Genomic DNA, 113,319 nt, shown 5'->3' on the forward strand with positions numbered 1-113,319 from the left:
CGCCCACATCCTCGGCGCGGCGTCCAAACTCATCGCGCACAACGAGGACCGCCTCGGCAAGACGCTGTTCACCGAAAAGTCCGACCCCGCCGACGACAAGGTCGAGGTGCATGCCGGCTGGGATTCGGAAGAGGAAGCGCGCGGCGTCGGCGAGGAGATCGAGCAGCTTCAGCGCCAGGGCCATAAGCTCAACGACATGGCGATCCTGGTGCGCGCCTCATTCCAGATGCGCGAGTTCGAAGACCGCTTCGTCACCCTCGGCCTCAACTACCGCGTCATCGGCGGCCCGCGCTTCTACGAGCGGCAGGAGATCCGCGACGCGCTGGCCTATTTCCGCATCGTGGTGCAGCCGGCCGACGACCTCGCCTTCGAGCGCATCATCAACACGCCGAAGCGTGGCCTCGGCGACGCCGCCATCCGCTTCCTGCACGACCACGCGCGGGCCCGCGGCATCCCGATGATGGCCGCCGCAGAAGAGGTTGCCGCCACCGAGGAATTCAAGCCGAAACCACGGAAATCGCTGCAGGAGGTGGTGGCCAACTTCCAGCGCTGGTCCGGCCTCCTCGCCACGATGAAGCACACCGACCTCGGCGAGATGATCCTCGAGGAGAGCGGCTACACCGAGATGTGGCAGAACGACCGCTCGGCCGAGGCGCCGGGACGGCTCGAAAACCTCAAGGAGCTAATCCGCTCCATGGACCTCTACGAGAGCCTGCCCGGCTTCCTCGAGCACGTCTCGCTGGTGATGGACGCCGAGCAGAACGCCGAGCTCGACGCCGTCTCGATCATGACGCTGCATTCGGCGAAGGGCCTCGAATTCGAGACGGTGTTCCTCCCCGGCTGGGAAGAGGGCCTCTTCCCGCACCAGCGCGCGCTCGACGAGGGCGGGCGCTCCGGCCTCGAGGAGGAGCGACGGCTCGCCTATGTCGGCATCACCCGCGGCAAGAAGCGGGTGAAGATCTGGTTCGTCTCCAACCGGCGCATCCACGGCCTCTGGCAGTCGACCATCCCCTCGCGCTTCCTCGACGAGCTGCCGGAGGCGCATGTCGAGGTGATGGAGCCCTCGACCTCCTATGGCGGCTACGGCGCCGGCGGCATGGGCGGCTACGGCGCCTCGCGCTGGGACGCCGACGCTTTCTCCACCACCTCCTACCAGACCCCCGGCTGGAAGCGGGCACAGGCCGCACGCGCCCAGCAAGGCGGCGGCGCCGCCGGCGGCCGCGACACCGCCTGGGGCAACCGCTCCGGCCCGAAGGACACCGCGATCAGCTACGGCGAGCGCGGCGCGACCGGCGCCAACCCGCGCAGCAACGTCTCCGCCAAGGCCGACCGCTACGCCGCCGAAAGCGCCAAAAAGGCCGGCTTCGAGGACCACGAGTTCTCGCAGGTCCCGCCCGACGACGACGACGAGTTCGGTGCGAGCGAGGGCAGCGGCTCTTCGCACGGATACAGCAATACGTCCGGCCCGTCCGCCGGTGCGCGCCACCCCGCCGGCTCCCCCGCCGGCGCGCGCGGCACCAGTGCCCGCAATGCCGCCGGCAGCGGCGGCCAGCCCGGCTTCAGCGACGCCACCGGCTTTGCCGGCCGCATGCAGCCGCCGGCCCGCGGCAGCGTCTCGCCGGGCTCCAACCAGCCGCCGCCACGCCAGGGCTTCCACGCCGCCGCGCGCGCCGGCGGCCCGCGCGAGATCCAGGGCGAGCTGGTGGCCAAATCCGTCATCCAGGAGGCCAGCCGCTTCACCATCGGCGACCGCGTCTTCCACCTGAAATTCGGCAACGGCACCGTCGCGGTCGTCGAGGGCAACAAGCTGACCGTCGACTTCGACCGCGCCGGCCAGAAGCGCGTGCTGGACGGGTACGTGCAAGGGGCGTGAGGGTCGGCAGGATGCGATGCCGGCGCTCCTCTGTCCTTCGAGGATAAGCCGGCGGCAGCGGATCAGCAGCGATGCAGGCTCGCCGCGCAGCGACACAAGGCCGCCGATCCGCCGTGGCTCGCGCGACGACGCATCATGTCCTCCGCAATCTTACTATTACCTCGGCACGAAGCTGCCGTCGTCAAGCTTGTTCAGGATACTAGCTGCCTCCCCACTATAGGGGGGCACCCGCCAGTCACGAAGTTGCTGCAGTACCTCCCGGGCCTCCGTTGGTACGACGGCCAACGTCGCCAAGGCGGCATACAGCCTCACCCGAAGATTGATATCGTCGTAGAGTTTGACAAGCAGCCGCCGTTGATCTCCTTCGCGCGATTGAAGCTCCTTTTTGAGACTCATCCGATCAAAAAACAGTCTGTTGTATCTTGCAGTAGCACCTTCGATCTCTGCTTCATCCTGAGCTAGGCATATGTCGCGAAATATTCCCACCAGCACCGGAGCGCTTGCGCTCGCCAATCCTTCTGTCCTCATGGCTTAAGAACCTCTTCCTCGATCATTCGTTCGATACCAATAGAAAACCTTTCGTCCCATGATTTTCCGCGAAGATAATCCCTTGGGGCAAGCTCTCCATATTCCTCATTAATACGCGCGAACCAGCCCGTTATCGCGTGATGCTTGTACTTCGGAAGGCGGACCAGATTTTGGGGACCGTTAACAATGGAGTTAGGGAAACCGTCTTTCAGTGCGGAAGCCTCCTCGACAATATGATGAATCTCGTAGCCCGACTTCCTTGAAGAGGCGAGCCGCCGCAGTTCGTCGAGTGATTTTGGCGCATCGAAATAGCTCTCGATCTCCGGATAGTACGCGTTCAGCCATTCAACGAGTTCGACCACATCGACGACCAGCCCAAGCGGCCCCAGCAGACGACGCGCCGCAGCCTTAGCCATCCAGCGCGCGAGCGCCTTGGCGACGCGAATGCGCTGGTGTTCCGTCGGCGGCCGGTCCTTCGGAATCTGAGGTGGGTCCTCCAGCGGCGGGCCGCCGTTGTGACCCGTGCCAGGTGACGGCGGCCGCAGCCGCGGCACTTTCGGCGGCGTCTTCGGGTCGCCCGACGGCAGCTGTCGGGTAATGTAGACCTCGACCGCGGCCGTCCGGGTTCCTCCCCGGCGCCTTCCCTCGTCCCGCCATTGCCCGCTGATGTCGCCGCTGCCCTTCGGCCAGCGGGGCTGACTTTCCCGGTATCCGGACTTCAACGTCAGCCGGCGCAGGGTGGCGAACGCGAGCAGCACCTGTAGGCCGCGACACTCCATCCGCTGCGCCAGCAGCGCGTGGAGTGTCTCGAAGTATTCCCTTCCTGCCCCCATCAAACCCTCCCGTTGCGTTTCCGGATTTTATTCCTGTGCAGCGGGGAGACGGAAAACTTTCAGGAGGGGCACATTTGAAGTCTCTACCCTGCCCAAAAGCACTGAAAGTTTAAAAAGCCGGCGCCTGCATAGGCGCAAACATCGCATCGCTCGCGATCAAAGCCGGTGGATCTCCAAAACCCTAGATACCTAAATAAGATTAATTTCCTTTATCCGCCCTTCCCCGCTATCTTCCCCTCACCGCCGTTCCCGCGAGGGACGCGAGTGATCACCGGGATCGCTCGGGGGATGGCGGGCGGTGTCCGGGCGTCGCTCTCTCCGGGGAGCGGCGGCCGGCCTCCCCGGCGAGGCCGCCCTTGGCACGGGCGGCGGCGGCGGCATCCGGTGGCGGCGCGCCCGTGGCAACGGCGCGGCAGCGGCGGAGTGGGAGGATGGGCGGAGCGTCGGGCGGCCGGACAGGTCCCCACAGCTCGGCCGGGCGCTGCGCGGAACGCCGGAGGCGCTTCGCTTTCATCCAACCCCACGCCTCCGGCGCCCGCCGTCTCTTCGGAGCGTCGGGACGGATGCGGGAACCCCTGCAAAACCCAGCTCGAACGCGAGGGCGGGAGCCCTTCGCTTGCCCGCCGCAAGGAAAGTCCGACCAGCCTCGATGCCCTGGCGCCCCCTCGCGGCTCGGTCCGCCGCCCCGGCTCTCAGCCGGTGACGGCGCCGATCGCGACCGGCGCCGGCGCCGTACCGCGGGTGATCCAGCCCTCGCCGCTCCATTCGCGCACGGCGATGTCGATCCGCTGCGGGCCGATGGCGACGAGGTTGTAGGCGTTCGGCTCGCCGCGCAGCCGGGTCGAGATCGAGGTCGAGGCCTGCGCGACGATCATCGCCGGTGCGCCCGCCTCGCCAAGGACGACGAGACCCGGCGGGTGATGGCGGACGTAGGACATGTGGAAATGCCCGGAAAGCACCAGCCGCACGCCCAGCCGGGCGAATGTCGAAAGCGCGAGATCGGCTCGCTTGACCAGGCGGATCGACACCGGCACCTCCGGCTGCATCAGCGGATGGTGCGCGACGACGATGCGCACGGCGCCCGGCGCGCTGGCCGCGAAGCGCTGCTCGAGCCGCTCGAGCTGGCGCCGTCCAATCGAGCCGTTCGCCCAGTTCCAGCCCGGCCGCACCCGCCGGGCGGTGTTCAGTCCGGCAATGGCGAGAGGACCGATCTCGCGGAACGGCTCGAGGTCGTCGGCGATGAACTGGCGGTACCGCCCATAGGCGTCGGCGAAGCGCTTGTAGACATTGCGCGCCGGCACGTCGTGATTGCCGGGCACCGCGAAGACGGGCGCCGTCAGGCGATCAAGGAAGGCGCGGGCCGCCGCAAATTCTCGCCGGCTGCCGATCTGCGCAAAATCCCCGCTGATCACCACGAGATCGGGCGCCTGCTCCTCGACGTCGGCGAGCAGCGTTTCGGCAAGCCTCGTATCGTGACGGCCAAAATGCAGGTCGGAGAGATGCGCGATGCGGAACGTGTCGGCCAAAAGGTCCCTCTTCCGGTGTCGCCGCTCGTCACCGCTGTGCTGGACGGGGTTTTCCGGGAGAACCCGACATCCGCGCCCGGATTAGCGCGTCCTGGCGAATTCGTGAAGATGCGGGCATCCGGCAGGGATCGACGTTGGGCCGCTTGCGCGCGGTAACTTTACGTTAACCCTGCACCGCGGGTCGGCGCGGCAAACGTCCGCCCCAGGCTCCCTTCAGGAACCGTTCATGTGGGGAATGGTTAGTCGAAGAACATCCAATGACAAAATCGGAGAACAGGCATGCGCATTTTCAGGTCGCTGGCGACCAAGGTTTTGGCGGTAGCACTGGCATTCTCGGTGGTCCCGGCGGCAATTCCGTCGAACGTTCCGGTGGTCGGCATCAGCAAGGCCGAGGCACGTGATCATGGCGGACGCCGCTATCACGGCGGCAGAAGCTATGGTGGCGGGCGCCATTACCGCGGTGGCCGTTCCTACCGTGGGGGCCGCTCGTACCGCGGTGGTCGCTACTACGGCAACAACCGCCGCTACTACAACCGGCGCCACCACCGCAACAACAGCGGCGCGCTGATCGGCGGGGCGATCCTCGGCCTCGGCGTCGGCGCGGCGATCGCCAACTCGAACCAGCCACGCGCCTATCGCGGCGGCAGCTATGCCGTCCGCAGCCAGGCTTGGTACGATTCCTGCGCCGCCCGCTATCGCAGCTTCGATCCGCGCAGCGGCACCTATCAGCCGAACAACGGCCCACGCCGCATGTGCCGCTAACCGGCACTGACACGATCGACCCTTCAGAAGGCCCCGCGAGTTTTTCGCGGGGCCTTTTTCATTGCGCTATCGAAGGTGCGACCACGCCGTACTTCACTGGCGACGAGCGATGACCTTCTCAGAATCCCGGACGGGAAATTCGTCACCTGGCGCGGAAAAATCCGTGCGTGTTCTTGGCAGAGACGCTGGATAATTCTCCTGCAGGAAACCCATCATCGCCTCGCGTACTTCGCAGCGAAGATCGAAAGCCTTGCCGGAATTGTGCGCGCTGACGAGCATGCGGATCTCCACCGTGCTCTCCTTGAAGTCCGTCACCTGCAGATTGACGACCTTGCCGTCCCAGAGCGGCGAGGCCCGTGCGATCTCTTCGAGCTTCGTGCGCAACGCGGCCACGGGGACGGTGAAGTCGGTGTAAAGGAAGACGCTGCCGATCAGCGCCGAGCCCTCTCGCGTCCAGTTCTGGAACGGCTTCTCGATGAAGTGGCTGAGCGGGACGATCAGGCGCCGCCAGTCCCAGAGACGGACGACGACGTAAGTCGCTGTGATCTCCTCGACATTGCCCCATTCGCCCTCGACCAGAAGCGCGTCGTCGATCCGGATCGGCTGGGTGATCGCCAGCTGGATGCCGGCGACGAGGTTCTTCAGGATCGGCTGGAGGGCGAGGCCGGCGACAAGGCCCGCCGCACCCGCCGAAGCGAGAAGGCTGACGCCATACTGGCGAACGCTGTCGAAGGTCATCAAAGCGGCCGAGACCGTCACCACGAGGATCAGCGTCTCGGCGACCCGCTGCAGGATCCGCGACTGCGTGGCGTGCTTGCGGGCGAGAAGATTGTCCTCGGAGTCCAGCTTGAACCGGCGGAGGTGAATGGTCGTCCAGATCTGCAGCGCCGTCCGCGCGAACCAGCCGACGAGGATGACGAAGGCGACCGTCGTCAGGCGGGCGACCACGACGGCGGCCTCGTAGGGCAGCGGTGCCGCGGGCGCCACCGCCGCAACGGCCAGCGTCATGAAGGCCAAGCGCGTCGGGTTCTTGGTCCGTGACACCAGCGAGCGGGTGAACAGGCTGCGGGTCTGCACGATCCGCATGACCGACCGGAAGACGATCCGGTGCAGTCCCCAGGCCAGAAGCACCACCACGCAGAGGATGATGGTGCTGGAGACCCAATCCGGCGCCCAGGACAGGTAGCGGTCGATCTCGATCGGAAGTTCGTCCATGCTGGCCTCGCTTTTCCAATCCCTTCCAAAGGGCCCGCGAGTCCGAACCGTTCCGCACCGCAGCATGCCGATTTCGCAAATGCAGTATGCGGGAAGGCCATCACGCCCGAGGGCAGCCAGTGCTCTCCCCCGCACGCTCAAGGGCTCTTATAGACGGTGCAACCGTAGTGGCCGGCGGGACTTAGGCCTTCCCGTCCACTGCCCGGTCAGCATTCCAGTGGCGCCGTTGCAGTCGACAGCCATGCCCCTGTCTCGGCATCGACGATGGGCGTCAGCAAGGCCGCGACCTCCGCATGATAGCCGTCGATCCAGGCGCGCTCGCTGGCGTCGAGCAGGCCGGGAACGATCAGCCGCCGGTCGATCGGGGCGAAGGTCAAGGTGGAGAACGAATGCATCGGCAGGTCGCCACCCTCCGGAACTTCGGCGGGTTCGATGTGGATAAGGTTCTCGATCCGGATGCCGAAAGCCCCCTCGCGGTAGTAGCCCGGCTCGTTCGACAGCATCATGCCGGCCTCCAGCACCGCCATGCCGCGCTTCGAGATCGACTGCGGCCCCTCGTGCACCGCAAGGTAGGAGCCGACGCCGTGTCCGGTGCCGTGCGCATAGTCGCAGCCGGCCTTCCACAGCGCGATGCGGGCCAGCGGGTCGAGGTCGACGCCGCGGGTGCCCTTCGGGAAGCGGGAGGTGGAGATGGCGACCATCCCCTTCAGCACCAGCGTGAATTTTTGGCGCATCTCCTCCGTCGGCGTGCCGATCGGCACGGTGCGGGTGATGTCGGTGGTGCCGTCCTGGTACTGCGCCCCGGAGTCCAGCAGGAACAACTCGCCCGCACCGAGCATCCGGTTGCTCTCGCGGTTGACGCGGTAGTGGACGATCGCGCCATTCGGCCCGGAGCCCGAAATGGTGTCGAAGGAAATGTCGCGCAGCGCCATGCCGTCGGCGTCGCCCGCCTTCCGGCGAAAAGCCTCCAGTGTTTCGGCGGCGACGATTTCGCTCACCGTCCCCGGCGTCTGGCGGTCGAGCCAGCACAGGAATTGCGTGATCGCGGCACCGTCGCGGCGATGGGCGGCGCGGGAGCCGGCCAGTTCCACCGCGTTCTTGATCGCCCGCGGCAGCCGCGCCGGGTCGGTGCCCTTCAGGACCGTCGCCCCGCCCTCCTCCACCAGCGTAGCAACCCGCGCCGCCGCCAGCTGCGGGTCGAGCATCACGGTGCCGCCGAGCTTTCGCAGCGCCGGCTCGAAGGCAGCGGGCTCGGCAAGATCGGCGAGGCCGTTGAGATAGGCCCGCGCGGCCGCATCGAGCTTGTCGGGATCGATGAAGAGGCTCGGCCGCCCCGCCGCCCGCAGCACCGCGAAGGCCAGCGGCAAAGGGGTGTGCGAGACGTCGGTGCCGCGAATGTTGAAGACCCAGGCGATCGAGGACGGATCGGTGAGGACGACGCTGTCGGCGCCCTCCCGTGTCAGCACGGCGGAGAGCGCCGCCAGCTTTTCGGCCGCGGGCACCCCGGCATAGCGCTCGGGATGCGGGCTGACCGCGCCCTTCGGCGGCGCCGGCCGGTCGTTCCACAGCCGGTCGACCGGGTTGCCGGCGAGCGTCACCAGCGCGCCACCCTTCGGCTCCAGCGCCTCGGAGAGCTGGCGCACCTCCGCCAGCGTATGCAGCCAGGGATCGATGCCGATCTTCAGGCCGCCCGCATGCTCCTTGAGGAAGGCCGGCAGCGAGGTCTCGACCGAGTTCCACGGCTCGAACACCTTGAGGTCGACCTGATCGCGCACCTGCAGCGTATAGCGCCCGTCGACGAAGATTGCGGCGCGGTCTGCCAGCACCAGCGCGACGCCGGCCGAGCCGGTGAAGCCGGTCAGCCAGGCCAGCCGGGCGGCCGAGTCCGGGATGTACTCGCCCTGGTGCTCGTCGGCGCGGGGGATGACGAAGCCGTCGATCCCCTGATCGGCCATGATCTGACGCAGCCGCGCGACCCGGCCGGCGCTCTGGCTGAAGTCGATGGCGTCGTCGAAGTTCTGGAACATGGAAATCCTCGCATCGCATCGGCCGGCACCGGCCCGCCGGCCTTAGACCATATCCGCCGTTGCCATGGAAAGTACCGAGGCCGTCCCGCCCGGCAAGCTTTGCCACCCACCGAACCAGGCATGGACACTCCCGCCCCGGCGTTTTTAAGTAAGGCGAAGCAGTGCCGGCGCCGGCCTATCGGCCCGTCCCGACAGTTCCCTGAGGAGAACCGCATGCCGACGATCCATACGCAGGACGGCACCGAAATCTTCTACAAGGACTGGGGCAGCGGACAGCCCATCGTCTTCCATCACGGCTGGCCACTCTCGGCCGACGACTGGAACAGCCAGATGCTGTTCTTCGTGCAGCACGGCTTTCGCGTCATCGCGCACGACCGTCGGGGCCACGGCCGCTCGGGCCAGACGACCACCGGCAACGAGATGGACACCTATGCCGACGATGTCGCCGCGCTCGCAGCGGCGCTTGACCTCCAGAACGCCGTGCACATCGGCCATTCCACCGGTGGCGGCGAAGTCGCGCGCTATCTCGGCCGGCACGGCACCAGCCGCGTCGCCAAGGCCGTGCTCATCGGCGCCGTGCCGCCGATCATGCTGAAGACGGAAGCCTATCCCGGCGGCTTGCCGATGGCGGTCTTCGACGGCCTGCGAAAGGCGCTGGCGGACGACATGGCCCAGTTCTACCGCGACCTCCCGGCAGGTCCCTTCTACGGCTACAACCGCGCCGGCGCGAAGGTCTCCGAGGGCGTGAGGGAGAACTGGTGGCGGCAAGGCATGATGGGCTCGATCCACGCTCATTACGAGTGCATCAAGGCCTTCTCCGAGACCGACTTCACCGAAGACCTGAAGTCGATCGACGTGCCGGTGCTCGTGATGCACGGCACCGACGATCAGATCGTCCCCTACGCCGCCTCGGCCCCGCTTGCCGCAAAACTGCTGCCGAAAGGAACGTTGAAAACCTATGAGGGCTTTCCGCACGGCATGGCCACCTCCCATGCGGACGTGATCAACGCCGACATCCTGGCCTTCCTCAGAAGCTAGAAAGCCGGGCGCCATGCACGACGCCCGAGGGGCGCTCCGTCTTCCGAAACCTCGGCCGGTTCAGCCGAAACGTGCCAGCGAAAGCGCCGGCTGGGCAGGCTCGCGGCCGGTCATCAAGCCGGCAACGCGCTCCCCGGTCAGCGGGCCGAGCGTCAGGCCGAGATGCTGGTGGCCGAAGGCGTAGAACAGGTTTGCGGCCTGCGGGGCTCGGCCGATGGCGGGGAGATAATCGGGCAGCGTCGGCCGCGCCCCGACCCAGCGGCTGAAGGGGGCTGCCACTGGCAAGCCGAGCTCGGCGACGTGTCGTTCCAGCGTCTCCCACCGGCGCGGACTGCCGGGTTTGTCGAAGCTGCCGAACTCGACGAAGCCGGCCGCCCGGAGGCCGCTCTCGAACGGCGTGACGATCATCGACCGCTCCTCGAACACCACCGGCGGCAGGCCTTCCGGCCAGCGGTGGTCGGCGGCCTGGATGTGATAGCCGCGCTCGGCGATGATCGGCACCGACAGGCCGAGCGGCCGCAGAAGCTCGCCGGACTCGACGCCCGCAGCGATCAGCAGCGCTTCCGGCGACAGCTTGGCGCCAGAAGCAAGATGCAGCACCGCCTTGCCGTCCTCCAGCCCGACGCCCCGAACGAGGCCGGCAAGGACGGTGCCACCCGCTGCCGCGAACGCCTGTCGCAACCCCGCCATCACAGCGCCGGGATCGGTGACCTTGCCGGTGTTCTCGAAGATGACCGCGGCCGTCGGCGGCTGTGCCATCACGCGGCCGAGCGCGGCCCGCTCGGCCGCGTCCGCTACATGGAAACGTGCCGTCCCGGTATCGGCCCGCTGCCAGGCGGCGACGCCGGCAGCGGCGGCGCGGGGATCATGCCAGACGACGGCATGGCCGTTCTCGATGAGGACACCCTCTGCGCCAAGGCTCCCCGCCAGACGATGCCAGGCCGGCATCGCCCCGGCCAGCAGCCCCACCAACACCGCATGGCCCTCGGCGTGACGGGCCGGCGTCGAGGCCCTTGCGAGGCGCAGCGCGAAGGGCAGCCAGCGCCGGACGTCGCTCGGCGGCAGCGACAGCGCCCCGCCGCGCACGGTCAGCCGGCGCGGCGCGGACGTCAGTGTCGCCATCGACGCCAGCGGCACCACCTGCTCGATCGCGACATGGCCGGCATTCCCCCAGGATGCCGGCGGCACGGCGCGCGCGGGATCGACGAGCAGCACCGGAACGCCCTGCCGCTGGAGCGCCAGCGCCGAACACAGGCCGACGATGCCGCCGCCCACCACCACCGTCCGCTTGTCGCCCACTTGACACCCTCCGCTTCACAGTATCGTATATATTATACGATTTTGAGATCAAGAGGAGCCCGAGATGGCGAAGACCGGTTGGCATGGCGTATTTCCCGCAGTCACGACGCAGTTCCGCGAGGACATGTCGGTCGACGTCGAGGCGACGCAGGGCGTGCAGGATGCGCTGGTGCGCGACGGCGTCAACGGCCTGATCCTGATGGGCACCTGCGGCGAGAACAATTCGCTCGACGGCGAGGAGAAGCGCACGATCCTGAAGGCCGCCGTCGAGGTGGTCGCCGGCCGCGTGCCGGTGCTGACAGGCGTCTCCGAGTTCGACACCCGCCGGGCCGTCGCCTATGCCAAGGACGCCGAGAAACTCGGCGCCGACGGCCTGATGGTGCTGCCGGCCATGGTGTACGTGCCGAAGCCCGCAGAGCTCGTCGCCCACTTCCGCGCCGTTGCCGAAGCGACCAGCCTGCCGATCATGCTCTACAACAACCCGCCGGCCTACCGCGTCAACATCGGCGCCGACGTGCTGCGGGCGCTGGAGGACGTGCCGAACATCCTCGCGGTCAAGGAAAGCGCCCCGGACCCGCGCCGCTTCACCGACCTCATCAACGATTTCGGTGATCGCTTCGACCTCTTCGCCGGCCTCGACGACGTCGCGCTGGAAGGGCTGATGCTCGGCGCCAAGGGCTGGGTCTCCGGCCTGACCAGCGCCTTCCCGGCCGAGTCGGTCCAGCTCGTCGCCGCCTGCGACCGCGGCGACTGGGAGACCGCGCGCATGATCTACCGCTGGTTCATGCCGCTCCTGCACCTCGATGCCGAGCACGACCTCGTGCAGTCGATCAAGCTGGCCGAGCAGATCATGGGCCGCGGCTCCGAGCGCGTGCGTATGCCCCGCATGCCGCTCACCGGCGAGCGGCGCGCGGAAGTGACGGCGATGGTCGAGAAGGCCGCGGCGACCCGGCCGACGCTGACCATGTCCAAGGCCGCCTGATGCGCCACACCTTCTTCTGCATCGACGGCCATACCGCCGGCAATCCGGTGCGGCTGGTGGTCGGCGGCGCGCCGCTGCTGCAGGGAAGCTCGATGTCGGAGCGCCGCCAGGATTTCCTGGCGCGCTTCGACTGGATCCGCACCGGCCTCTGCTTCGAGCCACGGGGCCACGACATGATGTCGGGCGGCTTCCTCTACCCGCCGACGCAAGCGGACACCGACATCGGCATCCTGTTCATCGAGACCAGCGGCTGCCTGCCGATGTGCGGCCACGGCACCATCGGCATGATCACTTTCGGGCTCGAGCATGGCCTGATCCAGCCGCGCACGCCGGGCCGGCTGCGCGTCGAGGTGCCGGCCGGGGTGATCGACATCGGCTATGCCACCGAGGGCGCCAAGGTGACCTCGGTGAAGATCACCAACGTTCCCGCCTACGTCGCCGCGCGCGGCATCGAAATCGACGTGCCGGACTTCGGCCCGCTGACCGTCGACGTCTCCTATGGCGGCAACTACTACGCCATCGTCGAGCCGCAGGGCGCCTATGCCGGGCTCGACGCGCTCGGCGCGAGCCGCATCGTCGAACTGTCGACGCTGGTGCGCAACCTTGTCCGGCAGAAATTCGAGCCGGTGCACCCGCTCGACCCGACCATCCGCGGCGTCAGCCACGTGCTCTGGGCGGACGTGCCGCGCGGCGACGGCGCCGATGGTCGCAATGCCGTGTTCTACGGCGACAAGGCGATAGACCGCTCGCCTTGCGGCACCGGCACTTCAGCCCGACTCGCCCATCTTGCCGCTACCGGCCGCCTCCAGCCCGGGCAGACCTTCGTGCACGAGAGCTATATTGGCAGCCGCTTCGTCGGTACCGTGGAGGCCGAAACGACGCTTGGTGGCGAGACCGCGATCGTGCCGTCGATCGAGGGATCGGCTGTGGCCACCGGCTTCAACACGATCTGGATCGACCGCGAGGATCCCTTCTGGCAGGGCTTCCAGGTCGTCTGATGAGCCTGATCGTCAAGACGGCGCTGGCCGACCGCATCGTCGACATCCTCCGGGACCGGATCATCGCCGGCAGCATTCCCGCGCATGCGGCGATCCGCCAGGATGCGCTGGCGACCGAGCTCGGCGTCTCGAAGATCCCGCTGCGCGAGGCCTTCGCCAAGCTCGAACAGGACGGGCTCGTGCTGTCGGAGATGAACCGCGGCTACTTCGTGCGGCCGCTCTCGGCCATTGAGGCCGAGGACGTCTTCGACCTGCGCCTGAAGATCGAGCCGGATGCCGTCGGCGCCGCGTCGCAAAGGCTGACGCCGGACGACATCGCGCAGGCGCGCGCTGCGCTGGACGGGCTGAACCGCGCCGCGCGGGACCACAGCACCAGCGCCGGCACGCTGAACCGCGCCTTCCACATGGCGCTGATCCGGCCGGGCGGGCGCCCGGTGACGGTGCAGACGGTGGAGCGGCTGCAGGTGATCGCCGAACGCTACGTCGTCAAGCATCTCGAACCCCGCGGCCGCGCCGAGCGGGCCATCGACGAGCACGAGACGCTGTTCGACGCTTGGGCGGCCGGGTTGAGAAACGAAGCCGCAAGGCTCAGCACCGCCCACATCGCCAGCACCTGCGACGATCTCGACGCCGAACTTCGGCGGGCCGCGGCAAACGCCTGAACGGCGCTTGCGCCGCTCCCTCCCCGCGCCGCGGCCGAAACGGGTTGACGACCTCTCGCAAGAGGAATACCAGACTGATAGCCTAGCTAACTAGTTTGGACATCCGCCATGTTGTCGCTCGAGGATTTCGGCCTCAAGCTCCACCTCCTCTCGCGGCTCCTTCGCCGGGAGATCGATGTGCTGCTGGAACCGCACGGCCTCTCCGAGGCGAGCTTCCTGCCGGTGCGCTATCTCGCCCGCTTCGGCGAGGGCCTGCGGCAGGTGGAACTTGCCGAGGCCATGGGGATCGAGGGCCCGACCCTCGTGCGGGTGCTCGACCAGCTGGTGAAAGCCGGTCTCGTCGAGCGGATCGACGATACGATCGACCGCCGGGCCAAGCGCGTCCATCTCACCACCGAAGGCGAGGCCTTTCACCGGCGTTTCCAGGAAACTCTGCGGGAGCGTCGGCAGATCCTGTTTGCCGGGGCGACCGCCGAGGATCTGGAGGCGGCGCTGCGCGTCTTCGATGCGCTGGAGATGACGCTGCGAAAAAGCCGCTCGTCCTGATCTTTTCCCAGTCTTTTTCAAGCCGGAACCAACGCCGCCAAAAGCGCAGCGATACCGGTCCAACTTTGTGTGTGTAAGGAGAATTCGATGATAGCGGTCATGACAGGCTGGGTTGTCGCGCTGGTGGGCGCGGCGATCCTCGCGGCGGGGGTCTACCTCGTCTCGCTGGGCGGCAGTCCCTTCTATATCGTCATGGGCTTCGGCCTGCTTCTGTCGGCCTTCCAGCTGATCCGCCGCCGCCAGTCGGCGCTGACTATCTTTGCCGCCGTCCTCATCCTCACCTTCGCCTGGACGCTCTGGGAGGTCGGCCTCGACAAGTGGCAGTGGATCCCGCGCGGCGCGCTGATCACCTTCATCGGCCTCTGGATGGCGCTGCCCTTCGTCGCCGGTGCCCTCCGCCGTGCCGATGCCGCCCGCGGCACGTCGCCGTCTGCCGCCGCCGGCCTCTTGCGCGGCACCGTCGCTGCCATCGCCGTCCTCGCCGTTGGCGCCTGGTTCTACGATCCGTTGCTGGTCGCCGGCGAGCTGCCGCGCGAAGCCGCCGCCACGCCACCGGCCGCCGTCGGCACACCCGCTTATCCCACAGACGACTGGACGGCCTATGGCGGCACCAATCTCGGCCAGCGCTATTCGGCGCTGTCGGACATCAACCTCGACACGGTCAAGAACCTGAAAATCGCCTGGGAACATCATACCGGCGACCTGAAAGGGCCCGACGACGCTTCGGAATACACCTTCGAGGCGACGCCGCTGAAGGTCAACGGGATGCTCTACCTCTGCACCCCGCACAACATCGTCGAGGCGCTCGAGCCCGAGACCGGCGCGGTGAAGTGGAAGTTCGATCCCGGCCTGAAGCCGAACGCGGTCTACCAGCACCAGACCTGCCGCGGCGTCTCCTACCACGACGAGGCGACGTTGCCGGCCGAGCAGCCCGCCTCCGCCGAGACCGCCGCCGCCATCGCCGCCTGCCCGCGCCGGATCATCGCGACGACGGTCGATGCCCGGCTGTTCGCGATCAATGCCGACACCGGCGCACTCTGCGCGGGCTTCGGCGACAACGGCTACGTCAACCTCCTCGACCAGATGCCGAACGTCCGCGAAGCCACCTACATGCAGACCTCGGCGCCGCTGGTGACCAAGGGCCTGATCGTGCTCGGCGGCTCGATCGCCGACAACTACTACAAGGACAACGCGTCCGGCGTGATCCGCGCCTATGACGTCAGGACCGGCCAGGTCGTCTGGAAGTTCGATGCCGGCAAGCCGGACGAGACCGCGCCCCTGGCGCCCGGCGCCACCTACGAGGCGAACTCGCCGGTCGCCTGGACGACGCTCAGCGCCGATGAGGCGCTCGGCCTCGTCTATGTCCCCTTCGGCAACAAGTCGCCGGACATGTTCGGCCAGACCCGGACGGCAGAGGACGAGCGCTTCGTCGATGCGCTGACCGCGCTGGACATCACCACCGGCCAGCTGCGCTGGACCTTCCGGTCCTCCTATCACGACCTCTGGGACCGCGATAACCCGTCGCAGCCGACGCTGATCGACCTGCCGGTGAACGGCGCGAATGTGCCCTCGGTGGTGCTGCCGACCAAGAACGGCAACCTCTTCGTCCTCGACCGCCGCGACGGCAAGCCGGTCCTGCCGGTCTCGGAGCAGCAGGTCTCGACGGTGACGGACGTGCCGAACGAGAAGCCCTCCCCGGTACAGCCGATCTCGTCGCTGAACTTCACCCCGCCGCCGCTCACCGAGAGCGACATGTGGGGCATCTCGCCGATCGACCAGATCCTCTGCCGCGCCGAGTTCCGCCAGCGGCGCTATGACGGCAACCCGTTCACCCCGCCGACCATTGCGGGGTCGCTGACCTATCCCGGCAATATCGGCGTATTCAACTGGGGCAGCATCGCCGTCGATCCCGTCAACAAGTGGCTGATCGCCACGCCGCTCCGCCTTTCCTACCTCTACAACGTGCTGCCGCGTCCGGCCGGGAACACCGACGAGCGGCTGGTGACGAAGGAGGGCACGCGGCCGATCAACGAGAGCATGGGTGGCCCCTATGCCATCTCGATCCAGAACTTCCGCTCCGGCCTCGGCCTGCCGTGCCAGGCGCCGCCCTGGGGCCTGATGGCCGGCGTCGACCTGAAGACCGGCAAGACCGCCTGGACCCGCCGCAACGGCACGGTGAAGGACCAGAAGATCATGGGCCTCACCTGGCCGATCCCGATGCCGATGGGCATCGTCGCGCATGGCGGCACACTGACGACGGCGGGCGGCGTCTCCTTCACCGCGGCGACACTCGACAACTATCTGCGCGCCTACGACATGAGGAGCGGCGAAAAGGTCTGGCAGGCGCGCCTGCCGGCGGGCGGCCAGGCCACGCCGATGACCTATCGCGGCAAGGACGGCAAGCAGTACGTCGTGCTCGCCGCCGGCGGTCATGGCTCGATCGGCACGACGCCGGGCGACAGCGTCATCGCCTACACGCTGCAGTAGCGCGGCGAACATTCAGGAGAGGGGCAAGGACGGCACGTCCCGCCCCTCTCCCACCCGCCTTTGCTGCGACCGGCGGCAAGCCGGCAGGTCGACAAACTTCCGGGATTGGTCTGGCGCCCGTCAGCGTTGAATCGTATGTAGCCCTTGCATTTAACCGGGGCAGAGACCTCGTCGTGCCCGAAGGCCCCGCTTATGGCTCCCCCTCCGCCTCCCAGTGCCGATGCTGCGGCCGCCGTGCCCGCCGCCTTACCCGCAAAGACCGCCCCTAATTTCCGGACCATCGCCATGATCGTCGCCTCGGCGATGTTCATGGAGCAACTCGACGCGACGATCCTCGCCACCGCGCTGCCGACCATGGCGCGCGACTTCGCCGTCTCGGCACCGGCGATGAGCATTGCGCTCACCTCCTATCTCATCAGCCTCGCCGTCTTCATCCCGGCCAGCGGCGCGATGGCCGATCGCTTCGGTTCCCGCACCGTGTTCCGGGCCGCGATCGGCGTGTTTCTCCTCGGCTCGATCCTCTGTGCCCTCGCCCCGACGCTTTTTTTCCTCGTCTTCGCCCGGCTGCTCCAAGGCGTCGGCGGCGCGATGATGATGCCGGTCGGCCGGCTGGTGCTGCTGCGCAGCGTCGCGCGCAAAGACCTCGTCTCGGCGATGTCCTGGCTGCTGGTGCCGGCGATGATCGGGCCGATCCTTGGCCCCCCGGTCGGCGGCCTGATCGTCACCTATGCCGACTGGCGGTGGATTTTCTACATCAACGTGCCGATCGGCATCCTCGGAATGGTCCTCGTCACCTTCTTCATCGAGGACGTGAAGGGCGAGCGCGCGGGACGGTTCGACTGGCTGGGCATGGGCCTTTCCGGCGTATCGCTCGGATCCCTGCTGTTCGGCTTCGAGATGGCCAGCCGCGACGGTGAGGGCCTGTTCGCGCTGGTGCTCTCCCTCGTCGGCCTGGTCTTTGGCCTCGTCTACATCCGTCATGCCCGCCGCCACCCAGCCCCGATCCTCGACCTGTCCCTCATGCGGGTGCCGAGCTTCGGGACCTCGGTGATCGCGGGATCGCTGACGCGGATCACCCAAGGGGCGCAGCCCTTCCTGCTGCCGCTGATGATGCAGCTGGGTTTCGGCCTGTCGGCCGCCACCAGCGGCGGCATCACCATCGCCACCGCCATCGGCTCGCTGGCGATGAAGGCGGTGGCCCCGAGGATCCTGCGCCGCTTCGGCTTCCGCAACGCGCTTCTCGTCAACGGCATCTTTGCCAGCATCGGCTACGGCGTCTGTGCTGCCTTCCGGCCGGACTGGCCGCTGTGGACGATCTTCGGCGTGCTGCTCGCCTGCGGCTTCTCGATGTCGTTCCAGTTCACCGGGTACAATACGGTCGCCTACGACCAAATCTCGGCCCGGCAGATGAGCTCGGCGACGAGCTTCTACACGACTTTCCAGCAGCTGATGCTTTCGCTCGGCATCTGCGTGGCGGCGCTGGCGCTGCACGGTGCGATGCAGATGCACGGTCACGCGCAACCGCAGCCCGGCGACTTCTCCGCCGCCTTCATCCTGGTCGCCGCGATCTCGCTGACGGCCACCGTCTGGAACCGCCGCTTCGCCGTCGATGCCGGCCAGGAGATCAGCGGCCACGGCGCCGTCACCGATACCGTCAAGCGCCCGGCAGCCGTCGCCGCCGACAGCGTCGACCGGACGCGCTGAGGGCGGAACAGCAAAAGGCATCGTGCTGGTTTTCGGAATTGGACGTGGCGTCGCCGAGATGACGGTTCGTCAGCGCCGACGCGAACTCGGCCGCGGCTGCAGGGCGTCGAGCGCGTCGTCATTGCGCCGCCCCCAGTCGTAGAGCATCTCGACAGGCTCGACGAAGCGCCGGCCGAGCGGCGTCAGAGCGTAGTCCACCCCCGGTGGGATCGTCGGATGGACGATGCGCTCGACCAGACCGTTCGTCTCCATGCCCCGCAGCGTCTGCGTCAGCATCTTCTGCGAAATGCCGGGCAGGCTCCGCAACAGCGCGCTGGAGCGGCAGCTGCCGCCGTGCCGGGCGTGCAGCGTGTGCAGCACCATGCTGGTCCACTTGGTACCGAAGAGTTCCAGCACGCGGCGCGGCGCGCAATCCTCGGTCCAGTCCTCGTCCGGCGCTGCCTTTTCCATCCGCTGGATACCCTTTGGTGCCGTCTTGATACACAGGCTGGTCTTACCCTAGTTCGCCACAAAACGAACAGGAGAACGACATGACGAAGACGGCACTGGTGGTGGGTGGAACCGGGATCATCGGTCGGGCGACGATCGCCCTTCTGGAAAAGGAAGGCTGGGACGTCGCTGGCCTGTCGCGCAGCCCGCAGCCGGGCGGCATCGCGGCCGACCTCCAGGATCCGGCCTCGCTCGCCGCGGCGCTGAAGGACAAGCGGCCGACGCATGTCTTCATCACGACCTGGGCGCGCCAGGCAAACGAGGCGGAGAACATTCGCGTCAACGGCATGATGGTGCGCAACCTCCTCGACGCGCTGCGGCCCGGTGGCGGCGTCGAGCACGTGGCGCTCGTCACGGGGCTGAAGCACTACCTCGGACCGTTCGAGGCCTACGGCAAGGGCGTGCTGCCGCAAACGCCGTTCCGCGAGGAGCAAGGCCGGCTCGACGTCGACAACTTCTATTATGCGCAGGAAGACGAAGTCTTCGCCGCCGCCAAGCGAGACGGCTTCAATTGGAGCGTCCACCGGCCGCACACCGTGATCGGCCATGCCGTCGGCAATGCGATGAACATGGGGCAGACGCTCGCGGTCTACGCCAGCCTCTGCAAGGAGACCGGCCGCCCCTTCCGATTCCCGGGCTCGGCCGCGCAGTGGAACGGCCTCACGGACATGACCGATGCCGGCATGCTGGCCAAGCAGCTGCTCTGGGCTTCGACGACGCCGGCCGCCGCCAACGAGGCGTTCAACATCGTCAACGGCGATGTCTTCCGCTGGAGCTGGCTGTGGACGCGCATCGCCCATTGGTTCGGCCTTGAGCCCGCCCCTTTTGATGGCACCGTCCTGCCGCTGGAAGTGCAGATGGCCGACGACGCGGCGCTCTGGACCGAGATCGCCGAGCGCGAGAACCTTCAGGAGACAACCCTCTCCCGGCTCGCTTCGCCGTGGCACACCGATGCCGATCTCGGTCGCCCGATCGAGGTGGTCACCGACATGTCGAAAAGCCGCCGTCTCGGCTTCACCGCCTATCAGGCGACGGACGACGCGTTCTTCGCGCTGTTCGAGCAGCTGCGCGCCGACCGCTACATCCCGTGATCACGGGCTGACGACACCTGTCGCGGCGATCGATCGAAGCATCGCCGCGACGGAGAAGGACGGGATCAGACTACGCCGAAAAGGTCGGGCAGCCCGCCATCCCAAAGCCCTTTTTCCTGGCGCGCGGACGCGGCCGCCCCCGGCACACACGTCAAACTCCGCTATGCTGCAATGCAGCAAATGCGGAGGTGCTATGCGGCGCCGGGGATGGCGGACGTTCCGCATTGCCAGCATCATCGTATCGACCGGGAGGGTTGATTCGACAGCTGGAGTTCGACGCCATGCCGACCCGCGCAGACTTCCCCGCCCGCCCCGCCACGCGCGCCCAACATGGCCCGGTTTCCGCTTTCGACTGGCGGCACGAGGGTCGGCGTCTCACCTCGGCAGCGGCCGCCTATCTCGGCGTCGCCCATCCCTGCCGCTTCGAGGTAGAGCCAGCATCGCTCTGCGACATCGTCTTTCCCGAGCGCCGCTGAGACGTCCGGCGATGGGCTGAGCTAACGCCATGCAGCAGCCGATTCCGGATCGGAGGGACAGGTCGCCGATGGCGGCAATCTCTGCGGTGCGAGATCGACGCGCCGCTGCAAGCACGGCGCTATGAGACCCACTGTCCCCGCTGAACGACCGATTGGGAGAATGCTCCGTGGCTACTCCGCGGCGTCCTGGTGGGCATTGGCGTTGTCACCCCTTGGCTTGCGGCCAAGGCGGAACTTCTTTGCCAGCGCCGAGCGCGAGGCGGCGTAGTTTGGCGCCACGATCGGATAATCGTCGGGCAAGCCCCATTTGCGGCGATACTCATCCGGCGTCATGCCGAGATTGGCCAGATGGCCTTTCATCGACTTGAAGCGTTTTCCGTCCTCGAGGCAGATGATGTAGTCGGGCGTCACCGATTTCTTGATCGGGACGAACGGCTTCAGCACGATCTTTTCGATTTTTTCCGGTGTGCCGTTGGCAGCTGTCTTTAACGCCGTATAGACGCTGGTTATCAGGTCCGGCAGATCCGCCGCAGCGACCTTGCTTTGCTGTATACAGGCATTGACGATTGTCGCCGACAGCTCGAGCAGCAGGGTTCTTTCAGCATCTACGGTTTCCATTGACACCCCAAAACTTAGAAAATCATCTAAGGGTGATACTAAAAGCCCCCAGATTGTTCAAATAATTTGATTGAAGGTGGCTGATGAATAAAAAAACGGAACAATAGATAATGTTACCTTACGTAATTTTTGTCGGTCTATCGGCTCAGCGCGACAGATGCAGGGTCACCCACTCGCCCCGACGCAAGGTCTCGCGGTGCACCAGGCCTTGCGTGCGATAGGCTGCGAGCACCGCCTGACGCTGTCTTTCGAGGATTCCCGACAGGATCACGTCGCCGCCCGGGGCCAGCTGGCGCTCGACCGCCGGGGCCAGCTTGATCAGCGGCTGGGCCAGGATATTGGCAACGACGAGGTCATAGGGCGCGAAGGCGCGGATGTCATGCGAGGCCATGCCGGTGGCGACGACGGCGCGCACGAGATTGCCGACGCCGTTGTTGACGATGTTCTCGCGCGCCACCGCGATCGCGACGGGATCGATGTCGGTCGCCAGCACCGGCACCCGGGCAAGCTTGGCAAGGCCGATCGCCAGGACTGCGCTGCCGGTGCCGAGATCGAGCGTGTTGGTGAACTGCCGGCGGCGCACCAGCCGGTCGATCATCGTCAGGCAACCTGAGGTCGTGCCGTGATGTCCTGTGCCGAAGGCCTGGCCGGCCTCGATCTCGATGCCGAGGTCATTGGCGCGAATCATCCCCCGGTCATGTGCGCCATGCACGATGAAGCGCCCTGCCCGCACCGGCTTCAGCTCGGCCAGCACCGCCTTCATCCAGTCGGTATCGGGAATCGCCTCTACCGAGATCGGGGGGGTGTCGAGCGCAGACAGCGCTGCCGTCACGTCCGCAAGCCGATCGGCGCCGCCGGTCTCGTCGTCGAAATAGACGGAGACCTCGTGGATATCGGCGGCCTCGTCGATCTCGGTGACGCCGACCGGGGCATCCTCGTCCTCGAAGGCCGCATCCCAGGCGTCGAAGATGCGCTGGGCCAGCAGCTTGCCGGTGCGGGTGTGATAGCGGGTCTGGGTCACAGGTCTACCGAGGTCAGAGGGCAGCGAGACGGTCGAGCTTTTCCTTCGCCGTCTTCGGGTTCTCGCCATAGGCGATGGTGCCGGAAAAGCGGCCGGCAGAATCCAGGAGAAAGGTGGTCGCGGTGTGGTCCATCGCATATTCCGGACCGTCGCCGACCTTCTTGGCATAGACCCCCCAGCCCTTCAGCATCGCGGCAACCTTGGTGGGTTCGCCGGTGATCGCGGTGATGTCCGGTGAGACGGCGCCGAGGTAGTTCTTCAGCACCGCCGGCGTATCGCGCTCGGGGTCGACGCTGACGAACACCACCTGCAGGTCCTTGCCGTCCTGCTTCAGCGCCTTCTGGTATCCCGCGAGCTCGGCGAGCGTCGTCGGGCACACGTCGGGGCAATGGGTGAAGCCGAAGAACACGGCCGAGGGCTTGCCGTTGCGCAGCGCTGCCTCGGTGATCTCCGCGCCGTTCTGGTCGACGAGGCTGAACGGTGACCCGTAAGCCGCCTCTTCCTGGCCTGTTTCGCTGCCGTAGTAATAGACACTGATGGCCGCGCCGGCGCAGAGCGCGACGAAGGCCCAGAGGCCGATTCGGAAGAGAGCGATGCCGCGCATGGTGAACTCCGTGAAACGCGGCTCGGGCCGCCCTTTCCCCGGCGATACAGCAGCCGCCGCCGGACCGCAAAGAAGATCGGCGTGAGACCGCGCTGATCCCCCTCTGCCGAACGCAATGCGGCTTTGCCCCAGCGCCTTGGCGCTCCCTGAAGAAGCGTCAGCGTGCCGGCGAGGCGTCGGCTGCGGCGTGCTGACGAAGTATCAGCCCCGGCGTTCACCGACGAGGAGGTAGACGAGGGCCATCGCCGGGAAGGCGACGCCGAGCACGCAGATGCCTGGCCAGCCGAAGGCCTGGAGAACCGGGCTGGTCAACGCCGAGCCGACGGCGCCGCCGATGAAGAAGGTGGTCATGTAGACCGCGTTCAGCCGGTTGCGGATCTCGGCATCGAGCGAGAAGATCTCGCGCTGGCCGACGACGAGATTGGCCTGGACGCCGAGGTCGATGAGGATGCCGGCCGCGACGAAGCCGGCGAGCGTCGCGAGGCCGGCAAGCGCAAAGCCCGCCATCACCGTCAGCATGGCGCCAATGGTGGCTGCCCGGCCATGGCCGCGGTCGGCGAGCCGCCCGGCCACCGGCGCTGCAAGGATCCCAAGGACGCCGGACAGCGAGAACAGGGCAACCTCCGTCGCCGAATAGCCGTCGGCGAAGAGGACGAGAGGCGTGCCGGTCCAGAACAGCGAAAAGCTCGCGAAGATCGCGGCATGGAACAGAGCGCGTCGCCGCAGCACGCGCTCGCGCACGAACAGCTTGCCGAGCGAGGCGATGAGCGCGCCGTAGGATTCCGTGACGGTCGGACGGCGCTGCGGAAACAGCAGCATGCCGGCGCCGAGCAAAAACGTCAGCAGCGCCGCCGAGGCGCCGAAAACACCGCGCCATCCGATATGCTCGGCGAGGATGCCGGCGAGCGGCCGGGCGAGGAGAATACCGGCGATGAGGCCGCTCATCACATTGCCGACCACGCTGCCGCGCTTCTCCGGCGGGGCCATGCCGGCGGCCAGCGGCACCAGCATCTGCGCAGCGGTCGACGTCATGCCGACCACCAGCGTCAGCGCGAACAACGCGAAAAGGCCCGGCAGCACCACGAGGCCGATCAGGCTGAGGACGTTGGCCGCCATGGTCAGCAGGATGACGCGGCGGTTCTCGAAGACGTCGCCGAGCGGCACGAGCGCCACGAGGCCCAGGCCGTAGCCGACCTGGGCCGCCGTCACGAGCCAGCTCTCGGCCGAGGGCGCCAGCCCGGTCTCGGCGCCGATCAGCGCCACCAGCGGCTGGGCATAGTAGATGTTCGCCACCAGCGCCCCGCAAGCCAAGGCAAAGAACAAGGTCAGTCCGGGCCCAAGGCCGGGATGGGCCGCGGGCGGCGTGGCAGGAAAGCTGGTCATGGCATGTCCGTTCGAGCGGCGCTGCGGGCGCTATGTCCCGGCGGATATAGGACAACGCGGCTTGACCCGCTATCGCCGGTGACGCAAGGCTGCCGCCCATCGGGCGCCGGCCCGCCGCCTTTTCGGGTCACAACGCCGGGTCTGACGGCATCTTGCTCGGCCGTTCCGAGCCGATAGAGGTGGCCGCAGGCGCCACCGGGCGCCGTCCCGGCCACCCAAAGCCAACAGCGACGGGCGACACGGCGTCCATCAAAGCCGGGAGGCGCGACACCTCTCCCGCCCATTCGAGTGGAGCCCCGCCATGTCCCTTGCCCTCTACCAGGTCGACGCCTTCTCGGACACGCGCTTTGCCGGCAACCCGGCCGCCGTCGTGCTGCTGGATGCCTGGCTGCCGGACGCGCTGCTGCAGCAGATCGCAGCCGAGAACAACCTGTCGGAGACCGCCTATCTCGTGCCGGCCGGCGACAGCCGCTGGGAACTGCGCTGGTTCACCCCCAAGGTCGAGGTGCCGCTCTGCGGACACGCGACTCTCGCCAGCGCCTTCGTGCTGGCCGAGGTTCTCGGCAAGGCCGGGCCGGTGATGACGTTCGTCACCCGCTCCTCCGGCGATCTGACGGTGACGCGCGCGGGCGGGCGCTTCGCCATGCGCCTGCCGATCCGGCGGGTCGCCTCGACCCGCGCCATCGACCCCGTCGCCGCCGCGCTCGGCGCCCGGCCGCTCGAAGTGCTGACGGTCCCGGCTGCGGACGACGACACGGCGCTGGCGGTGTTTGCGACCGAGGCCGAGGTGCGCGCGCTGCAGCCGGACATGGTAGCGCTCAGCGCCCTCCCCGTGCGCAACGTCATCGCCACCGCCAAAGGCACGTCCTCGGACTTCGTCTCGCGCATGTTCGCGCCGAAAGCCGGCATCGACGAGGACCCGGTGACCGGCTCGGCGCACTGCGCCCTGGTGCCGTTCTGGGCCGAGCGGCTCGGCGGCACGACGTTTCACGCCCGCCAGGTCTCGGCCCGCGGCGGCGACCTCTACTGCACCCTCGAGAAAGATGCGGTGATCGTCGCCGGCTCGGCGGTACTCTACCTCGAGGGCAAGATCCATCTGCCCGCCTGAGGCTGCGCCGATTGGCGATCGGAGGCGGCTTACTGATAGGTGATGGTGACGGTGACGATGTCGGCATAGTTCCCCGATGGAACGTCCTGAGGCTGGACGCGTCCATAGACGGGTACGGAGACCGTCCCAGCCACCCCGGTATCGGTCACCACCGCCCCGACAGTGCTTCCCCAAGGCTGCGTGCGGCTCACATCGGAATAGAGGCCGTAGAGCAGCCGGTTGACCCCCGAGAGCATCACCCGTGCTTCGGGATCGCCCGACCCATTGCGGCCAGTGCCGAGCGCGATCGCGTAGTCCACGCCCGGCGTACAGGTAACCCCGACAGCCCCTTGGCCATCGACCGGCCGGGTGATCCGCCCATGGGTCCCGAAGTTGATGTCCTCGGTGGTGATGCGACAGTTGGCGGCGACACTGGCGTCGGCCGTGAAGGCGGCCTGCGTAGTGGTGCCTCCCGCCGGCGCAGCGCAGTCTAGCGCGCCCTCTGCATAGACAAACTCGGCGTCCATGCCGGCAAAGGTCGAGAGATAGGTCCCCCTCGGCGCCCCCCCTTGCCCGATCGCGACGCGGCCATAGACCGTCGCGGTGCCCGCGGCAGTGGTGCCGCTGACCGAGACCGAGATCCGCTGCGGATTCCCCAGCGCCGGCTCGGACACGCTGCCCCAGGAAATGCTGCGGCCGGCATCGGTGTAGAGGCCGAACAGCAGCCCGTCACTCCCCTGCGCGAGCTGCCGCGCGCCGCCGGTGCTCGGCGCGCTGCCCCGTCCGAGACTGGCGCAGACCGACACCATGCTGGTGCCGGCCGCAACCTCGGTGCAGGTGACGGAAATGGCTGCACTGCTGTCGTCTGGAACGCCGCTCAGCGTGTCGACGGCGCCGAAGCTGAGGCCGGACACCGTCGCGGTGCAATTGGCGGCCTGCGCCTTCCCCGGCACAAGCCAGCACGCGCCGCTGAAGAGGATTACGGCGAGAAGCCGCCTGAGATCAGAGAGGGCGGCAGACCGCATCTGGAATACTTACCTGTTGTCCCTTGCGGGAGGAGTAGGCGAAATCGGCGGCGCACGCGCTGCCATCGGTTCGCGTGATGGCGACCCGGTTTTGGGCCGTCAGTCCGTCGATCATCGCTTGGCCGTCATAGCCGATGACGAAAGGCTCGCCATCTTCGCCCAGCCGGGCCAGGGCCCCCATCTCGATCGGGGTGCCAGCGGGGTCGGTGAAGGTGACCAGAGCGACCGCTGCCGCATCGCTCACCCCAAAGCGCAGGACGACGCCGGCGCGATCGGCGGGCACGACCTCATCCCGCGTCTTGTTCACCACCGCGTCCAGCGGCAGGCGGGTCGGGTCGATGGAGATCTGGTTGGGCTCGTAGGCCCTCAGGCGCGGCAGCAGCAGCTTGCCGTTGCGGCCCGAACGGCCGGCCGGCCGGTTCTCGTAGCTGACCTCGACATCGGGCGCCCCGACATCGACGATGGCAAAGGCACCGTCGATGCGGTTCGACAGGAAGACGTCGCCGCCGGCCGCGACCACTGCCCCCTCCATCCGGCCGCTCGCCCGGTACTGGTCGTCCTGGGCATCGACCCGCGCGGTCAGCAGCGCGAAGGGCGCGCGGTAGCTGCCCTCGCCCGAGCTGACGGGATCGTCGATCCCGTCGCGCCGGACCCGCCAGCCGTAGTCGCCGACCCGCTCCCCTTGCGACTTCGAGACCTCCGACGAGATGCCGAGGCCGTCGCGATCGGCCGCGGCCGAGACGGAGCCGCGGACGCCGCCGCCGAGCGGCATGGAAAGCGTGGCGTAGAGGCCGAAACGGTCGTCGTCGAGATCGGTGAAGGCTGAGACGGACCCGGTGAGGTTGGCGTAGAGCGTGCGGCTGTAGCTGAGGCTCGCCAGACGCTGCTCCTCCCCCTCGACGGTCACCAGCCGGGTGTAGCCGAGATTGAGAAAGGACGCATCGAACACCAAGGGCACCGAGAGGGAGATCTGGTCGAGCGCGCGTGGCGGCCGGGCGGACAACAGGAGGACTTCGTTGTCCCGGCGCGAGACCGGCTCGGCGGTGACCGAAGCGATGTCGTCGTAGTCGCCGAACGTCCGCTGCACCCGCCCCTGCATCCGCACGCCGACGAGGTCCATTTCCACGCCCGCATCGGCGAGATAGCCGGTGCCCGCCTCGCTGCGGCTGGCGGCGCCGGCGAGCGATCCGACACCGAGCGCGCCAAGGCTGAAGACCGCGCCGGCCCCCGCGTTGATGAGGTCCTCGCCGCCTTCCGCATGCGCCTCCACGGTCAGGCGGTCAGCGATGCCGTAGCGGACGCTGGCCGAGCCCATCGGACGCCCGTCGTAATCGTTGGAGTCCCGGCCAAAATCGTTACGGGCGAAGCCGGCCTCGGCGGAAAAGTCGAGAAGGCCGGGCGCCAGCATCTTGCTGGAGGCGTAGAAGGCGCTTTCCGTCTCCACCTCCTGTCCCTGCGCGTCCCGCACGACGATGCGCGCCCTTCCATTGCCGGTGGAAATCGGCAGGTTGCCGATCTCGAACGGTCCCGCCGGCACCGCGCCGGAATAGCGCCGGGCATTGTTGAGATAGACGTCGACGGTCGACGGGACGGCGGCGCTGCCCGACAGCTCGGGCACCGGGATGGTCACGAGATCGGACCGCAGCGAGAAACTGCGCTGGATCTGCGCGCCGCCGAGCCGGCTCGGACGCGTCCAGCCGAGGCCACCGGTGATGAGGTCGCCGCCCCGATAGGTCACAAGGGATCCCGGATCCGAATAGGACCACGTGCTCTGAAGACGGGTCGAATCGTAATAGGCATCGTCCGACGTGCTGGCGATGAAGCCTTGCGAGAAGACGCCGTAAGGCCCGTAGGTCCGCGCCTCGAACGCGCCGGACACCCCCTGGAAGGCATAGGGGCGACGCTTGGCGGCGTTGTCGGCGCTGGACGTCAGCGAATAGTTCATCAGCGCGCCGTAGCCGGACGGGGTCACGAGGGGAGCCTCTTCCGCCTCCGGCGTCTTGCCCCGCACGTCGACCTTTCGGGCCGCGCGCCCGGCGTCGGACGCGGTGAAGTCGAGGGATTGCAGGGCTGCGTCGTAGACGAAGGAGACTGCGGGCAATTGGTCGAGCTGGACCCGCCCGTCCGGGCGCAGGGCCGACGGCACGGGGATGATCCCGACATTGCGCAGCTGGTCGCTCGCTATCGACAGCGTCCCGTCCGCGTCCTCCTGCACTTCGGCGATCAGACCAGACTCGACACCATTGATCGAGACCGCGAGGTAGAGAAAGGCCTCCGGCTGGAGCGCCTCGTCGACCGCCACCGGATCCGGCACCGGCACATCCTGTGCCGGCGCCGCGGTGGTCACAAAAAGAGCCGCCAGCGTGCCGAGAAGGTTTGCCCGGCACGCCAAGACCGCGACCGCCTTCAGGGCGCGAAGCGGACGGGGATGGAATGGCGAACGACGATGTTCACCGTCCCGGCCGCCGGGCGCTTCGCGCTCGGCAACTGGTCGACCATCAGGCGGTAGTTTTCTTCCTCGCCGAGAGGCCGCTTGGTCACCCGAACGACCCGGATGAGGTTTTCGCTGCCGCCGGCGAGCTTCGTCAGCGGCGGGCTGACGACCACGTCGGTGGTCGCCTCGAAGCGATCCTTCCCGCCGACCTTCGTCCAGCGGAAGATCCGGACCTGGACGCTGACCGGCGCCTTCTTCTCGTTCCACACCCGGATCGTCGAGGCGGCGGTGCCGCCCCGCAGATCGAGACCGGTCGGAGAGACCCGCAGAGACGCGGCCCCAGCATGCGAAAGACCAAGCCCCAAGGCAAGGCCGACGGCCACCAACCGTTGGATCATCATGTCACTCTCTCCTTGTTGGAAGCCGTCAGACGAGAGCTCAATAGGTGATCGTGGCAATGACCGAGTCTGCGTAAGTTCCTGTCGGCACGACCTGTCCGGCCGACACGGTGCCATACGCGGTGAACTCTTCGCCGCCTTCCGTTGCTGCCGCGACAGCAAGGGTAGCGGTGGGGCTCCACGGCAGCGTGTTCTCTGCGTCCTGATAGATCATATAGTCGACGGTGTTCGCGCCGCTCGTCATCTGACGCAGCGTATCGGTTGCGCCGGCGCCGCCGCCGTTGCTCAGGGCGATGGCGTAGGGCGTGCCCGGCGTGCACTGGACCGTCAACTCCGCGGTGGCGGCAAGGTTCGCGTCGATCAGGCCGGTACCGGTAAAAGCCATGGCCGTTGTGGCAAGGGTGCACTCGGCGGCGACGACCATGCTGACCCCCATGGGGGCATCCAATGTCTGGGCTCGTGCGGCACTCGAAACGCCGACGAGGCAGGCCATGCCCAGCATGACCGTGAGAGACTTTTTCATGGAGAACTCCTTAGAGGCGCGTATTTGCGGCGCTGCCGTCAGCAAAGATATCCCCGCCAGGCCCCTTATCAGTATCTAATAAGCCTAACATATCAAATCGATAATCAGTAATTTCGAGTAATTTACTCTTGATATATTTTCCTGACTATCTAAAGTCATAAATAATAATTCGCAAATGTATCATTAAAGCTAGGCTCACTGAGTATTTTGAATACAATAGAGTGTTTTTATTTGGACTTACTAAGCACCCATCCTCGTGATGCCGCGCTTCTGCAGCCCTCTCTGGGCTGCAGTGCGTCCTGTTCAGCTGGTGCGAAGGTACCTGCTCCACCTGGCTTTTGCAGCGGAATGGCGAGTCTGGCGGCACATGAAATGGCGCTCGCGAAACCACCGATAAAATGACGGTCGACGTCTACACATTGCCGGCGGCGCTTCTTACATTCGAGGACAACAAGATCTTTCAGCCGAGGAACCGCCTTCATGTTTTCTACCCGGAAGCTCCGCTTCGCAGGCGTGTTCGCGGTTGCCGCGATGGCCTTCTCCATGGTTGCGGTCGACCATGCCGACGCGCGCCGGATGGGCGGAGGCGGCTTTGGCAGCCGGGGCGCGAGGACCTATCAGTCGGCACCGCCAACGGCGACAGCGCCGAGTGCCGCGGCGCCGGTCCAGCGCTCCATGACGCCGAATGCCGGCCCGCAGGCGGGAACAGCTGCGCGCAATGCCGGACAGCAGCGCCCGGGCTTCATGAACGGCTTCGGCGGCTCGCTGCTGCGCGGCCTAGCCATCGGTGGCCTAATCGGCATGTTGTTCGGCGGCGGCTTTGGCGGCATGGCCGGCCTGTTCGGCATGATCCTGCAGATCGCGCTGATCGGCGGCGGCATCTATCTCCTGATGCGCTTCCTGCGCTCGCGCTCGTCGTCCACCCCGGCCATGGCCGGCGGCCCGGCTGGCGGCAACGGCATGAACCGGTCCGGATATGAGCCGCAGTCGTCCAACCGGCCAGCGGCCGGCGGCCTTGGCGGACAGGGCGGCGGCCTTGGTGGTGGGCTCTCGGGCCTCGGCGCCAAGCTTGGCGGCCAGAAGGCCTCGATCGGCAATCCCGACGAGATCGGCGTCTCGCCGCAGGACCTCTCGACCTTCGAGCGCATGCTCGCCGACATCCAGGGCGCTTACGGGCGCGAGGATTACGCCAGCCTGCGGGCGGCAACGACGCCGGAGATGATGTCCTACTTCTCCGAGGAACTCGGCACCAACGCCTCGAACGGCGTCAAGAACGAGGTCTCGGACGTCAAGCTGCTGCAAGGCGACGTGTCCGAAGCCTGGCGCGAGGGGCAGACCGAATATGCGACCGTTGCCATGCGCTACTCCTCGATCGACGCGACGCGCGAGCGGGCGACCGGCCGGGTGATCGAAGGCAATGCCGAAACGCCGAGCGAGAGCACCGAGGTCTGGACTTTCACCCGTCAGGGCCGGGGCGCTTGGCTCCTGTCGGCGATCCAGTCGGTCTGATTGATCTACAGTCTTGGAAGAATGCTTTGCGGGCGCCGAGAGGCGCCCGTTTTGCTGTCGGCCTTTGTCAGAACCCTGCCGCGCGGGCCAGCGCCACGAAGGTCGTGCCGATGGCGACCACGGCGATCACTGGCAACCGCAGCGACAGGACGCCCGCGAGCAGGATGGCGACGCGCTCCGGCCAGTCTCCAGTGATAAGGACAGGGGCAACGATGGTGGTGATGACCGCCGCTGGGACGGCGTTGAGCGCCGCCTCGAGCCTTGGCGGGATCCGCTCGACGCGGGCCAGCAGGAGATGGCCGGCGAAGCGTGTGACATAGGTGAGGCCGGCGCTCAGCCAGATGATCCACCAGATGTCGCTCATGCGCCCGCCTTCCCCGACGCCCGTCCGTCCAAGGCGGCCTCTTTAGGCAGCGGCGCCAGCACGGCGTAGATGATGCCGCCGAGCGCGCCGACGGTCACATGCCAGGGCGGCCCAAGCATCAGGTAGCTCGCGATGGCGGCAGCGGCGCTGGCCAGCACCACGGGATAGAAGGCGGCCCGGGCGCGAAAACCCATCAGCAGCGTCAGGAAATAGACCGGCAGGATGAAGTCGAGCGCGAAGGCCTCCGGGTTCTCGATCAGACCGCCGAACAGCGCGCCGATGAGCGTCGACAGAAGCCAGGCGGCATAGAGCGCGAGGTTGTAGGCGAAGTAGAAGCTCTTGGTGAGCGGCCCCCGCGCCGCGCGCGCCTCGGCCTCGGCAAAGGTCGGGTCGGTCAGGAGGAAGAAGGCGGCGGCCTTCTGCAGCGGCGAAAAGCGCGTCAGACGCCGGCCGATCGAGGCGGAGTAGAGCACATGGCGGAAGTTCAGCGCGAACACCGACAGCGCCACGACAAGCACCGGCGAGCCGAGGCCGATCATCTCGATGGCGACGAACTGGCTCGCGCCGCCATAGACCGTGGCGGAGAAGCCGACAGCTTGGAACACCGTCAAGCCGGCATCAACCGCAATCGCGCCGTAGACCATGCCGAAAGGCAGCACGGCAACGAGAACGGGCAGCACTTGGCGCAGGCCAGCGCGGGCTTCTGAGACTTGGATCAAGGGCGGAGCTCACCGGTTGAGGGGCGCGCGCTGGTGCAACGACGGCGCAAGGCGTCGTAGCCGACCCAACGGCGACCGGCAACGCGCAGCCCCGCGTTCATCTTGCCAAGAGCAGCTCCGCCCTGAGAAAGCGGGTTGGAGCGCACCGGAAAGGAGGACCCTGGTGGCAACCTCCGGCGGAGCGGTGCTCTACCCGCGGAAAAGCTCCACGAGCTTTCTGGCTTCCTTCCGGTTGTCGGAGAGAAGGTCCTTGAGATCACCGGCCTTCAGCAGCTTCACGTGCCGGCATTCCGACCGGAAGCGGGCGCCGATGCAGCCGCAGAGGAGCTGCGGCGCGGCGCCCGGCTTCAGTTTCAGGCGAATCTCGTAGGGCGTGCCGCTGGAGCCCTTCACCACGAACAGCCCGGCCTCCGGCGGCTGCGGCGTGCGCACCGCGTTCAGCGCCTCCAGCGCCCTCGCGGCGATGCCGCCCTTGGCGAGCGACGGCAGCGCCGGATGGTTTTTGCGCAAGCCCATGGCGAGGGCCAGTTCGGCGACGCCCTTGGCCTTCCTTGCCTTCACGCCGGCCAGCGCGATCGCCGCGCAGGCGAAAGCATCTTCACCCGCGTGGTGGTGCTGGAAGCGGACACCAAAACGATCGGCGAGCGCGTTCAGCCGGTGGCTCGGCTCTGACGGCCAGAGCTGGCGGGCCATGCCGAGCGTGCAGCTGGACGACAGCGCCGGGCGGCCGAGGCCGTAGGACTGGAGGCAAGCGTTCAGCACCGAGATGTCGAAGCTCGCATTGTGAGCGAGCAGCAAAGCGCCATCGAAGGCCGCGGCGAACTCGCGGTAGACGTCGGGAAACTGCGGCGCGTTGCGCACGTCATGGGCGGTGATGCCGTGGATCGAGGTGTTGATCGCCTCGAAACGCAGCTCGCGCGGGCGGATCAGCCGGTATTCCCGCCGCGTGACAGTGCCGCCTTCGATCCAGGCGAGGCCAATCGCGCAGGCGCTGTCGCGCCGGTTGGTGGCGGTCTCGAAATCGATCGCGATGATGGTCATGCCCGGCCCGCCCGCATGCGGCGGCATGCGCATGGGCCAACCAGCGCGGTCACGCTTGCCCCGCCAGCTGGCGCCATTCGTCCTCGGAGATCACCTTGACGCCGTGCTTCTTGGCATCGGCCAGCTTCGACCCGGCGCCGGGGCCGGCGACGACGAGATGCGTCTTGGCCGAGACCGAGCCGGACACTTTCGCGCCGAGCGCCTCGGCCTGCGCTTGCGCCTCCGGCCGCGTCATCGTCTCCAGCGAGCCGGTGAAGACGATCGTCTGGCCGTCAAAGATCAGCTGCGACGCATCCGCGGTCTTCCAGGTGACCTTGACCTGTTCCAGCAGCTCGGCGACCGCCACGCTGTTGTGCTCCTCGCCGAAGAAGTCGATCAGCGAGAGCGCGGCCACCTCGCCGATATCGGCGCCTTCCGCGAGCGTCCGGAAGACCGGGCCAGGCTCCTGGCTGACCGCCTTCTGCAGCGCCGCCCGCAGCTCGTCGCCTTCGCCGTAATGCTCCTTCAGCGCCAGCCGCTGGCGGGTGTTGAGCTTGGCGGTCTTGTCGCGGATCGGGTCCCAAGCCGCGTCGCCCTCGTGCATCCGCGCGGCCTCGATCATCCGGTCGAGGGTGATTGTGCCGACCGAGTTCACCGAGCCGAGTTCCAGCCAGTCGTCGCCCGGACGCTCGGTGGCGGCGATTTGCACGGCCTCGATGACTTTCTCGACGGTGCCGTAGAGCTTGGCCAGCGCCTTCGACGTCGTCTCGCCGACATCCTCGATGCCCAGCGCGAAGAAGAAGCGGTCGAGCGCGATCTCGCGGCGGCCGTCGACGGCGGCGAGGAGGTTCTTGATTGACCGGTCCTCGTCCTCGCCCTTCTTCTTCGCCGCCTTCTTCACCGGCTCGGCCTTGCCGCTGGCGAGACGCTTGGCTTGCGCCAGCTCCGCCCGCCGGTCGCCGATCACCTTCTTCAGCGGCTCGAACTCAAGCTTGAAGATGTCGGCGGGTCCCTTGACCAGCCCGGCATCGAACAGCGCTTCGACGTAGATGTCACCGAACCCCTCGATGTCGAAGGCATTGCGCGAGACGAAATGCTTCAGCCGCTCGCGCCCTTGCGCCGGGCAGGTCAAGCCGGCGGTGCAGTGGGTCTTCGCGTCATGCCGGCCGATGCGCGGGTTGAAGGCGCGAACCGCGTGGCTGCCGCAGCTCGGGCAGCGCGTCGGGAAGCGGAACGGGATGCTGTCGTCCGGGCGCTTCTCCGGCAGGATGTCGACGATCTGCGGGATCACGTCGCCGGCGCGCTGGACGATCACCGTGTCGCCGATGCGGATGTCGCGGCCTTCCCGCAGAGGGGCGCCGTCCGGGCCGATGCCCTTGATGTAGTCCTCGTTGTGGAGCGTGGCGTTGGAGACGACGACGCCGCCGACGGTCACTGGCTGGAGCTTTGCGACCGGTGTCAGCGCGCCGGTGCGGCCGACCTGGATCTCGATGTCGCGCAGCACGGTCGTCGCCTGTTCGGCCGCGAACTTGTGGGCGATCGCCCAGCGGGGGCTGCGCGAGACGAAGCCGAGCCGCTTCTGGAGCGCGAGATCGTCGACCTTGTAGACGACGCCGTCGATGTCGTAGCCAAGGCTCGCCCGCTGTTCCTCGATGGCGTGGTAGTGCGCGATCAGCCCGTCGATGGTGTCGAGCCGGCGCATCAGCGGGTTGACGGCAAAGCCGAGCCGGCCGATGGCGGCGACCACCTCGGTCTGCGTCGTCGCGGCCTCGCCGCTCTCGGCGAGCGGCAGCGCGCTCGCCTCGCCCCAGGCATAGGCGAAGAAGCGCAAGGGGCGCGCGCGGGTGATCTCGGGGTTCTTCTGGCGCAGCGACCCGGCGGCGGCATTGCGCGGGTTGGCGAACTGGCGGACTTTCGCCGTATCCGCCTCGCTTTCAGTTGGCTCGTCACCGTCCGCGGCGGCCGTATCGCCGCCCTCGCCCGCCAGCCGCGCATTCAGCGCGGCGAAGTCGGCATGCGACATGTAGACCTCGCCGCGCACCTCGAACACGTCCGGCTTCCAGCCGCTGAGCCGGTGCGGGATGTCATCGACGGTGAGCGCGTTGGCGGTCACGTCCTCGCCGACCGCGCCATCGCCCCTCGTCGCCGCCGAGACGAGACGGCCCTTCTCGTAGCGCAGCGACAGCGAGAGGCCGTCGATCTTCGGCTCGGCGGTGATCGCCAGTGGCGCGTCGTCGGCGAGCTGCAGGAAGCGGCGGACGCGACGGCCGAACTCGGCGACGTCCTGATCGTCGAAGGCGTTGTCGAGCGAGAGCATCGGCAGCGCGTGCGTCACCTTCGCGAACTTCGACGAGGGCGCGGCGCCGACGCGGGCCGAGGGCGAGTCGGCGCGGATGAGATCGGGAAACCGCCGCTCGATCGCCGAGTTGCGCCGGCGCAGAGCGTCATAGTCCGCGTCGGAGACGGTCGGCGCGTCGTCCTCGTAATAGCGAAGGTCGTGCCCCGCCATCTCCAGCGCGATCCGCTCCAGCTCGGCGGCGGCTTCGTCGGCAGTGAGGTTGTCGATCTCGGTCATGGGATACGCCGTTGCAAAGGGGTCGAGGATGAAACGTTTTGGCCCAACATGCCGCAAGGCTGAAACGCCTGCATGGCCCTGCCGTCGCCTCTTCCGTCTCGTCATCCCGGGCTTGACCCGGGATCCATTCCAAATCGTCCGAAGGGTCAAGGGAACACAGGAAAGCCCGCCCTTCCTCCACCGAATTTGCAGCGAGACTGTTGCGGCATGGATCCCGGGTCAAGCCCGGGATGACGAAGCTGAAAGGGTGCGGCCGGTCGAGGAAAGTGGCGCCCTGCCCTACGTCGCGCCGATCAGCTGCGCCGCGGCCGCCCTGGCCTCGGCCGTCACGTGCTCGCCCGCAAGCATGCGGGCGATCTCCTCGGTGCGGAACTCGCCGGCGATCGGCTCGACGCGGGTGGCCAGGCGCTCATCGTCGGCGCGGGTTTGCGCCTTGGAGATGAGGAGATGGGTCGAGGCGCGGGCCGCCACCTGGGGCGCGTGGGTGACCGACAACACCTGCACGCGGGCGGCGAGGCGCGCGAGGCGGCGGCCGATGGCGTCGGCCACGGCACCGCCGACGCCGGTGTCGATCTCGTCGAAGACCAACGTCGGCGCCGAACCCTTGTCGGCGAGCGCCACCTTCAGCGCGAGCAGGAAGCGCGAGAGCTCGCCGCCGGAGGCGACCTTCATCATCGGGCCGGCGCGGGTGCCGGGATTGGTGCGGACCCAGAACTCGACGGTGTCGATGCCGGCGGCGGTCGGGCTTTCGGGATCGCGCTTCATGTCGGCGATGAAGGCCGCGCGCTCGAGCTTCATGTCCGGCAGCTCGGCCATCACGGCGGCCTCGAGCAGCGCGGCGGTGGCGACGCGCTTCTCCGACAGGTCGGCCGCCAGCTGGTCGAGCTTCTCGCGGTGGGCGTGCACCTCCGCCTCCAGCGCGGTCAGCTTCTCCTCGCCCGCGTCGAGATCGGCGAGGTCCTCTATCATCCCCGCCATCAAGGCCGGCAAGGCATCGACCGGCCGCGAGAATTTCCGCCCGGCAGCGCGCAGGGCGAAGAGGCGCTCCTCGGTCTGCTCCAGAGCCCGCGGGTCGAATTCGAGGTTGCGCAGCGCCGTCTGGAGGCTCATCTGCGCGTCCGACAGCGCGTCGAGCGCTGTGTCCAGCCGCTCGATCGCCTCGTCGAGCAGGCCTGGCAGCTCGTCCTTCTTGCGGTCGAGGCGCTTTAGGAGGCCGGCGAGACCGGGGATCGGCGAGGAATGGCCGGAAAGCTCCTCGTGCGCGTCGCCGACATCGGTCGCGATCTTCTCCGAGCGCATCATGATCTGGCGGCTGGCGGCAAGCTCCTCCTCCTCGCCGACGACGGGGGCGAGCTCGGAGAGTTCATTGACCGAGGCGCGGATATAGTCGGCCTCGCGGGCGGCCGCCTCCACCTTGGCGCGGTGGCGGACGAGTTCGGCCTCGGCGCGCTTCCAGTCGGCATGGGTGCGCGCCACCGCCTCGGCCTCGCCGCGGAGCGCCCCGTATTCGTCGAGCAGCCGCCGGTGCGCCTCGGGATCGACCAACGCACGGTCGTCGTGCTGGCCATGGATCTCGACAAGGCTGACGCCGATGTCGCGCATCAGGCCGACGCTGGACGGGCGGTCGTTGATGAAGACGCGGGTGCGGCCGTCGGCGCTCTGGATCCGGCGCAGGATCACGTCGCCGTCGTCGTCGAAGCCGTTCTCGGTGAGGAGCTTGCGCGAAGGGTGAGCCGCCGGCGGATCGAACACCGCCACCACCTCGCCTTGCTTGGCGCCGTGCCGCACGAGGCTGCCGTCGCCGCGGCCGCCGAGCGCCAATGCCAGCGCATCCAGAAGGATAGACTTGCCCGCACCCGTCTCGCCAGTGAGCACGGACAGGCCGTCGCTCAGCTGGAGATCGAGGCGTTCGATCAGGACGATATCGCGGATCGAAAGGTGAACAAGCATGCGCGCCGATGGCTAATCGCTGTCCGGTCGAAAGGCAACCGGCGGGATGCAAGATATGTGCGGTCAAACGCAAAACGCCAATGGGCGAGCACTGCCGTAACCGCTTCCGCCTACGAAAAAACCGGGTTGGAAGGCCCGGCCATGAAAAAAGCCGGGTCGCCCCGGGTTGCTTCCGTTCTTATTCGCTTTGCCGCACCCGGGGGCGCGTCCCTTCAGGAAGGGTCGCCGCCGCCGGTGATGGCGTTGGTCGCCTTGACGAACCAGGAATTGCCGCCGGTGCTGGCGCGCGGCTCCAGGCCCTTGGACTGCAGCAGCGAATAGCTGTCCTTGTACCACTGCGATTCCGGGAAGTTCTGGCCGAGCACCGAGGCCGAGGCCTGGGCTTCCTGGACGAGGCCCATGGCGTAGTAGGCCTCGGTCAGGCGGGCCAGCGCCTCCTCGACATGGCGGGTCTGCGGGAAGGCCTCGACGACACGCTTGAAGCGGTTGATGGCGGCGATGTACTCGCGGCGCTCGAGATAATAGCGGCCGACCTGCATTTCCTTGCCGGCCAGCTGGTCACGCGAGACTCGGATCTTGGTGCGGGCATCCTCGGCATATTCCGAGTCGGGATAGCGGTCGACGACCTCTTGCATGGCGGCCGCGGCGCGCGCCGTCGCCTTCTGGTCGCGCGTCACGTCCGGGATCTGCCGGTAATAGGCGAGGCCGATGATGTACTGGGCGTAGGCGGCTTCGCTCGTGCCGGGATAGGTGTTGAGGTAGCGGCGCGAGGAAGTGACCGCCTCCTCGTAATCGCCGGAGCGGTAGCTGGTGAAGGCGCTCATCACCAGAGCCTTGCGGGCCCATTCGGAATAGGGGTGCTGGCGGTCGATCGACTTGAACTTCGCCGCAGCCTCCTTGAGGCGGCCGCCTTCGAGGTTCGCGAGGCCCTGGTTGTAGAGCACATCCGGCGGATCGGTCTCGGCGGCCAGCGCCAGAACGTCGATGTCGTCATCCTTCCCGGACATGCAGCCGGAAAGGACAAGGGGCGTGGCGACGAGCACGAGGCAAGCCGAGAGCCGCGCCAGGCGTGACGTCGCTCGCAATGGCGTCGAGATCAGCATCAATCGGATTCCCCTGCGTGTTTCCTGCGGCCCCAGCGCTGTCTAGAACAGACACCGGCCCCCGGCAACGTTTGAAGGGGGCGCAAGGCGCCTTTTTTATGGCGCCGGGGAGCGTCATCCCATGCAAAGGCGCCGCACATCCCAAGATGTCGCAGCACCCTGCACTAACCTAAACAGTATTGAAGAGAAAAAACTCAGTCTAGCGACGGATCGACCCGTACGATTCATGCTGAGAAACGCCCGAGCGCCGTCTCAGAGAGTCTGCGGGCCGTAGGCAGGCGCGGCGACGGCCGCGGTGATCAGCGGCGAGTGCCGAACGATTTCGCGGCGACGCGACGGCATCTCGACGATCTCGTAGGCGGTGCGGTCGGCGAGCAGCGCCTGCAGCGCCAGCGCGTTGAGCTTGTGGCCGCCGCGGTAGGAGCTGTAGCAGCCGAGGATGCGGCCGCCGGCCAGCGCCTGGTCGCCGATCGCGTCCAGCGCCTTGTGCCGGACGAACTCGTCGACGAAGCGAAGGCCGCCCTGGTTGATGATCCGGTCGTCGTCGCCGATGACGACGGAATTTTCCAGCGAGGAGCCGAGAGCGTGGCCCGAGGCCCAGAGCCGCTCGACGTCCTTCATGAAGCCGAAGGTGCGGGCACGGGCGAGCTCGTCGCGGAACATCCGCGCCGAGAGATCGGCCTTGAACGTCTGGCGGCCGATGGCGGCGGTCGGGAAGTCGATCTCGATCTCGAAGCGGGTACCGGCATGCGGCGTGTACTCGGCCGAGCAGCCATTCATCTCGACGCGCACCGGCTTCAGCACGCGGATATAGCGGCGCATCGTCGCCTGGCTGCGCAGGCCGACGGCCTCGATCGCCGCGACGAAGGCCGCCGAGCAGCCGTCCATGATCGGAATCTCGTTGCCGTCGATCTCGATCACGGTGTTGTCGACGCCCATCGCGTAGAGCGCGGCCATCAAATGTTCGATGGTCGCCACATGAACGCCATGAGGGTTGCCGATGATCGTCGATAGGTCGGTGGCCGGCACGTTCGAAGAGATTGCCTTGATCGTCTTCGGCAGGCCGGGACCGCCGCAAACGCGGAAGACGACGCCGGTATCGGCGGGAGCGGGCAGCAAGGTCAGTTGCACGGGGTTGCCGCTGTGGACGCCGACGCCGTCGAAATCGATGCGTGCGCCGAGCGTCTGCTGATACATTGTCACGTGCGGTAGTCCCTTTCACTTGCCTCGCCGAAGCGGGATGCACCGGGCATCACCATCTCTCGCGAGAAGGGCTCCTGCGCTGTCCCTGGCCCCCTCCCCAGGAAGGCCATGGCGCCGAAGCCCCGAATTCTTGATGTTAAAATAGGCCGGGGGACCACCTGAGCCAAATCACGGATTCTTACCCCGTATTACCATTCGATCCATTTCGATTGAGTAAAAATCAACATAAACAATACCTTAACGAAAAAGGCCCGCCGTCATGTGACGGCGGGCCTTGTGTCAAGCTTGCAACGGTTGGGATCAGTTGGACTGGCGGCGCAGGAAGGCCGGGATTTCCAGCTGCTCGTCGTCGCTGATCGCCCGCTGCGGGGCAGCCGTCGGACGCGCCGCGGATTCGGCGGCCTGCCGGCGCGGTGCGTAGGGGTTCTGCTCGGCCGGGGCAGCAGCGCGGCGGGGCTCGACGCGGGCCTGGCGGGCCAGCTCGTTCTGCTCTTCCTCGCTGTGGCGCGACAGGCCGGTGGTCAGGCGACGTAGCAGGCCCATCGGCCCCTTGTCTTCACCCGAGACCGGGTCGACGGCAGACTTGGCACCGTATTCGGCCTGCACCATCGGCGGGAAGTCCTCGACGCGGGGCATGCGGGCGGCGGCGACGGGGGCCTCGCGGCGCAGGCTGTGGTTTGGTGCCATCGGCGCCGGCGTCCGGATCTGGACCTCGGCAATCTCGGCCTCGAGGGCGCTGGTGAAGTCGTCCTCGACGTCGTCCATCGGCATTTCCTGGTAGACCGGCGCGGCGCGCGGCGCCTCGGCAACCATCGGCATCGGCTGCGGCGCCATCGGCTGCTGAACCTGCTGGACCGGGGCCTGCGCGGCGACCGGGCGCTGCATCATCGGCGCATGGCGGATCTCGATCGGACGGTCGTAGGCTTCCTGCGCCGTCTTATCGATGCCGGTGGCGACGACGGAGACGCGGATGACGCCCTCGAGGCTCTCGTCGAAGGTGGCGCCGAGGATAATGTTGGCGTCCGAGTCGACTTCCTCGCGGATGCGGGTTGCGGCTTCGTCGACCTCGAAGAGGGTCAGGTCACGACCACCGGTGATCGAGATGAGCAGGCCCTTGGCGCCCTTCATCGAGATCTCGTCGAGCAGCGGGTTGGCGATCGCGGCTTCGGCGGCAGCCATCGCACGGCCCTCGCCCGAGGCTTCGCCGGTGCCCATCATGGCCTTGCCCATCTCGCGCATCACCGAACGGACGTCGGCGAAGTCGAGGTTGATCAGGCCTTCCTTGACCATCAGGTCGGTGATGCAGGCGACGCCGGAGTAGAGCACCTGGTCGGCCATGCCGAAGGCGTCGGCGAAGGTGGTCTTGTCGTTGGCGATCCGGAAGAGGTTCTGGTTCGGGATGACGATCAGCGTGTCGACGTTCTTCTGCAGGTCTTCAATGCCCTGCTCGGCGATGCGCAGGCGGCGCTGGCCCTCGAAGTGGAACGGCTTGGTGACGACGCCGACGGTGAGGATGCCCTTTTCGCGGGCAGCGCGGGCAACGACCGGTGCTGCACCCGTGCCGGTGCCGCCGCCCATGCCGGCGGTGACGAAGCACATGTGCGAGCCCATCAGGTGATCGCAGATCTCGTCGAGCGACTCCTCGGCGGCAGCGCGGCCGACTTCCGGCTGCGAGCCGGCGCCGAGGCCCTCGGTGACGGCAACGCCCATCTGGATGACGCGCTCGGCGCGGGAGGACCGCAGGGCCTGCGCATCGGTGTTCGCGATGACGAACTCGACGCCCTCGAGGCCGGCATTGATCATGTTGTTGACGGCATTGCAGCCACCGCCGCCGACGCCGAAGACGGTGATCCGGGGCTTGAGTTCCGTGATGTCCGGCTTTGCGAGGTTGATGGGCATGGTCCTGTTTCCTCTTCGCTGTGGTGGCCGTCTCGCCGCGTCGGCCTGACGTCTGTGGGGCACTAAGGCGCGCGGCGCGCGACTTTTCGGTCCGGCGGGGCGTACCCCGCCGGTATGGCTAGAAACTCTTCCGCAGCCAGGAGCCGAGACGGCCGACCTTGGTGGTTTCGTCGAAGGCGAAGCTCGACGCCGAGTTGTCGGCGAAGTGCTCCATCACCGCGACCTGCGGATAGATCAGGAGCCCTACCGACGTGGCGAAAGCAGGGCTCTTGTTGGCGGCGCTGAGCCCGGCGACGCCCACGGGGCGTCCGAGCCGGACATTGCGCTGCATGATGGTGCGGGCCGTGTCGCTGAGACCGGCGAGCTGGCTGGCACCGCCGGTGAGGACGACGCGCTTGCCGATGACGTGGCCGAGACCCGAGGCGGCGAGCCGGTCGCGGATCAGCTCGAGCGTCTCCTCGACGCGCGGCCGGATGATGCGGGCGACCAGCGAGCGGGCGACCGAGATCGGCGCCTCGAAGCCGTTCTCGCCGAGCGGGGCGACTTCGACGGTGTCTGAGTCTTCCATCAGCTCGCTCATCGCTGAGCCGTGCATGACCTTCAGGCGCTCGGCATCTTCGGGCCGGATCGACAGGCCGCGGGCGAGATCCATGGTGATGTGGTGGCCGCCCATGGCGACGCTGTCGGCATAGACGAAGCGGCCGTTCTGGAAGATCGCGATGGTGGTCGCGCCGCCGCCCATGTCGATGCAGGCCGAGCCCATTTCCGCCTCGTCGTCGACGAGCGTCGACAGGCCGGAGGCGAAGGGCGTGGCGACGAAGGCCTCGACCACGAGGTGGGCGCGGTTGATCGCAGCCTCGAGGTTGCGCAGCGGCGTCTCCTCGGCGGTGAGGATGTGCATATCGGCGCCAAGCTTCTGGCCGATCATGCCCTGCGGGTTCTCGAGGCCCGTCTCGCCATCGAGCGAGACGTCGAACGGGACGGAATGCAGGATGATGCGGCCCTGGTCGAGCGGCGCCCGCGCCGCCATGCCGAGCACGCGCTTCAGGTCGGCGCTCGACACCTCGGCGCCGTGCATCGGCAGCTCGGCCATGCCGCGCACGCTCTTCAGCCGGCCCGCGGTCAACGAGACGATCAGCGATTCGATGGTGAGGCCGGCCATGCGCTCGGCCGCGTCGACGCAGAAGCGGATCGACTTCTCGGCCGCGTCGAGGTCGACGACGACGCCCGACTTGATGCCGCGCGAGCGCTGGTGGCCGATGCCGATGACTTCGATCTCGTGGGTGCGGCCCGGCAGGATCTCGCTCTCGGCACGCGGCTTCAGCCGGGCGATCAGGCAGGTGACCTTGGTCGTGCCGACGTCGAGGATCGAGATGATGCGGGTCTTGCGGCCCGGCAGAGCGCGCATGCGCGGCAGGCCGCCGGCGGATCCGGAAAAGAACGTCATGCCGGGTTCGCCTTCTGACTGCGCTTGATCACCTTGGCGCGCTCCTTGAGGGCGGCATCGCGCCGCACCAGGGCATCGGGCGTCAACCGAATGACCATCCGGTCCTCGATCCGCATATCCACCACCAAAATGTCACGCGACAACAAGCCGATATCCCTATCCATCCGCGCGACTTCCGCAGCGGCTTCCACCGCCCCTTCCTCGGGCAGACGCAAGGTCTTGCCGTTGTCCAGGCGCAGGTCCCAACGCCGGTCCCCGACGCGGATGTAGGCCTTCACCCTTGCGCGAAGCTCAGGTACCGCATCCATTTTGTCGAGAAATTCAGCGGCATGCTTGGCCGCGCCGACGCCCACCACGAACGGCAGGTTGGAAAAGCGGTTGGCGGCATAGGGCACGATCTCGCGGCCATCGCGGTCGATGACGAAGAGCTCGCGGCCCTTCTGCCAGAGCGCGAACGGCCTGCGCTCGGTCAGCTTGATGGCGACGCGATCGGGATAGGTCTTGGCGACCGCCGCCTTCTCGATCCACGGCATGGCTTCCAGCGTCTGCCGGGCGGCATCGGGGTTCAGCGATGGCAGGCTCTCGGCCCCGGTCTGCCAAAGCGCCTGCAGCACGTCGATCTCGGAGGTCTCGGTGTTGCCGGAGACGTCGATCGTCTCGATCGAAAAGCCGAGCGGCTCGGCGACGGAGTCGATCACCGCCGTCGTATGACCGCCGAGCGACATGCCGTAGAGCCCGGTCGAGGCGAGAAGGATCACGGTCAGCTTGCCGAAGGTCAGTTGCGGCATGCGCGCCAGGCTTTCGCCGGTCGCGGCGAGCCGGCGGCCGAACATCGACAGCTTGAGGGCCAGACGGTTGCGCGGGCCGCGCTCCGGGCGATCGGCATTCAGCGATGACATGACGCGTCTCCCACCAGCCAGGCCAGCAATTCGCCGAAGGAATGTCCGGCCTCGCGGCCGATGTCGGGGACCAGTGAGGTCGGGGTCATGCCGGGCTGGGTATTGATTTCGAGCCAGACCAGTTCGCCGCCCTCGCCAAAACGGTCGTCGTAGCGAAAGTCCGAGCGGCTGACGCCGCGGCAGCCCATCGCGGCATGCGCGGCCAGCGAATATTCCTGCACACGGCGGGTGACGCTCGCCGGAATCTTCGCCGGGATGACATGGGTCGAACCACCCGGCAGGTATTTCGAATCATAGTCGTAGAAGGCACTGCCCTCGGTGGTGATCTCGCAGACGCCGAGTGCGACGTCGCCGAGCACCGCGCAGGTCAGCTCGCGGCCGTGGATGAACCGCTCGACCATCACCATGTCGCCGAAGACCCAGTCGGACCCATGCAGCTGCTGCGGCGGGTGCGCCTGGTCCTCGCGGACGATGAGGACGCCGAAGCTGGAGCCTTCCGCGATCGGCTTGACCACATAGGGTGTCGGCATGACGTGTTTCTCGGCGACGACGCGGCGGTCGAGCACCTTGGCCTCGGCCAGCGGAATGCCGGCAGCCTTGGCGATGGTCTTCGCCTTGACCTTGTTCATGGCGAGCGCGGAGGCGAGGACACCGGAATGGGTGTAGGGAATGCCGAGGTATTCGAGCACGCCCTGGATCGTGCCGTCCTCGCCGAACGGGCCGTGCAGCGCGTTGAAGGCGACGTCCGGCTTCAGCTCGGCCAGCACCGTCATGATGTCGCGGCCGACGTCGACGCGCGTGACGCGGAAGCCCTCGGCCTCCAGCGCGTCGGCGCAGGCATTGCCCGAGGACAGGCTTACTGGCCTCTCGCTCGACAACCCACCCATCAACACCGCCACATGCTTCGTCATCAACCGCCGTCCCCAAGCCCAAAATGGCGTGTTTGCTATTCATGGCTGACGATGGTTAAGCGAAAGTTAAGGCCCGTGGAGGATCGAAACAAAATCGTAACGGCGTTGGAAGGATTGCGGAAACCCCTCTGGACCGCGGCTTTTGGGTCACGCCGGCGGGCGCGCAAGGCCGTCGGAGGGTAAGAATGGTTAACGGAGGTTAACGCCCTGCAGGCGCCAACGCAGCTTCTCAGATGACGCGCAGCCGCGGGTCGAGCTTAGGCGAAAGCGTGTCGTAGATGTCCCGCAGCGACAGCGACGCACCGATCTCCGCCAGGTCGACCGCCTGATCCAGATCGTCATATCTCTCGACATTCCAAAGGCCAGCAGGATCCCGCCGGTAAAGCTTCACGGCCACCATGTCGGGCTCGACCAGCATGATCAACCGGAGGCCACGATGCGCACGGTACTCATCCAGTTTATCGGTGATATCGATGCTGGAGGTCCGCGGCGACGAAACCTCGACCACCACAACGGGCCGAATGGCCTCTCGCGCGGAAGGATCGCGCGGTCCGCAGTCGACGACGACGTCGGGATAGCGGATATCGCGTGCGCCGGTCCTGACCGCCGTATCGCTCGACGTTGTTCGACATCCGTTTCGCTTCGCCTGCGGCGCCAGCGCGACCAGGATGTTGCTTGTGACCACGGCATGGTTCTGTTTCACACCGGCCATCAGGCGGACGGGCACACCATCAACCAATTCATGGCATTGATCCTGAGCCTCAATCCAGACGAGAAACTCATCGGCGGACATCGAGATTTGTTCAGGATCAGCCATGAAGCCCTCCCCCATGCCGTCAGATCCTAGACCCAGGGGAAGAACGGCTCAAAGGAAATCGGGGCGCTGCGGACGGCGACCTTGCGGTCTGCTACGCCTCAGGCGCCTGCCGCGAACGGCGTCACGGCCTGCCCGTCGAGGAAACGGCCGAGCCGCTTGATCTCCCAGTGCAGCTCGATGCCGGAGGCGGCGAGCACCCTCGCCCGTACCGTCTCGCCCAGGAGTTCCAGGTCGTGGCCTGTCGCGGTGCCGGTGTTGATCATGAAGTTGCAGTGGAGTTTGGACATCTCGGCGCCGCCGATGGCGAGCCCACGGCAGCCGGCGCGGTCGATCTCCTTCCACGCGGACGTGCCTTCCGGATTGCGGAAGGTCGAGCCGCCGGTCTTCTCGCGTACCGGCTGGACGGTCTCGCGGTGATGCTGCACCTCGTCCATCCGCGCCCGGATCACATCTCGTTCGGCCGGCTCGCCGTCGAGGAGGACAGAGGTGAAGATCAGGTCGTCCGCCGCGCCGGAATGACGGTAGGCATAGCCCATATCGGCATTGGACAGGACGTGCACCTGCCCCTGCCGGTCGACGGCGCGCACCTCGCGGACCCGCTCGCGGGTCTCGGTGCCGTTGGCGCCGGCGTTCATCCGCAGCGCGCCGCCGATCGAGCCGGGAATGCCGTGGTAGAAGTGGAAGCCGCCGATGCCGGCCTCGAGCGCCACCGCCGCGACCCGCTTGTCGGAGGCTGCGGCCCCGGCGCGGATGGTGGTGGCGTCGATCGCCTCGGCGGTGCCGAAACCTTTCGCGGACAGGCGGATCACCACGCCCTCGATGCCGCCGTCGCGCACCAGGAGGTTGGAGCCGATGCCAACGGGCGTCACCGGGACGTCTGCGGGAAGCGCGGCGAGGAAGGCTGCGAGATCTTCCTCGTCGGCGGGCTGGAACATCAGTTCCGCCGGTCCGCCGGCGCGGAACCACGTGACCTTATCCATGCCGGCATTCGGCGTCAGCCGCCCGCGGATATTGGCTACGCTGTCGCCGAGGCGCGCGAGCAAGGCTGCGCCATCGATCGGGCGCCCGGCAGCCGTCGCGGGCATCAGCCGCGCTTCGCCGCGAGGGCCGTCAGTTCCTTCGGCAAGGCGTAGGCCCATTGCGTGATCGAGCCGGCGCCGAGAAAGACGACCATGTCGCCTGGCTGCGCCAGCTGGTCGATCAGCGGTGCGAGTTCCTCCGGGCCGTCGACCAGCCGCGCATCGCGGTGGCCGCCGAGCTTCATGCGCTCGACCAGCATTTCCGAGTTCACGAACTCGATCGGCTCCTCGCCTGCGGCATAGACCGGGGCGTGGATGACGGTGTCGGCATCGTTGAAGCAAGCGGCGAAGTCGGCGAAGAGGCTCTGCAGCCGGCTGAAGCGGTGCGGCTGCACCACGGCGATCACCCGGCCCTTGGCCGAAGAGCGCGCGGCGGCGAGCACGGCGCGGATTTCGACGGGATGGTGGCCGTAGTCGTCGTAGATCTCGACGCCGTTCACCGTCCCGGTATGGGTAAAACGCCGCTTGACGCCGCCGAAGGCACCGAGGCCAGTCTTGATCGCCTCGGCCGAAATGCCGATGCGCGAGGCGACGGCGATCGCCGCGGTGGCGTTGGAGACGTTGTGGCGGCCGGGCATCGGCAGCACGACATCGCGGATCTCCGACGTCGTGCCGGTGACGCGGTCGCGCAGGGTGACGTCAAATACAGAGCGCGGTCCGTCAACGCGCAGGTTCGAGAAGCGGACGTCGGATTGCGGGTTCTCGCCATAGGTGATGACGCGGCGGTCCTCGATCTCGCCGATCAGCGTCTGCACCTCGGGATGGTCGAGGCACATCACCGCAAAGCCGTAGAACGGCACGTTCTCGACGAAGGCCTTGAACGCCTCCTTCACCTTGTCGAAGCTGCCGTAGTGGTCGAGGTGCTCGGGATCGATGTTGGTGACGATCACGACGTCGGCCGGCAGGCGCAGGAAGGTGCCGTCGGACTCGTCGGCCTCGACCACCATCCAGTCGCCGCCGCCCATGCGGGCATTGGTGCCATAGGCGTTGATGATGCCGCCATTGACGACCGTCGGGTCGAGCCCGCCGGCGTCGAGGAGCGTCGCCACCATCGAGGTCGTCGTGGTCTTGCCGTGCGTGCCGCCGATGGCGATCGCCTGGCGGAAGCGCATCAGCTCGGCCAGCATCTCGGCCCGGCGCACGATCGGCAGCAAGCGCTCGCGGGCCGCTGCGAGTTCCGGGTTGGCGCGGCGGATGGCGGTCGACACGACCACCACCTCGGCAAGGCCGAGATTGTCGGCGTGGTGGCCGATGTGGACGGTTACGCCCTTCTCGCGCAGCCGCTGGACGTTGGCGTTTTCGCTCTGGTCGGAGCCTTGCACGGTGTAGCCGAGCGTCACCAGCACCTCGGCAATGCCCGACATGCCGATGCCGCCAATGCCGATGAAGTGCACCGGGCCGATATTGGGCGGCATCTTCATGGGGTGGTCTCCGTGCAATTCTTCAAAGGACTGGTTTTCAGGCAGCTGAGGTGGGGCGGGACATAGACTCAACGAGATCGGCTAGCAACCGTGCGGCATCGGGAATCCCGGTCGCGCGCGCTGCCGCCGCCATGCCCACAGCCCGCGCCGCATCGGTGGCGAGCCCCTCGATCAGGCCCGCCAGGCGCTCGGGCGACAGCTCCGCCTGCTTGACGACGATCGCCCCACCGGCCGCTTCGATGCGCGCCGCATTCGCCGCCTGATCGTGGTCGAGCGCGTAAGGGTAGGGCACCAGGATCGCCGGCCGTCCGATCACCGCGATCTCCGATACGGTCGAGGCGCCAGAACGGCTGACGACGAGGTGCGCGCGGCCGATGCGCTTGGCCATGTCGGTGAAGAAGGGCGAGACGTCGGCCTCGACGCCGGCGGCGGCATAGAAGGCGCGCACGCGTTCCTCCTGCTCGGGCCGCGCCTGCTGCGTCACGTGCAGGCGGCGGCGCACGGCCTCGGACAACAGCGGGATCGTCTCCGGCATCACGTCGGAAAAGAACTGCGCGCCCTGGCTGCCGCCGAAGACGACGAGGCGGAAACGGTCGTCCGGACCGCTCGGCTTGTAGGCGAAGCCGGCCGATTCGAGCACCGCGGGCCTTACCGGGTTGCCAGTAACGGTGATTTTGGCGGAAAATGGCGAGCCGTCCTGCGGGATGCCGGCGGCGATGCGCGTGACGCGCGGCGCCAGGAACTTGTTGGCGCGGCCCATCACGGCGTTCTGCTCGTGCACCAGCGTCGGGCGCCCTGCCCGCACCGCCGCCATCATCGGCGGGATCGTCGGATAGCCGCCGAAGCCGACGACCACCGACGGGCGGATGTCGCGGATCACCTTGCCGGCGGTGCGGAAGCCCCGCCAGAGTTTCGACAGCGAGGCCAGCACCTTCACCGGGTTCTTCGAGCCGAAAGTGGCGGAGGGCACGACGTGGATCGTCTTCACCGGAAACCGCTCGGCGTATTTTCCCGCCCGCTCGTCGGTCGCCAGGTGCACCTCGAAGCCGCGCGCAACGAGTTCATGCGCCAGCGCCTCGGCAGGGAACAGATGACCGCCGGTACCGCCGGCGGAGAGGAGGATGGGTCCGTTCATGGCGCCGCTCCGTGATTGTTGCGCATCACCAGACGACGCGTCAGCGGGTCGGCATGGATGTCTTTATCGCTGAAAAATCGGGAAGCGACCCGTTGGCCTGCAAGCCTTTTCAGCGAAGCGGATGCTTTGATGATCCAGACTTTGCGTCAATGCGTGCGAGGTCGCGGTCCTGTTGCCAAAGGACGAAGTGCGCGATGATCACCGAACCGATCGGCAGGGCCAGCGCAGCCAGTGCGTACAAAATGAAATCGTTCATCTGTCCAGCCCTCCCAAAACCTTCGTCGCTATCCAGTGAATATAGGGGCTGGCAACAAAGCTGAACAGGAAAAGTGAAACCGCGATCAGGAGTTCCAAAGGACTTCGGGCATTGAAGGCTATCGTGGTCGGCAGGGAAAGGCCGCCCACGAGGATAAGGCCGATGGCCAAACCATTGAGATAGGTCGCCCTCAGCTTGATCCGTTCGCGCTGGCCCTCGCTGAGGTCGGGCATGGCCACCTACCCCGCCCTTCCATCAGATACCGTGCAGCGCCATGGTTCGATCCATCAGCCGGTCGGTCTGCGAGCTGTTCTCCGGCTTGCGACGGGTCAGCGCCAGGATGAAGCCGGCGGCGATCGCCACCGCCATCATCGACGAGCCGCCATAGGAGATGAACGGCAAGGTCATGCCCTTGGCGGGCATCAACTGCAGGTTCACCGCCATGTTGATGATCGACTGCAGGCCGAACAGGAAGACGAGGCCGGAGATCGCGAGCCTGGCGAAGACGTCGCGCTGGGCAAAGGCGACGGACAGGCCGCGGATGACGATGAAGCAGAAGATCGAGGCGAGCAGCATGCAGGTGATGATGCCGAACTCCTCGGCGATCACCGAGAAGGCGAAGTCGGTATGGCTGTCCGGCAGCATGCGCTTCACGGTGCCCTCGCCCGGACCCTGGCCGAGCCAGCCGCCGCGCATGATGGCCTCGCGCGCCGTGTCGATCTGGAAGGTGTCGCCCTCGCCGGTGAGGAAGCGGTCGATGCGGCTCGCGACGTGCGGAAAGAACGAGTAGGCGGCGACGAAGCCGCCGGCGGCAATGCCGCCAAGCCCGGCGATCCAGAACCAGGGCATGCCGGCCATGAAGAACAGGCCGCCCCAGGCGCCGGCGGTGAGGATGGTCTGGCCAAGATCGGGCTGGGCCACCAGCAGCGCGCAGACGATGAAGAGGAGGATGATGGCGAAGAGGTTGCCTGGAATGTCCGGCCGGCGCGCCTTCTCGGCGAACAGCCAGGCGCAGATCACGACGAAGGCCGGCTTCATGAACTCGGACGGCTGGATGCTGAGCGGGCCGAGCTCGACCCAGCGCCGTGCGCCCTTCACCTCGACGCCGAAGAACAGCGCGAAGATCATCAGGACAATCGCGCCGCCGAGGATCAGCAGCGACGCCCGGCGAATGCCGCGCAGCGACAGCATCGACGTCAGGATCATCACCGCGATCGACGGGAGCAGGAACACCGCATGCCGCTTGACGAAGTGGAACGGCTCGAGACCGATCTTCTCGGCCACCGGCGGGCTCGCGGCGAACGACAGGACGAGCCCGCCGATCATCAGCACCAGGAAGGCGGCGAGGAACCAGCGGTCGACGCTCCACCACCAGTCGGTCAGTGTTCCCCTCTTGGCACGGGCGTTCATGGTCATCCCTTCCGGAAGAGTTGGATACCGTCGAGGCGCCCCACGGCCTCGCGGAAACTATCGCCCCGCACCTCGAAATTGCGAAACTGGTCGAAGCTGGCGCAGGCGGGTGACAGAAGCACCACCTCCGGCCCGCCTGTCTCGGCAGCATCCCGGGCAGCGTGCGCAACGGCATTCTCGAGAGTAGCCGATATTTCGTAAGGAATTCGTTCACCAAGAGTCGCCGCGAAGGCAGGTGCGGCCTCGCCGATCAGATAAGCTTTAGTGATGCGCGGGAAGAACGGCGCCAGTGACGCGATCCCACCCTCCTTCGGCAAGCCGCCGGCGATCCAGTGGATGCGCGGGAAGGCCGCCAGCGCTGGCGCGGCCGCCTCGGCATTGGTCGCTTTCGAGTCGTTGACGAACAGCACTTGGCCGACCGTGCCGATCTCCTCCATGCGGTGCGCAAGGCCCGGAAAACTCTTCAGCCCCGCGCCGATCTCGGCGGACGACAGCCCGCTGGCGGTCAGCGCCGCGACGGCGGCGGCGGCGTTCTGGCCGTTGTGGCGTCCGCGCAGCGAGCCGATGCCGGCGAGGTCGTAACGGGCGATGACCTCGTTCTGCCGTCGGTGGACAATCGCGGTGCCGTCGAAGAACACGCCGGTGGAGAGTTCGGTCGCCTGCGAGATCCGCACGACCGTCCGCCCGGCCGCCTCGAGCTCGTCGGCAATCCGGCGAGAAATGGCATCATCGACGCCGACGACACAGACGCCGGCCTGCTGCAGCAGCCGCGCCTTCACCGCGGCGTAGTGCTGCAGCGTGCCGTGCCGGTCGAGATGATCCGGCGTGACGTTCAGGAGCAGCGCCACCGAGGGCGCGACGGTCGGCGCGAGGTCGATCTGGTAGGACGAGCACTCGACGACGTAGAAGCGGTCCGGCGCGGGCGGATCGAGCGTCAGCACGGCGACACCGATATTGCCGCCGAGCTGGGTGTCGCGGCCGGCGTGGCGCAGGCAATGGGCGATCAGCGCGGTGGTCGTCGACTTGCCGTTGGTGCCGGTGATCGCAACGAACGGCGCCGTCGGCGCATGTGCCGCACGCTCGCGGCTGAACAGCTCGATATCGCCGATCACCTCGGCCCCGGCGGCGCGCGCGAGGTCGACCGTCCAGTGGGGCTTGGGGTGCGTCAGCGGCACGCCGGGCGAAAGGATGAGCGCGGAGAAGCCGGACCAGTCGGCGGTCCGCAGGTCGGTGCAGGTGATGCCGGCGGCCTCGGCGGACGCGACGCTCGCCGGGTTGTCGTCGTGCGCGGCGACGTCGGCCCCGCCGGCGATCAGCGCCAGCGCCGTCGCCTTGCCGGAGCCGCCGAGGCCAAAGAGCGCGACCCGCCGGCCGCTGAAGGAAGTGACCGGGATCATCGCGCCGCCCTCACCGCAGCTTGAGGGTCGACAGGCCGACGAAGGCCAGCATGAAGGCGATGATCCAGAACCGCACCACAACCTGGCTCTCGGTCCAGCCGAGCTTCTCGAAATGGTGGTGGATCGGGGCCATCAGGAACACGCGCTTGCCCGTCAGCTTGAACGAGGCGACCTGGATGATGACGCTCATCGCCTCGATCACGAACAGGCCGCCGATGATCGCCAGCACCAGCTCGTGCTTGGTGGCGACGGCGATGGTGCCGACCATGCCGCCCAGCGCCAGCGACCCGGTGTCGCCCATGAAGATCGCCGCCGGCGGGGCATTGAACCAGAGGAAGCCGAGGCCCGCGCCGATCACCGCGCCACAGACGACGGCGAGTTCGCCGGTGCCGAAGACGTAGTGGATCTGCAGGTAGTTGGAGAAGTTCACGTTGCCGGCGAGATAGGCGATGAGGCCGAAAGCCGCGCAGGCGATCATGATCGGGACGATGGCAAGGCCGTCGAGGCCGTCGGTGAGGTTCACCGCATTGCCCGCGCCGACGATGACGAAGGCGGCGAAGACGACGTAGAACCAGCCGAGGTCGATCAGCAGCGATTTCACGAAGGGAAAGGCGAGCGAGGAGGCGAAGCTGCCGGTGCCGGCATAGACGATCAGCGTGCAGGCGATGCCGGCGATCAGGAATTCCAGCGCCAGACGGGCCTTGCCGGAGAAGCCCTTGTGCGACTGCTTCGTCACCTTGAGATAATCGTCGTAGAAACCGATTCCGCCGAAGCCGACGGTGACGAGCAGCACGGTCCAGACGTAGATGTTGGTGAGGTCGGCCCAGAGCAGCGTCGAGGAGATGATGCCGGTGAGGATCATCAGCCCGCCCATGGTGGGCGTGCCGGCCTTCTTGAAATGCGTCTGCGGGCCGTCGGCACGGATCGGCTGGCCCTTGCCCTGGCGGATGCGCAGGTTCGCGATGATCGCCGGGCCGAACAGGAAGACCACGATGAACGAGGTGATCATCGCGCTGCCGGTGCGGAAGGTGATGTAGCGGAAGACGTTGAAGGCGGCGATGTCTTCGGAGAAGTGACCGAGATATTCGAGCATCGATCAGCTCTCCTGATGCGGCGCGGCGTCCGGGGCGCGGTCAGGCGCGGCCGGTGCCGGAGAAAAAGTCGCGATCAGGGTCTCCACCAGTTTGGATAGTCCGATGCCGTTCGACGCCTTGACCATGATCACGTCGCCGGCGCGACCGTCCTTCACGAGGCTTGCGCGAAGCTCGTCTCGCGTTTCATGCCATTCGCAAGGGAGCGTGCCGTCGAGTGCGTCGTCGAGCGCCTTCATCTCCTCGCCGAGCAGATAGACCTTCGCCGCCCCCGCGCCGATCAGCGCATCGGCAAGTTCCGCATGCAGAGCCTGCGACTGCTCGCCGAGCTCCAGCATGTCGCCGAGGACGGCGATGCGGCGTCCCTCGCCGCTCGGCACGCTCGAGGCCAGGACGTCGATTGCCGCGCGCATCGAAACTGGATTGGCGTTGTAGCTCTCGTCGACGAGGGTCAGCGTGCCGCCGCCCGGAAGCGCCAGCACGTGACGCTCGCCGCGACCCTTGCCGGTGCGCCAGGAGGAGAGCGCCGTCGCGGTGACGGTGAGATCGGCACCGGCGAGCTTGGCGGCGCCAAGGACGGTCAGCAGGTTGTCGGCGATGTGCCGGCCGGCCGCAGCCAGCGCGATGTCCACGCTGTCGCCGTCGATCACCGCCCGCAGCCGCGCACCCTCGGCCGTCGGCGAATAGGCGGCGAGCCGGTAGTCAGCCGAGGCTGCCTCGCCGAACGTCTTGATCTCGGTCACCCCGGCGGCCCGCGCCATGTCGGCAAGCGCCGGGCCGAAGGGGTCGTCGGCATTGACGATGGCCGTGCCGCCCGGCTCCAGCCCCTCGAAGATCTCGCCCTTGGCGACGGCGATCTCCCCGAGGTCCTTGAAGAAGCCGAGATGGGCCGGCGCGATCAGCGTAACGATCGCCGCATGCGGCCGCACGAGCTTGACCAGCGGGCGGATCTCGCCGGGATGGTTCATGCCGATCTCGAACACGCCGAAACGCGTGTTGCGCGGCATGCGCGCCAAGCTCAGCGGCACGCCCCAGTGGTTGTTGAACGAGGCGGCGGAAGCGTGGACCGGCCCGGAGGCGCCCAGCGCATGGCGCAGCGCATCCTTGGTGGTGGTCTTTCCGACGCTGCCGGTGACCGCGATGATCCGCGCCTTCGAGCGGGCGCGCGAGGCTGCCGCGAGCCGTCCCAGCGAGGCCAGCACGTCCTCGACGACGATCAGCTGCGCCTGCACCCGGCCGAGCGCCGGCAGCTTGCTCTTGGCGACGACCATCACGCCGGCGCCGCCAGCGGCAGCGGCCGTCAGAAAGGCGTGGCCGTCGAACTTGTCACCCTTGATGGCGAAATAGGCCTCGCCCGGCTGCAGCGTGCGCGTGTCGATCGACAGGCCGGTGACACCTGCCGGCATGGTGCCGATCGGACGGCCACCCAAGGCCTCAATCAGCGCATCGGTTTCCCAGAGCCAGTCGGTCATCGGGTCGCCTCCGCAATGGCGGTTCGCACTTCGTCGTGGTCGCTGAACGGATGGACGGTCGCGCCAACGGTCTGGCCTTGCTCATGGCCCTTGCCGGCGACGACGACGGTGTCGCCTTCCCGGGCTTCGGCTATGGCGGTGCGGATCGCCAGCCGGCGGTCGCCGATCTCGCGCGCGCCGGTGGCCGCCTCCATGATCGCCGCGCGGATAGAGCCCGGCTCTTCGGACCGCGGATTGTCGTCGGTGACGATGACGATGTCGGCAAGGCGCGCGGCGATCTCGCCCATGATCGGGCGCTTGCCGCGATCGCGGTCGCCGCCGCAGCCGAAGACGACGATGATGCGGCCGGTGGTGAAGGGCCGCACCGCAGACAGCACGTTCTCCATCGCCTCCGGCTTGTGCGCGTAGTCGACGAAGACCGGGGCGCCCAGCGCCGTCGTGCCCGCAAGCTCCAGCCGGCCGGGCGCGCCCTTCAAATCCTCCAGCGCTTCCAGCGCGACGCGCGGCTCGACGCCGGTGGCGATCGCAAGGCCGGCAGCGACGAGTGCGTTGGCCATCTGGAACTCGCCGGCGAGCGGCAGCACGATGCGGTGGATCCGTCCCTCGGCCTCGATCTCGGCGATCTGGCGGTGCCGCTCGTGCTCCAGACGCTTCAGCGTCAGGAACGTGCCCTTGCGACCGACGGTCAGGACGTCGGCGCCCGAATGCAGCGCGGTCGCCAGCGCCCGGTCGGACCACTCGTCGTCGGCGTAGATCACCGCCGGCGCGCCCTTCGGCAGCAGCGTATCGAACAGCCGCATCTTGGCGGCGAAATAGTCCTCGACGGTCGGGTGGTAGTCGAGATGGTCGCGGCCAAGATTGATGAATCCGGCGGCCGCCAGCGTCACGCCGTCAAGCCGGCGCTGGTCGAGGCCATGGCTCGACGCTTCCATCGAGACGTGCGTGACGCCCTCGGCGGCGAGTTCCGCCAGCAGCCGGACGAGTTCCACCGGGTCCGGCGTCGTCAGCGAGCCGTATTCGTCGCGCGTCGGGGATACGACGCCAGTGGTGCCGATCGACGCGGCGGCCTGACCGGCGGCCGCCCAGATCTGACGGGTGAAGGCCGCGATCGACGTCTTGCCCGACGTGCCGGTGACGGCGACGATGGTGTCCGGCTGGCGGCCGGCGAGACGCGTGGCCATCAGTGCCAGCACCCGCCGCGGATCGGCGACCCGCAGCACCGGCAGCGTCGTCTCGATCACGTCGTTCTCGCCCGCCAGCACCGCCACCGCCCCGTTCGCCTCGGCGTCGGAGACGAAGCGTGCGCCGTCAGCCTTGCTGCCCGACAGCGCGGCGAACAACGTTCCCGGCCGGACCGTCCGCGAGTCGGCGGAGATCGCGGTGATCTCTGCGTCCCCTGCGCCGCCCGCGGCAAGGCCGTCTGCAAGATCGGAAATTTTCATTCACCATAACCCGTCTGTTACGAGAAAGCCGGCAGTCACCCGCCGGCTGTCAGAACTGCGTCGCCCGTTCTAGCCCCAAAAGCCGCGGTCCGAAAATCGGAAACGATTCGCTGAAAGCCCTTCAAGAAATATCAGAGACTTACGTCGAACTCGCCGCGGCCGTCCGGCCGAACCATGCTTCAATAGGAGACGAGCAAGGATTTTCCGTGGTCGCCGAAATCCGGTTTGACCTTGAGGAGCGCGGCCGAGCGGCGGATGATCGCGCCGGCCGTCGGCGCGGCGTTGGAGGCCGCGGTCGCGCCCTGGCCGGAGCCAGGAACCGGCTGCGGCTCGTCGATGACGACCAGCGTCACATAGCGCGGCGCGTCTATCGGGAAGGCCGCGAGATAGGCGTTGAACCGCTTGTTGCCGACATAGCGGCCGTTGACGACCTTCTCGGCCGTGCCGGTCTTGCCGCCAACGCGGTAGCCCGGCACCAGCGCCTGCCGGCCGGAGCCATGCTCGCCGTTCAGTTCGTAGATGTAGCGCATCTCGTCGCTGGTCTTCTTCGAGATCACCTGGACGGCCAGCTTCTTGGCCTCTTCCGGTGTGCGCGGGAGGAAGGTCGGCGGGATGAGATAGCCGCCGTTCATCAGCGCTGCGGCCGCGACCGCGGTCTGCAGCGGCGTCGTCGAGACGCCGTGACCGTAGGAGATCGTCATCGAGTTGATCTTCTTCCAGGTCTTCGGCTGGGTCGGCTGGGCGACCTCCGGCAGCTCGGTCTGCAGCCGCGAGAGAAGACCGAGCTTCGTCAGGAAGGCCTTGTGACCCTCCACCCCGACAATGTCGGCCTCGCGCGCAGACCCGACATTCGACGAGTACTGGAAGATCTCGGGCACGCTCAGCGGCCGGTGCTTGCTGTGGAATTCCTTGATCGTGAAGCCGGAGACGCGGAACGGCTCGGTCGAGAACACGTCGGTCATCTTCACGAGGCCCGAATCCAACGCCATCGCCGTGGTGAAGCTCTTGAAGGTCGAGCCCATCTCAAAGGTGCCCGCCGACATGCGGTTGAGGTTTTCTTTCTTCAGCGCGTCGCCGGCCGAGTTCGGGTCGTAGTCCGGCATCGAGGCCATAGCCATGATCTCGCCGGTGCTGACGTCGATGATCACGCCGGCCGCGGCGATCGCCTTGTAGCGCACGATGGCGGCCGCCAGCTCGTCGCGCATGACGTGCTGAACGCGCAGATCGATCGACAGCTTCACTGGCTCCAGATTGCCGCCGGCAAGGCCGAGGTTCTGGATGTCGCGATAGCCTTGATCGTCGACGTACTTCTCCATGCCGGCAATGCCCTGATTGTCGACATTGACGAGGCCGACGACATGCGAGGCCGTGTTGCCGCCGGGGTAGAAGCGCCGCTTCTCGGTGCGAAAGCCGATGCCGGGAATGCCAAGGGCGAAGATGTCCTGCTGCTGGCGCGGCGTCAGCTCGCGCTTCAGCCAGACGAAGCCGGCATCGCTCGCAAGGCGCGTGTGCAAGGATTTGGCGTTGAGCTCCGGCAAAACCGTCAGCAGGCGCTCGGTCGCCTCGTCGGCGTCGACGATGCGGCGCGGCTCGGCGAACAGCGAGGCGGTCTTGATGTCGGTCGCCAGCACTTCGCCATTGCGGTCGACGAGGTCGGGCCGCGCGGCGACGATCTGGCCCTGAGGGCTGTAGGCCCCGCCGCCGTTCGGCGAAACGCCCCACATCACCAGCCGGCCGCCGATCACCGCGTAAACGCAGCAAAACAAGCCGGTGGCGATGATGAAACGCTGGCGGTTCTTCGGCGGCGCCAGCGGCTTACGACGTGCCGAAAGCCGCGGCGAGGCAATGTTCGCCGGCGCCTCGGCGCGGCGAAGCGGATTGCGCAGCGCAGGGAATTTCGGCAGCCGCAACATTATCTGACCTTGGTTTCGGCGTTGTCGGCATAACCGCCGAGGACGTCGTTGCCGGTCGGCACGAGGTTGATCGGCTGGGCCGGCAGCTCGTCCGGCTCGATGATCTGCTCTGGCTTCAGCGGCTCGAGCGCCAGATCGGCCTTGAAGGCTTCGGCCAGGCGCTGCAGACGGTCGGGCTGGTTCAGAAGGCTCCAGTCGGCCTCGAGCAGCGAGATCGTCTCGCGCTCCAGGCTGGCCTTGCGCTCGGTGACCTGGATCTGGTCGTCGATCAGCTCGGCCTCGTACTTGATCTTGAAGGTCCAGGCCGCCGCGGAAATCATCACCGCGATCAGAACGATATCGATCGTCTTCAGCATGACTTAGGCTCCAGACTGGGGAAGGTCGGCAAGCGACGGGAGATCGATGAAGGCGGTGGCGTCGGCGCCGGTCCGCGGCGGAGCATCGGTGCGAATGCCGGAGCGCAGCTTGGCGGAGCGGGCACGCGGGTTCTCGGCAAGCTCTGCGTCGCTGCCGGCGACGGGCTTGTTGCGGGCCTCGAAGGTCAGCGGCTTCGGCGCCATGTCGGGCAGATGCCGCGAGCCGCTGTCCTGCTCGGCGCGGTCACGCAGGAAGCGCTTGACGATCCGGTCCTCGAGCGAATGGAAGGTCACCACCACCAGCCGGCCGCCGGGCTTCAGCACCCGCTCGGCGGCGACCAACGCGCGCGTCAGCTCGCCGAGCTCGTCATTGACGTAGATGCGCAGCGCCTGGAAGGTGCGGGTAGCGGGGTCGATGCGGTCCTTGGGGGCGCGGCCGATCGTCTTCAGGATCAGCTGCGCCAGTTCCAGCGTGCGCTCGAACGGCTTCTCCGCGCGGCGCGCCTCGATCGCCCGGGCGATGCGGCCGGCCTGGCGCTCCTCGCCGAGGAAGTTGAAGATGCGGGCGAGATCGCCGGCCTTCAGCGTGTTGACGACGTCGGCGGCGGACGGGCCGGAGCGGCTCATGCGCATGTCGAGCGGGCCATCCTTCTGGAACGAAAAGCCGCGCTCGGCCTCGTCGATCTGCATGGAGGAGACGCCGATGTCGAGGACGATGCCGTCGACGAGACCGCCCGCCGCCGCGTGCGAAATCGCCTCGAGATCGCCAAAGCGCCCCTCTGCAGGCACCAGTTTCGGACCGAGAAGCGCGGCCATGGCGCGCGCCTTGGCGATGGCGGTCGGATCGCGATCGATCGCCACCACCGAGGCGCCCTCCCCGAGGATCGCCGCGGTATAGCCGCCGGCGCCGAACGTGCCGTCGACGATCCAGTCGCCCGGCGCCGGCGCCAGCGCGGTCAGCACCTCGCGCAACAGCACAGGGATATGGCGCGCCGGTGCGCCGTCGGTCACGGCGGCGTCGGCCGAAAGGTCGGACGTCACGACGGCGCGCTCCCGGAGCCGGCCGCGCGCATCGCCAGGAGCCGCGCACGGGCCTCGGCCCGGTGCGCCTCGAAGCGCTGCGGCTCCCACAGCTGGAAGAAGGTGTTGCGGCCGACGAAGGTCACCTTGTCGGTAATGCCGGTGTGCGAGCGGATGAAGTCGTTCACGGTGATCCGCCCCTCCTGGTCGAATTTCAGGAAGGCGCCATCCCCGTAGGTGAAGAGCGACATGTCCGCATAGGCTTCCGAAAACGGGTCCTCGACCGCCATCCGGTCCTCGTAGCGCTGCAGGAGGTCCATGCCGCCGACATCGATCGCCGGCGTGCCCAGCGACTGCATGCCGTAGAGCTCCTGGAAGCCGCGTTGCGCGAGCACCTGCCGGAAGGCTGCGGGAATCGACACGCGCCCCTTGGCGTCGATGTTGTTCACCGCGTTCGAGAGGAACCGATCCATCAGGCCGGGTGCCTGTCGCAGCGACCGATGTCCATGTCATGTCGGCCCCCGCCAAGCCGGCATGACGCCGGCAATGAAGTCGCGCGACGCGTCCCGGTTTGAAGCGGAATGCGCCTGCTCCGATCCCTTCGGAGTTGCGTGAATCTGTCTGGATTTCCTGCCGAAACAGGCCTTGTTTTGATGGGTCGAGGGATAACATGGGGCCTATTGGGCGTCAATGGGATCAGCCCACACCAAGGGGGTCTCTGGAGTCCCTTTGGTGATACTCCGTTAGTGTTAACACCCTCCTAATGCAGGGGTTTTCGCCGGACGCCGAAGCGCTGGTGCGGTGCAACAGAAAATCATCAGCCGGGCGTGACACAATGCCGGCAAAGCAACCGTGCCTGACCGAAAATAGCCAGTCTTCCGAAAGAGTTGAGAACACGAGACCGCCTTAATTAGGCGCCGTTATTTTCTCGCAATAGTTGCAATCTGAAAAATTTTGGCGCTCTCCCATGGCACCCCGAAGGGCGGCACGAGCGCCGTGCCCCGGGGGCCCTGCAAGCGGGAAATTGAAGATGCCAGTCGGCCTGTAAGCCGGGTTCTGTCGGCAGCGAACTGCCGGGCGACCATTCCTCTGGGACGGCGCTTGCGCGCCGCCTCGAGCAACCCACCCGGACGACCGGCCCGGAGAAAGGCTGGCGGTTTCCCGCCACGTCGTCCCTATTCGGTCTTGCTCCCGGTGGGGTTTGCCCTGCCGCCGCTGTTGCCAGAAGCGCGGTGGGCTCTTACCCCACCGTTTCACCCTTACCCCGCCAGCGCTTCGGCCCGCCGCCCATGTCCGCCCATGCGGTCATCGACGGGCTCTGGGCCGAACCGCAGGCGGGGCGGTTTATTTTCTGTGGCACTTTCCCTGGGGTCGCCCCCGCCGGACGTTATCCGGCACCGTTTCTCCGTGGAGCCCGGACTTTCCTCCCCCGTCGTCTTTCGACATATGACGGCAGCGGTCGCCCAGCCGACTGGCGCGCGATACCTGTGCGCCAGGGGCCGGCATGTCAAGCAGGGATCGGGACGGCCCACAGCCGCGGACCATTCCCCCCGCCCGCGGGAGAAAGCCGATCCACCGTGCCGGATGGGGCCTCAGCCGAGGATCACTCCGCCGCGAGAAGCTCTGCTGTCGGCCAGCCGTCGGCCGGCATGCCGAGCCGGATCTGCTCGCGCCGCACCGCATCGCGCGTATTGCCGCCGAGGATGCCGTCGATCTTGCCGACGTCGTAGCCACGACCGGCGAGCTTGGTCTGCAGCGCCTTCATGTCCTCGACCGAGAGTCCCGGCTGCGGCGTGCCCATATCGATCGGCGGTGCGCCGGCAAGGCGGGTCGAGAAGTAGCCGGCGGTCAGCGAGTAGACCAACGAGTTGTTCCAGGCGAGGTAGACGTCGAAGTTCGGGAAGGCGAGGAAAGCCGGCCCGCCGCGGCCCATCGGCAGCACCAGCGAAGCCGGCAGCGCGTCGGACTCGAGCGCACCGCCATCCGCCTTGGTGACGCCAAGCGCGGCGAATTCGCTGCGCGGCTCCTTATTGACCAGCGCCGCTCGCTCCCAAGGGAAGTTCTCCGGCACCTTTACCGCCTCGAGCCAGGGCTCGCCGGCGCGCCAGCCGAGCGACTGCATGAACTTCGCCGTCGTCGCCAACACGTCCGGCGCATCGGTCAGGAGGTTGATGCTGCCATTGCCATCGGCGTCGGTGCCAAACTTCAGATACTCCTCCGGCAGGATCTGGGTCTGGCCGAGCTCGCCCGCCCAGGCGCCCTTCATCTCCTCGGGCGCGAGATAGCCGGCATCCACCACCTTCATCGCGGCGAGCAAATGCGGCCGGAAAAGCTGCGGCCGGCGGCAGTCGTGCGCCAGCGTCGCGAGCGCCGAGAGCGTGTTGAAGTCGCCGAGGACCGCGCCGTAGTCGGTCTCGAGACCCCAGAAGGCGGCGATCGCCGGGCCCGGCACCCCGGTCTCCTGCTCGATGTCGGCGAAGGTCGAGGCGTATTTCGCAAGGTTCGCCTTGCCGAGCTTCAGCCGCGAGCCGTTGACCATGCGCGTCGCGAACTGCTGCCAGGTCTGGCTGAACACCCCTTGCGCGCCGTCGCGCGCCAGCACTTTCGGGTCCGGGCTGGTGCCGATGCGGGCCATCGACCGGTCGATCGCGCTGGCCGAGATGCCGGCCGCCGACGCTTCGGCGCGGACGCCGGCGAGAAAGCTGTCAAAGCTGCCACCACACTGCGCGTCGGCCTGGCCGGCGGCCGTCGGCGACGGCGCAGCCTGGGCGGCGGCAAGCGAGGAACTCGCCAGGAGGGCGGCAAGGGCGAAAGCAAGGCGGCGGGGCATCGGTCAGCAGTCCTTCGGGGATCGGGTGGTTGGTCGACCCTATCTGCCACATCATGGCGGATTGAAGAAATGCGCCCGAAAGAGGCCCGCCCTAGCCGGCCCGGTGCCGCTTCAGCCAGAGCGCCCAGTCGGCGCGGGTGCCCGAGAAGGCGTTGCGGTCGACCTCGCCGGTGATGCCGGGAACCGTTCCGGTGGCGGTGTACTGCCAGAACCGGAAGGCGCGGTTGGTGTAGACGTTGTCCGGATGATCCTTCACCGCCCGGAGCCAGAAATCATAGCGCGGGAAGGCGCCGACCAGCCGGTCGCGGTGCACGTCGATCGGCGCGTAGATGACCGGCCGCACGCCGTAGTGCTTCTCGACGGCGTCGAGGAAGTCCTGCATCTCCTTCATCAAGTCCTCGCGCGGCGGGCGCTTGGTGCAGGTCGGCGAGTCCGGCGTCCACTCGACGTCGAGCACCGGCGGCAGCGCTTCCGGGTCCCGCGGCACGTTGGCGATGAACCAGCGCGCCTGCTCGGCGCCGCTGCGGCAATGGTAGAAGAAGTGGTAGGCGCCGCGCGGCATGCCGGCGGCCTTGGCGGCGCGCCAGTTCTCGGCGAAGCGCTGGTCGACGCGGTCGCCGCCCTCCGTCGCCTTCAGCCAGGCGAAGGACACGCCGCCCTTGCGGGCCGTCTCCCAGTCGATATCGCCTTGGTACTTGGAGACGTCGATGCCGTGGATCGGATACTGATGCGCCTTCTCGACGGCCATTCCGCTCAGCCCGAGTTCACGCGTATCCAGCGTCGCAGACGTGCATCCGGCAACCAGTGCGGCCGCCATCGCGAGCGGAATCGCCGGCCGGCCATAGCGGCGGGCGGATCGGAGCAAGGCCTGCGCTGCGTTGAAAGCACGCTGCTGCATTTTTTTCATCCGGATAGGCCCGCCTTATCGACTTGATTAACAATGGTTCATTCGGCGCTGGAAGCCCGAATCCCTGGCCTGTAAGGCCTTCTCGGGTCCAGACGCTCTCGTATTATCGGGAGAACGCTCTATTTTGTGGCAGACGTTGCCTCACCGGCATGCGCCTTCGGTCTGGTGTGACACCGCGACATGTGGCGTGATCACATGGGATTGAACGGAAGCGGGCCTATCGCATTGATGGTCCGTGTAACTCGAACAGATGGATGTTTGTTATGAAGAAGATTTCCCTCGCCCTTTGCGCCGCCGCTCTTTTCACCCTGACCGCCTGCTCGGGTTCGGACGACAAGGCCACCACCACGACCACCACGACCCCGGCACCGGCCACGACCGACACCATGGCGCCTTCGACCACCACCACCACGCCGCCCGCGAGCTCGACCACCACGACCGCTCCGGCGAACTAATACTGCCAAGCTGGTCCGAAACTCGGGCTCTTGGCTGACCGGGCTGAAATGCCATGGTCGTGACGACCTTGCCTCACGGCAAGGTCGTTTTCGTTTGTGGTAAGACAATCTTGCCGTGCGGCGCGAAAGCCTCAGCCAGTGCGCGTGCGGAAAACTGAAATGCCAGGAAAGGATCTGCCGTGGACTATGTGAAGCTTGGAAACACCGGCGTCGACGTCTCCCGTCTCTGCCTCGGCTGCATGAGCTTCGGCGATCCGGCCTGGACCGTGCATCCCTGGGTGCTCGACCGCGCAGCCTCCCTGCCGTTCTTCGAGCGGGCGGTGGACGCCGGAATCAACTTCTTCGACACCGCCGACATGTACTCCAACGGCGTCAGCGAGCAGATCACCGGCGAGGCCGTCGCCCGGCTGATGCCGCGGCGCGAGGCTGTCATCGCGACCAAGCTCGGCCTGCCGATGGGCAAGGGGCCGAACTCGCGCGGCCTGTCGCGCAAGCGCATCGTCGATTGCGTCGAGGACTCGCTGGAGCGGCTCGGCACCGATTACATCGACATCCTCTACATCCACCGGCTCGACCATGAGACGCCGATGGAAGAGATCGCCGAGGGCCTCGCCCATGTCGTCGGGCAAGGCCTGGTGCGCTATCTCGGCGCGTCGTCGATGTATGCCTGGCAGTTTGCCAAGCTGCGGGAAATGCAGCGCGCCATCGGCTGCCCGCCCTTCGCCGTGATGCAGAACTTCTATAACCTGCTCTACCGCGAGGAAGAGCGGGAGATGATCCCCTACTGCGAGAGCGAAGGCGTCGCACTGGTGCCGTGGTCGCCGCTCGCCCGGGGTTTTCTCGCCGGCAACACGCCGAAAGACGGTGATGCGACACGCCGCGGCGGCAGCGATCCCCGCTCGCAGGAATATTTTGGCAGCGAGGCGGACTATGCCATCACCGCCCTTGTCGCGGAAATTGCCGCTGAGCGTGGCGTCAAGCCGGCGCAGATCGCCCTCGCCTGGGTGCTCGCGCAGTCCGCCGTCACCGCGCCGATCATCGGCGCGACCAAGATGCAGCATCTCGACGACGCCATCGCTGCGACCGACATCACGCTTTCTCCCGCCGAGATCGAACGCCTCGAGGCGCCCTATCTGCCGCGGACGGTGATGGGACACAGCTAGTTTTCGGGGCACGCGGCTGTCGGCAAGAGGCCAAGGCTTAACGGGAAGCTCGCCTCCGGTTGATCCCGTGCGGCTGCCTAGGACTTTTTGTCCAGGCAGCTGCCGCAACGGTCGCGCTATTTCGGGGGTTGATCGCAGGACGCGTTGACGCCACCACCCGGAGAGGATGCCCACTTTGCCAACCGCGACCGGATACGGCATCTTTGGCATTGCAAAAAATGCGGTCTGGGGCCATTCGGGTTTGGCGAAAGGCGCATCCATGACGATCGGCGCCACACCACAGCGGCGGGACAGATCGTCCCGCGAAAGCGGAGCCATGCAGATTCTGTCGAGCCTTGGTGTGCTGCTGCGGGCCCTTCCCGCACAGGGCATGCAGACGCTGGAAGCGCTGTTCGAAACCATCCGCTCGCTGTTCGGCGCCGACAAGCAGATGCGGCGCGAGGTGGCGTTCTCGGTGGCCATGATCGCGCTGTCGGCAAAGATGGCCAAGGCCGACGGTGTCGTCAGCCAGGCCGAGATCGCCGCCTTCCAGCAGATCTTCTCGATCCCGCCGGAAGAGATGCGCAACGTCTTCCGCCTCTACGATCTCGCCAAGCAGGATACCGCAGGCTTCGAGGCCTACGCCACGCGGATGACCGTGCTCTGCGGCGATGGCGGACAATGCGAGGTGCTGTCCGACATTCTCGACGGCCTCTTCCATATCGCCAAGGCGGACGGCGTCATCCATGGCCGCGAACTGGATTTCCTGGCGCGGATCGCCGAGATCTTCGGCCTGACGGAAGACGAGTTCGCGGTGATCCGCTACCGCCATGTCGCCACCGGCGACGACGGTCCCTACGCCGTTCTCGGGATCTCGCCGAACGAGTCCCCCAGCGCGATCCGCAGCCGCTATCTCGATCTCGTCAAGGAAAACCACCCCGACCGTCTTGCCGCCCGCGGTGTGCCGGACGAGTTCATGGCCATCGGCCTCGAGCGCATGAAGGCAATCAACGCCGCCTATGCCAGCGTCTCGCGGCTTCGCACAGCGTGATGGATATCCACCGTTGATGACCCCCGACAGCCCGCTGGTCGGCGAGGTCCTGCCCTCGCCCAACATCAATGCCCGCCGCGACGTCGCCGGTCCCGACATGCTGCTGCTGCACTATACCGGCATGGCCGACGGCGAGGCCGCCGCCCGCTGGCTCTGCATGGAGAGGAGCCAGGTCTCCTGCCACTACCTTGTGCACGAGGACGGGCGGATCGTGCAGATGGTGCGCGAGGTCGACCGCGCCTGGCACGCTGGCGCCGGCTCGTGGAAAGGCAAGGAGGACATCAACTCCCGCTCGATCGGCATCGAGATCGTCAATCCCGGTCACGAGCATGGCTATCGCGCGTTCCCCGACGTCCAGGTCGACGCCGTCATCGCGCTGTCGAAGGAGATCGTCGATCGCTGGTCGGTCCCGCCGGAACGCGTGCTGGGCCATGCCGACGTTGCCCCCGCCCGCAAGCAGGATCCGGGCGAGCTGTTTCCCTGGGCCCGGCTGGCGGCAGAGGGCGTCGGCCATTACGTCGCCCCCGCCCCGATCACCGGCGGTCGCTATTTCGGGCTCGGCGACGCCGGCGAGCCGGTCACGGCCTACCAGTCGCTGCTCGCCGCCTACGGCTATCCGGTCGATGCCACCGGCGCCTTCGACCTCGCTACACAGCTTGCCACCGTCGCCTTCCAGCGCCATTTCCGTCCCGCCAAGGTCGATGGCGTGGCCGACATGTCGACGATATCGACCTTGCACCGCCTGTTGACGACCCTCAGCGCCTCGCCTTTCGCGGCCTGACCCGCGCCGCTCGGCAAGGCGAGCGTTTGGGCGCCGGGGGATTGAATGCCGACCTGCCACCGCCTAACCCGCTTCCTTCTTCCTTGGTTTCAGGAGACCTGACGATGCGCATGACCCACCTCGCGGCGTTCTGCCTTGCCGCCTCCGCCACCACGGCGACGGCCGCCGACCTGACGCTCAAGATCGACGGCGCGCGCAACAGCAAGGGCGTTGTCGCCGTCTGCCTGTGGTCCGACGGCCAGCACTTCCCCGATTGCGGCAAGTCGCGCACCGCCGAGCGCCGTACGGTCGCGGCCGCAGCGCTTGGCAAGCCCATCGTGTTTAAAGGCCTCAAATCCGGCACCTTCGCCATCTCGGCGCTGCACGACGAGAACGACAACGGCAAGCTCGACACCAACCTCATCGGCATCCCGAAGGAAGGCATCGCCGTCTCCAACGATGCCATGCCGAAATTCTCGGCACCGCGCTTTGCCGATACGTCCTTCGATCTCCGCGCCAACGACAGCCGCCGGATCAGGATGGTCTACCGCTAAGCCCTTCGACCAAGGGTTTTGGAGCCGTCGAAACCGGACGGCACTTCCGGGAACGCAAAACGGCGACATCTGCGCCGCCGGCGGCCCTCATCCGCTTGGATAGGCTGGCCCTTCGGCGCCAGCACGCTCGATCTTTTGCAGCTGGAGCGTGTCGCTCTGACAGAATGTCTCCACCCCATTCGCGGATGCTTCAGGAGACGAGATCCGGGGCTTTCGTCGGCGTGCCCTGCGGGTGGGCGGCCTCTCCATCGGCTTCGGTGTGTGCGGGGTCTACATCCCGAGCGAGCACCGGAGTCGGATTTCCGAGGCCGACGCGCGCCCCGCCGCGGCGCCGGCGGCGGACTGCGCGCCGCATGGCCCGTGCGCTGAGACGCAGCCGGAACCAGACATCCTCCGCCGCGTGATAGCCGCGGCCGACATTGTCGCGCTGGTCGGCGTAGATTTCGGCGAGCGCCGCGCGGAACTCGGCGATGCCGAAACGTGCCTCGCCCTCGATCCGCCGCATGACGATCATCCAGGCCGGCGAGACCAGCAGCGTCACCGCCGTGACGGCGATGGCGAGGCGGTAGACGTCCGAACCGATCGCCCCCGAGGCGAAGGCGGCGGCGGCGATGATGAAGGAAAATTCGCCAATCTGCGCCATCGACAGGCCGGCCTCGACGGACACCCGGTGCGAGAGGCCGGCAAAGCGCATCAGGACGACGTTGAAGAGCGTCTTGGCGACGATCACGAACAGCGAGGCGATGAGGACGAGGCCCCAGTTCTCGGTGATGAAGGTGAGGTCGATCAGGAGGCCGATCGACAGGAAGAACACCACCAGCAGCACGCTCTGGATCGGTTGGATGACCGGGATCACGCGGCTGCGCAGCGTCGAGGCGCCGACGATCAGCCCGGCGATGAAGGCGCCGTAGGCCGGCGATAGCCCGGCAATGCCGGAGAGCGAAGCGGCGCCGAAGCAGAAGGCGATCGAGCCGAGCGCCAGGATCTCGACATTGTTCTCGACCGCCGGCGCGAACGTCCATCGCAGTTTCGGCCGCCGCCCGAGATACCAGAGGAGGCCCGCGAGCACCGCGACCGCGAGCGCGATTTTCACGAGGATGCCGAGCCAGGCGATCTCGCCCTCCCCGCCGAGTGCGGTGGCGAGGATCAGCATCGGCACCACGGCGATGTCCTGGGCGATCAGCACGCCGACGGTGATCCGTCCGACATCGGTTCGGAGTTCGCCGATGTCCTCCAGCATCTTCATCGCGACCACTGTCGAGGAGACCGCGATGATGAAGCCGAGGATGATCGCCTCCGCCACCGTCGCCGTGGATACCGCCTTCAGCCCGAAGGAAATCGCCATCGCCGCCAGCAGCTGCCCGAGCGCGATCTTCAGCGCCGGCTTCAGCGTCTGCACGAAGGCCTTGAGCGACAGCTCCATGCCGATGAAGAACAGCAGCATCAGGACGCCCATCTCGGCGAGCGCCGAGACGTTGGCGGTATCGCCGATGACGCCGAGGCCGGTCGGTCCGAGGACGACGCCGGCGAGGATGAAGCCGACCATGGGCGGCTGCCGCAGGCGCATCATCAGGAGGCCCGACGTCATCGCCATGACGATGACGAAGGCGATCTCGACGAGGCCCGTCGCGTGTCCACCCGCTTCCGGCAAATCATCATCCTCCGTCGGGCTTGGCTGCTCCGGCCCTTTGGACGGATGTTTGCGGCCGCTTCATGGTGCAGCGCGCAAAAAGCGCCGGGCAGCGACAAACCGGACGTCGCGCTCGCCCCTGCCGTATGCCGCCCTTTGCGAACCGAGGAACTAATCCCCATGTTTCGGCGTGTCGTGAGCGGAACTGGCTCCCGGCGCAGCCGTTGCCTCTCGCCGCGCCGGCTGCCGACGCTGATGGGAAAGACCAGATATGTCCGATGCCACCTATGACCGTCCCGGCGACTTCGCCGATGTCGAGCGCCTGCGCCGGCTGAAGCGGATCAGCCGGCTCGCCCGCCTGATGGACACCGCGATCGCCATTCCCGGCACGGGCATTCGCTTCGGCGCCGACAGCGTCATCGGCATCGTCCCCGGCATCGGCGACGCGGCCGGCGGCCTGATCGGCCTCTACATGGTCAACGAGGCCCGCAAGCTCGGCCTTCCCAAGCACAAGCTGATGAAGATGATCGGCAATATCGGCGTCGACTCGCTGGTGGGCGCCGTGCCGCTGTTCGGCGACATCTTCGATGTCTACTTCAAGTCCCACCGCCGCAATGCCAGGATGATCCTCGACCATTTCGACGCCTATCCGGTCGACCTCGACAGCGGCACCATGAAGGACATCACGCCGAAGCGGTGAGGCATGCGGGTAGGCATGACTTCGAACAGCGATTGATGCGGTGTCGGCAGCACGCTAGCCTGATGCATGCTGTTCGACTGGGGTGACGTGAAGGATGCCCAAAACGTGGCTGTTCGGGGAGTCTCCTTTGTCGAAGCCGCCGGGGTCTCCACCGATCCGAACCAGCTCGACTGGGTCGATCTTCGCCGGGACTACAACTGCCGGATGCTGCCGCCCTCGCCTTGGTGACGGTTTCCGACAGGGAGCCCGAGGCCTTCCGCCGTGCTCTGGAAGGACAGCTCGCCAACTTCTGATGACGGCACGCAATTTGCCATTCCCGTCAAGCCGCGCAGCTACTCCAATCAGACGCGATAGCCTCTCGGACGCCCTCTACGCGCTGCCTCCGTGCGGGCGCCCGCCCTACTCCCCCATCGTCTCGAGGCTCGCAAAGCTGTCCGGTTTGGTGCCGGCGTCAAACGGCGTCGTCACTTCGACGAAGGTGTCGGGGTAGAAGCCGTTGAAGCGGGTGCGCAGCGAGAGCGAGTAGGCGCCGATGTGGCCGATCTCGATCCAGTCGCCGGTGTCGACCGTCTCCGGCAGCCAGAACGGGCGCGACAGGATGTCGACGCTGTCGCAGGTCGCGCCGCAGACGCGGAACGGCGCAATGGTCTTCGGATCGCCATTGCGCTGGGTGCGGGCAGGATCGGGGATGAAGCGGGCAGGCAAGGTGATCTTGCCGGTCCAGGAATCCGACAGCGAGGCCCAGATGCCGTCGTTGATGTAGAGCCGGCGGCCCTTGCGCAGAAGCACCCGCACGATCAGCGAGAAGCAGCGCGCCACCACCACGCGGCCAGGCTCGGCTACCAGCGGGATGTCGCCGAAACCCCATTCGGTGATGTCGCCGCGCAGGCGCGACATGATCTGGCCCATCCCCGGCATGTCGGGCTTCTTCGACTTCGGGTCGTGGCCGTATTCGGCGGGGAAACCGCCGCCGACGTCGAGCCCGGCGATCGGAACACCGGCGCGGCTGCGCACCCAGGCGGCAGAGCCGAGCGCCCGCTCATAGGTCTCGGGGTCCTCGATCTGCGAGCCGACGTGGAAGCAGATGCCGACCTTGAAGCCGATGCGGTGGCAGCGCTGCAAGAGTTCCACCGCATGCGCCGGCGCCGCGCCGAACTTCTTCGACAACTCGTAGGCGGCGCTGCCCTTGGTCTGGATGCGGATGAAGAGGGTGATCGTGCCGGGATCGAGGTCGAGCGCGCGCACGATCCGCAGGATCTTCGCCACCTCGTCCTCGTGGTCGAGCGACATGGTGCGGATGCCGTAGGTTTCCAGCGCCAGCCGGATGTCGGACTGCGCCTTCACCGGGTGCATGTAGAGCATCTCGGCCTTCTCAGAGACCGCGCGCACGGCGGCGAACTCGCCGGGCGAGGCGACGTCGAAGATGGTCACGCCGGCTTTCGCCAGCGTCTCCAGCACCATCGGCTCGCCATTGGTCTTCACGGCATAGGCGGTGTCGCCGGGAAAGGCGTCGATGAAGGCGCGCGCATCCTCGGCCAGCACGTCGGGACGGAAGCAGTAGACCGGGACGTCTGGCCGCAGCGCCAAAGCGGCGTCCTTGGCGGTCTCGAATTTCTGCATCGCACTTCTCCTGGGACGGCAGGCAAGGCCTCGCACGATTCGGCGCGGCGCTCCTTCTCCGTTTCGGGAAACGGGTGGCACGCGGCGACCCGATCTGCAACACGAAGGCCGGGAAACGGGAGGTTGAGCATGCCGAGAAGGCCAGGTGATGACAGCGCGGCGGTGGCAGCGGACGCGCAGACGCCACCCGCCGCTCGCCCCACCGCACCTTTGGCGCTGACGCCGCGTCTCTGGACGCTCCTTGTTCTCCTCGGGCTGCTCTGGGGCGGCTCGTTCTTCTTCACGCAGATCATCATCCGCGAGATCCCGCCACTGCCGCTGGTGGCGCTCCGCGTCGGGCTCGCAGCGACGGCGCTCCTCGGCTTCCTCGTCCTCACCCGGCAGAAGCTGGCGCCGTTGCGCGAGCGCGCCCTCGCCTTCCTCGGGCTCGGCCTTCTCAACAACGCCATCCCTTTCCTGCTTCTTGCTATCGGCCAGAAGACCATCGGCGGCGGCCTTGCGTCGATCCTCAACGCCACCACGCCGCTCTGGACGATCCTCGTCGCCGCCCTCTTCACCGCCGACGAGCGTCTGAGCGCCGGCAAGCTCGGTGGCGTCGGGCTGGGCATTGCGGGCGTTGCGACCCTCGTCGGCCCGGAGGCTATCGGCCGGGGCAGCGGCGCGCCGCTTGTCGCTTTCCTTGCCATCCTCGGGGCGACGCTCTCCTATGCCGCAGCCGGCGTCTTCGCCAAGCGCTTCCGCGGCGTGCCGCCGGTGGTGGTAGCGACCGGCCAGCTCTGCGGCTCGAGCCTTGTCATGATCCCGCTGGCTCTGGTCTCCACCGGCGGCGTCAGTTTCGCGGCGATCGAGGACCTCTCGCCCGTCGTTATCCTCGCCATGCTGGCCCTTGCTTTCGTCTCCACCGCCTTTGCCTACATCCTCTATTTCGAGGTCGTGGCTGGCGCCGGGGCAACCAACGCCTCGCTCGTAACCTTCCTTGTCCCCGCGAGCGCGATCCTCCTCGGCATCCTGTTCCTCGGCGAAGCGCTGGATGTCCGGGAAATTCTGGGTTTCGCGCTCATTCTCCTCGGACTTGCCGCAGTCGATGGGCGATGGTGGCGGGCCCGCGCAACCGCATGAGTCCCCCGATGAAGCCCTTCAGCCTCGCCGCCCTCGTCCACGCCATCGCCGCTGGTGACACGACGCCCGAGCGGTCGATCCAAGAGACACAGGAGCGGATCGCCGCTCTCGACGGGCAGATCGGCGCCTTCGTGCGCCTCGCCCCGGCGGAGACGATCGACGCCGCCCGGACGGCGACCGGTCCGCTGCGCGGCGTGCCGCTCGGGGTGAAGGACAATTTCGACACGTTCGACATGGCGACCGAGCATGGCTCACCCATCTCGGCCGGCAATCGCCCGGTCGCCGATGCCGCGCTCGTCGCCATGGCCCGCGGCCAAGGCGCCTTCATCGCCGGCAAGACGGTGTCGACCGAATACGCCCACATGCAGCCGGCCGGCACCCGCAACCCCCGCGGCCTCGGCCATACGCCGGGCGGCTCGTCCTCGGGATCGGCCGCCGCCGTCGCCGCGGGCATGGTGGCAGGGGCAATGGGTTCTCAGACCGGCGGCTCGGTCATCCGCCCCGCCGCCTTCTGCGGCGTCGCCGGCTACAAGCCGAGCTTCCGCTTGCTGCCGACCGTCGGGATGAAGACCTATGCCTGGTCGCTGGACACCGCCGGCCTCTTCGCGGCGGGGGTCGCCGACGTCGCGCTGCTCGCGGCCCTCGTCACCGGCCGCGATCTCGCGGTCGGCGACACCCCGCCTGCCCCGCTCCGCATCGGCCTCTACCGATCCGGCGAGGATCACCGTCTCTCGCCCGCCATGGCGGCCGCCTGGGAGCACGCCGCAAGCCTTCTCGAAACGGACGGTGCGACGCTGGTCGAGATGGCGGAGCCGCCAGCGCTCGCCGAGGCGCGCGCGGTTCAGGGCCGGATCCAAGATTTCGAGGCCGCCCTCGCCCTCGGGCACGAACTGCGCACCGCTGCCGACCGGCTGAGCCCCGGCCTGCGGACCGCGTTGGAGGCCGGCGCAGCGACGACGCCCGACAGCTATGACGCCGCCCGCCGCACCGCGCGCCAGGGTCGCCGTGCGGCGACCGCCTTATTCGACGGCATCGATGCGCTGCTGGTGCCCTCGACGCTCGGTGCAGCGCCAGCCTCGCTGACGTCCACCGGTGATCCCGTGATGAACAAGCTCTGGACGCTGACCGGCAACCCTTGCGTCAACGTGCCGGGCCTTGCCGATGCCGACGGCATGCCGCTCGGCCTCACCGTGCTCACCCGCTTTGGCCGCGACCGGGAGGCACTCGCGATCGCCGCGCGCCTCGAAACCCTCATCTCAAAAGCTCAGTGATTACAAAGGCATCTGAAGGTTCTGTCTTGCAGTGCAAGAATCGGCAGGAATCCGGCGATTCGTGAAGCCTCCACGACAATCCGCAAATTTATTTATTGTGGCGGCAACGTGGCTAGGCCCTGAAACGTCGACACTTTTTGATACGCAACGTTAAACCGCGTGCGCTGCAGCACGCCGGGCCTCTTTACCCCTATGAACAAAGGCTTAATATTGAGCTTCGTGACAGAAGGAGGATCGCTATGAGTCTGACACAATCGCTCAACCTCCTGATGATCTCTGCCGCCTTCGCATTCGTTGGCGCCATGGTCGTCGGGGTCCTGCCCTAGTCCATCGAGTACCGGTTCAGCCGGAAGACAAGTACGAAGCCGGGGTGCGAGCCCCGGCTTTTCGCTGTGTGCTTTCCCGTTCAGGCGGCCGCGGCGTCCTCGGCAGGTTGGGCGCGCGCCGTCTCCCGCAGCCCGAGAATGTGGCAGATGGAATAGACGAGGTCGGCCCGGTTCATGGTGTAGAAGTGGAAGTCGACGATGCCGCGGCCGACGAGGTCCAGCACCTGTTCGGCGGCCACCGCCGCGGCGACATGACTGCGGGTCTGCGGGTCGTTCTCCAGCCCGTCGAAACGCTCGGCGAGCCAGGCGGGAATGCTGGCGCCGGTGGCGGCCGAGAAACGGGCGACCTTGGTGAAATCGTGGATCGGCACGATGCCCGGCACGATCGGGATGTAGAGGCCGGCCTTGCGGACGCGCTCGACGTAGCGCTCGTAAACGTCGTTGTCGAAGAAGAACTGGGTGATCGCGCGCGTCGCGCCATTGTCGACCTTGCGCTTCAACAGGTCGATGTCGGTTGCGAAGTCCGGGCTCTCCGGGTGCTTCTCCGGATAGGCCGAGACCGAGATCTCGAAATCGTCGATCCGCTTCAGCCCTTCCACCAGTTCAACGGCGTTGCGGTAGCCGCCGGGATGGGCGGTGTAGCTGCCGCCGACGCCGGCCTGGCTGTCGCCGCGCAGCGCCACGAAATGCCGGACGCCGGTGTCACGGTACTGGCGCACGACCGCGTCCACCTCCTCGCGCGTGGCGTCGACACAGGTGAGGTGCGCCGCCGGCTTCAGGCTGGTCTCCTCGAGCAGCCGCTTGACCGTGTGGTGCGTGCGCTCGCGGGTCGAGCCGCCGGCGCCGTAGGTGACCGAGACGAAGCTCGGCGACAGCGGCGCCAGCCGCTCGACCGCGGCCCAGAGGCTCTCCTCCATCTTGTCGGACTTCGGCGGGAAGAACTCGAAAGAGACGTTGAGGCCGCCGCGAACGGTAGAGGCTGGATAGGCCATGGCAAACTCCCGGAAGATCATCGGACGCGGCGTTCCGCAGTCCTGAAACGGCTCATGGTGCCGGCATGGCTCGAAGACAAAGATGCCGGCGGTGGCGCCCCGTGCGTCTCCAAGGACACTTCCGGGCGCAGAAGTCATGTGCGGGCCGGTCGCGCCTTACGGCGGGGCGACCGGCGTCATGCAGGCCCTAGAGCATCGTGATCGACGGGCTGGCGCGGCGCGGCGCCTCCGCCATCAGGCGGCGACGGTCGCGGGCCAGCCAGATCGTAACGGTCAGTTGCTTCGGCTGCGAGCCGTCCGGCGCCAGCGTCTCGACCTCGACGACGTCCAGCCCGGCCTCCTCAAGATAAGCCGACATCGTCTCGCGGGCAAAGCCGAGCCTCAGATGCGCGTGTTCCTCGCGCAAAAATTCCAGCTGGTGCGGGGCGAAGTCGATGATCGCCAGCCGGCCGCCCGGCCGCAGCCGCGAGGCGGCCTCGCGCACCGCCGCCTGCGGATCGTCGAGGAAATGCAGCACCTGGTGCAGCGTGACGAGGTCGAAGTCGTCGCGCGGCACCGGCAGATGATAGCAGTCGCCCTGCCGCACCAGCGCATTGCCGATGCCGGCCGCCTCGAGTTTCGCGCGGGCGAGCTGCAGCATCTCGCGCGAGGCATCGACGCCGACCGCCTGCTCCACCCGCCCGGCGAACAGCTCGATCATCCGCCCGGTGCCGGTGCCGACATCGAGGAAACGGTCGATCCGCGCCGCGCCGACGAGGCCGAGCAGCCGGCTCTCGACGTCGGCATCCGGCGCGTGCAGCAGGCGGATGCGGTCCCAATGTCCGGCATTCTCAGCGAAATAGCCGGCCGCGCGCTCCGCCCGCTCGCGGCGCACCGCCTCCAGACGCTCGGCATCGCGCTCCAGCGCCGGATCGGTCTCGTCGAGGCGAGCCAGCAGCGAGCGCACCAAGCCGGACACGGCGACCGCATCGGCCAGGCGGAAATAGGCCCAGGCGCCTTCCTGGTAACGGGTCAGGATCCGCGATTCGACGAGAAGCTTCAGGTGGCGCGAGACCCGCGGCTGCGACTGGCCGAGGATCGCGGTGAGGTCGGTGACCGTCAAATCATTGCGCGACAGCAAGCGGGCAAGACGCAGCCGGGTCGGCTCGGCCAGCGCCCGAAGGACGTCGACGGAGAGATCGAAGGATAGTTTGGGCGCATCGAGCATGCGGGCCTCGCAGAATGACATAAACATATCTTTATATCACGCGTCAGCAATCTTCAACCCGGCTTCTCCCGCCGACCGCAAATGCTTGCGCGCGTGGCCTGCCACACCGTAGACCTCTCGCATGGACACCGACACCGATATCCGTCCCGGCGAAGTTCGCTTCGCCCTCGATCCGGCCGAGGCCGACGATGCCCGGCTCTGCTTCATCGGCCGTATCCGCTCGGCCTGGAAGACCCGGGCGGACTGCCCGAAGAATGTCGGCATCGCCCGGGAACGCGGCGCGCCCGCATCGATCGAGATCGACGCGCCGTTCCGCCTCGCCTTGACCGGGCTCGAAGCCGGCCAGGGCCTGCATGTGCTGTCCTGGCTCGGCGAGGCCCGGCGCGATCTGGCGCTGCAGACGCCGCGGCATGCGGAAGCGCCGCGCGGCACCTTCGCGCTGCGCTCGCCCGTCCGCCCCAACCCGATCGGGATGCATCTCGTGCGGATCGTCGCCATCGACATCGCGGCGGGCCGGATCGACATCGATGCCATCGACACCCTCGACGGCACCGCCGTGCTCGACATCAAGCCCTATTTCGAAAGCGTCGACGTCCTCCCCGCCGAGCCGCCGCTGGCGCCCGCGGAAGACGGGGGTGCGGCGGACATGCTGACCGCGCTCGACGAGGCCAGGAGCCCCTGATGGCGACGGAACGGCAGAAGGCGATCGCCCGGGCGCTGACGCTCACCATCCCGCAGGCGCCCTATCTCGACGCCGAGGCGATCCGCAGCGCTGCCCGTGCCCGCCATCTGCGAACCCTGTCGCCTGCCGTCGCGCTCTGGCTATCCGCCGTCGCCCACATCCGCCACGCCCATACCGACTACGACATACTCCTCGGCGACGGCTACGAGCGCGACGCCGCCCGATACTTCGTGCTCGACGACATCAACGCCGTCCTCGATCGCTGGGGCGCGACGCGGCGCCTCGATCCGGACGCGGTGGACGACAGCCCCAGCGGCGACCCGGATTCCGAGGACGGCGTGGACGATCGCTTTAACCGGGACGAAGATCCGGACGACGACGACGTTGAAGACGACGAAGACGACGAACCGGACTAGCCCCGCCCTTCTATCTCTCGCACCCGCTTAGCCACGCTGCCGCACAGGATCCGATGTCCCACCCCGCCTCTGCCAACCCCTCCTTCATCCGCCGCTTCCTCGCCAGCGAGGCCGCCGGCGGCATCGTTTTGATGGCGGTGGCGGTGCTCGCCCTCGTCATCGCCAACACGCCGGCGGCCTCGGTCTATTTCGGCGTCCTCGAGACCTATGTCGGCGGGTTGTCGGTGCTGCACTGGATCAACGACGCGCTGATGGCGGTGTTCTTCCTGATGGTCGGGCTGGAGATCAAGCGGGAGGTGCTTACCGGCCAACTCGCCAGCTGGCCGCAGCGCGTGCTGCCGGGCCTTGCGGCGGTCGGCGGCATGGCGGCCCCGGCGCTGGTCTACCTCGCCTTCAATGCCGGATCGCCCGAGACGACCCGCGGCTGGGCCATCCCGGCCGCCACCGACATCGCCTTCGCGCTCGGCGTCCTGTCGCTGCTCGGCCCGCGCGTTCCGCTGTCGCTGAAGGTGTTCCTGGCGGCGCTGGCGATCATCGACGATCTCGGCGCGGTGGTGATCATCGCGCTGTTCTATACCGCCGAGCTCAGCCTGATGGCGCTCGGCGGTGCCGCCGCCGTCACGATCGTGCTCGCCGTGCTCAACCGACGGGGCGTCCACAGCCTGCTGCCCTATCTCGTCCTCGGCTTGGCGCTGTGGGTGCTGGTCTTCCTGTCCGGCATCCATGCGACGCTGGCCGGCGTCGTGCTGGCGCTCACCATCCCGCTCGCCGTCGACAAGCGTACCGGCGATTCCACGCTGGTCCGCCTTGAGCACGCGATCCACCCCTATGTCGCCTTCCTGATCGTCCCGATCTTCGGCTTCGCCAATGCCGGCGTCTCCTTCGCCGGCTTTACCCCTTCGGCCCTCCTCGATCCGGTGCCGCTCGGCGTCGCCGGCGGCCTGTTCATCGGCAAGCAGGTCGGCATCGTCGGCATCGCCTTCGCCGCCGTTCGGCTTGGCATCGCGCGGCTGCCGGAAGGCGCCAGCTGGCAGCAGTTCTACGGCGTTGCCGTGCTCTGCGGCATCGGTTTCACCATGAGCCTGTTCATCGGCCTCCTCGCCTTCCCGACGGACGCGCTGCTGCAAGGCGAGGTGAAACTTGGCGTGATCCTCGGCTCGCTTCTCTCCGGCCTGTTCGGTGCAGCGATCCTGCTCACCGCGCCCTCGCGCCAGCCGGCCTGAGCCCAGCCCCGGCGCTGCAGGAAAAGCTCACGCGCCGGCGCCTGGTCCTTGCAGACCCGGCGGCCCCGCCTCCCCCGCATCGGGATCGCGGCCGTGCAACCGGTCGAGCCGCCGCATGATCGGCGTCTCGCTGAGCCCATGCAGGAGGATCGACAGGAGGACGACCAGCCCGACGATCGCCCAGAGCCGCTCGCCGCCCTCCACTGGCATCGCGTTCAGCCCGTAGGCGAGATAGTAGAACGAGCCGACGCCGCGAATGCCGAAGAAGGAGAGCGTCAGCTTCTCGCTCCACGCCGCCTTCAGCCCGACGAGGCCGATGAGCCCGGTCAGCGGCCGCACGACGAGGAGGATCAGCACGGCCGCGACGATGTCGGCACCGCGCAGCGGCAGGAGCAGGCCGCTGACCAGTGCGCCACCGAACAGCAGCAGGAGCACCATCATGGCGATCCGCTCGATCTGTTCGGTCAGATCGTGCATGTCGCGCTGAAAGTCGTGGTTGCGGTGCGCGTGGCGGATGGTCAGCGCCGTGACGAAGACGGCGATGAAGCCGTAGGCGTGCACGATCTCCGTGACGCCGTAGGAGACGAAGGTCGCCGCGATCGCGATCAGGCCATCACCGGTCTTGGCAAGCTTGGTCTCGGCGGGAATGCGGAAGGTGAGCCAGCCGAAGACCCGGCCGACCAGCCAGCCGCCCCCGATGCCTGCGACGATTTCCCAGACGACGTTTTCGGTGAACCATTTCAACGCCCAGGGCTCGCCGGTCGAGGCGGCAAGGCCAAGCGCGATGGCAAGGTGCACGAAGGGAAACGCCAGCCCATCGTTCAGCCCGGCCTCGGAGGTCAGGCCGAAACGCACCTCGTCCTCCTCGCCGGATTTCGGCGGTCCCACCTGCACGTCGGAGGCCAGCACCGGATCGGTCGGCGCGAGCGCGGCGCCGAGGAGCAGCGCGATTGCCAGCGGCAAGCCCATCAGCCAGACGGCGATCCCGGTAATGGCAGCAATGCCAAGCGGCATGGTGATGGCAAGGAGCCGCCACGTCACCGCCCAGCGTCGCCAGCTGAACACCCGGTCGAGCTTCAGCCCCGCCCCCATCAGCGCGATGATCACCACGAATTCGGTGAACCGCTCGCTGATCTCGGGATAGTCCATCGGCATCGGATCGAAGCGGATCTGCGGCAGCGAGAACAGGCCTGCGCCGAGGGCAATGCAGACGATCGGCAGCGATAGCGGCAGCCGCTTCAGGGCCAGCGGCAGCCAAGCGACCAGCGCGATCAGAACGCCGAACCCGGTGAGAACAAGGATGTAGGGATCCGGCGACAAGGTGAGCAAATTCGACATACCGCCTAACGAGGACGGGCGATTGTCGATCCCTTGCGCGCAACACGGCGCTCTTCCGGACAAAGCGGGGCGCGGCGCGGTCTCAACCGTCGGCCTCAAGCACACCGATCAGGGCGCAAACTGGAGACAAACAGAGGGAAGAGAGAAGACGTTCGCCCGCTAAATCGCGAACTGCTGCCCGAGCTCGACAACGCGGTTCGCCGGCAGCCGGTAGAAGCCGGTGGCATCGGCCGCCGATCGCGCCATGGCGATGTAGATGCGGTCCTGCCAGACCGGCATGCCGTAGCTCGCCGTCGCCTTGAACGAGCGCCGCGAGAGGAAGAACGAGGTCGACATGATCTCGAACTTCAGCCCCTTCTTCTTGGCCAGCGCCAGCGCCTTCGGCACGTTCGGCTCCTCCGAATAGCCGAAAGTGAGGATGATCCTGGTGAAGCTGTCGCGCATCTCGACGATCACGAGCCGGTCCTCGTCGCTGACCCGCGGCACGTTGGCGGTGCGGACGGTCACGACGACGTTCTTCTCGTGCAGCACCGCGTTGTGCTTGAGATTATGGAGAAGCGCCGAGGGCGCCATCTCCGGATCGGACGTCAGGTAGATCGCCGTGCCGCGGGCGACATGCGGCTGCGACTTCTCGAGCATGGCCAGGAGGTCGTCGAGCGGCACGCTCTCGCGGTGCGCCTTGTCGTAGACGATGCGCGTGCCGCGGATCCACGTCCACATCAGGAAGGCGAGGATGGCGGCAAAGCCAAGCGGCACGTAGCCCCCGTCCAGAACCTTAAGAAGATTCGAGCCGAGGAAGACGCATTCGAGCACCATCAGCGGCACGAGCACGGCAACGACCAGCGCCAGCGGCCACTTCCAGACCTTCCAGAACACTACGAAAGCCAAGGTGGAGGTGATCACCATGTCGCCGGTCACCGCGATGCCGTAGGCGCTGGCAAGGCCGCTGGAGGACTTGAAGGCGACCACCAGCAGGAGAACGACGATGAGGAGATACCAGTTGACCCGCGAGATGTAGATCTGGCCGAACTGGGTCTCGGATGTGTGGGTGATCTTCAGCCGCGGCAGAAGGCCGAGCAGCATCGCCTGCTGCGTCACCGAGAAGGCGCCGGTGATCACCGCCTGGCTGGCGATGACGGTGGCGACGGTGGCAAGGCACACCAGCGGCAGCACCCCCCAGTCGGGGGCGAGCAGGAAGAACGGGTTCTCGATCGCGCCGGGCTGGCTGAGGATCAGTGCGCCTTGCCCGAGATAGTTCAGCGCCAGTGCCGGGAATACCACGAAGGACCAGGCGACGCGGATCGGGAAGCGGCCGAAATGACCCATGTCGGCATAGAGCGCCTCTGCGCCCGTGACGGCGAGAAACACCGATCCGAGCACCGCGAGGGCGATGAAGCCGTGATCGAGGATAAAGCTGACGGCATAGGCGGGGTTGAGGGCGTAGACGATGTCCGGCCGATCGCCGATATGCGAGAGCCCGAGCCCCGCCATGACAGCGAACCAGACCAGCGTGATCGGGCCGAACCAGCGGGCCACGCTGCCGGTGCCGCGGCTCTGGATCGCGAAGAGGCCGATGAGGATCGCCATGGTGATCGGCAGGACGTAATCCTCGAAGCCGGGCGCCACGAGCTTCAGGCCCTCGACCGCCGACAGAACCGAGATCGCCGGCGTGATCACCGCATCGCCGTAGAACAGTGAGGCACCGCAGACGCCGATCGCCAGCAGGAACGGTTTTCGTCCCATCGCCCGGATCGCCAATGCCAGCAGCGACAGCGTGCCGCCCTCGCCCTGGTTGTCGGCCCGGAGGATCAGCACGACGTATTTCAGCGTGACGATTAGCGTCAGCGTCCACAAGAGCAGCGACACGACGCCGAACACCTCGCTCTCGCTGAAGCCGCCGGCGGAGGCGTGCGTCAGCGCCTCGCGTAGCGCGTAGAGCGGGCTGGTGCCGATATCGCCGTAGACGACGCCGATCGACCCGATCAGGAGGGTCTTGAAACTGGCGCCGTGCGTGCCCGTGTCACCGTGAACGGGATCGCCCTTCGACATCTCTGTTGCCGTCATCGAGGAAGTCTTCCTGGCGCCGTGCGCTCGCCCCACGCACTGGGGCCTTACGGGGATGTGGTCACACCGACGTTTCGACAGCAATCAAGCAAGGACGAACTGGGCAATTCGTTCGTTGAATACTCCCGGCCTCAAAGGAGTGCAAGCCGCCGGCAAGGCAGCCCGGGTTGCCGAATGGCGGCATTATCATCAGCCCCGTGCGGGTCGAGGAAAGGGCGAAGCAAGTGCCGATCCAATGAGCCCCGATGCTGTTCAGAAGCCGACATAATGCAGCGGCATTGCCTCCTCAAGAAAGCCAAGTGACATTTAGCCAGTCAACAATATACTCACTGTTTCTTATCAGATAGCCGGCAATCAGTAGCTGTTAGTTTAACAATCTGATGTCTATTGAAGTCTTCGGCCCTAGGGTGGAGAGACGGCCTTGCTTCGGATTCATGCGATCGACACGATACGCGGACTGTGCCTGATCAACATCTTCGTCGGTCATATCGGATTGGGCGTCTTCCATCTGATGTCGCCGTCCGGAATCCTGCTCATAGATTGTTCTGATATCTTCGTTTTTAATGCCGGCGTCTGCACATCGCTCAGCTATTGCTGCCGTCCGAGCCTGTCCTTGCGGCAGATCCTATCTTGCAACTGGGCGCGAGCGGCGAAACTTTACTGCGCGAACGTTCTGCTCATCGCGATCTCGGCAGTGATCCTCGCGGTTTCGGCGGCGATCGCCCCCCCGGACATGCTGGCCAACTGGCCCCAGGCCATCGCAGACGAGTCCGGCGCCCCCCGCTACCTCTGGCACCTGATATCCCTGCAGCAATCCATCGGCTTTTCCATGGTGCTGCGGCTCTACGTCTTCCTGTCGGTGGTGGCGCCCGCCCTCATCTGGTGCAGCCTGCGCCGCTGGTGGCTGCCGCTGGTGCCGGCAGCCCTGGTCTGGGCCGTTGCGGGACATTTCGCGCTGGTCTTGCCCAACAGCCTGTCCGGCGAGCCGCTGTCGATGACGATGCTGCCCTGGACCTTCGTCTTTGCCGCGGGAACGGCGCTCGGGGCCGCCATCGTCGGAAAGGTCCCGATGCCGCGAATCCCGTGGGTCGACGGTCTCGCGCTCGGCCTGCTGGTGGGGTCCGTGCTGTCGATCGCGGTGGTCGCGCATATCCTGCCGGACCTTCAGGACTGGTACCGCACCCGCAACGACTTCTTCTGGACAGGCGGCAGCAAGACGCTGCAATCGCCGCTGCGCGTCCTCTCGCTCTTCGCGCTGGTCTGGGTGTTCCTGCGCTTCCCGCACGCGCCCGTCCTCAGGCTGCTGCATGAGGCAGGGCCGGACGCGCTGCTCAGCCGCCTCGGCCGCCGCCCGCTGCCGGTCTTCTGCTACGGCGCTGTCTTCTCGCTCCTCATCGACCAGGTGCTGAGGCTCCTGATCGCCACCGGCCGCATCACCCCAACCTCGCCGCCCTCGGTGCTGGTCGAGGCCATCGGCATCGCCGCCGGCTTTGCATTCCTGCGGTGGATCGCGCTGCGTCCCAAGGTCTCGGCAAAGCCATGGCGGAGCAGCGCCGCCGACGTAGCAATGGAGGGGTCATTCCCCTCTGTCGCCTTGCGGACCTGACGCGGCGACGTGGCCGAGTGCTGCGGCAAGGCGCTGGGTCAGGCGACCGGGTAAATCCACTGGTCGGGGATGACGGCCTCGAACGCGTCGCCTTCTGCCACCCGGCCCGGCTTCTCGACCCAGGCGACGAGACCGCGCCGGTTCCGGGCCGCCTTGACGAAGCTGGCCTCGATCCCGGGATGCCCCTCGACATGCCGGGCGATGCCGCGGCCGGCGAGCTTGCAGGGATGGTTGTCGCCGTCGACCTTCAGCGTGAGCCCGCTGGCAAAGAACAGGAGGGTGCGCGGCGGCAGATGGGTGAGGTTCGCAATGCCCTCGATCAGCATGTTGCCGCCGATCCATTCCGGCTTCAGCTCGGGCAGTTCGAGCGCCTCGGCCGTGGCCTGGAGCTCATCCACCGCCAGCAGCGAGAGCTGGCGCTCGTTGCGGATTTCCGTGCCGCGCTTGTACCAGGGCTCGCGGCCACCGGTGCGCCGGGTCAGGCCGCCATGGGCGTCGCCCTCGATCCCTGCAAAACCGAGGTCCAGCGCCGTCACGGCGGTGGTGACGAAATCTTCCAGGCCGGCCCGGTAGAGGCCGGCGATGCGACCACCGATCCGGCGGCCCTTGATGCGCTCGATGCTCATGGCGGGCCTCAATCGTGCCGGTGGGGATGTTCGTCGGAGCGCAGGTCGACCCGGCGGCTGCTCGGCTTGAAGGTGACGAGGCGGTAGAGGTAGAGCAGCACCACGGCGATCACCACGGCATTGGAGACCGGGCCGACATAGGCCTCGATGTCGTGGAAATTCTGCCCGAGATAGTAGCCGGCCAGCGCCAGGAACGCCGTCCAGACCACGGTGCCGACCGACGACACCGCCATGAACAGCGCGAACGGCATGCGCGACAGGCCGGCCGGCACCGAGATCAAGGTGCGCACCGTCGGCACCAGACGGCCGAAAGACACCGCCCAATAGCCGTACTTCCGGAACCAGCGATCGGCCGCCTCGACATCCTCGGCGGTCATCGTCATCCAGCGGCCATAGCGGTCGGCGAGGCGGATGATCCGCTCCTCGCCGAAAGCGTAACCGATGTAGTACCAGGGAATGATGCCGAGGAGCGAGCCGATCGAGCCGGCGACGATGACGGTGATGATCGACATCTCGCCGGTCGCCGCCTTGTAGCCCGCCAGCGACATGATGATCTCGGACGGGATCGGCGGGAATACGTTTTCGAGGAACATCAGAAGGGCGATGCCGAAAGGCCCGAAACTGTTCATCAGGTCCTGGATGAAGACGTCCATGCGATCGGTCCGTTCGGTAGCAGCGGCCGGGGACGTTCCCGCGGCAGGGGTCGTGGCCCATAGGCCTCTTCGCCCGTTCCTCTACAAACCTTGCCCGCCCTGACGCAAGGTGCCATCGTCATCGTCATGGCGACCGGACTTCAGACCTTCGACGCTTTTTCCTGGGCGAGCCTCCTCAAAGGCTGGCCGACGCTGGTGATCGACCGTCGAACCGAGCGCGGCCGGAGCAATGCCGCAGCGCTCGAGGAGGCCGGCGCCTTGGCGACCTTCGCGCCCGGCCAGGCGGTCGGCATGGACCGGCTGCGGGACGGCGGCTACCGGCTCGTGGTCCTGGCGCTCGACGGGGACGAGGCGGTTGGCGAAAGGATCGCGGCGGTTCTCGCAAACCTTGGCGGCGCACTGGTTGTTCTCGCCGAGCCCGGCCGCCACGCGGCTTTGCGCGGAGCTCTTCCGTCGGCCCGGATCGCCGGTCACGGGATGGGCGAGCGTGATCTTGTGCTGTTCATCACCGGAAGCGCCGACGAGTAGACGACGGGCCGGGCGCAGACGCTGGATTCAGGCGGTGGAGACGGCGATGAGCACGGTCTTCTCGACCTCGGCCCAGGTGTATGGCTTCTGCAGGATCTGACAGGCCTGCCATTCCGCCTCGACGCCGGCGCGGCCATAGCCGGTGGCGAAGATCATCGGAATGCCCCGCTCCCGAAGCCGCTCGGCGACAGGATAGACCTTGTCGCCGCCGATGTTGACGTCGAGGATGGCGACATCGACGTCGGGGTCGCCTTCCAGCATTTCGAGAGCCCGCTTGACGCGCATGGCGAGGCCGACGAGCTCGCAGCCGACGTCGAGCAACATATCCTCAAGCTGCATGGCGACGAGGCTCTCGTCCTCGACGACGAAGACTTTCAGCCCCCGAAGCGCTGGTGGATTAGTGCGGGGTACCTGCAAAGCCCTCGACCTCCTTCATGCCGACCTCGAAACTGCAGAAAAGACCATCAGGCCGGAGGTCGTGCACCAGCCTGCCGTCGAGCTCGCCCTCGATGATCCGCCGCAGCATCCGCGTGCCGAAGCCGCTGCGCAGCGGTGCCTCGGAAGCAATGAGGCCGGTTTCCCGCCACTCCACTTTCAACGTCCGCTCGTCGCTGGACGTGGTGCCTTGCCAGTCGACCTGCAACCCCCCGGTCTCGCCGGACAAGGCGCCGAAACGGGCGGCATTGGTCGCCAGCTCGTGGAACACCATGGCCAGCGCGATCGCCGCCTTGGGGTTCAGATCGACCTCCGGGCCCGCCAGGCGTACCCGGCTGGTGTCGAAGGCCGCCAGTTCCTGGACGAGCAACGCCGACAGCGCCACGGTATGCCACAGGCGCTCGCTCAGCACGTCATGGGCGCGCGACAAGGCGATGATCCGCGCCTCGAACGCTTGTCGCGATGCCTCGGTCTCAGTGCCGCGAAAGCTCTGGCGGGCGATCGACTGGACGGTGGAGAGCGTGTTCTTCACCCGGTGGTTCAGCTCGTCGACCATCAGGCGCTGGCGGTGCAGCGAGCGGAAATGCTCGGTCCGGTCCATGCCCTGGAAGAAGATGCCGGTCACCGCGCCCGTCATGTCGTGGATCGGATGGAAGGAGAAGTCGAGGAAGACCTCCTGCAGCCGCTCCTGGCCCCTCTGCCGCAAAAGGATGCGCTGGCCTTCCGCCAGATGCGGACCGCCGCCCCCGAAGACACCTTGAAGAATATCGAAAAAGCCCTGTTCCCCAATCTCGGGGAACACATCGCGGATCGACAGTCCGATCAGCGGGCGGTCGCCGACATAGCGCTGATAGGCCTCGTTGGCGAAGGTGAAGATGTGGTCACGACCGCGCATCACGGCGATCAGCGAGGGCGAGCTCTGGAACATGCGCTGGAAATCGGCGCTGTCGGAAAGGCTGGCGCGGTAGGCGACCTCGGCTTCCTGCGCGCGTTGCAGCAGCTCGACCGCTCCCGATCGCGGCCGGAACGGCAAGGTCGCGGCCGCCTGCAACGCAACGATATCGGTAACGTCGGCCGTGTTCTGCAGCACGTAGGCGACCTCGCCCTCCGCATCCATCAGGGGCGTATGGATCGCCGTCCAGTAACGGAGGTCGAAGCCGCCACCCTCAGATTGAGGCCGCGGAATCTCATAGGGAATGTAGGCGATGGTGTCGCTCTCGCCTGTCCGCAGCACCCGCGCCAGCGACTCCCGGAGAAGGTCGCCGCTCTGGCCGTCGTTCGGGAAAAGCTCGAACAGCTTGCCCCCGATCAGTTCGGCACGGGAGCGCTTGGTGACCCGCTCGTAGGCAGCATTGACCGCGACGAAGGTGAGACCGCGGTCCACCACCATATGCGGGCTCGGAAGCGCCCTGAAGAGGTACTCGAAGTCGACGGCGTTCAACAAGGGCGGATGCTTTGCCATGGCACGCGCGGGCGCGCGCAATTGCTCTGATACGCAAGTTATAGGCGAGAAGCCTCAACAAACAGCGCATTTGAAATGGCCCGGCAGAAAGTGATCACGCTTTTCGGGTAGCCAGGAGTCCCAGCGCTCGCCGGCGCTGGCGTCCGGCGACCCGGCGGCGCGGCCGGTCGCAATCCCGGCCCGCCCCCTTGCGGGAGCGGGCTGGGCAAAGATCAGCGCGTCAGGCGCTTGTAGGTCGGGCGCTTGGGGTTGGCGGCATCGGGGCCGAGGCGGCGGATCTTGTCCTGCTCGTAGTCCTGGAAATTGCCCTCGAACCACTCGACGTGGCTGTCGCCCTCAAAGGCGAGGATGTGCGTCGCCAGCCGGTCGAGGAACATGCGGTCATGGCTGATGACCACGGCGCAGCCGGCGTATTCCTCCAGTGCGTCCTCCAAAGCCGTCAGCGTCTCGGTGTCGAGATCGTTGGTCGGCTCGTCGAGGAGGATGACGTTCGAGCTCGACTTCAACATCTTGGCGAGGTGCACGCGGTTGCGCTGGCCGCCCGAGAGCGTCCCGACCTTCTGCTGCTGGTCGGTACCCTTGAAGTTGAAGTTGCCGACATAGGCACGGGAGTTCATCTCGAACTTGCCGAGCTTCAGGATGTCGCTGCCGCCGGAGATTTCTTCCCAGACGTTCTTGTCCGGCGCGAGGCTATCACGGCTCTGGTCGACATAGCCGAGCTTGACCGTGTCGCCGATCGCGATCTTGCCGGAATCGGGCTGCTCCTGGCCGGTGATCATGCGGAACAGAGTCGTCTTGCCGGCGCCGTTCGGGCCGATGATGCCGACGATGCCGCCGGCCGGCAGCCGGAACGACAGGTTCTCGATCAGCACCCGGTCGCCATAGCTCTTGGTGACGTTCTCGATCTCGATGACGCGGTTGCCGAGGCGCTCGCCGGCCGGGATGACGATCTTGCCGTCCGCCGGCTTGCGGTTCTCCGAGGCCTCGACGAGGTCGGAATAGGCCTGGATACGGGCCTTCGACTTGGTCTGCCGGGCCTTCGCGCCTTGCTGGATCCACTCGCGCTCGCGGCTGATGGCGCGCGAACGAGCGTCGTCCTCGCGGCCTTCCTGCAGCATGCGCTTCTGCTTCTTCTCGAGATAGACCGAGTAGTTGCCCTCGTAGGGAACGCCGCGGCCGCGGTCGAGCTCGAGGATCCAGCCGGTGACGTTGTCGAGGAAGTAGCGATCATGCGTCACCATCAGCACGGAGCCGGTGTATTCGCGCAGGTGCTTCTCCAGCCAGGCGATGGTCTCGGCGTCGAGATGGTTGGTCGGCTCGTCGAGGAGCAGGATGTCGGGCTTCGACAAGAGCAGCTGGCAGAGCGCGACGCGGCGCCGCTCGCCGCCGGAGAGGTCGGTGACGGCCGAGTCTTTCGGCGGGCAGCGCAGCGCTTCCATCGCCATCTCGACCTGCGGCTCAAGATCCCAGAGGTTCTGCGCGTCGATCTCGTCCTGGAGACGGGCGCCCTCGTCGGCGGTCTCGTCGGAATAGTTCATCATCAGTTCGTTGTAGCGATCGAGGATCGCCTGCTTGTCGGCAACGCCCAGCATGACGTTCTCGAACACCGTCTTGGTCTCGTCGAGCTTCGGCTCCTGCGGGAGGTAGCCGACCTTGGCGCCTTCAGCTGCCCAAGCCTCGCCGGTATAGTCGGTGTCGGTGCCGGCCATGATCTTAAGGAGCGTCGACTTGCCCGAGCCGTTCGGCCCGAGAATGCCGATCTTCGCGTCGGGATAGAAGGACAGGTGGATGTCCTCCAGCACCTTCTTGGTGCCGTAGGATTTTTTCAGGCCGGACATGTGATAGATGAACTGGCGTGCCATGACGGGCGCGTCTCCAAATTCGAAGCGTCGGAAATTTGCGCCACACGTAAGCCATGCCGGCCGGATGAGCAAGAATATCGGTAGGCCTGCAGCGATCACCGCACCGACATTGCCGTCTCCCCACCGCGCCTATTTGCACCTGTGAACGCGTCCTGCACGGCGCCGGGCACTCTCCTTCCCGTCATCCAACCGTTACACCGCGCCGCTATGCGACACGTTCGCCGTCAACGACCGCCGAGGATCTCATGCGCTCCATCATCGCCGCCTGCTTGCTGCTCGCCTCTGCCCCGGCCTTCGCCGCCGACGGCACGCTGGTGCTCTACACCAGCCAGCCCAATACAGACGCGCAGCAGACCGCGGACGCCTTCATGGCCGACAACCCCGGCGTCAAGGTCGAGTGGGTGCGTGACGGCACGCCGAAGATCATGGCGAAGCTCCGGGCCGAGATCGAGGCCGGCTCGCCGCAGCCGGACCTCCTGCTGATCGCCGACGTCGTCACCATGGAAGGCTTGAAGAAGGAAGGCCGGCTGATGGCCTATCCCGGCGCCGACCTCGCCGCCTTTGAAGGCGCGCAGTCGGATCCGGACAAGACCTATTTTTCGACCAAGCTGATCACCACCGGCATCGTCTACAACACCAAGGCGCCCTTCGTGCCCAAGAGCTGGGCCGACCTCGAAAAGCCGGAGGCTAAGGGCCTCGTCGCCCTGCCGAGCCCCCTCACCTCGGGCGCCGCGCTGATCCACACCGTCACCCTCACCGAGAACCTTGCAGACGGCTGGGGCTATTACGAGAAGCTCGGCGCCAACGGCGCGCAGGCCGCCGGCGGCAATGGCGACGTGCTGAAGGCGGTCAGCGGCGGCGACAAGCTGTTCGGCATGATCGTCGACTACATGCCGATCCGCGAGAAGGCGAAGGGCGCGCCAGTCGAGTTCGTCTTCCCGGCCGAGGGCGTCTCGGCCGTGACCGAGCCGGTGGCGATCCTCTCGACCGCAAAGAACCCAGAGGCCGCGAAAGCCTTCGTCGACTTCCTCCTGTCGGAGAAGGGCCAGGCGCTCGCGTCCAGCCAGGGTTACATCCCGGCCCGCGCCGGCGTCGCCTTGCCGGCCGGCTATCCCGAGCGTTCGGCGATCAAGGTGCTGCCGTTCGATGCCGCGACGGCGGTCGCCAACGAGACCGCCAACAAGGAGAAGTTCTCCGAGGCGATGGCGCAGTAGCCTGAGTCCCATCGCATGACAGCGATCCGCAGCACATGACGTTCAGTTCCGCCGGCACACCGAGAGCGAAGCGTGTTGCAAGAATTCCGGCCGGAATAATACCCGGCGGCGTTCTCGCGCCGCTTCTGGTGGTCGCCTTGATCCTCGCCCTCGGCGCCGTGCCGATGGGCCGGATTCTCTACGCCGCCCTCGCGCCGGCCGGTGCGTTCGATCCTTCTGGCTTCCTCGCACGGCTCGGCAAGGCGTCGGCCTTGCGCGCCACCTGGCACACGCTGGACACCGCGACCTTCGGCGCGGCGATCGCGCTGGTGCTCGGCGCGGGTTTCGCCGTGCTGGTGGCGATGACCGAGCTGCCCGGCCGCAGGCCTTTCGGCTTTCTCGTGCTGCTGCCGCTGATGATCGCGCCGCAGGTGACGGCGCTCGCCTTCCTGCACCTCCTCGGTCCCTCCAGCGCCCTCCTCGGCGCGCTCGGCCTTGCGCCGCCGCCGGGCACGCCCAACCCGCTGCTCGGCCGAACCGGCATCATCCTCCTCTACGGCGTCCAGCACGCGCCGATCGTCTTCGTCACGCTGCGGGCGGGCCTTGCCCGCGTGCCGCGCGACCTGACGGAGGCGGCGCGGATTTCCGGCGCCAGCCCGGTGCGCGTGCTTCTGACCATCGTCCTGCCGGCTGTCCGGCCTTATCTCGCCGCCGCCGCCGCGCTCGCTTTCGTCTCCGGCGTCGGCAATTTCGGGATTCCCGCCCTTCTCGGCCTGCCCGTCAACTACCTGACGCTGGCAACGCTGATCTACCAGAAGCTGTCGAGCTTCGGCCCGAGCGTTTTGCCAGAGGTCGCCGCTCTCTCGGTGGCGATCGGCCTGCTGGCGCTCGCCGGCGTCGGCCTGCAGGGCCTGGCGCTCCGCCAGGCGCGGCATCGCCTCGGCATCGGCACGCCGGCGCGGTTCGCGCTGGGGCGCTGGCGCTGGCCGGTGGCAGCGCTTGCCTGGGGCACGGTCGGCGCCATCCTGATCCTGCCGGCGCTGGCGCTGCTGGCGACCGCCCTCGTGCCAACCGTCGGTGTGCCGCTGACGCCGGACACCGCGACGCTCGGCAATTTCCGCGAGGTGCTGTTCCAGCAGGCTTCGACCTTGCGCGCCTTCCGCAACTCGCTGCTTTTGGCCGGGCTTGCCGCGGTGATCCTTGCCGCCCTCGCGATCCCCGTCGTTATCGTCACCGCCCGTTTCGGCCAGCGGGCGCGGCGCCTGCTGCTCGGCTCGCTGGAACTCGCCTATGCCGTGCCCGGCATCGTCCTCGCCATCGCCTGCATTCTCCTGTTCCTGCGGCCGTTGCCGCTGGTCGGCAGCCTCTATGGTACCGCGGCGATCATCCTCGTCGCCTACCTCATGCGCTTCGCCACGCTCGCGCTGCAGCCGGTCACCGCCTCGATCGGCCAGATCTCCAGCGATCTGTCGGAGGCCGCCGCCGTCGCCGGCGCGGGACCGCTCCGCCGCGCCGTGACGATCACCGCGCCGCTCGCCCTCCCCGCTGCCGTCGCCGGCGCGCTCCTCGTCTTCATGAGCGCCTTCAACGAGCTGACGGTCTCGGCATTGCTCTGGTCCGGCGGCAACGAGACGCTCGGCGTCGTCCTGTTCAGCCTGGAGGAAGCGGGTCTCGCGACCCACGCGGCGGCGATCGCGGTCCTCACCGTCGGCGCCGTCGTGGTGCTGCTGGCGATCCTCGACCGGCTGGCGCGGCGCCTGCCGGCCGGCGTCCTGCCCTGGCGCTGAGGCGGCGCGCTCGAAGGCCGGCAGCGACTGCAGCGACTGCAGCGATATCGTGCCAATTCTGCCAAATTCCAAAGCCCGAATTTCACGATTATTAGCACCCTACCGGTAGAGTGCCGCCACCTGTCCGGGGGTGGAGCCTCTCATGAACATGCAGTCCGCCGGCTCAGCCCGGAATCTTACGGTTCCCAGCTACGAGCATATCCTCCAGTGCTTGGCGGATCCGGTCCTAGCGATCGATGGCAACAGCGTCGTGCTCTATGCCAATGCAGCGGCCGAAAGCGTTTTCGGGGATTGGATCGTCGGCCTCAGCCTCCGCGACCTGCTTCCGAGCGTTACCCTGTCGGCGCCCGATCTGCTAATGGAGACAACGCAGCGGCTGACCACGAAAAAGGACGTGCCCTTCGAGGTCCGGTTCACGCCGCTCGGCAACGGCCAGCTCGTCGTATCGCTTCGGTCGCCTCTTGTGGCGGAGGCCGCCACCACGTCCGTCGAGGTCGACGACCTGACGGGGCTCGTCAAGCGCCGCAACCTGTTGTCGCAGCTGTCAGGCGCCCTTGCGCGTGACGCCACCGAGGCGCCCTTTGCGGTTCACTGCCTTGACCTCGATCGCTTCAAGATCGTCAACGATACCCTCGGCCACGCGGTGGGAGACCTGCTCCTGCGGAAGGTCGCTTCGCGGATCACCAGCGCCTGTCGCAAGGGCGACGTCGTCGCCCGCATTGGCGGCGACGAGTTCGTTGTCCTTCAGCATGGCGTCCGGGACGAAGACGATGCGGTGAAGCTCGCCACGCGGCTCGTCGACCTCGTCGGGCGGACCTATGTGCTGAACGGCCACACCGTGAACATTGGGGTCAGCGTCGGGACCACCCTGCGCGGCGGCCTGACCCAGGCGCGCGACGTGCTGCGCAACGGCGACCTCGCGCTCTACGAGGCCAAGCGCGCCGGGCGCGGCCGCTTTCGCCTGTTCCAGCCGGGGATGGACGCCCTGCTGCACGAGCGCCGGGAACTGGAGATCGACCTGCGCCGGGCACTTGCCCTCAAACAGTTCGAGTTGCACTATCAGCCCTTCCTCGACCTCACGAGCAACGAAGTGATCGGCTTCGAGGCGCTGCTGCGCTGGCGGCATCCGGTCCGCGGCAATGTCCCGCCGCTCAGCTTCATCGCGCTCGCCGAGGAAACCGGCCTGATCGTTAAAATCGGCGAGTGGGTTCTAAGGACAGCCTGCCTCGAGGCCGCGACCTGGCCAAAAGAGTTGATCGTCGCGGTCAACGTGTCGCCGCTGCAGTTCAAGGCCGACACCTTGCTTGCCACAGTGTCCTCTGCCCTCGCCGGTGCCAGCCTGCCGGCGCACCGTCTGGAGCTCGAGATCACTGAGGGGGCGCTGCTCGACGATACGGACAATGTGCTGGAAACGCTGACGGCGCTTCGGCAGCTCGGGGTGACGGTCTCGATGGACGATTTCGGCACCGGCTACTCGTCGCTGAGTTATCTCCAGAAATTCCCCTTCGACAAGATCAAGATTGACCGTTCCTTCATCTCCGGGACCAATCCCGACAGCGCGGCAATCCTGCGCGCCGTCGCGGGCCTCGGCACGAGCCTCGGGATGACGATCACCGCCGAGGGCGTCGAGACGGCCGAACAGCTGGCGCGCATCCGCGGCGAGAACTGCACCCAGGTTCAGGGCTACCTGACGGGACGCCCGATGGCCGCCGACGCCATCGGCGGTTTCCTCGCGCGACCGCCCGTCCAAGACTGACCGCGAACCGGAAGGAGCCTTCGCATGAGCACCGCCATCCACCGCCTCGTCTACTACAGCCACAACCACATCGCCGGCGACGAAGCGGCCTTTGAGGCCAGTGTCGCGGACATTCTGGCAAGAAGCCGCGAGAACAACCTGCGCGACGGCATTACCGGAGCCTTGATGTTCAACGCCGGCTGCTTCGCGCAGGTGCTCGAGGGGCCACTCGAACAGATCGAGGCTGCCTTCGAGCGGATCCAGCAGGACGACCGCCATGGCGACGTCTCGCTGCTCGCCGTCGAGGAGATACCCGCGCGCAATTTCCCGAACTGGGCGATGGGCTTCGTCGGGAGCTCAGCCGTCGATGCCACGCGCTTCGCGGCGATCGGCGCGGGCAGCGGCTTCAACCTCTCAAGCCTCAGCGGCGACGAGATCCACGTGCTGCTGCGCGACCTGACGATCACCGAGGAAAAGGCCGCCTGATAGGGCGTGCTCTGCGGCCTTTGCGGGTGCTTTAAGGCCAACGAGATCGCCTGAAGCCAAAGCGAAGACGGTGGGCCTCGGTTTCTGAAAACGGCAACTCAGCCTTTGCCGCGTGGCCAGCCAACGCCAGTGCTCAGTCCGGCACGACCCAGGCATCGGCGACGGCGACATGCACGAGCGCCCCGCGGGTGAGCGGGACCGCGCTGTCGAGCGACAGCCGCTCGCCCGTCTCGGTCCGAAGCTGCACCTCGTGCACGGCACCACGGTAGATGCAGGACACCACCGTCGCTGGCAGCCCGCTGTCGCCGAGCCGCAAGGCCTCCGGGCGCAGCAGGACGGTGACGGGCCCACCGGAAACCGCCGCCTTGCCGGAGAAGCGGGCATTTATCTCGGTGCCGCCGATCCGCACGGCGTCCTTGCCGGCGATGCCTTCGCCTGTCACGAGCGAGCCGCGGCCGACGAAGCCCGCCACCGCCCGGTCGGTGGGGCAGCGGTAGAGAGTTGCCGGATCTGCCGCCTGCAGGACCCTGCCCGCCGCCATCACCACCACCCGGTCGGCGAGCGCCAGCGCCTCGGACTGGTCATGCGTGACGTAGACCATGGTCGCCTTGGTTCGTTCGTGGATCTCACGGAACGCTTCGGCCATCGACGCGCGCAGGTGCATGTCGAGATTGGCGAGCGGCTCGTCGAACAGGATCACCTTCGAGTCCGCGACGAGGCAGCGGGCGAGCGCCACGCGCTGGCGCTGGCCGCCGGACAGTTCCTCGATCCGCCGGTCGCCGAAGCCGGCGAGCCCCACTGTCTCCAGCACGGCGTCGCGGCGCCGCGCGATCTCCGGCTTGTCGACCCGGCGCGTCTTCAGGGGATAGGCGACGTTTTCGCCGACGCTCATGTGCGGCCACAGCGCATAGGACTGGAAGACGACGCCGACGCCCCGCTCCTCCGGCGGCACCTGGCGCTTTGGATCCGCCATGCGCACGCCGCCGATATCGATCGTGCCCGCATCCGGCGCCTCGAAGCCGGCGATCAGCCGCAGCAGCGTGGTCTTGCCGCAGCCCGACGCGCCGAGCAGCGCGGTGAAGGAGCCGCTGGCGAATTCCAGCGAGATGTCGCTGAGTGCCGGCGTCGCGCCGAAGCGCTTGCCGACCCCGGCAATGCTGATGGTGGTCATGTCGTCTCCCGATGCTTCCCGCCCCGTAGGGCGGGAAGATGACGGCCGCATGACGGCCACCCGGCGCTTCCGGTGATGGTCAGGCGGCCTGCGGCGCCGGGCTGATCCGCTCGGCCCGGTCGGGATCGATCAGCAGCGAGATCCCCGCCGCGGCCAATGCCGTCAGGCCTGCGATCAGGAAAGCGGACTGGTAGCTGCCTTGCGCCTCGCGCATGAAGCCGCCGAAATAGGCGGCGCTCGCCGCGCCCAGCTGGTGGCCCGCGACGATCCAGCCGAACACCAGCGGCCCCGCGCGGTCGCCGAAGCTCTCATTGGCGAGGCGCAGCGTCGGCGGCACGGTGGCGATCCAGTCGAGCCCGTAGAGCACGGCGAAGACGCTGAGGCTCAGCACCGAAAAGTCCGAGAACGGCAGGAAGATCAGGGAGAGGCCGCGCACGCCGTAATAGACGAAGAGCAGCTTGCGCGGGTCGTAGCGGTCGGTGAGCCAGCCCGACAGCGTCGTGCCGATGAGGTCGAAGGCCCCCATCGCCGCCAGGAACCCCGCCGCCTTGACCTCGGTGATCCCCATGTCGCCGCAGAACGAGATGAGATGCGTGCCGACGAGGCCGTTGGTGGTGAAGCCGCAGACGAAGAAGGTGGCAAAGAGGTACCAGAAGACGCGGGTCGCTGCGGCCTTCTTCAGCGTCGCGAAGGTCGCGGCGAGGAAGTTGCCGGTGGCTGCGGCGATCGGCGGTTCGGCTTCTTCCGCGCCGAAGCGGGTGAGGCCGATCGAGGCCGGTCGCTCGGGCACCAGGAAGAACACCAGCGGCAGCAGGGCGGCGCAGGCGCAGGCGACGGTGATCACCACCGGCTGCCAGCCGCCGCCCTGTGCCAGCATGGCCAGGAACGGCAGGAAGACCAGCATGCCGGTGGCGCTGCTCGCCGACATCAGCCCCATCACCAGGCCCCGGTTGGTCTTGAACCAGCGGTTGACGATGGTCGCCCCGAGCACGCTCGCCACCGCGCCCGAGCCGAGGCCCGACATCACGCCCCAGGTCGCGACGAGGTGCCAGGGCTCGGTCATCCAGAGGCTCAGCACGGAGGAGCCGGCCATCATCGTCAATGCCAGCAGCAGCACGCGGCGCAGGCCGAAACGCTCCATCGCCGCCGCCGCGAAGGGACCGGCGAGACCGTAAAGGAAGATGCCGATGGCCGCCGCCAGCGAGATCGTGTCGCGCCCCCAGCCGAACGCGTTCTCCAGCGGCAGCATCATCACCGATGGCGATGAGCGCAGGCCGGCGGAAATCAGCAGCGCAAGAAAGATGACACCAACCACCACGAACGCGTAGCGCTGGCCGAAACGCCGAGTGAGGCTGGTGCTGGTACTCATCATGTCGGCATCCCGTCGCACGCCCCCGCGCCGAGCTACCGATGATTCCGCAAGCCTTGTCAACGGGCCGTGGCAAAGGCCCGCGCGAGAACCGCCGGAACAGGGGGCGTCTCACGCCACGCCGTAAGATCGCCGTGAAACATGCGGGCAATCGTTAAAAGACCCTCGCACATGCACGGACCTCGGCTGCTTGTCACCGCCGGGGCACTGGGCGGCCAGACCTCAGAGCACCAGTTCCTCGCGCTCGGCGAACCAGGCGCGGATGGCCGCGGGCAGCATCGGCCGTCCGTAGAAGTACCCTTGCGCCTCGTCGCAGCCGGCGTCGCGAAGAAAATCGCGCGCCCTTGTGTCCTCGATCCCTTCCGCCACCACCCGGTAGCCGAGATCGTGCGAGAGGCTGATCATTGCCCGGACCAGCGTTTTCGCCTTCTCGTCGGTCGCGGTGTCGATGAGGAAGGAGCGGTCGATCTTCACGACATCGACTGGGAGCTTCTGGAGATAGGAGAGGCTGCTGTACCCCGTGCCGAAGTCGTCGATCGCCAGGCTAAACCCCATCGCCGACAGCGTCTTCAGCTTCGCCAGTCCCTTGCCGGACTCCTGCATGACGGTGCCTTCGGTCAGCTCGAGTTCGATCGCCTCCGCCGGCACGTCATGGCGCAGCAGCGCCTCCTGCAGCATGAGCACGAACGCGCCGTCCTCGACATCCCTGGCCGAGATGTTGATCGACATTCGCAACCGCGAGCCCTCAGCCCGCCACTTTGCCATCTCAGCGAACGCCGCCTCGACTACCCAGTCCGTCAGCGACCGCATGTGCGACGTGCGTTCGATGATGGGCAGGAATTCCGCCGGCGAGATCAGTCCATGCAACGGGTGCGTCCAGCGCACCAGCGCCTCGACCCCGACGCCATATCCCGACCGCAGATCGATCCGCGGCTGGTAGACCAGATGCAGCTGACCGTCCGCAATGGCGCTCTTGAACTCACGCAGAATCCAGTAGCGGCGGGCATTGGCGTCGTCGTCGGCCTTCGAATAGAACTGCACCGCGTCGCCCAGCGCGCGGGCCGCCTGCGCTGCCGAATGCGCCCGCCGCAGCGCTTCCCGAGGCCCGATGTCGCCGAGCGCGAAGCCCGCGACGCCCAGCCGGGGGCTGAGCAGGAACCGCGACTCCAGCGTCTCGTGGTTCACCTTCGTCCGGTTGCGCAGGATCACCTCATACTCTGTCGCCCCGATGCCCGGCGGCGCGAGGAAGGCGAACTGCGTCGCCCCCACATGGTAGAGCGAGCGATCCGGCCCGATGATCGAGCGAATGGTTTCAGCGGCGGCCTGGATGACCTCGTCGAAGTAGCGCGAACCCATCACCTGCGCCGCCTGATCCATCTCGTCGGAACCGGCGATCTCGACGAGGACGACCATCCGCTCCTCACCGGGACACTCGCGCGCCGTATCCTCGACATCGTCGAGAAACTGGTTGCGGTTCGGGATGCCGCTGATGGGATCAACGCGTCCCCTGGTGACCTGCATCTCGACCTGCGACATGGCGAGGCTGGCCAAGTCGACGAGCGATGTAAGCTGGGCCGGCGTCGCTTCCCGTGGCTCAAATCCGAACACGCAGAGAGTGCCGATCGCCTTGCCCTGGTGCGTGATCAACGGTGCGCCGGCGTAGAAGCGCATGTCGTAGAGTTTGACGACGGGGCAGCAGGCGTACCGCTCCTCCGCCTGCAGGTCGCAAAAACTCATGACCTCGCCGCTGGCGGTGACATCGGCGCAAGGCGAACCCTCCTGGCTCGTCCCGCCGAATTCAAACCCGATATGGCGCGCGAACCAGATGTGATGCTTTTCTGGAAGCACGATCATGGCCGTGACGGCTTTGAAAAGCTCCGCCGCCAGACGGGTGACCCGGTCCAGACCCTCATTCGGTTTGCTTGTCATCGCGGCAAGCCTCGTCAGCGCGCCAAGATTCGAGATCTCGCTTAATGTCGACATGATGTCCTTGGGATCTGCGTCATGGCCGGTCTATGGCGGCGCAGATGTAAAGCAACCCCATAATTCAACTAAAGTTCCGCTTCGGCAGGTGGCGCATTGAGAACTGTGCTGCGTTAACATTCGCCGGGTGATGACGAGTACAGGCGGTAGGGGTTCGGCCGGAGCATTCGAAAATTACCACCGAAATATTACCGGACTGCGTTGCAGTAGCACCGGCGGGTGGCGGCATCGCGAATCCGGCAGCACGGCAGCACGGCGGGACGGCGGGACGGCGGGACGGCGGGACGGCGGGACGGCGGGACGGCGGGACGGACGATCTCTCAATCGCAGCCGGTGTCACTGGGAAATCGAGACTTGCATCAGCCGTTTGCCCAACCGCTCTGTACAACCCTCGACACCTCAGGCAGCCGAAGCGTCGGGGCGAGCGAGACCGGCCAGCCGCTGGCCGAGTTCCGCCTGGCGGAAAGGCTTGGTCAGCCGCGGCAGGTCATCGGCGGCCCCCCCGGAATCGCCATAGCCTGACACCAGCAGCACCGGAAGCCGCGGCCACTCCGCCTTGATCTTACGGGCCAACTCGACACCAGTCATGCCCGGCATCAGATGATCGGTGACGACAATGTCGATCACCTCGCCATTGCGCAGCACCATTTCCGCCTCGTGTCCGGTTCCCGCCTCGACCGTGTCGTAGCCGAGTTCCTCCAGCATGGTGCAGGTCGCCATCCGGACGAACTCCTCGTCGTCGACGACCAGCGCCCGCCCCCGCTTGCGATGGTCGTTGGCGACGGGACCCAGCACCTCGACCTCTGTGACATCCATGCCGCTCACCGGCAGGAAGAGATCGATGCGGGTGCCGAGCCCCGGCTTGGAGTCGATTTTCAAGGCGCCGCCGAGCTGGGCTGCGAGCCCATGCACCATCGACAGGCCGAGTCCCGTTCCCTTGCCGATGCCCTTGGTCGAATAGAACGGCTCGATCGCCCGCTTCATCGTCTCCGCGTCCATGCCGGTGCCGGAGTCGGCGACCGACAGCCTGATGTAGCGTCCGGCGGCCAGAATTTCGCCGCCATTGCCGGAGGCTTCCGCCAGCTCGGTAACATCAGCGGAGACATTCAGCGTGCCGCCGGTCGGCATGGCATCCCGGGCGTTTACGCAAAGGTTCAAAAGCGCCATCTCCAGCTGGTTGGAATCGGCGAGCGCCGGCGGCAGGTCGTCGGCAACCTCCACCGACAGCCGGATCTGCGGCCCCGACGTGCTGGCGACCAGCCCGGCCATGCCCCGCACCAACAGCGCCACATCCACCGGCTCGGCGGTCAGTGGCTGGCGCCGGGCAAAGGCCAGAAGCCGCTGCACCAGGAGCTTGGCCCGCTCGGCCGACTGCAGCGCCCCCTCGATCATCCGCCGCTCGCGCTCGGTGCCCGTGCCGCGCCGCGACAGCATGTCGAGGCTGCCGATGATCGGCGTCAGGAGATTGTTGAAGTCGTGCGCCACGCCGCCGGTCAGCTGACCCATCGCGTCCATCTTCTGGCTCTGGCGCAGCGCCGCCTGCACCAACTCGCGCTCGGTGACGGCCGCCTCGACGCGCTGTTCCAGCGTGGCGTTGACCTGCTGCAGCTGCAGTTCCGTCTGCCGGCGTTGGCTGATATCGTTGAAGAGGATGCCGACATGCCGGCCTTTCGCGGTCTCGATCGGAAAGGCATGGACGTCGAACCAGCGGTCGCCGAGCGGCTTGGCCCGGTTCTCGAAGCGGATCGAACGCCCCGTCAGGACGACGTCGCCGATGAGATCGAACCAGTGCCGCTCCTGATCAGGCAAGAGTTCGCTAACCCATCGTCCGCGGGCATCGGAGATGCCGGTATGGCTGGCGAAGGCCTCGTTCACCTCGAGAAAGCGATAGTCGATGGGAATGGCATCGGCGTCGAAGCGCAACTCGACAATGCAAAAGCCGGCGTCGATCGAGTCGAAGAGAATGCGGTAGCGGTCCTCGCTGAGCAGCGTCGCGGCCTCGGCACGCTCGATCCGCTCCGCGTTCAGCCGGCCAAGCTCGAGCGCCTGCTGCCGAAGGCGATCTTCGAGAACGGCGAGATGGCCTGCCTCGAGCTCGGCCTTCTCACGCCTCTCCCGGTCGAGTTCGGCGCGGATCCGGCCATCGCGCACGATCAGCCAACAGAGGGGCGCGGTCGTCAGCACGACCAGCAGCGCCATCGCCGTCTGGTCTTCCAGCAGGTGGTTGTTGGCCGCCTGCAGCAGCGCCCAGCAGATCGCCGCTGGCATCAAGGTCAAGAGAAGCCGGCGGCGGGTCGACTGCCCGGACGCGCCGCGGGCGCCGATCGTGGCAGCCCAGCCACCGGTCTCGCGGCCGAGGATCGCGCCCATTGCCAGCAGAAAGACCGCCAGCGCCGTGTTCGGTGCAATCTTCTGAAGCCAGGGAAGCGTATAAAGGTCCGCCACGCCGTATGCATAGCCCGCCAGCACGACGCTGGAGATGAACAGGGCAGCGGCGGCGAGCGGGTCACCCAAACGCGGACGCTCGCGTAAGACCGGCAGCATCGCCAACGCCATTAGAGCGATCGACACGGCCGCGCCCGCCGACGTCCGACTGGCCCCCGCCGCGGGCCCACCCCACGCTCTCGCGAAGGCCGACGTGACGCGATCGTCGCCGAGAAGGATGCGGCTCGCCAGCAGCATGACCGCAAAGACAAGACCGAGCGCGGCCAGCGCCGTCGCGGTTCGTCGCTGACCTTGCGCGAGACCGGCCAGCGCCACGAGCGTCAGCGCACTGGCTGTCAGCGGCGACATCGGTGCCACCCCAGGGTTCAGCCGGCACAGCCAGATGACATCGAAAACATGCCCGGCCAGTCCCAGCGATGACATCCCCAGCGCCGCGAGCAGACAGCCGATGGAGAACCGCCGGGCAAACCTGGAAGACGTCAGTAGATCGGACTGAGAATGCCCTGCCATGATCAAGCCCACCCCGGTCGACAACCGCAGCCCTGCACGCTGCAGCAGAGCCCGAATCAGCCTTTCTTCATTAGCAGACTACTGAACTGCATGCGAGATTTCGTTGGCAAACTGTTGTAATGACAAAGCTAAGTCTCGCAACATTCCGAAAGGGAAAGTAGCCGTGTCGGCGCTTCCTTGGGGGTACTTTTCTTCTGCTCGACATCGCGCGACGGGGGTGGCGCCGCCCGTCCTCTGGCGCCCGCGGCGACATTATCTCCGGCCCGGCAAGCCGAGCTTTCCGGCCTTACGGAAAATGGAACGGCGGCCGGCCGAACCGCCGGATCGCCGCCGCACCCATTGCCTTTGACGCAAACAAAGACACTGGTTATTAATAATAACTATGAAGTCATCTAAACTAACCAAGTCTGCCAAAGCCATACAGCGCCGGCGTTACGACGATGCCTGCAGCGCTGCGCATGGGCTCGACCTCGTCGGCGAGCGCTGGGCACTGCTGGTCGTGCGCGAGCTTCTGCTCGGCCCCAAGCGCTTCGGCGACATCGGCGCAGGCTTGCCCGGCCTCTCCGCCAACGTCCTGACGCAACGCCTCGAAGGATTGCAGCGCTCTGGCATCCTCACCCGTCGCCAGCTGCCGCCGCCCGCCAATGCGCCGGTCTACGAGTTGACCCCGTGGGGCCTGGAGAGCGAGCCGATCCTGCGGGCACTCGGCCGCTGGGCGGCACGCTCGCCGCGGCACGACCCGCGACTGCCGCTCAGCGCCGCCGGACTGATCCTGACGCTGCGCACGCTGCTGGATCCTCGGCGGGCCGCGGGCCTCGACATCCGCGTCGGCCTGCGCCTCGGCACCGAGACGTTTCTCGCCCACCTCGCCGGCGGCGTGATCGACATTGCGGCCGCACCGGTGGACAGGGCCGACATCGTCTTCAGCGGACCACCGCACGCCATCGCGGCCGCCTTGCATGGCGGGCAGAAACTTGGCGTGTTGGAGGATGCGGGCGCGCTGGAGATCGACGGCGACTGGTCACTCGCCGAGCGTTTTGTCACGCTCTTCCCCTTGCCGCCAACCGCCCCGTGTCCCGACTAAGCCGCTCCGGACCGTGCCGACCGGCCCGGCTTTGCAGGCCCTTGCTACTGTGCCAACACCGCTGCCCCAGCCGCCCTTGAGCGTCCTGCCTGTCCTCGCCAGCGCTACCGCCCTTCACGACGTCACTGCTGGCCGACGGGGTCGACGATGCCTTCCGGGCAGCCGGGCTTCGTTGGCGCGGCCGCGCGGATGAGCTTGCCGATATCGCTCTCCCCAGTGATCGCGCCGACCAGACCGACGGTGATTTCGCCGATGATCTGCCGATCGCCGTCGCGCTCGCAGGTGACGCGCACGCGCTCGCCGGCGCCGGGTCCGAAACCTCTGTCGAAGGCCGCCCGGATCTCCTGCGACGTCACGGCCTTGCCGATCCGTCCGGCAAACAGCGCCCCGACCGGCGAGGCATTCACCGCTTCCACCAGCCGGACAGAGTCCGCGAAATAGGTCTCGGCCGGGCCGTAGCAGCTGCCGTGCCGGATCCACTCGTGCCGGTCGAGCGCCGACTGGCTTCCCGGCATCAGGCGCTCCAGGCTCATGCGGGTGGCAGCGGAAAGCTCGGGCTTGGGCAGATCGCGCCACCGACCATCGTCGTCGGTCCGCATGACATTCTCGGTGATGCCGCAATACTCCCGGCCGCGCGGCTGGGGCCAGAGGCCGTGCAGCGAAAAGCGCGTCGCGTCCGGCCGGCCGGCGGTCTGGCTGGCGCATTCGGCCTTGGTGCCATTGCGCTCGCAGAAACTCGCCTGCCAGCTGAGGGCGAGGAGGTTCTGCGTCGACGGGCTGCTTGGCACTGGCGCCGGCGCCTTGCCGGCCGAAGCGCCCGTGCCGCCCTTCCCCTCGGTGGCCTTGCCCTCCCCGGTCTTGCCGCCCGTCCCCTCGCCCTTCTCGCCAGCACCCTCGACGCGGGTGCCGCAGGTCATCTCCACCCAGCGCCGCTCCGGCGATGCGCCGGGCACCACCAGCCAGTAGTGCGTCCCCGGCACCTTGTTGCGGGCGATCAGCCGGTATCCCTCGCCGACCTTCAGCATCACGTCGCCCGGATTCTGGCCGCGGCGGATGCTTTGCAGCGCCGGGCACGCCCGGCTGGCGACAAAGGTGCCATCCACCGTCGGCTGCGCCGCGGCAAGGCCGGGCAGCAGGAGGGCGGTAAAGCTTGCAAGAAAAAGGCTGAAGCGCATGCGGCAATCCCGTCGGTGACAACGGTCAAAACGATCGCCCATCGCCCGCCGGCCCGCAAGCCGGGCCCGCCTTATCGCCACGGGAATATGCGTGGCCGTGCCGGCATTTGACGCCGAACATCCAGCCAGCACGTTGTCTCCGCCATTTGCGATACGATCTCGATTGGCCTCCCCGACGCGCGTCCGGAAGCCGATCGGCACAGCCCCGTCGCGCTATGGAACGAACACCTGTTACCGGCCCATCGGTGGTCGCTCCGCTCCGAATGAACTTTAAGAGCGAGCGCGCCGCAACCGCAGCGTCGCTGTCGTGTTCAGGCTGCGTCGTCCGGCCACTTGGTCGGAGACGACCAGCGGAGAATGAATGATGTCGACGGCCGAAAACCTCACCAACGCCATGAACGCAGCGCTCGACACCGCAAGGGCCGAATACCGCAACGCCGTTCTGGAACTCGCCAGAAACGAGGCAGCCAAGCCCGTTTCCGCCGACCGCGAACCCGCCAATGTTGATCACATTCACCACGCCCGCACCCGTGTGATCGCACTGGAGGCGGCTCGCGAGGAAATGGCCCGCATGATCGACGAGGGTGCCCCACTGCCTATCGAAGCCTAGCAAGCGTCGGCTAAGCTTCAGCGGGCGACAGTCATCAATACCGATTGCTGGTCGCCCGCCCCGTCTATCGACCCCGCTCCCCCCGGAAGCAGGTTGTTTCCCTCCCATCAGTCGAGCTCATCTTCTCTCGGCCAAAAGGCCGGGGGGCGTTAGCTGGTTGCGGCCGCGTTGTGCCAGCCATTTCCGGGCTATCGTCGCCTGGCGATCCGTGGAAAATGAGCGACTGCCCCCGCATTCTTCGAGGTTCCCCTGTACGACGACCGCTTCAGCCTCGACAGCCCGACCGGCGCGCTGATCAATGTCTACCATGCCGCTCCGAAGGGACCTGCGCGCGGGGTGATGCTCGTGCTGCACGGGCTGGCGGAGCATGCCGGTCGCTATGTGCGGTTTGCTGGGGAGATGGCGGTGGCAGGATTTCATGTCTACGCGCCCGATCACCGCGGCCACGGCTCGACTTCCGCCTTCGATGCGCCGCTGCGGCGGTTTGCCAACAGCCGGGGCGCCCAGAAAGTCGTTGCCGACGTCCACGCCGTGCTCGACCATGTCGCCATCCACCACCACGCTCTGCCGGTAGTGGTCTTCGGCCATTCCATGGGCGGGCTGATCGCGCTGCATGTCGGGTTGAAGCACGGCCGGTCCTTGGCAGGGCTTGCGGTCTGGAACGCCAACCCGGCGATGACGCTGCAGGAAAAGACCGCCGTGCTGGCGCTGAAAGTCGAGAAGGCGCTGAAGGGCTCCGACGTGAAGAGCGACCTTTTTGCCCGCGCGACGATCGAGGCCTGGGGAAAGGCGATCGTGCCCCGCCGCACCATGGCCGACTGGCTGTCGCATGATCCGGTTTCCGTCGACCGCTATCTCGACGATCCGCTCTGCGGCTGGACGCCCACCATCTCGATGGCCGAGGACCTGATCGCCCTTGTCGCGATGGCGGACCGCGGGGTGCGCAGCGGCGACCTGCCTTCCGCGCTGCCGGTGCATATCCTCTGCGGCAGTGCGGATCCGGCCACCGCCTACGGCGCGGCGCTCACCAAGCTTGCCGACAAACTGCGCCTTGCCGGCACACGCGACATCACGACCCTCCTCGTCGACGGCGCCCGGCACGAGACTTTGCGCGAGACCGAGCCCTATCGTGACGCCGCGCTGGCCAGTTTCACCACCTGGCTCGACCGGGTCGTCCCGCCGCCTGCAAATCAGCCCTTGGCGATCGCCGCACCGTAATCGGCGTCGCTGACCTGTTCCAGCCAGTCGACGGCCTTGCCGTCCCGCCGCTCGGCGATCGCGATGTGAGTCATCGCGGAGGCCGGCGCCGCGCCGTGCCAGTGCTTCTCGCCAGGCTCGAACCAGACGATGTCGCCCGGGCTAATTTCCTCGACCGGACCACCCTCGCGCTGCGCCCGTCCGAGCCCGGAGATGACGATCAGCGTCTGGCCGAGCGGATGGGTGTGCCACGCCGTGCGCGCGCCGGGCTCGAAGGTCACCGTCGCGCCGCTGACGGCCGCGGGCGCCGTACCCTGGAAGGGCGCATCGATCCGCACCTGTCCGGTGAAGTAATCGGCCGGCCCTGGCTTCGACGGCTGCGAACCGCTGCGCTCTATCAACATAATCGTTTTCCTTGCTTGTGACGCCTTCGCCGGCCACGGGTAGCCCGGATCGACAGCGCGCCGGCATCTTCCCGGCTTCGGCTTTCAGTTAGCGCCGGCGCCTCCGGTGGAAAGCCGGCAGCTGCGGTCACGCCCGTCTCGCGCAGGGGTGATCTCGCTTGTGAACCCGTAGCGCAAGCTTTCTGCCGCTCCCGCCGTATCTACCAGCGAGCCTCCACCGAGAGGCCTGTTTCACCGGGAGAGACCACATGATCCGCAGCACACTCCGCAATACCAGCATGGCCCTTCTTCTTGCAGCAACCGCCGTTGCCGCGCCGTCTGCCGTCTTTGCACAGGACATGCCGATGGTCGGCGGTGCCCCGATGGACCCGGCCAAGACCATTCCGGAAAACGCCTCCAAGGCCGCCAATCTGACCACGCTGGTCGCCGCCGTAAAGGCCGCCGGTCTCGCTGAGACGCTCGGCGGCAAGGGTCCGTTCACCGTCTTCGCACCGACCAACGAAGCCTTCGCCAAGCTGCCCGCCGGCACCGTCGACACGCTGGTCAAGCCTGAGAACAAGGCGATGCTGACGAAGATCCTGACCTACCACGTGGTACCGGCTGCAGCGACCTCGGCCGCTGCGATGCAGATGATCAAGGACGACGGCGGCAAGCATGAGGTGAAGACCGTCGAGGGCGGCACGCTGACGCTTGCCATGTCCGGCGACAAGCTGACCATCACCGACGCGAAGGGCGGCGTTGCCACCGTCACCCAGGCTGACGTGATGCAGTCGAACGGCGTCGTGCACGTCATCGACACCGTGCTGATGCCGGAATAAGCAGCTCCAACCTTCCGCAAGACCGGCCGGGGAACGCAAGTTTCCCGGCCTTTGCTTGTCTGGTTGGTTTGGGGTTCTTGAACTAGCGGTGGTCGTCGAAAACCACTACCGCTTCGTTCTCCCGGGCTTGACCCGGAACCCCTTCCGGACCGCCTGAACTGCGAAGTCGGCTGCTTACTGCGGCATCCGGATACGGACTGCGTCGGTCGCCGTGGTTGGCATGGATCCCGGGTCAAGCCCGGGATGACGAGACTGCAAGGGACTGCCCCATGGAACCGTCGCTCGTCACCGAACGCGCGGGTGATACGCCCCTCAAAGGTCTCCCCCTTACGCCGCCGGCCGCAGACTTGCCGGCATCGGCGGGCCGAAGCGCTCCGGCGTCACCACGGCGAAATCCTCGAGTTCCGAAGGTGTCAGCACGTAGAGCTCGTCCGGAGGGGTCGTCATCGCCTTGATCCAGACCTCGGGCTTGACGCCCATGTCGACAAGCAGCTGCTGGCAGTCGGCGATCGTCCGCTGGATGTCGGCGATCGAGGCGTCGACATCGCGCGGCTGCGCCGTCTCCGACATCGGCACGGCATAAACCTGGTGGACACCGATCCAGGCACTCTCGCCTGCCAGCCGCTGCACCCCGCCGGCCATCAGCAGCGGACAGGCGGAGGCACAATAGCCATCGGCCGGCACGCGCGTGTCGATCATCTTCTCGCGCAGCAGCCGCGCCATGGCGATGGCGTCGGAGACCGAGCCGCCGGGTGAGTGCAGCACCAGCGTCTTCACGCGCTCGTCCGGCTGGGCGAGGAGCGCTGCCAGAAGATCTGCTGTGCCGGGGTCGATCCGGCCGATGGCGGTCACCTCGCCGTCCCTCGCCTCGATGAAGCGCATCGGCTGCGACATCGCCTCGCCGTCGACCGGGCCATCATAGCCCGGTAGAACCGGCCGTCCGCGGTCGGGACCGACCGGAATGGTGCGCGGCAGATAGGGGCGGATCTGGTCGCCCGGCGTCGGGCGCGGCAAGGGCAGCGGCTCGGTGGGCACGGTCCGCGCGGTATCGGCCGCGGCTTGCGTCATCTGGTAATAGTCGAGGCCGACGATCCCGATGGCCATGCCGAGGAGAGCCAGGAACACGCCGCGCAGCACCGTGCCTTCCGGTATCCGCCGGAACAGACGCTCGAAACGTCCCGGCGGAAACTCCTCCTCGGTCATCGGCTGAGGCATCGACCGCTCCTATCGCGGCCCGGCCACGCTGTAGGGCACGACGGCACCCGAGGGCGAACGGACCTCGTCGACCTCCACCTCGGTGCGGGCCTCGGCGTCGCGCAGCTTCTTCTGGATCTGCAGCGCCCGCATGAGGTCGTCGGTGCTCATCTCGCTCTCGTCGAGGCTGTCGTCCTCCTCGCGGCGGATGACGTCCTGGATGATGCAGAGGATGAAGATGAGGACGCCCGGCACAAGGTCGATGGCGATGGCGCCGGCCCAGGAGGGCAGGAAGTCGCCGGCATAGCGGATCACCGCCTCGGGCGCCGAGAGCGGGGTGAAGCGCAGCGGCTCGACCACCGGCCGCGCCAGGATCTCATCGGCCGCCGCCGACAGCGCGACACTCTGCGCCTTCACCGCCGCCTCGACCCGGCCGACGACCTCGCTCTGGCGGTTCTGCAGGTCGATGTCCCCCGCCCCGGCGATCGGCGCGATGAAGCTCTGGCCAAGATCGGCCGCGGCGCGCTTGACGGACGGTGCGACGGAGGTCTGCTGAAGGTTGGTGATGAGGCCCGACAGCTTCACCGCCTCTTCGGCATAGGCGTTGGCCCGGTCGTCGATCGGTCCGCCGGAGGAGACGAGCTCGCGCATCGTCGCCAGCCGCTTGCCGCCCTCGGCAAACAGCGCGTCGACGGCGGTGCGCGAGGCCGTCACCTCGCCTTGCAGGCCCGACAGCTGCGCCGACATCTGCGACAACAGCTGCACCACCGTGCCCGAGCCGGACGTGCCGGTGAGGCCGCCGGTCTGGCGCTCGATGTCGGCGAGGCCGGCGAAGCGCTGGGCGGCCAGCTGCAGGTCCGGCAGGAGGCTCTGGGCGGCGAGCGCGTTCTCGTTCGCGGCGTTGAACTTCTGTTGGTATTCCTCGGTGGTGTTGGCGAGGTGCTGCTCGAGCGCTGCCGATCCGGCCAAGGCGGACGCATTGAGCCAGGACGACATCGCCATGATCATTGCTGCGCCCATCGCCATGGCAAGGTAAAGCATCCGCCGGCTGCCGGCCTGGCGCACATGCGGCATCAGCCGCATCAAATAGGACCAGAAGGCGAAGATCGCGACCGACACGGCGCCGGAATAGATCACCGCGCCGAGGAAGACGGTGGTCGCCGAGCCGTCCAGCAGCTCGCGCACGCCGAGATAGGTGAAGACGCCACTGCCGAGCGCGAGCACGGCGAGCGTCACCTGCGTGGTGGTCTCGAGCCGGCGAATCTGGCCGCGCAGCGTGTAGGACTGGGAACTGCTCATGAACGCTTTCGATGAGACGTCCATCGGCGGTTCGCCAGGCGGCGTTCCGTGACGGACCGAGCAAAGACACCGCCCTCCGCGCTGGCCGGATGGCAGGACGGAGCTTGGTCGGGCGCGGCCCGATGGCTGCGATCCCATGATGCAGCGTTAAGAAGATATTAAGACCAAGAAAGGGCGAGTGAACAGACCGGCGGTCCCACTCGGTGCGGTGTGGGACACGAAACTGCGATCGCGGTTAACGCCCGAAAGGCGATGGCGCGTCCGTGGCGGTCTCCGCCATCGGCGCCTGGGCGGCGAGAACCCGGCGGCGGGCTGCCAGCACGGCGGCGGCGATCGGCCGCCATCTGGCCCGGTCGTCAGCGGACCCGCCGGGCCCGAACAGCGCGGCATCGAGCCCCGCCAGCGCGCTCTGCGCCTGCGGATCGGCGAGCCAGATGCGGCCGGCGGCACCATCCTCCCGCGCCAGGCGATAGACCGCCGCCCGCAGCGCCGCCGGATCGCTCGTCCAGGCTGCGCGGCGGACGGAGAGGGTTTGCCGCAGCGCCCGCAGCGCTTCGGCCGCTTGCCCCGCCACCGGCGCCCGGTCGCGTCGCCCCGGCGCCAGCAGCACGCCGAGCCCGGCGAGGAAAGCGAGGGCCCCTGCGCCGAGCCCGAGCACCAGCTGCGACGGCCCGGCATCCGCGGGGTCCTCGCCCATCGGCTGGCCGGGGATGACCATGCCTTGGCCGATGCTGGCGCCCGGCACGACGATCTGGCGCATCGCCCGCGAGCCTGTGTCGAACCAGGGGATCAGCACTTCCTTGAGGACGACGGGATCGCCGGTGTGCGGGCGGATGTCGTAGGCATAGACGGCATGGCCGACCGGCACGCCGTCGACGATCTCGGTGCGCCGCTCCACCGGCCCGCCGAACACGATCAGCCCCGGCGCCTGCCCCTCGACCGTCGGCGGCAACTGCTCGGCGGTGACGCCGACCGCGGTCATCTCAACCCGCCGCCGCGTCGTCTCGCCGGCTTTCAGGGTTGACGGGTCGACCGACCACGCGTCGGTAACCGCGACCGATTTCGCCGGCAGCCACCAGGCATTCTCGTCGTCCGGCCCGTCGGTGCGACCGGTCCATTTGCGGATCTTCAGCTCGGTCGGCTTCGACTTGGCGTCGACCTTCCAGCGCACCCCGGCCGCGTCGATCAGCGTCACGTGATGGGTGAAGGGCCGGATGACGTAGGTCTTCGCCTCCGGCGCGAAGATCGCGATGCGGCGGGTGAAGCCGAACCAGTTGGCGCTGCCGATCGTCGTCGGCGCCCAGCTGTCCCTGCCGGTCTGCGTCCAGCCGAGATCGCCGAGGTCGGGCTGTTCCAGCTGCTCGGTCGTCGCGCGGACCTTGAAGTAGAAGCGGACCACCATGGTGATCATCTCCTGCGGATAGGCACCGCCCTCCGGCATCTCGAAGCTCACCTCGCCGAAAGCCTCGGGCGGTTTGTCTCCGGCGACGGCATGCCCGCTGGCAACGAGACCGGGCAGCAAGGCGAGAACCAGCCAGCAGAGGAACATCCAGCGCCGCCCGGACAAACCGCGGATCGGCGTCACCGAGCTGGGCGCAAAACGGGCTATTGCGCGAGCAGTGGGCAGGCCCGTCACCATGTGTCCGCCAATGCCTGGAGCGCCAGACCCTCGCGCTTGCGGCGCTCCATCTCGGCGACGAGCTGCAGTTTCAGGAAGGCGCCGGGGTCGTCGGCGATGGTCTTCAGCCATTGCTTCGTCGCCGGCACGGAACGCGCCGCATTGCGCTTCTGCACGTTGCGCTGCATCTCGGCCATGGTGATCGCCGCAGCGCTCGCCTGCCCGCCCGAGCGCCCGGCGCCCCCGGCATCGCCGGCCGAGCCGCGGGCGTCGCCGATGCCGCTCTCCTCGCCCTGGCGCGAGGTGCCGAGCCGCGCGACGCGGCTGCCGCCCGGCGCCTTCGCCTGCGAGTTGCTCTCCTTGTCGCCCGCCCGCCCGGCGCCGGAGGTCGCCGTCTCCTTGCCGCTGTCGCTGGGATCGCCGGACGAGCGATCCTTCTCGCCGAAGGCCGCCGCATTGGTCTTCGCCCGCCCGCCGGTCCGAGCGTCGAGCCCGACGACCGCAAGGAGCAATTGCCTGTTCGCGCCAGCATCGGCGACGAGGGCGCGGGTGACGTGATGGGAATCCAGCACCGCCTCGTAGGCGCCGATCGCGCCGGGCACGTCGCCGCTGCGGGCCAGCGCCTCGGCGCGGTTGTAGGCCGAGACGGCGTCATGCCGGTTCGCCAGCCTCGCGGCCGCCGCCGGGAAGTCGCCGGCCTGGAGCAGCGCATAGCCCTCGAGCCCGGGATCGGCCGAGACCGCCGCCGCCAGCCGCGGCAGGCCGGCCGACAGCGCCAGCCGCGCGACGCTCTCGCGCCCGGGGCCGAGGACGCCGACCGCCAGCGTCGCAAGGCTCAGCAGAAGAATGGCGACAAGCCGTCTCATGTCGGCCGCCGAAACAGCATCAGCGCCGGCACCAGCGCCAGGATCAGCAGCAACGGCCCGAGATCCAGCCAGGCCAGCGCCTGAAAATCGCTCGCGCCGATCCGGCTGGCGGCGTTGTCGGCGAGCGCCGCAGCCACGGCCTCGGGCCGCGCGACGTCCCCGGCCACCCCGCCGGTCAGTGCTGCAAGCGCTGCGAGCTCGCCGGGATTGCCGTCGCGGCCGATCGCGCTTTGCGCCGCCAGCGTGTCGATCCGGAAGCCGGCGTCGGCGATCCGCAAGGCCGCAGCCCGTGTCTCCTCACCGAAAGCGCCGCCGTCGGAGACCAGCAGGATGTCGCCCGCCACGACGCCGGACCGCCGGAGAAGGTCGAGCGCAAGATCCAGCGCCAGCCAGGGCCGCGATCCCTCGACCGGCACGGTCTTGGCGTCGAGACCGAAGATCGTGCGCGACAGCGCCGCGTGATCCGAGGTGAAGGGCGCGCCGATGAAGGCCTCGCCAGCATAGACAACGAGCGCCGCCTGCCGCGTGCCCGAGGCGGCGAGGGCTGCTTGCGCGGCGCTGCGGGCGTCCTCGAAACCCTTGGCGGTCGCGACCGACCGCGACAGGTCGACCACGACGACGGTGCCGTCGAGGTTGCGGAAACTCTCCGCTGCCGGCCGTTCGATCGCCGGGCCGACCAGCGCGAGGACGAGAAGCGTCGCGAAAGCCGCCAGCGTCAGGTTGCGCCGTCCGCGGCCGGCGACCACCGCCCCGCGCCGGGCGAGCGCATCCATCAGCCCGGGATCGATGACCGACGACCAGCCGCCCAGCGCGGCCACCCGGCGGGTTGCGAGCCCCGCGAGCACCAGAACCACCGGCAGCGCCAGCAGGAACCAGGGC

General features: G+C 67.3%; 100 protein-coding genes and 1 other RNA gene (2 of these 101 only partly in view). 34 read left to right on the forward strand and 67 right to left on the reverse strand.

Going from position 1 to position 113,319, the window contains the following annotated elements; all coding sequences use genetic code 11:
* Positions 1–1,873, forward strand: partial view of an ATP-dependent helicase gene (locus tag ACZLZY_RS05725; protein WP_472932594.1) — the 3' portion only. It extends 1,298 nt beyond the left edge of the window; the window shows 1,873 of its 3,171 coding nt (coding positions 1,299–3,171); the start codon falls outside the window, past its left edge; its stop codon occupies positions 1,871–1,873.
* Positions 1,874–2,029: 156 nt separating this feature from the next.
* Here the strand turns inward: ACZLZY_RS05725 and ACZLZY_RS05730 are convergent, their stop codons facing one another.
* The 3 genes from ACZLZY_RS05730 to ACZLZY_RS05740 all read right to left on the reverse strand — a co-directional run bounded on the left by ACZLZY_RS05730 (position 2,030) and on the right by ACZLZY_RS05740 (position 4,760).
* Positions 2,030–2,386 carry a DUF2019 domain-containing protein gene (locus tag ACZLZY_RS05730; RefSeq protein WP_472932596.1) on the reverse strand — a complete coding sequence of 119 codons (357 nt, stop codon included), beginning with the start codon at positions 2,384–2,386 and terminating at the stop codon, positions 2,030–2,032.
* An 11-nt stretch (positions 2,387–2,397) separates the two neighbouring features.
* On the reverse strand, positions 2,398–3,234 hold the full coding sequence (locus tag ACZLZY_RS05735) for a hypothetical protein (protein ID WP_472932598.1): 837 nt from the start codon (positions 3,232–3,234) through the stop codon (positions 2,398–2,400).
* Between the two features lie 692 nt (positions 3,235–3,926).
* Positions 3,927–4,760 carry a metallophosphoesterase family protein gene (locus tag ACZLZY_RS05740; RefSeq protein ID WP_472932599.1) on the reverse strand — a complete coding sequence of 278 codons (834 nt, stop codon included), beginning with the start codon at positions 4,758–4,760 and terminating at the stop codon, positions 3,927–3,929.
* Positions 4,761–5,039: 279 nt separating this feature from the next.
* Here ACZLZY_RS05740 and ACZLZY_RS05745 point away from each other — a divergent pair, with 279 nt between their 5' ends.
* Entirely contained in the window at positions 5,040–5,522 is a 483-nt protein-coding gene (locus ACZLZY_RS05745; protein ID WP_472932601.1) for a BA14K family protein, read from the forward strand.
* Positions 5,523–5,615: 93 nt separating this feature from the next.
* Here ACZLZY_RS05745 and ACZLZY_RS05750 read toward each other — a convergent pair whose 3' ends face one another.
* On the reverse strand, positions 5,616–6,737 hold the full coding sequence (locus tag ACZLZY_RS05750; protein ID WP_472932602.1) for a mechanosensitive ion channel family protein: 1,122 nt from the start codon (positions 6,735–6,737) through the stop codon (positions 5,616–5,618).
* 206 nt (positions 6,738–6,943) lie between these two features.
* Positions 6,944–8,764 carry an aminopeptidase P family protein gene (locus tag ACZLZY_RS05755; RefSeq protein WP_472932604.1) on the reverse strand — a complete coding sequence of 607 codons (1,821 nt, stop codon included), beginning with the start codon at positions 8,762–8,764 and terminating at the stop codon, positions 6,944–6,946.
* 213 nt (positions 8,765–8,977) lie between these two features.
* Between ACZLZY_RS05755 and ACZLZY_RS05760 the strand changes: the two genes are divergently transcribed.
* Positions 8,978–9,802 (forward strand): alpha/beta fold hydrolase, encoded by an 825-nt coding sequence (locus ACZLZY_RS05760; RefSeq protein WP_472932606.1) that lies wholly within the window; start codon positions 8,978–8,980, stop codon positions 9,800–9,802.
* 60 nt (positions 9,803–9,862) lie between these two features.
* Here the strand turns inward: ACZLZY_RS05760 and ACZLZY_RS05765 are convergent, their stop codons facing one another.
* Positions 9,863–11,101: an NAD(P)/FAD-dependent oxidoreductase gene (locus ACZLZY_RS05765; protein ID WP_472932608.1), complete on the reverse strand. Its 1,239-nt coding sequence runs from the start codon at positions 11,099–11,101 to the stop codon at positions 9,863–9,865.
* Positions 11,102–11,165: 64 nt separating this feature from the next.
* Here ACZLZY_RS05765 and ACZLZY_RS05770 point away from each other — a divergent pair, with 64 nt between their 5' ends.
* From ACZLZY_RS05770 to ACZLZY_RS05795, 6 genes are all read left to right on the forward strand, one after another.
* Complete coding sequence (locus ACZLZY_RS05770; RefSeq protein ID WP_472932610.1) at positions 11,166–12,083, forward strand: dihydrodipicolinate synthase family protein; 918 nt, start codon at positions 11,166–11,168, stop codon at positions 12,081–12,083.
* On the forward strand, positions 12,080–13,081 hold the full coding sequence (locus tag ACZLZY_RS05775) for a 4-hydroxyproline epimerase (protein WP_472933123.1): 1,002 nt from the start codon (positions 12,080–12,082) through the stop codon (positions 13,079–13,081). Before ACZLZY_RS05770 ends, ACZLZY_RS05775 begins: the two co-directional genes overlap by 4 nt.
* Positions 13,081–13,743 carry a GntR family transcriptional regulator gene (locus ACZLZY_RS05780; protein WP_472932612.1) on the forward strand — a complete coding sequence of 221 codons (663 nt, stop codon included), beginning with the start codon at positions 13,081–13,083 and terminating at the stop codon, positions 13,741–13,743. Before ACZLZY_RS05775 ends, ACZLZY_RS05780 begins: the two co-directional genes overlap by 1 nt.
* A gap of 108 nt (positions 13,744–13,851) precedes the next feature.
* Positions 13,852–14,289: a MarR family transcriptional regulator gene (locus ACZLZY_RS05785; protein ID WP_472932614.1), complete on the forward strand. Its 438-nt coding sequence runs from the start codon at positions 13,852–13,854 to the stop codon at positions 14,287–14,289.
* Positions 14,290–14,376: 87 nt separating this feature from the next.
* Entirely contained in the window at positions 14,377–16,776 is a 2,400-nt protein-coding gene (locus ACZLZY_RS05790) for a membrane-bound PQQ-dependent dehydrogenase, glucose/quinate/shikimate family (protein WP_472932616.1), read from the forward strand.
* A 192-nt stretch (positions 16,777–16,968) separates the two neighbouring features.
* Positions 16,969–18,480, forward strand: a complete 1,512-nt coding sequence (locus ACZLZY_RS05795; RefSeq protein WP_472932618.1) for an MDR family MFS transporter — start codon at positions 16,969–16,971, stop codon at positions 18,478–18,480.
* A 69-nt stretch (positions 18,481–18,549) separates the two neighbouring features.
* Here the strand turns inward: ACZLZY_RS05795 and ACZLZY_RS05800 are convergent, their stop codons facing one another.
* Entirely contained in the window at positions 18,550–18,930 is a 381-nt protein-coding gene (locus tag ACZLZY_RS05800) for a winged helix-turn-helix transcriptional regulator (protein WP_472932620.1), read from the reverse strand.
* 80 nt (positions 18,931–19,010) lie between these two features.
* On the opposite strand from ACZLZY_RS05800, the gene ACZLZY_RS05805 reads away from it, so the two are divergent.
* The gene (locus ACZLZY_RS05805; RefSeq protein WP_472932622.1) at positions 19,011–20,060 is read left to right on the forward strand and encodes an SDR family oxidoreductase; all 1,050 of its coding nucleotides are present in this window, start codon (positions 19,011–19,013) and stop codon (positions 20,058–20,060) included.
* Positions 20,061–20,341: 281 nt separating this feature from the next.
* Positions 20,342–20,536: a hypothetical protein gene (locus tag ACZLZY_RS05810; RefSeq protein ID WP_472932624.1), complete on the forward strand. Its 195-nt coding sequence runs from the start codon at positions 20,342–20,344 to the stop codon at positions 20,534–20,536.
* A 171-nt stretch (positions 20,537–20,707) separates the two neighbouring features.
* Here ACZLZY_RS05810 and ACZLZY_RS05815 read toward each other — a convergent pair whose 3' ends face one another.
* The 4 genes from ACZLZY_RS05815 to ACZLZY_RS05830 all read right to left on the reverse strand — a co-directional run bounded on the left by ACZLZY_RS05815 (position 20,708) and on the right by ACZLZY_RS05830 (position 24,162).
* Positions 20,708–21,154: a Ros/MucR family transcriptional regulator gene (locus ACZLZY_RS05815; protein ID WP_472932626.1), complete on the reverse strand. Its 447-nt coding sequence runs from the start codon at positions 21,152–21,154 to the stop codon at positions 20,708–20,710.
* A 145-nt stretch (positions 21,155–21,299) separates the two neighbouring features.
* Positions 21,300–22,175 carry a 50S ribosomal protein L11 methyltransferase gene (locus tag ACZLZY_RS05820; RefSeq protein ID WP_472932628.1) on the reverse strand — a complete coding sequence of 292 codons (876 nt, stop codon included), beginning with the start codon at positions 22,173–22,175 and terminating at the stop codon, positions 21,300–21,302.
* A gap of 13 nt (positions 22,176–22,188) precedes the next feature.
* Entirely contained in the window at positions 22,189–22,770 is a 582-nt protein-coding gene (locus ACZLZY_RS05825) for an SCO family protein (protein ID WP_472933125.1), read from the reverse strand.
* Between the two features lie 210 nt (positions 22,771–22,980).
* Entirely contained in the window at positions 22,981–24,162 is a 1,182-nt protein-coding gene (locus ACZLZY_RS05830; protein ID WP_472932630.1) for an MFS transporter, read from the reverse strand.
* Positions 24,163–24,463: 301 nt separating this feature from the next.
* Between ACZLZY_RS05830 and ACZLZY_RS05835 the strand changes: the two genes are divergently transcribed.
* The gene (locus ACZLZY_RS05835; protein WP_472932631.1) at positions 24,464–25,270 is read left to right on the forward strand and encodes a PhzF family protein; all 807 of its coding nucleotides are present in this window, start codon (positions 24,464–24,466) and stop codon (positions 25,268–25,270) included.
* A 29-nt stretch (positions 25,271–25,299) separates the two neighbouring features.
* Here ACZLZY_RS05835 and ACZLZY_RS05840 read toward each other — a convergent pair whose 3' ends face one another.
* The 4 genes from ACZLZY_RS05840 to ACZLZY_RS05855 are packed head-to-tail and all read right to left on the reverse strand — an operon-like array spanning position 25,300 to position 29,629.
* Positions 25,300–26,274, reverse strand: coding sequence for a Csu type fimbrial protein (locus tag ACZLZY_RS05840; protein ID WP_472932632.1), 975 nt, complete (start codon positions 26,272–26,274; stop codon positions 25,300–25,302).
* Positions 26,252–28,666, reverse strand: coding sequence for a fimbria/pilus outer membrane usher protein (locus ACZLZY_RS05845; protein WP_472932634.1), 2,415 nt, complete (start codon positions 28,664–28,666; stop codon positions 26,252–26,254). Before ACZLZY_RS05845 ends, ACZLZY_RS05840 begins: the two co-directional genes overlap by 23 nt.
* 14 nt (positions 28,667–28,680) lie before the next feature.
* Positions 28,681–29,109 (reverse strand): fimbrial biogenesis chaperone, encoded by a 429-nt coding sequence (locus ACZLZY_RS05850; RefSeq protein ID WP_472932636.1) that lies wholly within the window; start codon positions 29,107–29,109, stop codon positions 28,681–28,683.
* Between the two features lie 37 nt (positions 29,110–29,146).
* Positions 29,147–29,629: a Csu type fimbrial protein gene (locus ACZLZY_RS05855; RefSeq protein WP_472932638.1), complete on the reverse strand. Its 483-nt coding sequence runs from the start codon at positions 29,627–29,629 to the stop codon at positions 29,147–29,149.
* Positions 29,630–30,109: 480 nt separating this feature from the next.
* Here ACZLZY_RS05855 and ACZLZY_RS05860 point away from each other — a divergent pair, with 480 nt between their 5' ends.
* Entirely contained in the window at positions 30,110–31,138 is a 1,029-nt protein-coding gene (locus ACZLZY_RS05860; protein ID WP_472932640.1) for a Tim44 domain-containing protein, read from the forward strand.
* Positions 31,139–31,205: 67 nt separating this feature from the next.
* On the opposite strand, the gene ACZLZY_RS05865 is transcribed toward ACZLZY_RS05860, so the two are convergent.
* The 30 genes from ACZLZY_RS05865 to ACZLZY_RS06010 form a co-directional block, all read right to left on the reverse strand.
* Positions 31,206–31,502 carry a branched-chain amino acid transport AzlD family protein gene (locus ACZLZY_RS05865; protein WP_472932641.1) on the reverse strand — a complete coding sequence of 99 codons (297 nt, stop codon included), beginning with the start codon at positions 31,500–31,502 and terminating at the stop codon, positions 31,206–31,208.
* Entirely contained in the window at positions 31,499–32,218 is a 720-nt protein-coding gene (locus tag ACZLZY_RS05870; RefSeq protein WP_472933127.1) for an AzlC family ABC transporter permease, read from the reverse strand. Before ACZLZY_RS05870 ends, ACZLZY_RS05865 begins: the two co-directional genes overlap by 4 nt.
* 192 nt (positions 32,219–32,410) lie before the next feature.
* Entirely contained in the window at positions 32,411–33,262 is an 852-nt protein-coding gene (locus ACZLZY_RS05875; RefSeq protein ID WP_472932642.1) for a 3'-5' exonuclease, read from the reverse strand.
* Positions 33,263–33,311: 49 nt separating this feature from the next.
* The gene (gene ligA, locus ACZLZY_RS05880) at positions 33,312–35,816 is read right to left on the reverse strand and encodes an NAD-dependent DNA ligase LigA (RefSeq protein WP_472932644.1); all 2,505 of its coding nucleotides are present in this window, start codon (positions 35,814–35,816) and stop codon (positions 33,312–33,314) included.
* A 279-nt stretch (positions 35,817–36,095) separates the two neighbouring features.
* Positions 36,096–37,766 (reverse strand): DNA repair protein RecN, encoded by a 1,671-nt coding sequence (gene recN, locus ACZLZY_RS05885; protein ID WP_472932645.1) that lies wholly within the window; start codon positions 37,764–37,766, stop codon positions 36,096–36,098.
* Positions 37,767–37,978: 212 nt separating this feature from the next.
* Positions 37,979–38,866 carry an outer membrane protein assembly factor BamD gene (locus ACZLZY_RS05890; RefSeq protein WP_472933129.1) on the reverse strand — a complete coding sequence of 296 codons (888 nt, stop codon included), beginning with the start codon at positions 38,864–38,866 and terminating at the stop codon, positions 37,979–37,981.
* 255 nt (positions 38,867–39,121) lie between these two features.
* A complete protein-coding gene (gene lpxC, locus ACZLZY_RS05895; RefSeq protein WP_472933131.1) occupies positions 39,122–40,066 on the reverse strand; it encodes a UDP-3-O-acyl-N-acetylglucosamine deacetylase in 945 nt (314 codons plus the stop codon).
* Positions 40,067–40,372: 306 nt separating this feature from the next.
* Positions 40,373–41,971 carry a cell division protein FtsZ gene (gene ftsZ, locus ACZLZY_RS05900; RefSeq protein WP_472932647.1) on the reverse strand — a complete coding sequence of 533 codons (1,599 nt, stop codon included), beginning with the start codon at positions 41,969–41,971 and terminating at the stop codon, positions 40,373–40,375.
* 118 nt (positions 41,972–42,089) lie between these two features.
* Positions 42,090–43,418, reverse strand: coding sequence for a cell division protein FtsA (ftsA, locus tag ACZLZY_RS05905; protein ID WP_472932648.1), 1,329 nt, complete (start codon positions 43,416–43,418; stop codon positions 42,090–42,092).
* Complete coding sequence (locus ACZLZY_RS05910) at positions 43,415–44,317, reverse strand: cell division protein FtsQ/DivIB (RefSeq protein WP_472932649.1); 903 nt, start codon at positions 44,315–44,317, stop codon at positions 43,415–43,417. Before ACZLZY_RS05910 ends, ftsA begins: the two co-directional genes overlap by 4 nt.
* Entirely contained in the window at positions 44,305–45,231 is a 927-nt protein-coding gene (locus tag ACZLZY_RS05915; protein ID WP_472932651.1) for a D-alanine--D-alanine ligase, read from the reverse strand. Before ACZLZY_RS05915 ends, ACZLZY_RS05910 begins: the two co-directional genes overlap by 13 nt.
* A gap of 226 nt (positions 45,232–45,457) precedes the next feature.
* Positions 45,458–46,045: a Uma2 family endonuclease gene (locus ACZLZY_RS05920; RefSeq protein WP_472932652.1), complete on the reverse strand. Its 588-nt coding sequence runs from the start codon at positions 46,043–46,045 to the stop codon at positions 45,458–45,460.
* Positions 46,046–46,143: 98 nt separating this feature from the next.
* The gene (gene murB, locus ACZLZY_RS05925; RefSeq protein ID WP_472932653.1) at positions 46,144–47,130 is read right to left on the reverse strand and encodes a UDP-N-acetylmuramate dehydrogenase; all 987 of its coding nucleotides are present in this window, start codon (positions 47,128–47,130) and stop codon (positions 46,144–46,146) included.
* On the reverse strand, positions 47,130–48,545 hold the full coding sequence (murC, locus tag ACZLZY_RS05930) for a UDP-N-acetylmuramate--L-alanine ligase (RefSeq protein WP_472932654.1): 1,416 nt from the start codon (positions 48,543–48,545) through the stop codon (positions 47,130–47,132). The genes murB and murC overlap by 1 nt, the downstream gene beginning before the upstream one ends.
* Positions 48,546–48,582: 37 nt before the next feature.
* Positions 48,583–49,680 carry an undecaprenyldiphospho-muramoylpentapeptide beta-N-acetylglucosaminyltransferase gene (gene murG / locus ACZLZY_RS05935; protein ID WP_472932656.1) on the reverse strand — a complete coding sequence of 366 codons (1,098 nt, stop codon included), beginning with the start codon at positions 49,678–49,680 and terminating at the stop codon, positions 48,583–48,585.
* Positions 49,681–49,789: 109 nt separating this feature from the next.
* On the reverse strand, positions 49,790–49,936 hold the full coding sequence (locus ACZLZY_RS05940) for a hypothetical protein (RefSeq protein ID WP_472932658.1): 147 nt from the start codon (positions 49,934–49,936) through the stop codon (positions 49,790–49,792).
* Entirely contained in the window at positions 49,933–50,169 is a 237-nt protein-coding gene (locus ACZLZY_RS05945; protein ID WP_472932660.1) for a hypothetical protein, read from the reverse strand. Before ACZLZY_RS05945 ends, ACZLZY_RS05940 begins: the two co-directional genes overlap by 4 nt.
* Before the next feature lie 22 nt (positions 50,170–50,191).
* Positions 50,192–51,346 carry a putative lipid II flippase FtsW gene (gene ftsW / locus ACZLZY_RS05950; protein WP_472932662.1) on the reverse strand — a complete coding sequence of 385 codons (1,155 nt, stop codon included), beginning with the start codon at positions 51,344–51,346 and terminating at the stop codon, positions 50,192–50,194.
* A gap of 2 nt (positions 51,347–51,348) precedes the next feature.
* The gene (gene murD, locus ACZLZY_RS05955; protein WP_472932664.1) at positions 51,349–52,743 is read right to left on the reverse strand and encodes a UDP-N-acetylmuramoyl-L-alanine--D-glutamate ligase; all 1,395 of its coding nucleotides are present in this window, start codon (positions 52,741–52,743) and stop codon (positions 51,349–51,351) included.
* A gap of 10 nt (positions 52,744–52,753) precedes the next feature.
* Complete coding sequence (gene mraY, locus ACZLZY_RS05960; RefSeq protein ID WP_472932666.1) at positions 52,754–53,836, reverse strand: phospho-N-acetylmuramoyl-pentapeptide-transferase; 1,083 nt, start codon at positions 53,834–53,836, stop codon at positions 52,754–52,756.
* A 3-nt stretch (positions 53,837–53,839) separates the two neighbouring features.
* Positions 53,840–55,306 carry a UDP-N-acetylmuramoylalanyl-D-glutamyl-2,6-diaminopimelate--D-alanyl-D-alanine ligase gene (locus ACZLZY_RS05965; protein WP_472932668.1) on the reverse strand — a complete coding sequence of 489 codons (1,467 nt, stop codon included), beginning with the start codon at positions 55,304–55,306 and terminating at the stop codon, positions 53,840–53,842.
* Positions 55,303–56,748, reverse strand: coding sequence for a UDP-N-acetylmuramoyl-L-alanyl-D-glutamate--2,6-diaminopimelate ligase (locus tag ACZLZY_RS05970; RefSeq protein WP_472932670.1), 1,446 nt, complete (start codon positions 56,746–56,748; stop codon positions 55,303–55,305). Before ACZLZY_RS05970 ends, ACZLZY_RS05965 begins: the two co-directional genes overlap by 4 nt.
* Positions 56,749–56,927: 179 nt before the next feature.
* Entirely contained in the window at positions 56,928–58,661 is a 1,734-nt protein-coding gene (locus ACZLZY_RS05975; RefSeq protein ID WP_472932671.1) for a peptidoglycan D,D-transpeptidase FtsI family protein, read from the reverse strand.
* On the reverse strand, positions 58,661–59,017 hold the full coding sequence (ftsL, locus tag ACZLZY_RS05980; protein WP_472932672.1) for a cell division protein FtsL: 357 nt from the start codon (positions 59,015–59,017) through the stop codon (positions 58,661–58,663). Before ftsL ends, ACZLZY_RS05975 begins: the two co-directional genes overlap by 1 nt.
* Positions 59,018–59,020: 3 nt before the next feature.
* On the reverse strand, positions 59,021–60,058 hold the full coding sequence (gene rsmH / locus ACZLZY_RS05985) for a 16S rRNA (cytosine(1402)-N(4))-methyltransferase RsmH (protein ID WP_472932673.1): 1,038 nt from the start codon (positions 60,056–60,058) through the stop codon (positions 59,021–59,023).
* Positions 60,055–60,510, reverse strand: a complete 456-nt coding sequence (gene mraZ, locus ACZLZY_RS05990; protein ID WP_472932674.1) for a division/cell wall cluster transcriptional repressor MraZ — start codon at positions 60,508–60,510, stop codon at positions 60,055–60,057. Before mraZ ends, rsmH begins: the two co-directional genes overlap by 4 nt.
* 556 nt (positions 60,511–61,066) lie before the next feature.
* Positions 61,067–61,512, reverse strand: an RNA gene (rnpB, locus tag ACZLZY_RS05995) — RNase P RNA component class A.
* A 128-nt stretch (positions 61,513–61,640) separates the two neighbouring features.
* Positions 61,641–62,867, reverse strand: coding sequence for a lytic murein transglycosylase (locus tag ACZLZY_RS06000; RefSeq protein ID WP_472932675.1), 1,227 nt, complete (start codon positions 62,865–62,867; stop codon positions 61,641–61,643).
* Positions 62,868–62,958: 91 nt separating this feature from the next.
* Positions 62,959–63,765: a glycoside hydrolase family 25 protein gene (locus ACZLZY_RS06005; protein ID WP_472932677.1), complete on the reverse strand. Its 807-nt coding sequence runs from the start codon at positions 63,763–63,765 to the stop codon at positions 62,959–62,961.
* Positions 63,766–63,991: 226 nt separating this feature from the next.
* Positions 63,992–64,210, reverse strand: a complete 219-nt coding sequence (locus ACZLZY_RS06010; protein ID WP_472932679.1) for a hypothetical protein — start codon at positions 64,208–64,210, stop codon at positions 63,992–63,994.
* A 198-nt stretch (positions 64,211–64,408) separates the two neighbouring features.
* Here ACZLZY_RS06010 and ACZLZY_RS06015 point away from each other — a divergent pair, with 198 nt between their 5' ends.
* The 4 genes from ACZLZY_RS06015 (at position 64,409) to ACZLZY_RS06030 (ending at position 67,736) form a co-directional block, all read left to right on the forward strand.
* Positions 64,409–65,392 (forward strand): aldo/keto reductase, encoded by a 984-nt coding sequence (locus ACZLZY_RS06015; RefSeq protein WP_472932680.1) that lies wholly within the window; start codon positions 64,409–64,411, stop codon positions 65,390–65,392.
* A gap of 316 nt (positions 65,393–65,708) precedes the next feature.
* Positions 65,709–66,422 carry a TerB family tellurite resistance protein gene (locus tag ACZLZY_RS06020; RefSeq protein WP_472932681.1) on the forward strand — a complete coding sequence of 238 codons (714 nt, stop codon included), beginning with the start codon at positions 65,709–65,711 and terminating at the stop codon, positions 66,420–66,422.
* Positions 66,423–66,438: 16 nt separating this feature from the next.
* Complete coding sequence (locus ACZLZY_RS06025) at positions 66,439–67,203, forward strand: N-acetylmuramoyl-L-alanine amidase (protein WP_472932682.1); 765 nt, start codon at positions 66,439–66,441, stop codon at positions 67,201–67,203.
* 104 nt (positions 67,204–67,307) lie between these two features.
* A complete protein-coding gene (locus tag ACZLZY_RS06030) occupies positions 67,308–67,736 on the forward strand; it encodes a DUF2141 domain-containing protein (RefSeq protein WP_472932683.1) in 429 nt (142 codons plus the stop codon).
* 190 nt (positions 67,737–67,926) lie between these two features.
* Here ACZLZY_RS06030 and ACZLZY_RS06035 read toward each other — a convergent pair whose 3' ends face one another.
* Positions 67,927–69,387 (reverse strand): cation:proton antiporter domain-containing protein, encoded by a 1,461-nt coding sequence (locus ACZLZY_RS06035; RefSeq protein ID WP_472932684.1) that lies wholly within the window; start codon positions 69,385–69,387, stop codon positions 67,927–67,929.
* Between the two features lie 250 nt (positions 69,388–69,637).
* On the opposite strand from ACZLZY_RS06035, the gene ACZLZY_RS06040 reads away from it, so the two are divergent.
* Complete coding sequence (locus ACZLZY_RS06040) at positions 69,638–70,066, forward strand: DUF4112 domain-containing protein (RefSeq protein ID WP_472932685.1); 429 nt, start codon at positions 69,638–69,640, stop codon at positions 70,064–70,066.
* 105 nt (positions 70,067–70,171) lie between these two features.
* A complete protein-coding gene (locus ACZLZY_RS06045; protein WP_472932686.1) occupies positions 70,172–70,294 on the forward strand; it encodes a BrnT family toxin in 123 nt (40 codons plus the stop codon).
* 171 nt (positions 70,295–70,465) lie between these two features.
* Here the strand turns inward: ACZLZY_RS06045 and ACZLZY_RS06050 are convergent, their stop codons facing one another.
* Complete coding sequence (locus tag ACZLZY_RS06050) at positions 70,466–71,686, reverse strand: type III PLP-dependent enzyme domain-containing protein (RefSeq protein WP_472932687.1); 1,221 nt, start codon at positions 71,684–71,686, stop codon at positions 70,466–70,468.
* 129 nt (positions 71,687–71,815) lie between these two features.
* Here ACZLZY_RS06050 and ACZLZY_RS06055 point away from each other — a divergent pair, with 129 nt between their 5' ends.
* Together ACZLZY_RS06055 and ACZLZY_RS06060 are read left to right on the forward strand one after the other, a co-directional pair.
* The gene (locus ACZLZY_RS06055; RefSeq protein WP_472932689.1) at positions 71,816–72,805 is read left to right on the forward strand and encodes a DMT family transporter; all 990 of its coding nucleotides are present in this window, start codon (positions 71,816–71,818) and stop codon (positions 72,803–72,805) included.
* A gap of 8 nt (positions 72,806–72,813) precedes the next feature.
* Entirely contained in the window at positions 72,814–74,076 is a 1,263-nt protein-coding gene (locus ACZLZY_RS06060; protein ID WP_472932691.1) for an amidase, read from the forward strand.
* 406 nt (positions 74,077–74,482) lie between these two features.
* On the opposite strand, the gene metF is transcribed toward ACZLZY_RS06060, so the two are convergent.
* Together metF and ACZLZY_RS06070 are read right to left on the reverse strand one after the other, a co-directional pair.
* Complete coding sequence (gene metF, locus ACZLZY_RS06065; RefSeq protein WP_472932692.1) at positions 74,483–75,394, reverse strand: methylenetetrahydrofolate reductase [NAD(P)H]; 912 nt, start codon at positions 75,392–75,394, stop codon at positions 74,483–74,485.
* 187 nt (positions 75,395–75,581) lie between these two features.
* Positions 75,582–76,622: an ArsR/SmtB family transcription factor gene (locus ACZLZY_RS06070; RefSeq protein ID WP_472932694.1), complete on the reverse strand. Its 1,041-nt coding sequence runs from the start codon at positions 76,620–76,622 to the stop codon at positions 75,582–75,584.
* A 100-nt stretch (positions 76,623–76,722) separates the two neighbouring features.
* Between ACZLZY_RS06070 and tsaA the strand changes: the two genes are divergently transcribed.
* The 3 genes from tsaA to nhaA are packed head-to-tail and all read left to right on the forward strand — an operon-like array spanning position 76,723 to position 78,922.
* Positions 76,723–77,283 (forward strand): tRNA (N6-threonylcarbamoyladenosine(37)-N6)-methyltransferase TrmO, encoded by a 561-nt coding sequence (gene tsaA, locus ACZLZY_RS06075; RefSeq protein ID WP_472932696.1) that lies wholly within the window; start codon positions 76,723–76,725, stop codon positions 77,281–77,283.
* A complete protein-coding gene (locus tag ACZLZY_RS06080) occupies positions 77,283–77,699 on the forward strand; it encodes a DUF2293 domain-containing protein (protein WP_472932697.1) in 417 nt (138 codons plus the stop codon). Before tsaA ends, ACZLZY_RS06080 begins: the two co-directional genes overlap by 1 nt.
* A gap of 53 nt (positions 77,700–77,752) precedes the next feature.
* Positions 77,753–78,922, forward strand: coding sequence for a Na+/H+ antiporter NhaA (gene nhaA / locus ACZLZY_RS06085; protein WP_472932698.1), 1,170 nt, complete (start codon positions 77,753–77,755; stop codon positions 78,920–78,922).
* A 27-nt stretch (positions 78,923–78,949) separates the two neighbouring features.
* Here nhaA and ACZLZY_RS06090 read toward each other — a convergent pair whose 3' ends face one another.
* Both ACZLZY_RS06090 and ACZLZY_RS06095 read right to left on the reverse strand, forming a co-directional pair.
* Complete coding sequence (locus ACZLZY_RS06090; RefSeq protein ID WP_472932699.1) at positions 78,950–80,260, reverse strand: cation:proton antiporter; 1,311 nt, start codon at positions 80,258–80,260, stop codon at positions 78,950–78,952.
* Between the two features lie 159 nt (positions 80,261–80,419).
* Complete coding sequence (locus tag ACZLZY_RS06095) at positions 80,420–82,324, reverse strand: potassium transporter Kup (protein ID WP_472932700.1); 1,905 nt, start codon at positions 82,322–82,324, stop codon at positions 80,420–80,422.
* A 421-nt stretch (positions 82,325–82,745) separates the two neighbouring features.
* Here ACZLZY_RS06095 and opgC point away from each other — a divergent pair, with 421 nt between their 5' ends.
* Entirely contained in the window at positions 82,746–83,930 is a 1,185-nt protein-coding gene (gene opgC, locus ACZLZY_RS06100; protein ID WP_472932701.1) for an OpgC domain-containing protein, read from the forward strand.
* 38 nt (positions 83,931–83,968) lie between these two features.
* Here the strand turns inward: opgC and ACZLZY_RS06105 are convergent, their stop codons facing one another.
* On the reverse strand, positions 83,969–84,556 hold the full coding sequence (locus ACZLZY_RS06105; RefSeq protein WP_472932703.1) for an MOSC domain-containing protein: 588 nt from the start codon (positions 84,554–84,556) through the stop codon (positions 83,969–83,971).
* 8 nt (positions 84,557–84,564) lie between these two features.
* Positions 84,565–85,209: a DedA family protein gene (locus ACZLZY_RS06110; RefSeq protein ID WP_472932704.1), complete on the reverse strand. Its 645-nt coding sequence runs from the start codon at positions 85,207–85,209 to the stop codon at positions 84,565–84,567.
* Between the two features lie 90 nt (positions 85,210–85,299).
* On the opposite strand from ACZLZY_RS06110, the gene ACZLZY_RS06115 reads away from it, so the two are divergent.
* Positions 85,300–85,737, forward strand: a complete 438-nt coding sequence (locus ACZLZY_RS06115; protein ID WP_496253565.1) for a hypothetical protein — start codon at positions 85,300–85,302, stop codon at positions 85,735–85,737.
* 27 nt (positions 85,738–85,764) lie between these two features.
* Here ACZLZY_RS06115 and ACZLZY_RS06120 read toward each other — a convergent pair whose 3' ends face one another.
* The 3 genes from ACZLZY_RS06120 to ettA form a co-directional block, all read right to left on the reverse strand.
* Positions 85,765–86,154 carry a response regulator gene (locus ACZLZY_RS06120; protein WP_472932706.1) on the reverse strand — a complete coding sequence of 130 codons (390 nt, stop codon included), beginning with the start codon at positions 86,152–86,154 and terminating at the stop codon, positions 85,765–85,767.
* Complete coding sequence (locus ACZLZY_RS06125) at positions 86,135–87,634, reverse strand: sensor histidine kinase (RefSeq protein WP_472932708.1); 1,500 nt, start codon at positions 87,632–87,634, stop codon at positions 86,135–86,137. The genes ACZLZY_RS06120 and ACZLZY_RS06125 overlap by 20 nt, the downstream gene beginning before the upstream one ends.
* 212 nt (positions 87,635–87,846) lie before the next feature.
* Positions 87,847–89,496: an energy-dependent translational throttle protein EttA gene (ettA, locus tag ACZLZY_RS06130; protein WP_472932709.1), complete on the reverse strand. Its 1,650-nt coding sequence runs from the start codon at positions 89,494–89,496 to the stop codon at positions 87,847–87,849.
* A 245-nt stretch (positions 89,497–89,741) separates the two neighbouring features.
* Here ettA and ACZLZY_RS06135 point away from each other — a divergent pair, with 245 nt between their 5' ends.
* The 4 genes from ACZLZY_RS06135 (at position 89,742) to ACZLZY_RS06150 (ending at position 94,697) form a co-directional block, all read left to right on the forward strand.
* Positions 89,742–90,710: an ABC transporter substrate-binding protein gene (locus ACZLZY_RS06135; RefSeq protein WP_472932710.1), complete on the forward strand. Its 969-nt coding sequence runs from the start codon at positions 89,742–89,744 to the stop codon at positions 90,708–90,710.
* Between the two features lie 35 nt (positions 90,711–90,745).
* Positions 90,746–92,476, forward strand: a complete 1,731-nt coding sequence (locus tag ACZLZY_RS06140) for an ABC transporter permease (RefSeq protein WP_472932712.1) — start codon at positions 90,746–90,748, stop codon at positions 92,474–92,476.
* A 142-nt stretch (positions 92,477–92,618) separates the two neighbouring features.
* Entirely contained in the window at positions 92,619–94,232 is a 1,614-nt protein-coding gene (locus ACZLZY_RS06145; protein WP_472932714.1) for an EAL domain-containing protein, read from the forward strand.
* Between the two features lie 24 nt (positions 94,233–94,256).
* A complete protein-coding gene (locus tag ACZLZY_RS06150; protein ID WP_472932715.1) occupies positions 94,257–94,697 on the forward strand; it encodes a BLUF domain-containing protein in 441 nt (146 codons plus the stop codon).
* Positions 94,698–94,830: 133 nt separating this feature from the next.
* On the opposite strand, the gene ACZLZY_RS06155 is transcribed toward ACZLZY_RS06150, so the two are convergent.
* The 4 genes from ACZLZY_RS06155 to ACZLZY_RS06170 all read right to left on the reverse strand — a co-directional run bounded on the left by ACZLZY_RS06155 (position 94,831) and on the right by ACZLZY_RS06170 (position 102,013).
* Positions 94,831–95,868, reverse strand: coding sequence for an ABC transporter ATP-binding protein (locus tag ACZLZY_RS06155; protein ID WP_472932716.1), 1,038 nt, complete (start codon positions 95,866–95,868; stop codon positions 94,831–94,833).
* 79 nt (positions 95,869–95,947) lie between these two features.
* On the reverse strand, positions 95,948–97,240 hold the full coding sequence (locus ACZLZY_RS06160; protein ID WP_472932717.1) for an MFS transporter: 1,293 nt from the start codon (positions 97,238–97,240) through the stop codon (positions 95,948–95,950).
* Positions 97,241–97,459: 219 nt separating this feature from the next.
* Positions 97,460–99,166 (reverse strand): sensor domain-containing phosphodiesterase, encoded by a 1,707-nt coding sequence (locus ACZLZY_RS06165; protein WP_472932719.1) that lies wholly within the window; start codon positions 99,164–99,166, stop codon positions 97,460–97,462.
* Positions 99,167–99,619: 453 nt separating this feature from the next.
* The gene (locus ACZLZY_RS06170; RefSeq protein WP_472932721.1) at positions 99,620–102,013 is read right to left on the reverse strand and encodes a hybrid sensor histidine kinase/response regulator; all 2,394 of its coding nucleotides are present in this window, start codon (positions 102,011–102,013) and stop codon (positions 99,620–99,622) included.
* Positions 102,014–102,557: 544 nt separating this feature from the next.
* On the opposite strand from ACZLZY_RS06170, the gene ACZLZY_RS06175 reads away from it, so the two are divergent.
* Positions 102,558–103,259, forward strand: a complete 702-nt coding sequence (locus tag ACZLZY_RS06175) for an HxlR-like winged helix-turn-helix transcriptional regulator (protein WP_472932723.1) — start codon at positions 102,558–102,560, stop codon at positions 103,257–103,259.
* Between the two features lie 122 nt (positions 103,260–103,381).
* Here the strand turns inward: ACZLZY_RS06175 and ACZLZY_RS06180 are convergent, their stop codons facing one another.
* Complete coding sequence (locus ACZLZY_RS06180) at positions 103,382–104,434, reverse strand: ribonuclease T2 family protein (RefSeq protein ID WP_472932724.1); 1,053 nt, start codon at positions 104,432–104,434, stop codon at positions 103,382–103,384.
* 364 nt (positions 104,435–104,798) lie between these two features.
* Between ACZLZY_RS06180 and ACZLZY_RS06185 the strand changes: the two genes are divergently transcribed.
* Together ACZLZY_RS06185 and ACZLZY_RS06190 are read left to right on the forward strand one after the other, a co-directional pair.
* Positions 104,799–105,044: a hypothetical protein gene (locus ACZLZY_RS06185; protein ID WP_472932726.1), complete on the forward strand. Its 246-nt coding sequence runs from the start codon at positions 104,799–104,801 to the stop codon at positions 105,042–105,044.
* Between the two features lie 294 nt (positions 105,045–105,338).
* Entirely contained in the window at positions 105,339–106,262 is a 924-nt protein-coding gene (locus ACZLZY_RS06190; RefSeq protein ID WP_472933133.1) for an alpha/beta fold hydrolase, read from the forward strand.
* Here ACZLZY_RS06190 and ACZLZY_RS06195 read toward each other — a convergent pair.
* Positions 106,235–106,645: a (R)-mandelonitrile lyase gene (locus ACZLZY_RS06195; RefSeq protein ID WP_472932728.1), complete on the reverse strand. Its 411-nt coding sequence runs from the start codon at positions 106,643–106,645 to the stop codon at positions 106,235–106,237. The genes ACZLZY_RS06190 and ACZLZY_RS06195 overlap by 28 nt on opposite strands.
* A 248-nt stretch (positions 106,646–106,893) precedes the next feature.
* Between ACZLZY_RS06195 and ACZLZY_RS06200 the strand changes: the two genes are divergently transcribed.
* On the forward strand, positions 106,894–107,463 hold the full coding sequence (locus tag ACZLZY_RS06200; protein WP_472932730.1) for a fasciclin domain-containing protein: 570 nt from the start codon (positions 106,894–106,896) through the stop codon (positions 107,461–107,463).
* A gap of 327 nt (positions 107,464–107,790) precedes the next feature.
* On the opposite strand, the gene ACZLZY_RS06205 is transcribed toward ACZLZY_RS06200, so the two are convergent.
* The 5 genes from ACZLZY_RS06205 to ACZLZY_RS06225 all read right to left on the reverse strand — a co-directional run.
* The gene (locus ACZLZY_RS06205) at positions 107,791–108,678 is read right to left on the reverse strand and encodes a COG3904 family protein (protein ID WP_472932732.1); all 888 of its coding nucleotides are present in this window, start codon (positions 108,676–108,678) and stop codon (positions 107,791–107,793) included.
* Positions 108,679–108,687: 9 nt separating this feature from the next.
* The gene (locus ACZLZY_RS06210; protein WP_472932734.1) at positions 108,688–109,956 is read right to left on the reverse strand and encodes a hypothetical protein; all 1,269 of its coding nucleotides are present in this window, start codon (positions 109,954–109,956) and stop codon (positions 108,688–108,690) included.
* A gap of 235 nt (positions 109,957–110,191) precedes the next feature.
* Positions 110,192–111,505 (reverse strand): hypothetical protein, encoded by a 1,314-nt coding sequence (locus tag ACZLZY_RS06215; protein WP_472932736.1) that lies wholly within the window; start codon positions 111,503–111,505, stop codon positions 110,192–110,194.
* Between the two features lie 83 nt (positions 111,506–111,588).
* Positions 111,589–112,440 carry a hypothetical protein gene (locus tag ACZLZY_RS06220; RefSeq protein WP_472932738.1) on the reverse strand — a complete coding sequence of 284 codons (852 nt, stop codon included), beginning with the start codon at positions 112,438–112,440 and terminating at the stop codon, positions 111,589–111,591.
* On the reverse strand, positions 112,437–113,319 hold the 3' portion of the coding sequence (locus ACZLZY_RS06225; protein WP_472932740.1) for a VWA domain-containing protein. The gene runs 32 nt beyond the window's last position; 883 of the gene's 915 nt are visible here — the last part of the coding sequence; its start codon lies off the right edge, out of view; the stop codon is at positions 112,437–112,439. Before ACZLZY_RS06225 ends, ACZLZY_RS06220 begins: the two co-directional genes overlap by 4 nt.

The organism is Mesocryomonas lacus, from assembly GCF_055730135.2.

Bases quoted from the DNA above. Each gene is read 5' to 3' on its own strand.
- ACZLZY_RS05735 (WP_472932598.1), bottom strand. From the start codon at position 3,234: ATGGGGGCAGGAAGGGAATACTTCGAGACACTCCACGCGCTGCTGGCG.
- ACZLZY_RS05745 (WP_472932601.1), top strand. From the start codon at position 5,040: ATGCGCATTTTCAGGTCGCTGGCGACCAAGGTTTTGGCGGTAGCACTG.
- ACZLZY_RS05750 (WP_472932602.1), bottom strand. From the start codon at position 6,737: ATGGACGAACTTCCGATCGAGATCGACCGCTACCTGTCCTGGGCGCCG.
- ACZLZY_RS05755 (WP_472932604.1), bottom strand. From the start codon at position 8,764: ATGTTCCAGAACTTCGACGACGCCATCGACTTCAGCCAGAGCGCCGGC.
- ACZLZY_RS05760 (WP_472932606.1), top strand. From the start codon at position 8,978: ATGCCGACGATCCATACGCAGGACGGCACCGAAATCTTCTACAAGGAC.
- ACZLZY_RS05770 (WP_472932610.1), top strand. From the start codon at position 11,166: ATGGCGAAGACCGGTTGGCATGGCGTATTTCCCGCAGTCACGACGCAG.
- ACZLZY_RS05780 (WP_472932612.1), top strand. From the start codon at position 13,081: ATGAGCCTGATCGTCAAGACGGCGCTGGCCGACCGCATCGTCGACATC.
- ACZLZY_RS05785 (WP_472932614.1), top strand. From the start codon at position 13,852: ATGTTGTCGCTCGAGGATTTCGGCCTCAAGCTCCACCTCCTCTCGCGG.
- ACZLZY_RS05790 (WP_472932616.1), top strand. From the start codon at position 14,377: ATGATAGCGGTCATGACAGGCTGGGTTGTCGCGCTGGTGGGCGCGGCG.
- ACZLZY_RS05795 (WP_472932618.1), top strand. From the start codon at position 16,969: ATGGCTCCCCCTCCGCCTCCCAGTGCCGATGCTGCGGCCGCCGTGCCC.
- ACZLZY_RS05800 (WP_472932620.1), bottom strand. From the start codon at position 18,930: ATGGAAAAGGCAGCGCCGGACGAGGACTGGACCGAGGATTGCGCGCCG.
- ACZLZY_RS05805 (WP_472932622.1), top strand. From the start codon at position 19,011: ATGACGAAGACGGCACTGGTGGTGGGTGGAACCGGGATCATCGGTCGG.
- ACZLZY_RS05810 (WP_472932624.1), top strand. From the start codon at position 20,342: ATGCCGACCCGCGCAGACTTCCCCGCCCGCCCCGCCACGCGCGCCCAA.
- ACZLZY_RS05815 (WP_472932626.1), bottom strand. From the start codon at position 21,154: ATGGAAACCGTAGATGCTGAAAGAACCCTGCTGCTCGAGCTGTCGGCG.
- ACZLZY_RS05830 (WP_472932630.1), bottom strand. From the start codon at position 24,162: ATGACCAGCTTTCCTGCCACGCCGCCCGCGGCCCATCCCGGCCTTGGG.
- ACZLZY_RS05835 (WP_472932631.1), top strand. From the start codon at position 24,464: ATGTCCCTTGCCCTCTACCAGGTCGACGCCTTCTCGGACACGCGCTTT.
- ACZLZY_RS05840 (WP_472932632.1), bottom strand. From the start codon at position 26,274: ATGCGGTCTGCCGCCCTCTCTGATCTCAGGCGGCTTCTCGCCGTAATC.
- ACZLZY_RS05850 (WP_472932636.1), bottom strand. From the start codon at position 29,109: ATGATGATCCAACGGTTGGTGGCCGTCGGCCTTGCCTTGGGGCTTGGT.
- ACZLZY_RS05855 (WP_472932638.1), bottom strand. From the start codon at position 29,629: ATGAAAAAGTCTCTCACGGTCATGCTGGGCATGGCCTGCCTCGTCGGC.
- ACZLZY_RS05860 (WP_472932640.1), top strand. From the start codon at position 30,110: ATGTTTTCTACCCGGAAGCTCCGCTTCGCAGGCGTGTTCGCGGTTGCC.
- ACZLZY_RS05865 (WP_472932641.1), bottom strand. From the start codon at position 31,502: ATGAGCGACATCTGGTGGATCATCTGGCTGAGCGCCGGCCTCACCTAT.
- ACZLZY_RS05875 (WP_472932642.1), bottom strand. From the start codon at position 33,262: ATGACCATCATCGCGATCGATTTCGAGACCGCCACCAACCGGCGCGAC.
- ligA (WP_472932644.1), bottom strand. From the start codon at position 35,816: ATGACCGAGATCGACAACCTCACTGCCGACGAAGCCGCCGCCGAGCTG.
- recN (WP_472932645.1), bottom strand. From the start codon at position 37,766: ATGCTTGTTCACCTTTCGATCCGCGATATCGTCCTGATCGAACGCCTC.
- lpxC (WP_472933131.1), bottom strand. From the start codon at position 40,066: ATGTATCAGCAGACGCTCGGCGCACGCATCGATTTCGACGGCGTCGGC.
- ftsZ (WP_472932647.1), bottom strand. From the start codon at position 41,971: ATGCCCATCAACCTCGCAAAGCCGGACATCACGGAACTCAAGCCCCGG.
- ftsA (WP_472932648.1), bottom strand. From the start codon at position 43,418: ATGACGTTCTTTTCCGGATCCGCCGGCGGCCTGCCGCGCATGCGCGCT.
- ACZLZY_RS05910 (WP_472932649.1), bottom strand. From the start codon at position 44,317: ATGTCATCGCTGAATGCCGATCGCCCGGAGCGCGGCCCGCGCAACCGT.
- ACZLZY_RS05920 (WP_472932652.1), bottom strand. From the start codon at position 46,045: ATGGCTGATCCTGAACAAATCTCGATGTCCGCCGATGAGTTTCTCGTC.
- murB (WP_472932653.1), bottom strand. From the start codon at position 47,130: ATGCCCGCGACGGCTGCCGGGCGCCCGATCGATGGCGCAGCCTTGCTC.
- murC (WP_472932654.1), bottom strand. From the start codon at position 48,545: ATGAAGATGCCGCCCAATATCGGCCCGGTGCACTTCATCGGCATTGGC.
- murG (WP_472932656.1), bottom strand. From the start codon at position 49,680: ATGAACGGACCCATCCTCCTCTCCGCCGGCGGTACCGGCGGTCATCTG.
- ACZLZY_RS05940 (WP_472932658.1), bottom strand. From the start codon at position 49,936: ATGAACGATTTCATTTTGTACGCACTGGCTGCGCTGGCCCTGCCGATC.
- ACZLZY_RS05945 (WP_472932660.1), bottom strand. From the start codon at position 50,169: ATGCCCGACCTCAGCGAGGGCCAGCGCGAACGGATCAAGCTGAGGGCG.
- ftsW (WP_472932662.1), bottom strand. From the start codon at position 51,346: ATGAACGCCCGTGCCAAGAGGGGAACACTGACCGACTGGTGGTGGAGC.
- murD (WP_472932664.1), bottom strand. From the start codon at position 52,743: ATGATCCCGGTCACTTCCTTCAGCGGCCGGCGGGTCGCGCTCTTTGGC.
- mraY (WP_472932666.1), bottom strand. From the start codon at position 53,836: ATGCTCGAATATCTCGGTCACTTCTCCGAAGACATCGCCGCCTTCAAC.
- ACZLZY_RS05965 (WP_472932668.1), bottom strand. From the start codon at position 55,306: ATGACCGACTGGCTCTGGGAAACCGATGCGCTGATTGAGGCCTTGGGT.
- ACZLZY_RS05970 (WP_472932670.1), bottom strand. From the start codon at position 56,748: ATGAAAATTTCCGATCTTGCAGACGGCCTTGCCGCGGGCGGCGCAGGG.
- ACZLZY_RS05975 (WP_472932671.1), bottom strand. From the start codon at position 58,661: ATGTTGCGGCTGCCGAAATTCCCTGCGCTGCGCAATCCGCTTCGCCGC.
- ftsL (WP_472932672.1), bottom strand. From the start codon at position 59,017: ATGCTGAAGACGATCGATATCGTTCTGATCGCGGTGATGATTTCCGCG.
- mraZ (WP_472932674.1), bottom strand. From the start codon at position 60,510: ATGGATCGGTTCCTCTCGAACGCGGTGAACAACATCGACGCCAAGGGG.
- ACZLZY_RS06000 (WP_472932675.1), bottom strand. From the start codon at position 62,867: ATGCCCCGCCGCCTTGCTTTCGCCCTTGCCGCCCTCCTGGCGAGTTCC.
- ACZLZY_RS06005 (WP_472932677.1), bottom strand. From the start codon at position 63,765: ATGCAGCAGCGTGCTTTCAACGCAGCGCAGGCCTTGCTCCGATCCGCC.
- ACZLZY_RS06020 (WP_472932681.1), top strand. From the start codon at position 65,709: ATGCAGATTCTGTCGAGCCTTGGTGTGCTGCTGCGGGCCCTTCCCGCA.
- ACZLZY_RS06025 (WP_472932682.1), top strand. From the start codon at position 66,439: ATGACCCCCGACAGCCCGCTGGTCGGCGAGGTCCTGCCCTCGCCCAAC.
- ACZLZY_RS06030 (WP_472932683.1), top strand. From the start codon at position 67,308: ATGCGCATGACCCACCTCGCGGCGTTCTGCCTTGCCGCCTCCGCCACC.
- ACZLZY_RS06040 (WP_472932685.1), top strand. From the start codon at position 69,638: ATGTCCGATGCCACCTATGACCGTCCCGGCGACTTCGCCGATGTCGAG.
- ACZLZY_RS06050 (WP_472932687.1), bottom strand. From the start codon at position 71,686: ATGCAGAAATTCGAGACCGCCAAGGACGCCGCTTTGGCGCTGCGGCCA.
- ACZLZY_RS06055 (WP_472932689.1), top strand. From the start codon at position 71,816: ATGCCGAGAAGGCCAGGTGATGACAGCGCGGCGGTGGCAGCGGACGCG.
- ACZLZY_RS06060 (WP_472932691.1), top strand. From the start codon at position 72,814: ATGAAGCCCTTCAGCCTCGCCGCCCTCGTCCACGCCATCGCCGCTGGT.
- metF (WP_472932692.1), bottom strand. From the start codon at position 75,394: ATGGCCTATCCAGCCTCTACCGTTCGCGGCGGCCTCAACGTCTCTTTC.
- ACZLZY_RS06070 (WP_472932694.1), bottom strand. From the start codon at position 76,622: ATGTCATTCTGCGAGGCCCGCATGCTCGATGCGCCCAAACTATCCTTC.
- tsaA (WP_472932696.1), top strand. From the start codon at position 76,723: ATGGACACCGACACCGATATCCGTCCCGGCGAAGTTCGCTTCGCCCTC.
- ACZLZY_RS06080 (WP_472932697.1), top strand. From the start codon at position 77,283: ATGGCGACGGAACGGCAGAAGGCGATCGCCCGGGCGCTGACGCTCACC.
- nhaA (WP_472932698.1), top strand. From the start codon at position 77,753: ATGTCCCACCCCGCCTCTGCCAACCCCTCCTTCATCCGCCGCTTCCTC.
- ACZLZY_RS06090 (WP_472932699.1), bottom strand. From the start codon at position 80,260: ATGTCGAATTTGCTCACCTTGTCGCCGGATCCCTACATCCTTGTTCTC.
- ACZLZY_RS06095 (WP_472932700.1), bottom strand. From the start codon at position 82,324: ATGACGGCAACAGAGATGTCGAAGGGCGATCCCGTTCACGGTGACACG.
- ACZLZY_RS06105 (WP_472932703.1), bottom strand. From the start codon at position 84,556: ATGAGCATCGAGCGCATCAAGGGCCGCCGGATCGGTGGTCGCATCGCC.
- ACZLZY_RS06110 (WP_472932704.1), bottom strand. From the start codon at position 85,209: ATGGACGTCTTCATCCAGGACCTGATGAACAGTTTCGGGCCTTTCGGC.
- ACZLZY_RS06125 (WP_472932708.1), bottom strand. From the start codon at position 87,634: ATGGCAAAGCATCCGCCCTTGTTGAACGCCGTCGACTTCGAGTACCTC.
- ettA (WP_472932709.1), bottom strand. From the start codon at position 89,496: ATGGCACGCCAGTTCATCTATCACATGTCCGGCCTGAAAAAATCCTAC.
- ACZLZY_RS06135 (WP_472932710.1), top strand. From the start codon at position 89,742: ATGCGCTCCATCATCGCCGCCTGCTTGCTGCTCGCCTCTGCCCCGGCC.
- ACZLZY_RS06140 (WP_472932712.1), top strand. From the start codon at position 90,746: ATGACGTTCAGTTCCGCCGGCACACCGAGAGCGAAGCGTGTTGCAAGA.
- ACZLZY_RS06145 (WP_472932714.1), top strand. From the start codon at position 92,619: ATGAACATGCAGTCCGCCGGCTCAGCCCGGAATCTTACGGTTCCCAGC.
- ACZLZY_RS06150 (WP_472932715.1), top strand. From the start codon at position 94,257: ATGAGCACCGCCATCCACCGCCTCGTCTACTACAGCCACAACCACATC.
- ACZLZY_RS06155 (WP_472932716.1), bottom strand. From the start codon at position 95,868: ATGACCACCATCAGCATTGCCGGGGTCGGCAAGCGCTTCGGCGCGACG.
- ACZLZY_RS06160 (WP_472932717.1), bottom strand. From the start codon at position 97,240: ATGATGAGTACCAGCACCAGCCTCACTCGGCGTTTCGGCCAGCGCTAC.
- ACZLZY_RS06165 (WP_472932719.1), bottom strand. From the start codon at position 99,166: ATGACAAGCAAACCGAATGAGGGTCTGGACCGGGTCACCCGTCTGGCG.
- ACZLZY_RS06170 (WP_472932721.1), bottom strand. From the start codon at position 102,013: ATGTCGCCGCTGACAGCCAGTGCGCTGACGCTCGTGGCGCTGGCCGGT.
- ACZLZY_RS06175 (WP_472932723.1), top strand. From the start codon at position 102,558: ATGAAGTCATCTAAACTAACCAAGTCTGCCAAAGCCATACAGCGCCGG.
- ACZLZY_RS06180 (WP_472932724.1), bottom strand. From the start codon at position 104,434: ATGCGCTTCAGCCTTTTTCTTGCAAGCTTTACCGCCCTCCTGCTGCCC.
- ACZLZY_RS06185 (WP_472932726.1), top strand. From the start codon at position 104,799: ATGTCGACGGCCGAAAACCTCACCAACGCCATGAACGCAGCGCTCGAC.
- ACZLZY_RS06195 (WP_472932728.1), bottom strand. From the start codon at position 106,645: ATGTTGATAGAGCGCAGCGGTTCGCAGCCGTCGAAGCCAGGGCCGGCC.
- ACZLZY_RS06200 (WP_472932730.1), top strand. From the start codon at position 106,894: ATGATCCGCAGCACACTCCGCAATACCAGCATGGCCCTTCTTCTTGCA.
- ACZLZY_RS06205 (WP_472932732.1), bottom strand. From the start codon at position 108,678: ATGCCTCAGCCGATGACCGAGGAGGAGTTTCCGCCGGGACGTTTCGAG.
- ACZLZY_RS06210 (WP_472932734.1), bottom strand. From the start codon at position 109,956: ATGAGCAGTTCCCAGTCCTACACGCTGCGCGGCCAGATTCGCCGGCTC.
- ACZLZY_RS06215 (WP_472932736.1), bottom strand. From the start codon at position 111,505: ATGTTCCTCTGCTGGCTGGTTCTCGCCTTGCTGCCCGGTCTCGTTGCC.
- ACZLZY_RS06220 (WP_472932738.1), bottom strand. From the start codon at position 112,440: ATGAGACGGCTTGTCGCCATTCTTCTGCTGAGCCTTGCGACGCTGGCG.